This is a genomic window from Nannocystis punicea, assembly GCF_026965555.1.
GTDB lineage: Bacteria > Myxococcota_A > Polyangia > Nannocystales > Nannocystaceae > Nannocystis > Nannocystis punicea.
In genome coordinates, this window is the sequence record NZ_CP114040.1 from 2,531,467 (window position 1) to 2,646,809 (window position 115,343).

78 protein-coding genes and 1 pseudogene (2 of these 79 only partly in view) are annotated in these 115,343 nt (G+C 70.8%); 43 read left to right on the plus strand and 36 right to left on the minus strand.

Features of this window, described 5'->3' with window-relative positions:
- The 5 genes in view from O0S08_RS09730 to O0S08_RS09750 are tightly spaced (at most 6 nt apart) and all read left to right on the plus strand, a layout consistent with a single transcriptional unit that may run on beyond the window.
- Positions 1-868, plus strand: the 3' portion of a protein-coding gene (locus O0S08_RS09730) for a type VI secretion system Vgr family protein (protein ID WP_269038773.1). 1,421 nt of this gene lie to the left of the window's left edge; only the last 868 of its 2,289 coding nucleotides appear in the window; the start codon falls outside the window, past its left edge; it ends in the stop codon at positions 866-868.
- Between the two features lie 6 nt (positions 869-874).
- Entirely contained in the window at positions 875-2,068 is a 1,194-nt protein-coding gene (locus O0S08_RS09735; RefSeq protein WP_269038774.1) for a tetratricopeptide repeat protein, read from the plus strand.
- Positions 2,065-2,949, plus strand: coding sequence for a PAAR domain-containing protein (locus O0S08_RS09740; RefSeq protein ID WP_269038775.1), 885 nt, complete (start codon positions 2,065-2,067; stop codon positions 2,947-2,949). Before O0S08_RS09735 ends, O0S08_RS09740 begins: the two co-directional genes overlap by 4 nt.
- A 2-nt stretch (positions 2,950-2,951) precedes the next feature.
- Positions 2,952-6,254: a tRNase toxin domain-containing protein gene (locus tag O0S08_RS09745; protein ID WP_269038776.1), complete on the plus strand. Its 3,303-nt coding sequence runs from the start codon at positions 2,952-2,954 to the stop codon at positions 6,252-6,254.
- A complete protein-coding gene (locus tag O0S08_RS09750) occupies positions 6,254-6,709 on the plus strand; it encodes a Cdi1I family immunity protein (protein ID WP_269038777.1) in 456 nt (151 codons plus the stop codon). The genes O0S08_RS09745 and O0S08_RS09750 overlap by 1 nt, the downstream gene beginning before the upstream one ends.
- Before the next feature lie 166 nt (positions 6,710-6,875).
- Here O0S08_RS09750 and O0S08_RS09755 read toward each other — a convergent pair whose 3' ends face one another.
- The 3 genes from O0S08_RS09755 to O0S08_RS09765 all read right to left on the minus strand — a co-directional run bounded on the left by O0S08_RS09755 (position 6,876) and on the right by O0S08_RS09765 (position 12,022).
- Positions 6,876-8,792 carry a serine/threonine protein kinase gene (locus O0S08_RS09755; RefSeq protein ID WP_269038778.1) on the minus strand — a complete coding sequence of 639 codons (1,917 nt, stop codon included), beginning with the start codon at positions 8,790-8,792 and terminating at the stop codon, positions 6,876-6,878.
- A gap of 6 nt (positions 8,793-8,798) precedes the next feature.
- Positions 8,799-10,445, minus strand: coding sequence for a protein kinase family protein (locus tag O0S08_RS09760; protein WP_269038779.1), 1,647 nt, complete (start codon positions 10,443-10,445; stop codon positions 8,799-8,801).
- 134 nt (positions 10,446-10,579) lie between these two features.
- Positions 10,580-12,022, minus strand: coding sequence for a serine/threonine protein kinase (locus O0S08_RS09765; RefSeq protein WP_269038780.1), 1,443 nt, complete (start codon positions 12,020-12,022; stop codon positions 10,580-10,582).
- Between the two features lie 764 nt (positions 12,023-12,786).
- Between O0S08_RS09765 and O0S08_RS09770 the strand changes: the two genes are divergently transcribed.
- Complete coding sequence (locus tag O0S08_RS09770) at positions 12,787-14,100, plus strand: hypothetical protein (protein WP_269038781.1); 1,314 nt, start codon at positions 12,787-12,789, stop codon at positions 14,098-14,100.
- An 83-nt stretch (positions 14,101-14,183) separates the two neighbouring features.
- Here O0S08_RS09770 and O0S08_RS09775 read toward each other — a convergent pair whose 3' ends face one another.
- Positions 14,184-14,645: a hypothetical protein gene (locus O0S08_RS09775; RefSeq protein ID WP_269038782.1), complete on the minus strand. Its 462-nt coding sequence runs from the start codon at positions 14,643-14,645 to the stop codon at positions 14,184-14,186.
- A 388-nt stretch (positions 14,646-15,033) separates the two neighbouring features.
- Between O0S08_RS09775 and O0S08_RS09780 the strand changes: the two genes are divergently transcribed.
- Together O0S08_RS09780 and O0S08_RS09785 are read left to right on the plus strand one after the other, a co-directional pair.
- Positions 15,034-18,354, plus strand: coding sequence for a tetratricopeptide repeat protein (locus O0S08_RS09780; RefSeq protein ID WP_269038783.1), 3,321 nt, complete (start codon positions 15,034-15,036; stop codon positions 18,352-18,354).
- 343 nt (positions 18,355-18,697) lie between these two features.
- Positions 18,698-19,561, plus strand: a complete 864-nt coding sequence (locus O0S08_RS09785) for a hypothetical protein (protein WP_269038784.1) — start codon at positions 18,698-18,700, stop codon at positions 19,559-19,561.
- A 272-nt stretch (positions 19,562-19,833) separates the two neighbouring features.
- On the opposite strand, the gene O0S08_RS09790 is transcribed toward O0S08_RS09785, so the two are convergent.
- Positions 19,834-21,591, minus strand: a complete 1,758-nt coding sequence (locus tag O0S08_RS09790) for a hypothetical protein (protein ID WP_269038785.1) — start codon at positions 21,589-21,591, stop codon at positions 19,834-19,836.
- A gap of 1,148 nt (positions 21,592-22,739) precedes the next feature.
- Between O0S08_RS09790 and O0S08_RS09795 the strand changes: the two genes are divergently transcribed.
- The gene (locus O0S08_RS09795) at positions 22,740-23,864 is read left to right on the plus strand and encodes a PAS domain S-box protein (protein WP_269038786.1); all 1,125 of its coding nucleotides are present in this window, start codon (positions 22,740-22,742) and stop codon (positions 23,862-23,864) included.
- Between the two features lie 36 nt (positions 23,865-23,900).
- Here O0S08_RS09795 and O0S08_RS09800 read toward each other — a convergent pair whose 3' ends face one another.
- From O0S08_RS09800 to O0S08_RS09810, 3 genes are all read right to left on the minus strand, one after another.
- Positions 23,901-24,830, minus strand: a complete 930-nt coding sequence (locus O0S08_RS09800) for a hypothetical protein (protein ID WP_269038787.1) — start codon at positions 24,828-24,830, stop codon at positions 23,901-23,903.
- A 186-nt stretch (positions 24,831-25,016) separates the two neighbouring features.
- The gene (locus O0S08_RS09805) at positions 25,017-28,430 is read right to left on the minus strand and encodes a serine/threonine-protein kinase (RefSeq protein WP_269038788.1); all 3,414 of its coding nucleotides are present in this window, start codon (positions 28,428-28,430) and stop codon (positions 25,017-25,019) included.
- Positions 28,431-28,436: 6 nt separating this feature from the next.
- Positions 28,437-29,048, minus strand: a complete 612-nt coding sequence (locus O0S08_RS09810; protein WP_269038789.1) for an RNA polymerase sigma factor — start codon at positions 29,046-29,048, stop codon at positions 28,437-28,439.
- 396 nt (positions 29,049-29,444) lie between these two features.
- On the opposite strand from O0S08_RS09810, the gene O0S08_RS09815 reads away from it, so the two are divergent.
- The 3 genes from O0S08_RS09815 to O0S08_RS09825 all read left to right on the plus strand — a co-directional run bounded on the left by O0S08_RS09815 (position 29,445) and on the right by O0S08_RS09825 (position 33,735).
- Entirely contained in the window at positions 29,445-30,890 is a 1,446-nt protein-coding gene (locus tag O0S08_RS09815; RefSeq protein WP_269038791.1) for a vWA domain-containing protein, read from the plus strand.
- A gap of 667 nt (positions 30,891-31,557) precedes the next feature.
- The gene (locus O0S08_RS09820) at positions 31,558-32,007 is read left to right on the plus strand and encodes a hypothetical protein (RefSeq protein ID WP_269038792.1); all 450 of its coding nucleotides are present in this window, start codon (positions 31,558-31,560) and stop codon (positions 32,005-32,007) included.
- Between the two features lie 312 nt (positions 32,008-32,319).
- Positions 32,320-33,735, plus strand: a complete 1,416-nt coding sequence (locus O0S08_RS09825) for a hypothetical protein (RefSeq protein WP_269038793.1) — start codon at positions 32,320-32,322, stop codon at positions 33,733-33,735.
- Between the two features lie 111 nt (positions 33,736-33,846).
- Here O0S08_RS09825 and O0S08_RS09830 read toward each other — a convergent pair whose 3' ends face one another.
- The 5 genes from O0S08_RS09830 to O0S08_RS09850 form a co-directional block, all read right to left on the minus strand.
- Positions 33,847-35,787: an FG-GAP repeat protein gene (locus O0S08_RS09830; protein WP_269038795.1), complete on the minus strand. Its 1,941-nt coding sequence runs from the start codon at positions 35,785-35,787 to the stop codon at positions 33,847-33,849.
- A 224-nt stretch (positions 35,788-36,011) separates the two neighbouring features.
- Entirely contained in the window at positions 36,012-37,919 is a 1,908-nt protein-coding gene (locus O0S08_RS09835) for a hypothetical protein (RefSeq protein ID WP_269038796.1), read from the minus strand.
- A gap of 135 nt (positions 37,920-38,054) precedes the next feature.
- A complete protein-coding gene (locus O0S08_RS09840) occupies positions 38,055-38,876 on the minus strand; it encodes an NAD(P)H-binding protein (protein ID WP_269038797.1) in 822 nt (273 codons plus the stop codon).
- Positions 38,876-39,322 carry a nuclear transport factor 2 family protein gene (locus tag O0S08_RS09845; protein ID WP_269038798.1) on the minus strand — a complete coding sequence of 149 codons (447 nt, stop codon included), beginning with the start codon at positions 39,320-39,322 and terminating at the stop codon, positions 38,876-38,878. Before O0S08_RS09845 ends, O0S08_RS09840 begins: the two co-directional genes overlap by 1 nt.
- A 169-nt stretch (positions 39,323-39,491) precedes the next feature.
- Complete coding sequence (locus O0S08_RS09850; RefSeq protein WP_269038799.1) at positions 39,492-40,430, minus strand: helix-turn-helix domain-containing protein; 939 nt, start codon at positions 40,428-40,430, stop codon at positions 39,492-39,494.
- Between the two features lie 952 nt (positions 40,431-41,382).
- On the opposite strand from O0S08_RS09850, the gene O0S08_RS09855 reads away from it, so the two are divergent.
- Both O0S08_RS09855 and O0S08_RS09860 read left to right on the plus strand, forming a co-directional pair.
- Positions 41,383-44,577 carry a hypothetical protein gene (locus tag O0S08_RS09855; protein ID WP_269038801.1) on the plus strand — a complete coding sequence of 1,065 codons (3,195 nt, stop codon included), beginning with the start codon at positions 41,383-41,385 and terminating at the stop codon, positions 44,575-44,577.
- Positions 44,578-44,646: 69 nt separating this feature from the next.
- Positions 44,647-45,387: a hypothetical protein gene (locus O0S08_RS09860; protein ID WP_269038802.1), complete on the plus strand. Its 741-nt coding sequence runs from the start codon at positions 44,647-44,649 to the stop codon at positions 45,385-45,387.
- Between the two features lie 86 nt (positions 45,388-45,473).
- Here the strand turns inward: O0S08_RS09860 and O0S08_RS09865 are convergent, their stop codons facing one another.
- A complete protein-coding gene (locus tag O0S08_RS09865; protein ID WP_269038803.1) occupies positions 45,474-46,679 on the minus strand; it encodes an FAD-dependent oxidoreductase in 1,206 nt (401 codons plus the stop codon).
- A gap of 77 nt (positions 46,680-46,756) precedes the next feature.
- Between O0S08_RS09865 and O0S08_RS09870 the strand changes: the two genes are divergently transcribed.
- Entirely contained in the window at positions 46,757-47,713 is a 957-nt protein-coding gene (locus tag O0S08_RS09870) for a LysR family transcriptional regulator (protein WP_269038804.1), read from the plus strand.
- Positions 47,714-48,111: 398 nt separating this feature from the next.
- On the opposite strand, the gene O0S08_RS09875 is transcribed toward O0S08_RS09870, so the two are convergent.
- Positions 48,112-48,744 carry a hypothetical protein gene (locus tag O0S08_RS09875; protein ID WP_269038805.1) on the minus strand — a complete coding sequence of 211 codons (633 nt, stop codon included), beginning with the start codon at positions 48,742-48,744 and terminating at the stop codon, positions 48,112-48,114.
- 866 nt (positions 48,745-49,610) lie between these two features.
- Between O0S08_RS09875 and O0S08_RS09880 the strand changes: the two genes are divergently transcribed.
- The 5 genes and pseudogenes from O0S08_RS09880 to O0S08_RS09895 all read left to right on the plus strand — a co-directional run bounded on the left by O0S08_RS09880 (position 49,611) and on the right by O0S08_RS09895 (position 53,789).
- Positions 49,611-50,426 (plus strand): methyltransferase domain-containing protein, encoded by an 816-nt coding sequence (locus O0S08_RS09880; protein ID WP_269038806.1) that lies wholly within the window; start codon positions 49,611-49,613, stop codon positions 50,424-50,426.
- A gap of 130 nt (positions 50,427-50,556) precedes the next feature.
- Positions 50,557-51,003 carry an NUDIX domain-containing protein gene (locus tag O0S08_RS09885; protein ID WP_269038807.1) on the plus strand — a complete coding sequence of 149 codons (447 nt, stop codon included), beginning with the start codon at positions 50,557-50,559 and terminating at the stop codon, positions 51,001-51,003.
- A gap of 164 nt (positions 51,004-51,167) precedes the next feature.
- Positions 51,168-51,542: a VOC family protein gene (locus O0S08_RS09890; protein WP_269038809.1), complete on the plus strand. Its 375-nt coding sequence runs from the start codon at positions 51,168-51,170 to the stop codon at positions 51,540-51,542.
- A gap of 502 nt (positions 51,543-52,044) precedes the next feature.
- Positions 52,045-52,347: pseudogene (locus O0S08_RS51240) on the plus strand (protein kinase domain-containing protein); the annotation flags it as partial.
- 53 nt (positions 52,348-52,400) lie between these two features.
- Positions 52,401-53,789: a serine/threonine protein kinase gene (locus O0S08_RS09895; RefSeq protein WP_269038810.1), complete on the plus strand. Its 1,389-nt coding sequence runs from the start codon at positions 52,401-52,403 to the stop codon at positions 53,787-53,789.
- 26 nt (positions 53,790-53,815) lie between these two features.
- Here O0S08_RS09895 and O0S08_RS09900 read toward each other — a convergent pair whose 3' ends face one another.
- On the minus strand, positions 53,816-55,648 hold the full coding sequence (locus O0S08_RS09900; RefSeq protein ID WP_269038811.1) for an NHL repeat-containing protein: 1,833 nt from the start codon (positions 55,646-55,648) through the stop codon (positions 53,816-53,818).
- A gap of 514 nt (positions 55,649-56,162) precedes the next feature.
- Between O0S08_RS09900 and O0S08_RS09905 the strand changes: the two genes are divergently transcribed.
- Entirely contained in the window at positions 56,163-56,360 is a 198-nt protein-coding gene (locus O0S08_RS09905; protein ID WP_269038812.1) for a hypothetical protein, read from the plus strand.
- A gap of 51 nt (positions 56,361-56,411) precedes the next feature.
- Positions 56,412-57,005: a hypothetical protein gene (locus tag O0S08_RS09910; RefSeq protein ID WP_269038813.1), complete on the plus strand. Its 594-nt coding sequence runs from the start codon at positions 56,412-56,414 to the stop codon at positions 57,003-57,005.
- Positions 57,006-57,159: 154 nt separating this feature from the next.
- Here the strand turns inward: O0S08_RS09910 and O0S08_RS09915 are convergent, their stop codons facing one another.
- The gene (locus tag O0S08_RS09915; RefSeq protein ID WP_269038814.1) at positions 57,160-57,912 is read right to left on the minus strand and encodes an SDR family NAD(P)-dependent oxidoreductase; all 753 of its coding nucleotides are present in this window, start codon (positions 57,910-57,912) and stop codon (positions 57,160-57,162) included.
- Positions 57,913-58,108: 196 nt separating this feature from the next.
- On the opposite strand from O0S08_RS09915, the gene O0S08_RS09920 reads away from it, so the two are divergent.
- Complete coding sequence (locus O0S08_RS09920) at positions 58,109-58,390, plus strand: ArsR/SmtB family transcription factor (protein ID WP_096331399.1); 282 nt, start codon at positions 58,109-58,111, stop codon at positions 58,388-58,390.
- Positions 58,391-59,175: 785 nt separating this feature from the next.
- Here the strand turns inward: O0S08_RS09920 and O0S08_RS09925 are convergent.
- Positions 59,176-60,978: an amidohydrolase family protein gene (locus O0S08_RS09925; protein WP_269038815.1), complete on the minus strand. Its 1,803-nt coding sequence runs from the start codon at positions 60,976-60,978 to the stop codon at positions 59,176-59,178.
- Between the two features lie 162 nt (positions 60,979-61,140).
- Between O0S08_RS09925 and O0S08_RS09930 the strand changes: the two genes are divergently transcribed.
- Positions 61,141-62,853: a hypothetical protein gene (locus O0S08_RS09930; RefSeq protein ID WP_269038816.1), complete on the plus strand. Its 1,713-nt coding sequence runs from the start codon at positions 61,141-61,143 to the stop codon at positions 62,851-62,853.
- Positions 62,854-62,917: 64 nt separating this feature from the next.
- Here O0S08_RS09930 and O0S08_RS09935 read toward each other — a convergent pair whose 3' ends face one another.
- From O0S08_RS09935 to O0S08_RS09945, 3 genes are all read right to left on the minus strand, one after another.
- Positions 62,918-63,481 (minus strand): hypothetical protein, encoded by a 564-nt coding sequence (locus O0S08_RS09935; RefSeq protein ID WP_269038817.1) that lies wholly within the window; start codon positions 63,479-63,481, stop codon positions 62,918-62,920.
- A 407-nt stretch (positions 63,482-63,888) separates the two neighbouring features.
- Positions 63,889-65,694: a MutS-related protein gene (locus O0S08_RS09940; protein ID WP_269038819.1), complete on the minus strand. Its 1,806-nt coding sequence runs from the start codon at positions 65,692-65,694 to the stop codon at positions 63,889-63,891.
- Between the two features lie 459 nt (positions 65,695-66,153).
- Entirely contained in the window at positions 66,154-66,717 is a 564-nt protein-coding gene (locus tag O0S08_RS09945; RefSeq protein WP_269038820.1) for a 5' nucleotidase, NT5C type, read from the minus strand.
- 80 nt (positions 66,718-66,797) lie between these two features.
- Here O0S08_RS09945 and O0S08_RS09950 point away from each other — a divergent pair, with 80 nt between their 5' ends.
- The 3 genes from O0S08_RS09950 to O0S08_RS09960 all read left to right on the plus strand — a co-directional run bounded on the left by O0S08_RS09950 (position 66,798) and on the right by O0S08_RS09960 (position 72,900).
- Positions 66,798-67,925: an SMP-30/gluconolactonase/LRE family protein gene (locus O0S08_RS09950; RefSeq protein ID WP_269038821.1), complete on the plus strand. Its 1,128-nt coding sequence runs from the start codon at positions 66,798-66,800 to the stop codon at positions 67,923-67,925.
- A gap of 926 nt (positions 67,926-68,851) precedes the next feature.
- On the plus strand, positions 68,852-71,425 hold the full coding sequence (locus O0S08_RS09955; RefSeq protein WP_269038822.1) for a DUF4215 domain-containing protein: 2,574 nt from the start codon (positions 68,852-68,854) through the stop codon (positions 71,423-71,425).
- A 593-nt stretch (positions 71,426-72,018) separates the two neighbouring features.
- Positions 72,019-72,900 (plus strand): hypothetical protein, encoded by an 882-nt coding sequence (locus tag O0S08_RS09960; protein WP_269038823.1) that lies wholly within the window; start codon positions 72,019-72,021, stop codon positions 72,898-72,900.
- 89 nt (positions 72,901-72,989) lie between these two features.
- Here the strand turns inward: O0S08_RS09960 and O0S08_RS09965 are convergent, their stop codons facing one another.
- Positions 72,990-75,413, minus strand: a complete 2,424-nt coding sequence (locus O0S08_RS09965) for a hypothetical protein (protein WP_269038824.1) — start codon at positions 75,411-75,413, stop codon at positions 72,990-72,992.
- A 355-nt stretch (positions 75,414-75,768) separates the two neighbouring features.
- Here O0S08_RS09965 and O0S08_RS09970 point away from each other — a divergent pair, with 355 nt between their 5' ends.
- Together O0S08_RS09970 and O0S08_RS09975 are read left to right on the plus strand one after the other, a co-directional pair.
- Positions 75,769-77,706 (plus strand): hypothetical protein, encoded by a 1,938-nt coding sequence (locus O0S08_RS09970; protein WP_269038825.1) that lies wholly within the window; start codon positions 75,769-75,771, stop codon positions 77,704-77,706.
- Between the two features lie 157 nt (positions 77,707-77,863).
- Positions 77,864-78,499 carry a hypothetical protein gene (locus O0S08_RS09975; protein ID WP_269038826.1) on the plus strand — a complete coding sequence of 212 codons (636 nt, stop codon included), beginning with the start codon at positions 77,864-77,866 and terminating at the stop codon, positions 78,497-78,499.
- A gap of 49 nt (positions 78,500-78,548) precedes the next feature.
- Here the strand turns inward: O0S08_RS09975 and O0S08_RS09980 are convergent, their stop codons facing one another.
- The 3 genes from O0S08_RS09980 to O0S08_RS09990 form a co-directional block, all read right to left on the minus strand.
- Complete coding sequence (locus O0S08_RS09980; protein WP_269038827.1) at positions 78,549-79,262, minus strand: MIP/aquaporin family protein; 714 nt, start codon at positions 79,260-79,262, stop codon at positions 78,549-78,551.
- Positions 79,259-82,627 carry an NACHT domain-containing protein gene (locus tag O0S08_RS09985; protein ID WP_269038828.1) on the minus strand — a complete coding sequence of 1,123 codons (3,369 nt, stop codon included), beginning with the start codon at positions 82,625-82,627 and terminating at the stop codon, positions 79,259-79,261. Before O0S08_RS09985 ends, O0S08_RS09980 begins: the two co-directional genes overlap by 4 nt.
- A 136-nt stretch (positions 82,628-82,763) precedes the next feature.
- Positions 82,764-83,864, minus strand: coding sequence for a Gfo/Idh/MocA family protein (locus O0S08_RS09990; RefSeq protein ID WP_269038829.1), 1,101 nt, complete (start codon positions 83,862-83,864; stop codon positions 82,764-82,766).
- Between the two features lie 958 nt (positions 83,865-84,822).
- On the opposite strand from O0S08_RS09990, the gene O0S08_RS09995 reads away from it, so the two are divergent.
- Positions 84,823-86,637: an IgGFc-binding protein gene (locus tag O0S08_RS09995; protein WP_269038830.1), complete on the plus strand. Its 1,815-nt coding sequence runs from the start codon at positions 84,823-84,825 to the stop codon at positions 86,635-86,637.
- Positions 86,638-86,723: 86 nt separating this feature from the next.
- Here O0S08_RS09995 and O0S08_RS10000 read toward each other — a convergent pair whose 3' ends face one another.
- The gene (locus tag O0S08_RS10000) at positions 86,724-86,972 is read right to left on the minus strand and encodes an RNA-binding protein (protein WP_269038831.1); all 249 of its coding nucleotides are present in this window, start codon (positions 86,970-86,972) and stop codon (positions 86,724-86,726) included.
- A gap of 217 nt (positions 86,973-87,189) precedes the next feature.
- Between O0S08_RS10000 and O0S08_RS10005 the strand changes: the two genes are divergently transcribed.
- Entirely contained in the window at positions 87,190-88,122 is a 933-nt protein-coding gene (locus tag O0S08_RS10005; protein WP_269038832.1) for a hypothetical protein, read from the plus strand.
- Positions 88,123-88,161: 39 nt separating this feature from the next.
- Positions 88,162-89,853 carry a hypothetical protein gene (locus O0S08_RS10010; RefSeq protein WP_269038833.1) on the plus strand — a complete coding sequence of 564 codons (1,692 nt, stop codon included), beginning with the start codon at positions 88,162-88,164 and terminating at the stop codon, positions 89,851-89,853.
- A 41-nt stretch (positions 89,854-89,894) separates the two neighbouring features.
- Here the strand turns inward: O0S08_RS10010 and O0S08_RS10015 are convergent, their stop codons facing one another.
- Complete coding sequence (locus tag O0S08_RS10015) at positions 89,895-90,776, minus strand: hypothetical protein (RefSeq protein ID WP_269038834.1); 882 nt, start codon at positions 90,774-90,776, stop codon at positions 89,895-89,897.
- Positions 90,777-90,783: 7 nt separating this feature from the next.
- Between O0S08_RS10015 and O0S08_RS10020 the strand changes: the two genes are divergently transcribed.
- Complete coding sequence (locus tag O0S08_RS10020) at positions 90,784-91,017, plus strand: hypothetical protein (RefSeq protein ID WP_269038835.1); 234 nt, start codon at positions 90,784-90,786, stop codon at positions 91,015-91,017.
- Between the two features lie 235 nt (positions 91,018-91,252).
- Here the strand turns inward: O0S08_RS10020 and O0S08_RS10025 are convergent, their stop codons facing one another.
- The 3 genes from O0S08_RS10025 to O0S08_RS10035 form a co-directional block, all read right to left on the minus strand.
- The gene (locus O0S08_RS10025) at positions 91,253-91,978 is read right to left on the minus strand and encodes a hypothetical protein (RefSeq protein WP_269038836.1); all 726 of its coding nucleotides are present in this window, start codon (positions 91,976-91,978) and stop codon (positions 91,253-91,255) included.
- Between the two features lie 37 nt (positions 91,979-92,015).
- Positions 92,016-92,639, minus strand: coding sequence for a hypothetical protein (locus O0S08_RS10030; RefSeq protein WP_269038837.1), 624 nt, complete (start codon positions 92,637-92,639; stop codon positions 92,016-92,018).
- A 403-nt stretch (positions 92,640-93,042) separates the two neighbouring features.
- A complete protein-coding gene (locus O0S08_RS10035) occupies positions 93,043-94,740 on the minus strand; it encodes a DEAD/DEAH box helicase (RefSeq protein ID WP_269038838.1) in 1,698 nt (565 codons plus the stop codon).
- Between the two features lie 266 nt (positions 94,741-95,006).
- Here O0S08_RS10035 and O0S08_RS10040 point away from each other — a divergent pair, with 266 nt between their 5' ends.
- A complete protein-coding gene (locus tag O0S08_RS10040) occupies positions 95,007-95,129 on the plus strand; it encodes a hypothetical protein (RefSeq protein ID WP_269038839.1) in 123 nt (40 codons plus the stop codon).
- Positions 95,130-95,228: 99 nt separating this feature from the next.
- Positions 95,229-95,870 carry a hypothetical protein gene (locus O0S08_RS10045; RefSeq protein ID WP_269038840.1) on the plus strand — a complete coding sequence of 214 codons (642 nt, stop codon included), beginning with the start codon at positions 95,229-95,231 and terminating at the stop codon, positions 95,868-95,870.
- 51 nt (positions 95,871-95,921) lie between these two features.
- Here the strand turns inward: O0S08_RS10045 and O0S08_RS10050 are convergent, their stop codons facing one another.
- On the minus strand, positions 95,922-97,046 hold the full coding sequence (locus O0S08_RS10050) for a hypothetical protein (RefSeq protein ID WP_269038841.1): 1,125 nt from the start codon (positions 97,044-97,046) through the stop codon (positions 95,922-95,924).
- Positions 97,047-97,472: 426 nt separating this feature from the next.
- Here O0S08_RS10050 and O0S08_RS10055 point away from each other — a divergent pair, with 426 nt between their 5' ends.
- Together O0S08_RS10055 and O0S08_RS10060 are read left to right on the plus strand one after the other, a co-directional pair.
- Positions 97,473-98,348, plus strand: a complete 876-nt coding sequence (locus O0S08_RS10055) for a class I SAM-dependent methyltransferase (RefSeq protein WP_269038842.1) — start codon at positions 97,473-97,475, stop codon at positions 98,346-98,348.
- Positions 98,349-98,529: 181 nt separating this feature from the next.
- Positions 98,530-98,940 (plus strand): hypothetical protein, encoded by a 411-nt coding sequence (locus O0S08_RS10060; protein ID WP_269038843.1) that lies wholly within the window; start codon positions 98,530-98,532, stop codon positions 98,938-98,940.
- A gap of 28 nt (positions 98,941-98,968) precedes the next feature.
- Here O0S08_RS10060 and O0S08_RS10065 read toward each other — a convergent pair whose 3' ends face one another.
- Positions 98,969-99,403, minus strand: a complete 435-nt coding sequence (locus O0S08_RS10065; protein WP_269038844.1) for a hypothetical protein — start codon at positions 99,401-99,403, stop codon at positions 98,969-98,971.
- A 411-nt stretch (positions 99,404-99,814) separates the two neighbouring features.
- Here O0S08_RS10065 and O0S08_RS10070 point away from each other — a divergent pair, with 411 nt between their 5' ends.
- Together O0S08_RS10070 and O0S08_RS10075 are read left to right on the plus strand one after the other, a co-directional pair.
- Positions 99,815-100,306, plus strand: coding sequence for a hypothetical protein (locus O0S08_RS10070; RefSeq protein WP_269038845.1), 492 nt, complete (start codon positions 99,815-99,817; stop codon positions 100,304-100,306).
- Positions 100,307-100,525: 219 nt separating this feature from the next.
- On the plus strand, positions 100,526-100,963 hold the full coding sequence (locus O0S08_RS10075; protein ID WP_269041950.1) for a YciI family protein: 438 nt from the start codon (positions 100,526-100,528) through the stop codon (positions 100,961-100,963).
- Positions 100,964-101,239: 276 nt separating this feature from the next.
- On the opposite strand, the gene O0S08_RS10080 is transcribed toward O0S08_RS10075, so the two are convergent.
- On the minus strand, positions 101,240-102,748 hold the full coding sequence (locus tag O0S08_RS10080; RefSeq protein WP_269038846.1) for an outer membrane protein assembly factor BamB family protein: 1,509 nt from the start codon (positions 102,746-102,748) through the stop codon (positions 101,240-101,242).
- A gap of 618 nt (positions 102,749-103,366) precedes the next feature.
- On the opposite strand from O0S08_RS10080, the gene O0S08_RS10085 reads away from it, so the two are divergent.
- Positions 103,367-104,452: a dienelactone hydrolase family protein gene (locus O0S08_RS10085; RefSeq protein WP_269038847.1), complete on the plus strand. Its 1,086-nt coding sequence runs from the start codon at positions 103,367-103,369 to the stop codon at positions 104,450-104,452.
- A 15-nt stretch (positions 104,453-104,467) separates the two neighbouring features.
- Here the strand turns inward: O0S08_RS10085 and O0S08_RS10090 are convergent, their stop codons facing one another.
- Complete coding sequence (locus O0S08_RS10090) at positions 104,468-105,790, minus strand: hypothetical protein (RefSeq protein WP_269038849.1); 1,323 nt, start codon at positions 105,788-105,790, stop codon at positions 104,468-104,470.
- A 508-nt stretch (positions 105,791-106,298) separates the two neighbouring features.
- Between O0S08_RS10090 and O0S08_RS10095 the strand changes: the two genes are divergently transcribed.
- Together O0S08_RS10095 and O0S08_RS10100 are read left to right on the plus strand one after the other, a co-directional pair.
- A complete protein-coding gene (locus tag O0S08_RS10095) occupies positions 106,299-107,105 on the plus strand; it encodes a hypothetical protein (RefSeq protein ID WP_269038851.1) in 807 nt (268 codons plus the stop codon).
- Positions 107,106-107,887: 782 nt separating this feature from the next.
- Positions 107,888-108,649: an alpha/beta fold hydrolase gene (locus tag O0S08_RS10100; RefSeq protein ID WP_269041951.1), complete on the plus strand. Its 762-nt coding sequence runs from the start codon at positions 107,888-107,890 to the stop codon at positions 108,647-108,649.
- Positions 108,650-108,935: 286 nt separating this feature from the next.
- Here the strand turns inward: O0S08_RS10100 and O0S08_RS10105 are convergent, their stop codons facing one another.
- Both O0S08_RS10105 and O0S08_RS10110 read right to left on the minus strand, forming a co-directional pair.
- A complete protein-coding gene (locus O0S08_RS10105) occupies positions 108,936-109,883 on the minus strand; it encodes an archaemetzincin (RefSeq protein ID WP_269038852.1) in 948 nt (315 codons plus the stop codon).
- 355 nt (positions 109,884-110,238) lie between these two features.
- Entirely contained in the window at positions 110,239-111,735 is a 1,497-nt protein-coding gene (locus tag O0S08_RS10110) for a serine protease (protein WP_269038853.1), read from the minus strand.
- A gap of 1,297 nt (positions 111,736-113,032) precedes the next feature.
- Between O0S08_RS10110 and O0S08_RS10115 the strand changes: the two genes are divergently transcribed.
- A protein-coding gene (locus tag O0S08_RS10115) for a M36 family metallopeptidase (RefSeq protein ID WP_269038854.1) crosses the window boundary here: on the plus strand, positions 113,033-115,343 show its 5' portion. It continues 1,205 nt past the right edge of the window; the window shows 2,311 of its 3,516 coding nt (coding positions 1-2,311); the start codon lies at positions 113,033-113,035; its stop codon lies beyond the right edge, outside the window.

A 115,343-nucleotide genomic window follows, 5' to 3' on the forward strand; every position in this document is an offset into this window, starting at 1 on the left:
CGAGAAGACCAAGAGCACCGTCAAGTCCGAGAGCTCGCCCGGCGGCGGCGGCTTCAACGAGCTCCGCTTCGAGGATCGCAAGGGCTCCGAGGAGGTCTTCTTCCACGCGCAGCGCGACCTGAACGAGGTGGTGCTCAACAACAACAGCCGCGCGGTGACGGTCGACCAGACGTTCACGGTCGGCGGCAACCAGACGTTCACGATCACCGGCGACCGCAGCGTGACCGTGACGGACGGCGACGAGTCGCTGACGGTGAGCACCGGCAAGAGCACGACGACGATCAAGCAGGACCGCAGCGTGACCGTGAACTCGGGCGACAGCTCGCTCACCGTCGAGTCCGGGACGCACACGATGACGGTCAAGCGGGCCATCACTGCGACGTCGCAGACCGAGAACATCGGCTTGACGGCGAAGACGGGGATCGCCCTCACCGCCGAGACGGCCGACCTGACCGCGACGGCTCAGCAGGCGGTGGCGATCGCGGCGAAGACGAAGACGTTGACGATGTCGGCGCTCAAGGACGCGGCGCTCGCGTCCCTGACGGGCAAGCTGGGCCTGTCCGGCAAGAAGGAGGTGTCGCTGGTCTCGGCGACCTCGACGCTGACGATGGGGAGCAAGGAGAAGGCGACGCTGGCGTCGAGCGACGCGGTCCACATCGCCGCGGTCAACACGGTCGCCGTCGGCAGCAACACCGTCGAGGTCCAGGGCAAGAAGATCGTGCTGACCGGCGCCGAGGAGATCACGCTGCAGGTCGGGTCGAGCTCGATCACGATCAAGGCCGACGGCGTGACCGTTTCGGGGCCGAAGATCACCAGCTCGGCGATCGGGATGCACACGATCTCCGGCGCGCTGATCAAGATCAACTGAGGTCCGATGCGCACGCTCCAGCGACTCGGCCAGGACCTCGCCGGCTTCATCGCCGGCCACGAGCACGGGCTCTGCGTGCTGCAGGCGGAGCGCGACTACCTGCCGTGGGTCCACGCGACGCTGCACGAGCTCGCGGCGGGCTCGGCCGACGTGTTTCTGCCGTTCCCGCACCCGTTCGTGTCGGCCGACGCCTACGCGGCGACGGTGGCCGAGGGCTGCCTGCTGGTCGCCCGCGACCGTGCCGGCGACGCCGCCCTCGAGCTGCCCCAAGCGTGCGTCGATCCGGCGCGGCCGGCGGTCGCGCGGGTGCGGTCGACGCTCGAGTTCACGCGCGACATCGTCCTGCCCAAAAGGACATGTCCTCCACGACTGGTAGCGATCCTCGTCCCGCTGACGGTCGAGGCCGAGGCGCCGGCGCTGGAGTTCGCGCGCGCGCTGGTGGCGGCCGAGCCGGGCTGGCCGCCGTGGTTCCACCGGATGCGGATCTTCGTCCACGCGCCGCCGGGCGCCGCGCTCGGCGAGCTGCCGCGCTTCTCTCGCGCGCTCGCGGTCGACCTGTCGCTCACTGCCCTGGCGACGGGTGTCTCGGAGGAGGCGAACGATCCCGAGGCGCCGCCGGAGCGGCGGGCGCAGGCGCTGCTGCAGGCGGCGGCGATCGACGCGGCGAGCGGGCGCCACGACGAGGCGATCGTCGGCTTCCGCGAGCTGTACTCCTGGGCCGAGGCGGCCGCGAACCCGGTGCTCTCGGCGCTGGCGCTGAGCGGGCTCGGCGACGTTTCATCTGCCCGAAAGGACAGCCGCGAGGCGGTGTCGTGGTACGAGCGCGCGCTCGTGCCGGCGAGCCGGACCGGGGCGGCGCTGCTGATGCTCGCCATCACGCAGAACCTCGCGCGGCTGTACTTCGAGCTCGACCGCCGCGCCGACGCCGAGACGTTCTACGACGGGGCGCAGAAGCTCGCCATGGCCGTCCCCGACGCGGCCAGCCATGCGCAGGCGCTGCAGTGGCGCGGGCGGCTGGAGGAGCTGCGCGGGGCTCACGAGGAGGCGGCGAGGAGCTACCTCGCGGCGGCGCAGGTGGCCCGGGATCACGCCCACGCGGCGCTGCTCGCCGAGCTGCGGCCGCGCCTGACGACGAGCCAGCGCCGCGTGCCCGCCGGGCTCGGACGCGAGATCGCGGTGTTCCTGGAGGGGTCGCAGTGAGCCAGCTGTCCCTCATGGCGACGCCGAAGGCGCCGCCCGAGCCGCCGAAGAACCCGGCGCGGGTGCTGCAAGAGGGCATCGGCACGGTGATGGCGACCATCAACGCGCCGGTCGACGCGTTCAACGAGAAGTTCGCTGTGCTCACTGCCGGCCTCGCGCAGGCGTGGCCGGAGTTCCCGGCGGCGACGATCGGGTCGCTCGCGGTCGGGCTGCCGCACGCCCACCTCCCGCTGCCGACGCCGCTGCCGGTGATCGGCGCCGTGGCGCTCGGCTGCTGCGTGTCGGTGCTGATCAACGGATTGCCGGCCGCGCGCGTCGGCGACATCGGCCTCAACCCGACGTGCCTCGGCGCGCCGCTGCCGGGCTTCGAGATCTTCACCGGCTCGTCGAAGGTGTTCATCGGCGGGGCCAGGGCGGCGCGTATGTTCGACGTGACGATGCATTGCTGGCCCGCGCCGACGAAGGGGCTGAAGCCCGGCGCGCTGACGACGGTCGCGTCGGCCGCGAACAAGGTGATGCAGGTGATGCCGTTCGTCGGGATGGGGGCGCAGGCGGTCGGCGTGGTCGCCGACGGCATCGACTCGGCGAACGCCGAGGACCCGGCCGTCGCCGAGGCGTACGCCCTGTCGGCCGTGATGGGTGCGGCGCAGCTGGCGATGGACGCCGCGTCGATGGCTGCGGGGATGCTGCTGGGCAAGAACCCGTGCATCGGGCCGCCGATGGGTGCGCTCCTGCTGGGCGCGCCGAACGTGCTGATCGGCGGGTTCCCGGTGCCGAGCGGCGTGGCGATGGCCCAGCGGCAGCTGTCGCGGGCCGACCTGCCGCCGAGCCGGCGCGGGAAGAACGATGCGGACCAGCAAGGACCGGCGACTTGCAAATGACGATGGACGCGCAAACTCCACGATGCGGCGGCGGCCGGGGGCTGCGATGGGTCGGCGATCCGGTCGACGTCGTCACCGGCGCGCTCGCGGACGCGGCGGCCGAGTTCACGCTGCCGCTCGGGCCGCAGCCGGAGGCGGGGGCGATCGTCTGGCGGCGCTACTACAACACCGCCAACCTGGCCGACGGCCCGCTCGGCCGCGGTCACACCCACGAGTACGATCGCACGCTGCGGGCGGTCGTCGACGGGTGGTTGTACACGCAGCCGGACGGCGAGACGGTGCTGTTCCCGTTCGCGCCCCCGGGAGAGGCCAGCGAGTGCGCGCGCTTCGTGCTGAGGCCGATGGTCGGCGGCTTCACCGTGCGGGCGCCGGACGAGACCGAGTACGAGTTCGCGGTCGCGGACGTGGCCGCGGTCGCGCGCCCGCGCAAGGTGTCCCGAGAGACATGGTCGATCGCGCTCGAGTACGACGAGCGCGGGCGGCTGGTCCGGCTGGCCGACGCCGCCGGCGCGCACGTGGTGACGATCGAGCGCGCCGGCGAGCGGGTGCAGACGATCTGGCTGACCCGCCACCCGACGCGCACGCAGGGGCCGCCGCTGGCGCTGATGCGCTACCAGTACGGCGACACGGGCGACCTGCTGGCGGCGACCGACCGCTACGGACACGCGCAGCGGTTCACCTACGACGCGGCGCACCGGATGGCGACCCGCGTCGACCGCAACGGCTACCGCTTCGAGTACTCCTACGACGCCGCGGGCCGCTGCGTGCTGTCGCGCGGGCACGACCGCAACGGCGAGGTGCGCCTGCGCTACATGCCCGAGGCGCAGGCGACCGAGGTGACGCGCGCCGACGGCGGCGCGTGGCTTTATCGCTACGACGCGTCGCTGTCGATCACCGAGATCATCGATCCGTACGGGGGGATCCGCCGGTTCGAGTACGATGATGCGGGGCGTCTGAGCCAAGAGACAGACGCCGGCGGTGACACGCGCAGCCCGGTGTACGACGCCGCCGGTGAGATCGTCGCCTGGCGCACCGCCAACGGCGGAGTGCGGCCCGCCGAGGTGCCCTCGGGGCCGCTGCCGCACCGGGTGCCGCGGACGCCGGCGGAGCTCGAGCTCGGCGAGCTGGCCGCAGAGGTGCTGGAGAACGCGCCGCTGGCGTCGCCGGGGATCGAGCCGCTGTTCACGGGCGGGGCGTCGATCTACTCGCACCTGTTCCCGGAGCGCGACCCGCGGGCGCAGGTGCGGCGCGACGAGCTGGGTCTGCTGGTCGAGGAGCGCGGGGCTGCACCGTCGCCGCGGCGATGGGCGTACACGCCGAACGGCTGGGTGCGCTGGTACTCGGACCACGACGGCGGCCGCTACGAGTTCGAGTTCGCCGGCGGCAACATGCGCAACCTCGCCCGCGATCCGCTGGGGCGGACGATCCGCTACGAATACACGCTGACCGATCAGATCGCCGCGGTGACCGACCCGGCCGGCAATCGTCACACCTACCGCTACGATCTGCGCGACGCGCTGACCGAGGTCCGGCACTACGAGCAGCTGGTCGAATCGTACAAGTACGACCGGGCCGGCAACCTGATCGCCAAGCACGACGCGCGCGGCGAGCTGCTGGTGTCCTATCAATACGGGCCGGACGGGCTGAAGTCCGTGCGCCGGCTGGCCGACGGGGAGGAGCACCGCTATTCGTACACGCCGGCCGGGCAGTTCGCGCGCATCGAGTGGGCCGGGCAGGCGCTGGAGTTCGCGTACACGGGGGCGGGGCGGCGGCGCAAGGACCTCCGCGACGGCCGCGGGGTGGAGCACGCCTTCCTCGCCGACCGGCTGCTGGCGACCACGGTGCTCGGCCGCTTCACGACGCGCTACCGTCGGCTCGACGCCGGGACGCTCGAGATCACCGACCCGCTCGGCGACGTGCATCGACTGGTGCTCGAGTCGGACGGGGTGGTCACGCGGCACCTCGCCTGCGGCGCGCGCGAGCTGACGCAGGTCGACTCGCGCGGGCACGTGCGCGAGAAGCACCTGTTCCCGGTCGACGGCAGCGAGGCGCCGTGGCGACGGACCTTCGCGTATTCGGCGGAGGGCGACCTGCTCGCGGTCAAGGACTCGGAGCGCGGCGAGACGCGCTACCAGTACGACGCGGCCCACCAGCTCGCGGGCGTGACGAGGCCCGACGGCCAGGGCGAGAAGTACACGTACGACGCGGCCGCGAACCTGGTGGAGGCGCCGCACCTGCCGGCGGCGGCGATCGGTCCGGGCAACCAGCTGCTGATGGCGAACGGCAGCAGCCTCAGCTACGACCACCGGAACAACCTTTCAGTGTGGGAGCGCGAGGGCCGGACTCTACGCTTCCAGCGCGACGCGCTCGACCGGCTGCGAGCGATCGAGGGCCTGGACGCGGCCTGGACCGCCGAGTACGACCCGCTGGGCCGGCGGATCCGCAAGACCTTCGGAGCGAGCTCGACCGAGTACTTCTGGGACACCGACCGCCTCGCGGCCGAGATCCACAGCAGCGGCCGCGTCCGGGTGTATGTCTACGTCGACGACTTCTCGCTGACGCCCTGGCTGATGATCGACTATGATTCGGTCGATGCCGAGCCAGGCAGCGGCAAGCTCCACTACCTCGTCACCGACCAGCGCGGGGCGCCCGTCGCTGCGCTGGACGGCAGCGGACAGCGGGTGTGGTCGGCGGAGCTGGCGCCGTACGGGCTGGCGCAGGTCCAGGGCTCGCTCGAGGTCTCGCACCGGCTGGCCGGGCAGTTCTACGACGCGGAGACGGGGCTCTGCTACAACCGCTTCCGCTACTACAGCCCGGAGCTGGGGAGGTATCTCGAGGAGGACCCGGCTGGGACGGGCGGAGGGCTCAACCTCTATGCATACACCTGCAACCCGCTGGTCCAGTTCGACCCGCGCGGGCTGGTGTGCACGCACTGCCAGTCGAAGGACCACGAGACCGAGGATTGTCCAATTAAGAAGCTCGCAGAGGGTTTAGGGCTTGGCGTCAATGATACGGCGACGGCACTACATTCTGCCTCGGGGGCGTACAAGGGCACAACTCGGCTGGGCCACGCGCTGTCAAAGCATGCGGGTCGTAACCCGCAGATCTGGGGCAAGGTCACCGGCAACCCAAGCACGTGGCATCAGCAGGCGCTTCAACACTTCCGCGACATCGCCGGCGGTCCGGGCTCGGCCAACAAGGTGACCGACCCGAAGACGGGACTGCAGTGGATAGAGAAGAGACTGCCCGACGGTCGAGGCATCCGGCTGAATCTTGACTACACATTCAAGGGATTTGTGGACTGATGGGCCAAATCGTCGAGGTAGTTTTCGAGTCTGTGGCCCCGAATACGGCGGCTACACTCCTGCATGACGTTATTGCGACGTCTAGCGACGTGCGCGGCATCGACGTGGACGGAAAGAGCGTTTCCTCGGGCGCGAGTGCCAGGGAGCTCGTAGGTTCCGGCGCTTCGTGTGTATCGGTTCGATTGTCCGATGCTACGATGGGTTGCCGGCTAGTTCCGAACGTCGGGCTCCGCCTGCTGAAGACCGGCGACGACTGCTACGATGTTGAGGTCAATCTCGACCTCGATGACGTTGACGAGCCGTCCACCATAGCGTCAGCCCTGCACGACTTTGCGCGAGACCTGGCGCGACGGAACGACGTGGCCAGCTATTTCGCCGGACTCGAACCTGCTGCCGATGAGGACACCAGGATTTTCACCGGAGAGACACAGGGTCCGTTGCGCTTCCTGAAGTAGCCAGAGGCCAATGCCCTGGTGCGGGCTCGGCGGGAGCGGACAGCGTCGAGGTCGGAACCGAGGCCGAGCACCAGGGGGCGCCCGGACAGGCGTACGATTCGTTTTTGCTGCTCGTACGTGAGGTGCGAGGCGCAGTGGGAGACGACCTCCGTGGCCTACTCGTGGGCTATAACAGCGCCCAGACGATAACGCCGACCAGAAGCAAGAGGACAAGGACGAGGTTGACCTTCAGCAGGGTCGTTCGCAGGGGATTTTCGGGGGTCGGCGTTGAAGGGGGAGAGGACGGTTCGGGGGCCTGTGCCTCTTGAGCGCGGCGAGGTCGGCTGAGGTCGTGGACGCGCATGGCTCCGATCGTTGGATCGAGTGACGACGACGCGGATTTTGGCGAGGTCTGGGCGGGCGAGCCATGGATGCGGCCCATGACGATAGTTCTCTCGTCATCATCCTCCCCTGGCGACCTCGGCAGGGGGCGCGGCACGGCGCTGAGACGGGGGTTGGCCTGCAGCTCGGTCCTGTCTGAAGGGGGCGGCGATTCTCGTGCTGGCTGCGGGCTCAGGATCTCGGTTCGATCGGGGAGCGAGGGCGAGGGGTTCAGGATCTCGGTTCGGTCTGGCGGTGGGGTTTTTCCGGGGAGCTTCTCGGTGCGTACTTCGGGCGGAGATCGGTGGCTCGGGAATCTTTTTTGAAAGACCTCCGTGCGCTCGTCGAGGGGGTCGGCCGGTCGATTCGGTCGGGCTCCGAAGAGGGACACTCGCTCGGTGGGAGGGTCCTCGGTGTTGGCGAGGAGCAGAGTAGTGTCCTGCTGGGACGGTGGGAGGCGTTCGGTTCGCTCGATCGACGCGTCTTGGGCGGCTCGAGAGAGTATCGCCCGCGCGCTCTGCACCGGCTTGAGCGGCGCGGGGCGGCCGGCGAGTGGGCGCAGCGGGGATACGGGCGGGTTGGGGGTCGTGACCGGCCGTTGCTCGGGTCGCTGGGGGGAGGGCGAATCGACGCCTGATCTGTGCGCGGCCGCGGTCGGGAGCGGGCTCGCTTGCGTCTCTGGCTTGCGCGTGGGCGATGCGGTCTCTGGCTTGCGCGTGGGCGATGCGGTCGGGAGCGGGCTCGCTGGCGTCTCTGGTTCGAGAGTGGGCGGCGCGGTCGCTGGCGTCTCTTGCTTGCGCGTGGGCGATGCGGTCGGAGGCGCGCTCGCTGGCGTCTCTGGCTTGAGTGTGGGTGATGCTTTCGGCGGCGGATTCGCTGGAGTCTTTTGCTTGCTCGCGGGCGGCGTTACTGTCGGTGGATTCGCTGGCGTCTCTGGTTTGCTTGCAGGGAGGCCCAGAGCTTCGCGCAGGGCGGCACGCATCGCGGCCAAATTGGAGGGGCGTTGCGCGGGGTCGACTGCGAGCGCCTGGTCGAGCAGGCGATCGACGGCGGGGGGCACGGGCGCGAGCGAGCTGAGCATCGGCGGCGAGGCCGAGGGGCAGGTGCCTGAGATCAGCTCATATAAAATGGCCGCGAGGGCGAAGGCATCACTGCGTGGATCGCCCTTTTCGTTGCGCTGCTCCGGGGCGCGGTACTCGGCCTCTTCGAGCTGTTCACCGACGAGCTCGATCTCGGCGACGCCGTAGTCGAGCACCTCGACCTCGTCGGCGATACCCACGGTGCAGCGCGATGGGGTGAGCGCCCGGTGGGCGACGCCGGTCTTTTCGACTGCGTCGTGCAGGACGGCGGCGATCCGCTCGCCGATGGTCAGGGCTCGCTGCCAGGGGATCCGTCCTTCCTGCGCGCGCAGTCGATCGAGGCTGCGATTCACGGGTGGATCGTCGACGACGTGCGGCGGGTCGGGCGGGGTCGCGGGGACCTGCGGCGGGAGCGTCAGGCCGGGGATCTCGGCCTCGGTGGCGGTCGTCACCAGGCGGTGGTATTCGGCCCACGCGCTCGCCGTCGTACACGCGGGGTCGAACAGCGTCAGGGCGCGCCGCTGGCCGGCCTGCGGGTCGTGGGCGAGGTATGTCAACACCGCTCCGTCGCCGCGGAGGGGGGCCAGCAGCTCGAAGCGGCCGGCGATCGAGGTGCCGAGGGGTGGTGGGAACAAGTCGGCCATTCGTCGTTATCGCCAGAACGTCGAGACGATGTCGCGCTGGATCTTGTGGTGCAGGCGCTTGATCTCGAGGAGGAACCGCTGGGCCGCCTCGCAGCCGCGATCGATGCGGGTCTTGGCGTAGCTGCCGGGCAGGCCGCGGGTCATCGCGCGCAGGATGATGACGATCAGCTCGTCCTGCCAGAAGGCGGAGCGGATCGCCTTGCGCACGCCCGGGTAGAGGTCGAGGCCGCGGAGGGCGCCGACGTCGATGGGGCGTCGCTTCTCCTGCGCCGTGTACACGAGCGCGTGGAGGGGCTCCATGCGGGTGATGTCTTCGGACAGCAGGAAGTAGAAGAGCGCGCCGAGGGCGAAGATGTCGTGCGGCTCGAGCAGCGGTCGTTCGACGATGCAGCGGCGGTAGTCCTGGACGTCGGGGGCGACGCCGCTGTATTTGGCGACCTTGCCGCCGTCGAGGATCGCCTCGATCTTGAGGTCGTGGACGTGCTCCTCGTCGAGCGAGTGGCTGATGATGTCGCCGGGCATCAGCGGCAGGGACAGGCCGCGCATCTCCGGCGGGATGACGAACGTCTTCTCCTCCGGTGAGAAAGTGAGCGGTACGTCGAGGCCGACGTCCTGGCGGCGGTTCTTCGCCTCGGGCGACAGGAACGGGCTCTTGTTCTGGCCGGTGGCCTCGTCGTCGTCGTACCACGAGCGGGTGGGCGTCGCCTCGTCGGCGAGGCCGAAGTCGATCAGCAGGGTGCGGAACGTCGGGTACCCGGTGAGGTCGTTGAGGATGTCGCTGACGTTCATCTCCGGGCGGTGCTCGCCGCGCCAGTTCGACTTGCTGTTACGGACGCCCGAGAAGCGGACCATGATGTTGTCGGCGGCGAGGTCCTTGTGGATGATCCGCTTCTCGCCGTGCAGCCACGCCACGCCCTCGACGAGCTGGACCACGGCCAGCACCTTCTCGAGCAGGAGCGCCTTCTCGAACAGCTCCGCGGTGCGCTGCTGCAGCCACTTCTTCGGCAGCAGGGCGCCGAGCCGCTCGAGCCAGCCGTGCTTGGAGGCGAGGACCAGGGCGGTCGTCTCGCTGCCCTTCTTCTTCCACTGGTCCATCACCTCCTCGCGGCGGCGCCGCGCGAAGTCCTTGAGGCCGAGGGTCAGGTGCTCCATCACGATCACGTCGCGATGGACGAAGTTGATGATCGTGCCCTTGCCCTCGACCGCCTTGTCCTGGCAGCACGTGCGCGCGGTCGCCGAGGAGAGCTCCTGCACGCGGTCCATGACGCGGTTGGCCGGCAGCACGTACTTGCAGGCGGTGCACTGCAGGCCGGGGTGGGCGTCGAGGTCGACGCGGGTCAGCGGCTCCTGCCCGCACGTGGGGCAGCGCGGGTGATAGACCTTGCCGCAGCCGCACAGCACCAGCGGCCGCAGCTGCAGCACGTCGAGGATGTGCAGGACGTTGACGTTGTCGGCGTCGCTCAGCTTGCGCAGGTGGGCGATCTCGGTGGCGAACAGGCGCTCGTGGGCGAGGGTCGCGTGGCTGTGCAAGATCTTGATCGCCACGCTGCGGGCCGGCTGGCTGCCGATCTGCTGCTGGCCGCACAGGACGCGGGCGAACTTGCCCTGACCGAGCTCGACGGGGACCCATAGCCCGCCGCGGTTGCGGGTCATGCGAAAGGCGTAACGTAGCTGGGAGTTGACGGTCTCACGGCTGATCGCCGCCTCGGGCGGGAGCGCCGCCTGCGTGAGACTGGCGGCCCTCGACGCGGATATGTCGGTCGTTTGTGCCATCGCTCATCGATCCTTCAGGTGATACCGATACATGCCAGGTGGGCGCGCGCCAGCTCCGGCTCGTCGACCTGCAGGACGATGAAGTCGCGGACCGGGGTGGCGAAGCAGACGGTGAGGTGCAGGCGGGTGACGTCGATCGAGAGCCGCTCGCTCAGGCGGGCCTGGGTGGCGTAGCAGATGACCTCGCGCAGGCCGAAGGCTCGCTGACCGACGTAGACGACCTTCTCGGCGCCCGGGTCGAGCATCGCGCGGGTCAGGCGCGAGCCGACGCCGTTCGGATTGGAGTAGAGCCCGGGCCGCTCGCCGGGGTGGCCGACGACCGTCAGGGCGAGCGAGACCTCGGCGTAGCGCTGGACCACCAGCTTGCACGACAGGCCGGCGGTGATCGGGATCTCGAAGCCGTGGCGCAGCTCGTCGGCGGTCAGCGCGACCGGGTGCAGGATCACCGTGACCTCCGGCGTATTGAGCAGGATCGGCACCGTGGTCGGTGCCACGTCCACGACGCGCCAATTCTCGGGCAGGGCCACCTCGAACTCGTCGTGCGCCGGGATCGCCGCGTCGAGCGTCTCCTCGAGCGCGGTCAGGAGCTCGCGCGCGGTGGCGAAGCGGTCGCGCGGGTTGATGGCGACCGCGCGCGACAGGACGGGCTCCCAGGCGCCGACGTCGAGGCCGACGAGGCCCGGGGTCGGTCGTCGCAGCGCGCACGCGCCGTGCTCCGGGTCGCTGGCCGAATTGGGGTAGGGCAGGTAACCCGTGAGTAGGTGATAGAGGATGAGCCCGAGGGCGTGGACATCGGTGAAGGTGCCCGTGCGGTGTTGCAGCACTTGCTCGGGGGCGGGGTACTTCGGCGAGTGGGCGATGAGGACCGAGCCGGTGGGCGCGTCCGGCAGCGACGCCGGCTCCTCGTAGGCCGGACGGATACAGGCGATGCCGAAGTCGATCAGACGAATACGCCGACCGTGGGCGGATTCAGCCACGATGATGTTGTTCGGCGCGATGTCTCGATGTGCGATGCCGTGGGCGTGTGCCTCGCCGAGCGCCTCGATCACCGGACGCAGCAGCTCGAGCGCCTCGCGGGGGGACCACTCGATTCGCGGGCTCTGCCGCAAGATCTCCGCGAGGGTGCGGCCCTCGATCCATTCGAGCGCCATCCACGGCACGTTTCCGCGCTCGGGGAGGTTGATCGTGCCGCAGTCGTAGGGCCGCACGATTGCCGGGTGCTCGAGCGCGGAGAGGATCTTGATCTCCTGAAAGAAATGCGAGATGGCCTCCTGCTCGATGGAGGCCTCGGGGGTGGCCAGCGGGCAGAACACTTTGACCGCGACCTCTTTGTGCAGAGAGAGGTGGCGCCCGCGATAGACCACGCCGAAGCCGCCGCGCGCGACCGCCCGGTCGAGCGCGAAGGTGCCCTTCAGGGTGGTCCCGCTCAGCCGCAAGATATCGATGTCTTCGCTCATCGCCGCCCATTCCTCTATGCGGGCCGGAGGCCTCGACCCGGTTCATCTTGCTCCGTCTCTATGAGGTGATCAAACCATTTTCGCCACGCGCGAATCCGCCGTCGGCGGCCTCGGCCGGTCGGCCGGTGCGAATGCGCTCGACGCCCGGCGTGGGGGCCTGTGCGAGGCGCTTCGCACATTGCGGTGAGGCCGCGCGCATCCGTGATGCATCATTCAGAAGAATCTGTCGCCGGCAGGGGCGCTCCAGGGCAGCCGGCGCGGCAGCTCGGGCGAGCCATTCACCGCCGCCGTCGCTCCGGCGGCCGGTCGCCTCCTCCGGCTCGTCGCTGGCGCTTTGGCCGCGGAGGTTCGTCCCGTCACACCATCTCTGACCGAGCCGATCGACGTGGCAGACGCGGATGCCTCAGGGAGCGCACGCCCGCGGCGGCCCGGGATCCGCGCCCCGGCACACGATATCGCTCGTCGTGCGGTCCGCACATATTTTGTCGGGCCCGAATGTGAACACGGTGACGGGCACGTCCATGCGATCGGCGCGAGCGAGGACGCAGCGTCGGGCCTCGCCGCTCGACACGGTCCGTCTGCCCGTCAGTAGGGCCTCGCTCCTTCGTCGCTGGCGAACTCCTTGCCGCCTCGGCGAGGACAGCAGCGGTCGGAGTCGTGAGCGGCCGGAGTGGCACGGCGCCGAGGGTCGAGATGGATTCACAGCGATCGGTGTGTCGTGAAGGTCCTCACGTGATGCGAGATTTTTTCGCGACGAGGCGGGCATGCAGATTGCACCGAACGGTGCGATGCGCATCGCCTGGACGCTCGCGGTTCTCTCTCTCTGCCAGTGTGATGTCCTGCGCCTCGGCGGTACGGGCGGCTCGAGTAGCACGGGTGGCGGTACCGGATCGACGGGTGCCGAGTTCGGTTCGTCGGGCGAGCCGGGCAGTTCGGCGTCATGGTCGGGCGGCGAGACCGGGCCGAGCACGGGCGACGGCCAGACCGGGCCCCTGGAGATGTCGACCGCGAGCGGGGTGACGGCGAGCAGCGACACGGGCGATGGAGGCACCGAGAGCACGAGCGGCGAAGAGACCGAGGGCCTTCCGCAGCTCGATTGTCCGGGGGCGAAATGGATGTTCACGTTCCCGGAGTGGAACAGCCCCGCGGCGCTGTTCGTGGATTCGCGTGGGCACCTGTTGATGGGCGGCTACGAGGCGGGCATGACGGTGATGCACGACATCGACGCCGACGGCGTGCTGGTGGGTAGCACGGTCGTGGGATCGACGGCGGACGGGCAGTATAATTTCGGCGGACTCGACGCATCGGACGCCTGGTACGTCGCCTATTTCAGCGACTGGCAGTCTCCGACCGGCGGCGTCCGCAAGTACGCGGTCGGTGGTTCGTTGCTGTGGGATCGGGCCGTCGGCGTGCTGCCCGAAGCGAGCGCGCCGGCGCTGGCCGTCGGCGCCGACGGAACGACGCTGCTGAGCATCGGCTGGGAGGACGGCACGTACCACACGCGCCTCGTCCGCCACGACACCACCGGCAGCAAGACGCTCGACACCACGATCGACGGCGAGTGGCTCGCGCCGCTGGCGGTCGACGCCGTCGGCGGGGCCGCGGCGACTTCGATCGGGGAGCATGGTAAGGCGTTGCGCCTGGGACCGACCGGCGCAGTGCAGTGGTCCCGCGATCTCGATGAGCCGGTCACGCGCATGTGGGCCGGCGTCGTCGCGGGCGGCGACTTCTTGTTCGGTGGTGCGGCCAATGCGACCCCGACGCTGGCGGCGCGCTACACCGCCGGCGGCGCCTCGGTCTGGAACAGTGTGGTGCTGCCGACCCTCGATTCCGGTGACGCCACCGACTTCTACTTCACCTCTGGGGGCGCCTCGGCGTTCTCGCATCGCCTCTTTGGACCGTTCACCGCGGTGGCCACGCGCGTCGCGCCGAACGGCGAGCCGGCGGGCAGCCATGTCTGCGAGAACGCGGCCGGCTCGCCGATGCAGGTGGCGCTGGCCGGCGACGACACGCTCTACCTGGCGGGCGCGGGCATGGTCGGGACGACCAGCATGCGCTTCCTGGCGGCCTTCGATTGAGCGCGCGGCTCAGGACCGTTCGTGGCAGAAGTCGAGGTCGACCGAACCGCCTCCCGTCGCCGAGGCGTGCTTTCGGCGACCTGTCAGCGCGGCGAGGCCTCGAAGGTGCGGACGATGTCCAGGCACCAGCCCAAATCGGTCGAGTCTTCGGATTGTTCCTGGCAGTTCACGTCGATGCGACGACCCGCGACCTCGACGCGGCCGAGGAGCGTGTAATACGGGCCGCCCATGCCGCTGTCCTCGTCGATGTCGATGCGGTAGTGGAGCGCGCCGTCGCGGCGGTCGAAGCGGAGGTCCGCGCTCTCGCCAGCGGGGGCGATCTGCATCTCTTTGGCGTACCGAGCCATGGGCCCGAGGGTGATGTGCGTGCCGTCCGATTTCTCGCTGACGACGGCGTCCTCGGGCACGAAGGCCCGGAGCCGCAGCGCGGGGATGTCGAGGGTCTTGCGCGGCGAGTCCGGGCGCTGCTGCGAGGTGCACCCGCCGGCGACCAGCCACGCGAGGGTGAGCAGGCACAGGCGGCGGGGGCGGCGGGAGGAGGGCATTTCGGGATGATACGACGGTGCGCCTCGTGGCGCCCGCCTCCCTGGCTCGGCGCGGCTCGCCGGCCAGTGCAGGCGATGTTCTCCGCCGCGCCTCGATAGGCCGCGCGCGGATGTGCCGGGCGGCGGACGAGCCTCGACGGGTCGGCGCGATGGAGGTGTCCTTTCAGACAGGTGGTGAAGCGCGTCGTCGCCGGGAGGTCCCGGCTGGCGGATGGTCGCGTCGTGGATGTTCTTTTCGACATGTCTTTAAGGACATCAATGTGCCGGCGTTGCCGTGCCGCGGGGAGGGCGTCCTCGGCGCGGGCGGATCCGCGAGCGGGAGATTTTTTGCACCCGCCGGGGCAATTTTTTCCCGGGCGGCGGGTACTCCTCCCGGGCTAAGGTCCGCATGACGATCGGCCGCCGCTCCGTGGACCACGACGAACGAACACTGCTGCAGGCGCCGCAGGGCAGCGGGCGGCCGTCGGAGGAGCGCGACGGGCTGCTGGCGATCTCCGAGACCCTGCCGGCGACGGGCGGGCTGGCGGCGACCGGCGAGCAGACGGCCCGGCCGACGCGGAAGCGGGGCAGCGTGGTCGGGCGCTACGTGGTGCTGTCGCTGCTCGGCACCGGCGGGATGGGGGCGGTCTACGCGGCGCACGACCCGGAGCTCGACCGCAAGGTGGCGCTCAAGCTGCTGCGGCCCGACGCCGGCCCCGGCGAGGCGGCGCGGATGATCCGCGAGGCGCGGGCGCTGGCCCGGCTGGCGCACCCCAACGTGGTCGCGGTGCACGACGTCGGGGTGGTCGGCGACGGCGAGGAGGACGAGGTCTTCATCGCCATGGAGTTCGTCGACGGGGTGACGCTGCGGACGTGGCTGCGCCAGCGGCCGCGCTCGCTGCGGGAGATCGTCGAGGTGTTCGCGGCGGCGGCGGGCGGGCTGGCGGCGGCCCACGCGGTCGACCTGGTGCACCGCGACTTCAAGCCCGACAACGTGATGGTCGGCGGCGACGGGCGCGTGCGGGTGATGGACTTCGGCCTGGCGCGCGCGGGGGTCGGGCTGTCGCGCGAGCCGAGCCTGCCGGGCGACCTGCGCGCGAGCGCGACGGATGTCCGGCTGACCCGCGCGGGGACGCGGCTGGGGACGCCGGCGTACATGGCGCCGGAGCAGTGGCAGGACGACGAGGTCGACGCCCGCACCGACCAATTCGCGCTGTGCGTGGCGCTGTGGGAGGCGCTGTACGCGGAGCGGCCGTTCCGCGGCGACTCGGTGCACGAGCTGATGTTCGCGGTCACCGAGGGGCCGCTGGCGCGGCCTCCGGAGGGCAAGCGACGGGCGCCGGCGTGGCTCGGGCGGGCGCTGGAGCGGGGGCTCTCGCGCTCGCCGTCGCGGCGGTTCGCGTCGATGGACGCGCTGCTGGCGGAGCTGGAGCGAGGGCTCGCGCGCGAGCGGCGGCGGCCGCTGGTGTTCGGGCTGCTGGCGGCGGCGCTGCTGGCCCTGGGGGTGTTCGGGCTGCGGGCCCGCAGCGTGGCCGGCTGCGCGGCGGCGGGTCGGCAGATCGACGAGGTGTGGCACGAGCAGGCGCGGGCGGGCCTGCACGCGGCGCTGCTGGCCACGGGGGCGCCGTTCGCCGAGACGAGCTTCCAGAAGGCGCTGCCGCGCATCGATCGCTGGGCCGGCGAGTGGTCGGAGCTGCGCTCGCGCGTGTGCACCGAGGCCGAGGTCGACGGCTCGCGCCCGCCCGCGCTCTACCGCCAGAGCGTGGCCTGCCTCGACGAACAGCGCGAGACGCTGGCGGCCCTGCTCGAGGTGTTCACCGCCGACCCGGCCGCCCAGGTGCAGCGCCTGGTGCCGGCAGTGGCCGCGCTGGCGCCGCTGGAGCCGTGCGCCGAGAAGAGCTACCTCGAGCGCATGCCGGCGCCGCCGGACGACCCGGACACGCGCGAGCGGGCGTACGCGCTGCGGCGCGAGCTGCAGCAGGCGCGCGGGCGGCTGGTGGCGGGCGACTGCAGCGGCCTGCCGCAGGCCGAGGCGATGCTGGCCACCGCCGAGGCGCTGCCGCACGCGCCGCTGGTGGTGGCGGCGCGCGACCTGGTGGCCGACCTGGCGGAGTGCGGCGACGCGTTCGAGCGCGCCGAGGAGGCGCTGCGGCAGGTGTACGTCGAGGCGGAGGCGCTGCGGGCCGACGAGGTGGCGGCCGGGGCGGCGATCCAGCTGGTCGGCACGATCGGCCGCGACCGCGGGCGCGCCCCGGAGGCGCTGCAGTGGGCCCTGCCGGCCGAGGTGATCGTGCAGCGGCTCGGCGAGACGCGCGGGCTCCTGGGCGCCAGCCTGGCCCAGAACGTGGCGCTGGTGCACGCGTCGCGCGGGGAGCACGAGCTGGCGCTGTCCGAGCTGGAGCGGGCGCTGGCGATCCGCGAGGAGCTGCTCGGGCCCGATCACCCGACGGTCGCCGCCGCCCTCGACGTGATCGGCGGAATCCACCGCACCCGCGAGTCGCTCGACAAGGCGCTGGCGGCCCAGACCCGCGCCCTGGCCATCCGCCGCGAAGCCCTCGGCGCCGACCACCCGGCCGTCGGGGTCTCGGCCAACAACCTCGGCCTGCTCGAGCAGCAGCGCGGCCACTACGACGCGGCCCTGCCGCTGCTCGAGGAGGCGGTGGCGGTCGCCGAGCACGCGCTCGGTCCCGACGACCTCGAGGTCGGCACGTCGCTCAACAACCTCGGCCGGCTGCAGCACGTCCGCGGCCGCTACGCGGAGGCGCGGGCCCTGTTGACCCGGGCGCTGGCGATCCGCGAGGCCCGGCTCGGGCCGAGCGACCTCGACGTCGCGGTCACGCTGCAGAACCTCGGCCTGCTCAACCTGCTCGAGGGCGACCGCCTGGCGGCCCGCGAGCTGCTGCAGCGGGTGCTGACGATCCGCGAGCGCAAGCTCGACGAGTCGCACCCGGAGGTGGTGGCGATCCTCGACAGCCTCGGCACCCTGAACTACCGGATCGGCAGCTACGCGGAGGCGCAGGCGCTGCACGAGCGGGCGCTGGCGATCCAGCAGCGCATGCTGCCGCCGGGCCACCCCGACATCGCCAGCTCGCTGCGCAACCTGGCGCTGGTGCGGGCCGCTCGCGGCGAGCGCGAGCAGGCGCTGGCGCAGGCGACCGAGGCGGCGACGATGGCCGAGGCGGCGCTCGGGCCGAATCACCCCGACCTGGCGCCGGTGCTCAACACTCTCGGGCTGCTGCAGCGCCGCAGCGACCCCGCGGCCGCGGTGGCGACGCTGGAGCGGGCGCTGGCGATCTCGGCGCGCGCCCGCGGCCGCAAGCACCCGGCGACGGGGACGTCGCTGCTCCGCCTCGGCGAGGCCCACCTGGCCCGCGGGGCCCGCACGGAGGCCGAGGCGAGCCTGACGGAGGCGCTGGCGATCCGCGAGACCCTCGGCCGCGACACGCCGGAGGTCGCGGAGGTGCTGGTGGCGCTCGGCGACCTCGAGCTGGCCCGCGACCAGCCGGCCGCGGCGACGCCCCTGCTCGAGCGCGCGGTCCAGATCCGCAGCAAGGGCGGGATCGCCAGCCACCAGCTCGCCGAGGCCCGCTTCCGCCTGGCCCGCGCGCTGGCGGCCAGCGACCCGCCGCGCAGCCGCGACCTGGCCGAACAGGCAGCCGCGACGTTCCGCGAGGAAGGCCCGGCGTTCAGCGAGGAGCTGGCGGCGGTCGAGGCGTGGCTGCAGCGGTAGCCCGACGGCCCGGTCTCATGACGGGCCCGTAACGGCATTGACAGGAGCCGCGACGCTCGGAGCTCCCGCGAGCTCGAGCTGTGCATCGACGCCTCGTGTAGGCGAAGGAGCAGCACCAGCGCCCACTTTTGGGTGCTCGTGCCGGAGCGCCACCTCCTGTTACGCTTCTCGCCGGCCCACGACGGCGAGGCCGTCGATCGGCCCCTGAAGGGCTATAGGGCTATTTCGTCGCCGACGCGCACGCGGTCTACGAGCATTTGTACGCGAGCGCGGCCGAGCGCGTAGATCCGCAGGGCAGCGCCGGCCGATACCCCGGTGGGGATTTTGCGTATGCTGACCGCGAATGGCCAGGAACAAGACGACGAAGCCAAAGACTTCAGGCGAGGCCACGACCCGCAAGGCCGCGGCGGGCAAACCCAAGACGGGCAAAGCCACGGCGAGCAAGACCCCGGCGAGTCCGCCGACGGACGAGGTGCTGAGCGAGATCGAGGACAACCTGATCTCGTACGCTTACAACATGAAATCGCCGGCCACCGACCGTGAGGGCAAGGCCTGGCGGAAGGTGGCGTTCTCGGGGCCGCTCAAGATCCTGGCCAAGCTGGTGAAGCACCCCGTGGCGCAGAAGCTGGAGACGCTCACCATCGTCAACATCGACGAGAAGGCCGACAAGGCCATCCGGGTGCTGGCCGAGGGGCCTCCGCTCGCGGCGTTGCGTGAGCTGCGTCTTGGTTTTCTGCCCGAGGGTCAGGACGAGCTGGTCGGCTTCGAGCAGCGCAACTGCGGCGACCTCACCGCCCTGTCCCGGGCCTGCCCGCGGCTGGAGATTCTGCGGCTGCTCTGCCCTGGATTCGTGGCCGGCGATCACCCCACGCTCCGGGTGCTGGATGCGCGCACGGGGGCCCGGCCGGCGTCGGTGGCCTCGCTGGCGAAGGCTTCGCTGCCGAGCCTGGAGGAGCTTCACCTGGGCTTCGGGGTCGAAGACGACGAGCCCATGGCTCCGTCGCTGGTCTGGCCTCCGAAGACGCTCCAGCCGCTGCTCGACGGCAAGGCGCTGCCGACGCTGCGCCGGCTGTGCCTGTGGCCCAGGCCGGAGGACGACGGCCTCTTCAAGCTGGCCAGGGCCTCGCCGCTGGGGAAGCGCGTGAAGATCGAGCTGCTCAGCGCCGACGACGACCTGGAGGCCGACACGGACGCTTACACGCTCTGAGCAGGCTCACAGCTCGGCGAGGGCGGCCCGGGACGTCGTGGTTGTCGACGATGGAGTCCCCGGCTGGCGCCTCGTCACGACGCATTTCGCCGGACGCTTCTATTCTTCCAGGAATGCAAGGGACCCTGAGCCCTTGTCTATCTGCGTGCAGATCCATCAAAGCAGGCAGTGGCCCACGGGCTGTCCGTGTTGCTCGTGGGCCACCGGTCCTCTTCCGATTCACGGCGACCGGGCCTCGGTGGTGACCCGGCGTCCGCGCGTCACCGAGGCTGTCACATCGGCTGAACGCCGCAGTCGTCGACCTCGCTCGGGACGCAACCCTCGCAGTCCCAGCGGAAGTTGTCGAGCAGGGTGACCGAGGCGAGGTTGGCGTCGGCCATGTCGGCGAAGAAGAAGCCGACGGTGATCTCGGCGCCCGGCTGCACGCCGCCCTTGGCGGTGAACCAGTCGGAGCACGCGTGGCCCTCGAACCCGGTGCCGACCATCTGCGGCTCGTTGTACGTGTAGCCCTGCTGGATGAAGTAGGGGTCGAGCGCCGTGATGGTGATCGGCAGCCCCTGCATGTTGTTGTTCGGGTCGGGGATGAAGGTGACGTTGCCGCTGTACGGATCGATCGGCGGGTCGGCGTTGGGGTCGTCGGGCGTCGGGTCGACCTGGTAGGCGATCAGCAGGTCGTTGTAGCCGTCGCCGACCCAGTCGGGCCACTCGGACGAGCAGAACGCGAACTCGAACGAGTAACCGAAGGTCCCGGCCGGCACCACGGTCTTGAACGTGAAGTAGATGCGATCCTCGGGGTCGTTGTAGCCCTCGCTCCACTGGTTCTGAATCGTGTCGGAGCAGTCGTTGTCGCCGGCCCCGTTGTCGCAGTTCTTGAACGGAGTGCCGCCGCCGCCGTTGTTGCTGCCGTTCACCGCCTTGAACGGGGGCGGCAGGGTGTCGCCGTCGAAGTTCTGGTTCTCGTTGTTCAGGACCTGGGAGTTCGGCAGCTCGGTGACGATGCCCTCGGCGTTCGGCGGGGAGATGACGCCGCTCGACAGGATCAACATCGACTCGCCCTCGCGCGGGCTGTACAGCCGCTTCTGCGGCGTCTGCGGGTCGTTGTCGTGGTCGATCATGTGCGAGCCGTAGCCGCGGGCCACCTGCCAGGTGTTGTTCTTCGCCGAGGCGTCGAACTCGAAGGCGGTCGTGACGATCGAGTTGTTGGGCTGAAGATCGCAGATGCCGATCGCCTTGAGCACGTTCTTCTTGTCGGCCTTGTCGGTCAGGATCGCGTTGCCGTCGTCGCAGACGGCGTAGTCGGCCGGCGCCTGGCAGTTGGCCGGGAAGAAGGGCGTACAGTTGTTGAGGCAGAAGTCGCCGGGCCCGCCGTTGACCATGTTGCCGTCGTCACACTGTTCGTCGCCCTCCTTGATGCCGTTGCCGCACTCCGGCGGGGTATTCGTGCAGTCCGGCTCGCAGCCGTCGCCCGCGTCCTGGTTGCCGTCGTCACACTCCTCGGGGAGCTCGACCGTGCCGTTGCCGCAGTCCTGGGTCGGCGTGGCCGTGAGGCAGTCGGCGCTGCACTCGTCGCCGTCTTCGGTGTTGCCGTCGTCGCACGCCTCGCCCGGCTCGACCTCGTTGTTGCCGCACACCGGCGTCTCGATGCAGGTCGGCTCGCAGCCGTCGCCCGCGTCCTGGTTGCCGTCGTCGCACTCCTCGTCGCCCTCTTGCACGCCGTTGCCACACTCGGGCATCGGCTCCGTCACTGCCTCGGTGTCCGCCGTGGTGCTCGAGGTGCCGGTCGGGTCCGCGTCGGTCGTCCCCTGCGTCTCGCCCATGCTCGACCCGGTGGTCGGCTGGGTGCCGTTGCTCTCCGTGTTCGTGACGCTGCCCGGGGTCGGGTCGCTGGCGCCGGACGTCGAGGTGGTGGTGTCGTCCGACGTGCCGTCGCTCGCCGAGACCCCGGTGAGGTTGCCGCCGTCCTCGCCGCACCCGGCGAGGGTCGTGGCCCACAGGCCAGCAGTAAAAATGCGAAAGATGGAGTTCTTCATGCCGTATCCCACGATTTCCCATCTCGCACGAAGGCTCAAGCGGGCGCGACCCCGCGGCAGCCGCGATGCTGGTCTCGTGATGCAACGAAGCACACCCGGTCGTGACCGATTTCCGTGACGGAATCGTTCGCAGGTGGCCATGGCTCGGGGCGATGCGCACTCCGGCCGCGGAGCCGTCTTCGCCGCCACGGAGGGACGTACTTCCGTTCGGCCGGCTCCGCGCGATCCATGCCGCACGGCGCGTTCTCGCACTCAGAGCGATACCAGGGGTTCGCCTGAGCCCTTCCACGATGCCCGGACGGGAAAGTGGTGCCTCACGGTGACGCCGTGATGCGAGGACATGGGTAACACCCGCGCGCTTCGGCGGGGCTGGGCCCGAGCGCGTCTTCGGGGTCGATGCACGAGCGACGCGTCACCGGCCTCGACTCGAGCGTCGCTTCGGATGTCGCGCCGGTGGCGACGCAGCAGCTCCTGACGCGCGCGGTCGGCCGGGGCCCCCTCGCCGGCGCAGCGCGGCACGCCGAGCGGCCGCTCGAGCTGCGCGTCGAGCTCCTGCTCGGAGAGCGTAAAGGTCGGCGAATTTGTCGTCGGGTTTGCGCTGCCGCGATCGCCGGACCCGCTCGCGCACGAACAGGTCGACGCGCTCGAGCTCGGCGAGGACGCGCTGCAGGGACGACTCGAACGGGGTTGCCGCCGGGCTACCGCACCGACGGCCACGACCGCATCGACCTTCGCGGTCGGGGAGATGTCGATCGAGTTCGAGCACCGATTCGACACCTCGAATATTCGCTCGCAGATCGATCAGGATGGATGCGCGCGGTGCCGCTGATGTCCACGGGCGCTTCTCACCCGCTGGACTTTCAGGCGCGTCGGCCCTCGTTCGATTGCGAATAGCTACCCAAACGCAGGAGGATGATGAAGCAATGATATGGTCCACGGCAAACTCTGATCGGCGCCCACCTGTGGCCTGTTGCCTGTGAGTCTCCCGGGCGGGGAGATTGCCCCCAGCGCGCGCCGCGAGGGATCCGTCCTGGATAAGACGCGCGACCCATGCGATCCTGAGGGCAAGCTCTTTACAATGTTCCTATCACCGCGGCGCTGCCGGTATGGGTGCAATCATGAGTGAATACGAAGATATCGTACGCGTGGTGTTCGACAACCTCGACGTCATGGCCTGGGCGACGGATGTCCAGGGCACAGTGAAGCTGTCGGAGGGCAGGGCGCTACGGATGATCGGGAGCCAACCCGGACTGTTCGTCGGCCTCAATGTCCTCGACATGTACCGGGACCGCCCGGAGACTCTCGGGCCCCTGAAGCTGGCCCTCGCCGGCGAGCCGCACACCTCCCTCTCCCGCGAGAACGGGAGGATCTTCGAGACGCAGTTCAGGCCGATGCACGGCCGCTCGGGCGAGCTCCTCGGCGTCGCCGGGCTCAGTTCGGATGTGACCGAGCGCGAGCACGCGAGGCTGGAACTGGCGCGGCAGACCGACCAATCGCGCAGGCTGGCCGAACTGCTCGACCTGGCCCAGGACGCGATCATGACCCGCACCCTCGGTGGCACGATCACGTACTGGAACCGCGGCGCCGAGCGGCTCTACGGCCACGAGCGCGCCGCAGCGATGGGACGGGTCTCGCACGCGCTGCTGGGGACCCGCTTCCCCTCCGAGCTCGAGGCGATCGACCAGCACCTGCAAACGACCGGCCACTGGAACGGCGAGCTCACGCACGCCCGCGCGGACGGCCAGGACGTCGTCGTCGCGAGCCGCTGGGTGCTCAAGCGCGGGCACGACGGCCAGGCCGACGAGGTGCTCGAGCTCAACACCGACATCACGGCGCGCAAGCGGGCCGAAGCCGAGGAGGCGCAGCGACAACAGCTGCTGCTCGCCCAGGCGCGGGCGATCCAGGAGCTCTCGACGCCGCTGATCCCGGTCACCGATGAAATCCTCGTGATGCCGATGATCGGGACGGTCGATTCGATGCGCGCCAAACAGATCATGGAGGCGATCCTCCGGGGCATTGCAGACACCCGGGCGCGATTCGTCATCCTCGACATCACAGGCGTGCTCGTCGTCGACACTGCGGTCGCCGGCGCGCTCCTTCGCACCGCAGCCGCAGCGCGGCTGCTGGGCTCGCAGGTGATCATCACCGGGATCCGCCCGGAGATCGCGCAAACCCTGGTGCAGCTCGAGGCGAACCTCGAGCACATCGTCACCCGCGGCACTCTTCAGAGCGGCATTACCTTCGCTCTCGGGCAGCGGCGGCTCGGCGCCTGAATCGAGCCGGGGTGCGGCCCGGCGTCCCGGCTTTCGTCAGAGGTCGGTGACCGAGCCGCACTCGCCCCACGCGCGCATGCCGATCTGGCGCGCCTGCTCGCGCAGGTAGTCGTAGACGGTGGCGATCGATTGGGAGGCGCCGGACAGATCGTAGCCGCGGCGGCGGCTCAGCAGCCTCGTCGCGTCGACCTGCTCGAGCTCGGCGATCGTGGTCTCGCCGTCGCGGTCGAGGTCGGCGTCGGCGATCCACTGCGCGCGCAGGGTCGGGCTCTCGCCGCCGATGACGGTCTGCAGCCAGGTGACTGCGGGGAACGTCAAGGTCACGTTCTCCTGGGGGACGGTCGGGTCGGTCCACACGCAATCGTCATAGGCGAGGCCGTGCGGCAGGCCCCAGCGGAAGCGGACGATCGGGGCCGGTGCGCAATCGGACGGGACGTCGGGCCTGCACGACATGCCGTCGGCCTTCTCGATCGTGCCCTCGACGTAGAGCGAGTAGCCGCCCTCGACCATCTGCTTGACGTCCTGCTCGAGGGTGAAGGGCGACAGCGGCCGGCTCTTGTCGGTGACCGCCGGCGGCAGGGTGAAGGCGATCGCGGACGGCTTCTCGCGCCCGTCGACGTGATCGAGGAGGGCGCCGCCCACCGGCAGGCTCAGCAGGTCGACGACGAAGTCGGTGGCGACCTCGACCTCGCCGCCGCTGGCGGTGGTGAAGGTGACGGTGCCGACGGAGACGAGGATCTTCTGGTACTCGACGGTCCAGCCGTCGCGGATCTGGCCGAGCTCGCTGCCGCTCTGGACGCCGAACACGCCGTCGCCGGGAGCGGCGAGGACGTCGCCCACGCTGTTGAGGCCGTCGCTGACGCTGCCGTGGGTGGTGTACATCATCTGCCCGCCGGAATCGGTGCCGCCGTCGTCGCCGCACGCGAACAGCAGCGTCCCGCCGCAAAGGCCCAACAACAAGGACATCCTGCGCATCGCTCGCGAGAAGCACAGCATGCGCGTGCTGCCCCGTCAACCGAGTTCGCGCGGCCGTCGACGCGTGGCGCTCCAGCTGGAGTGGCCGCAGGGACGCGGAGACACTCGCTCTCGCCGGTCCGCGCAGAGAGGTCGCGTGGGGTCACGGCGCGCCGCACCTGGGGGACGTCGCGCGGGTCACTGCGCCTTGACCAGCGCGAGATCGAGGACCAGCTGACTGGCGAGCGCGCGGCCGGAGGGGTCCTCCGGCGCGACCGCGAGCGCGGCCTCGAAGGCCCGGCGCGCGCGCGCAGGTTCGCCGATCTGCGCCAGCGCCCTGCCGTGCGCGCGGTGCAGCTCGGCGCACACGTCGGCGCCGGCGCAGCGCTCGTCGAGGCCGCCGAGCTCGGCGAGCAGGCGCCGCACGATCGCGGGCGAGAGGCTCGCTGCGCCCAGCTCGTGGCTCCACGCGCGCGCGAACAGCTGGAGGTAGCGCGCCTCGCCGAGCGCGGGTCGCAGCGCCGGGGCGAGGCCGTCGGGGTCGTCGCGCAGCCATCGCTGCAGCTCGAGCTCGAGCGCAGGATCTCCGGCGAGGGCGAGCTCCAGCGGGGCGGCGACGTCTCGCCAGCGTCCGAGGCGGATCGCCGCGATCGCCTGCCACAGCCGGGCCCTGGGGTCGGCGATGTCGGCGAGCAGCTCGCTCGCCGCCCGCGCGTCGCCGTCGACCAGCAGCGCCCCGGCGCGCGCGAGCGGCTCGTGGGGCCGGGCGGGGCCGGGCGAGGCGCCGCGCAGCTCGACGCCGGTGAGGTGCAGGCGCATGGGCGAGGCGGCCCGGGTCGTCGGGGCCTGCAGCGCGAGCGTGACTGGACCGAGAGGCCAGCGTCCTCGCAGGGGTACGGCCTCGCGGACGCCCGTCGACAGGTTCGCGTCGAGGACGCGACAGGTCGCGGTGCCGCCGGCGAGGTCGAGGTCGAGTCGCAGCGTCAGCGGCGGGACGGTCCGATCGGCGCGTGCAGTGCCGACGAGGGCGCTCGCGTCGACGCGCGAGGCGAGGGCCGGGGAGGCGGGCGTATCGTGGCGAGATGCGGCGCTCGCGGTCGGCGAGGGGTTCGCGTCGTCGCGAGCCGGACCGCTCGCGTCGCTGCGAGGACCCGCGCTCGCCTCGGAGCCGTCGTGGCGGTCGTCGGGTCGTGGCGCTTGCGACGAGGCCCACGACCCGCACGTCAGCGCGAGCGCGGGCGGCCCCTCGCCGTCGCCGAACGCTTGCAGGCCGACCTGGGCCGAGGCGTCGGCGCCGAGCACCTGCACCGCGAAGGCGGCGTCGGGTGCCAGGGACGCCGGCGTGAGCGCGACGTCGACGATCAGGCGATCGGCGCGGAGCTCGAGCGACCAGGCCGCGAGCGCGCCGGCGTCGCTGTCGACGACGAGCGCGTGACCGACCGGGTCGCGGCGCAGCGCCGCGGGCTCCACGAAGGTCCACGCGTCGCCCTCGCCGAAGCGCAGCGACAGCCGCGTGCGCGCGGCCAGCACGGCCAGGCGGTCGCGCAGGGCCTCGGCGTCGCGCCGCGCCGCCGCGTCCAGGGTCGCCTCGCGCAGCCGGGTGGCGTGAATTTCGGCGGCGGCTTCGATGTCGCCGTCGCGCACGAGCAGGGCGACCTGCTCGGCCAGGGCCGCGTCGCGGATCGTCGGCTCCTCGGCGGCGGCGGTCGCCAGGGCCAGGGCCCGGGTCGCGTCGTCGTCCGCGGCGAAGAGGGCCGCCGCCGCCAGCTGCCAGCGCGCGCGGGTCGGCGCGTCCGCGCGGCCCGCGAGGGTGAGCAGCGTCGCCGCCGACAGGTCGAGCAGCCCCGCCCGGGCCAGGGCGACGACCTCGGGCGGCACCGCGGCGTCCGCGAGCCGGCTCGCCAGGGCGGGCTCGCCGGGGGATCGCCCTGGAAGCTCGACCGCTGCGCGCGCGGCGGCCTGCAGCGGGGCCAGCTCGGAGGCGGCGAGCAGCTCCGGGGCCTCGACGGTGATCAGCGCCAGGACCCTGGCGGCCTCGCCGGCCCGGTCCGCGCGGGTGGGCGGAGGGGCGCCATCGCGCGTGGTGGCGGGATTTTCGGTGCCGAGATGGGCGCCATCGCGCGCGTCGGTTGGATCGGCGGCGCGGAGAGGGGCGCCATCGCGCGCGTCGGCCGGGCCCGTGGCGCCCGGAGGGGCGCCGTCGCGCGGGGCCGTCCCGCCGTCGACGCGCCGCTGCGCGCCCTCGCGCTCGCCCGTCGGGCTGTGGCCGGGGCGCCGCCGGCTCGGTGCGCGCGCGCGCCCGTCCTCGCGCCGCCCCACCGCCTCGCGCGCCAGCCCGAGCAGCGCCTCGCGGCCGGCTTGCGCGTCGGCGCCCGCGAACACGTACGCGTGGGCCCACGCCTCGCGCGCCGATCGGCCGGGAGCTCGCTCGAGCAGCCGCGCCCAGTCGGCCCAGGCCCGGCCGGCCTCCGCGTCGCTCAGCTCGGCCAGGGCGAAGCGGGCCGCCTCGACCTGGTCGGCCGCCAGCAGCCGCGCCAGCTTCTGCGCGAGCGCGGCGGCCCGCTGTTCGGCGGCCTGCGCCTCGCGGTGGGCCGACCAGGCGCGACCCCCGAGCACCGCCGCGACGATGAGTCCCAGCGCCCCGGCGCCGAGCAGCCACCGGCGCCGTCCCGGCCTGCTGGCCGCCCTGGCGTCCCCGGCGGTCAGGGCGGCCAGCAGCGCGTCCATCGTCGGCCAGCGCTCGGCCGGGTCGACCCGCAGGCCGCGGAGCAGCGCCTCGCGCAGGGCGGGCGGCACCGTCGACCCCGGCGGCGGCGGCCGCAGCGTCCCCGCGGCCACCGCGGCCAGGTCCTCGAACGGGCGCTCGCCGTGGAGCGCCTCGTAGGCCATCACGCAGAAGCTGAACTGGTCGGAGCGGGCGTCGGCGCGGCCCGGGTCGCGCAGCTGCTCGGGGGCCATGAACGCCGGCGTCCCCAGCACCGTGCCCGACTTCGTCAGCGGCGCGTCGAGGCTGCCCGTCGACGTGTCCGCCGGCGCGCCCGGGTTGGCGCGGGCCAGCCCGAAGTCGACCACGCGGGCGCGCCCGTCCTCGCCGACCAGCACGTTCTCCGGCTTGAAGTCGCGGTGGATGATGCCGGCCGCGTGGGCCGCAGCCAGGCCGCGGCCGGCCTGCGAGATCATCGCCACCACCTCCGCGGGCGCCCGCGGGCGCTCGCGCAGCCACTCGCGCAGCGTCGTCCCGCGGACGAACTCCATCACCACGAACGACTGCCCGTCGGCCTCGCCGATCTCGAACACCTGGACCACGTTGGGGTGCGACAGGCGGCCGAGCGCCTGGGCCTCGCGGCGCAGGCGGGCCAGCTGCTCGGGGTCGGGCTGGCCGCGCGGCGAGTGCAGCAGCTTGACGGCGACCTCGCGGCGCAGCTGCGGGTCCTGGGCGCGGAACACCACGCTCATGCCGCCCTGGCCGAGCCGCCCGAGCAGGCGGTAGCGGCCCAGCTGCACCGGCTCGGCTGGCCTTTGGAACAGGCGCCCGCCGACCTTCGCCGCCAGCAGCTTCGCCTCGAGGTCCGACAGCGCGCCTGGGCGCGGGCCTGGGCGCTCGGGGTCCATGGCCGCTTACTGCTGGTCCCGCAGGTTGCGGGCCCACGTCTCGAAGCCGAACGGGATCCGCTCGCGCACCGCCTGCGAGCTGGTCAGCATCGCCATCTGCTCCTCGAGCAGCTGCCGCGCGCGGCGCAGCCGGGTCGCCGCGGTGCCGACCGGCACCCCCAGCGCCTCGGCGATCTCGGCCAGGCTGAGCTCCTCCCAGTAGAACAGCTCGATCACCAGCTGGTGGGCCAGCGGCAGGCGGAACAGCGCGTCGAGCAGCAGCTGCTCCTCTTGCTCCTTGGCCACCACCGCGCTGGCCGTCGGGCCCAGCTCGCACAGCGACACCTCGTCGAGGTCGAGCGGCTGGCCGTGGCGGTGGTTCGTCCGCAAGTGGTTGTAGAGCACGTTGCGGGCGATCCCGAACAGGAAGCCGCGGAAGCTGCCCTCGCCGCTGAACCGCTGCTGTCCTTCGAGACAGCCGAGGAAGGTCCGCTGGATCAGCTCCTCGATGTCGCCGTGGGTCTTGTTGCGGAAGAAGCGGGCGATCGACGCGAAGTGGCGGGCGAACAGGGCCTCGCCGGCCGCCTGATCGCCGCCGCGCCAGGCCGTGAGCAGCTGCGAATCGCTGGCGTCCGCCACGGGCGCCCACGGTAACAGACCCGCGCGCCCGCTCGCAAGAAGCGCCCCGGCAGCGTCGCGCGCGCGCGCCTCGGCGCCGCGGTTCCCGGGCCGCTCGACCGCGAACCGGCCCGCCGCGCCCGCACGGGGCACGGAGGGCGAGCGCAGTGCGTCTTCCATGGGCGTCGGTGGCCCGGCCCGCATGGGCCACGGGAGCTCGGCGAGCATGTCCGTCGGAGGCCGCCGGCGGCTGCCCGACGCTGAAGCCGACGGCCGCGCGAGGTTTTTTTCTCGCCGCCGCAATTCGAGCGGCCGCCCCGGTTACTCCGGCGTGGGGGAACGAACATGCTTGGCTTAGACCTTCCTTGCACTCCACGCGCGCGCGCCGGTCGGCGGGGCGCGCTCCTGTTTCCGCTCGTGGCTGCGGCCGCGCTCGCTGGCGCCTGCGGAGACGACGCTGGCTCCGCGAGCGGCGGCTACGGCGACTGGGGCGAGCCGCCCGAGGAGGAGCCGACGCCGAAGCAGATGCCGGACGACGCCCAGGCCGGCGACGGTCCGGCCTGCGACATGGACACGCCGGTGACGCTCTTCCTGTCGCCCGACGACTCGAACTCGACGTCCTCGCCGGTGCAGGCGCGCGAGGCGATCCTCAACCGCGGCAGCCTCGACAGCGTGCCGCTGCGGACGTGGGAGTTCCTCAACTACTACTCGTTCAAGTACCCGACGGCGAAGCCCGGCGAGCTGACCGTGACGCCCGAGCTGACGCGGATCGACGGCATGCCGGAGGGTCAGTACGTCATGCAGGTGGGCATCGCCGGCGAGTCGATCGCCAACGCCGATCGCCGGCTCATGAACGTCACCCTCGTGCTCGACGAGTCGGGCTCGATGGACGGCGTGCCGATGGAGATGCAGAAAGAGGTGTGTCGCCGGATCGCCGGCAGCCTGCGCGCCGGCGACGTCGTCTCCGCGGTCGGCTGGGACACCGAGAACGCGATCAAGCTGTCGGGCCACACCGTCACCGGCGCCGACGACCCGACCCTCGTCGCGGTGTGCGACGGTCTCGTCGCGGGCGGCGGCACCGACCTCCACGGCGGTCTGTCGGCCGGCTACGAGCTGGCGCACAAGCACTTCGACGCCGGGCGGATCAACCGCGTGGTCCTGGTCAGCGACGGCGGCGCCAACGCGGGCGTCACCGACACCAGCATCATCGCCGACGGGGCCGGCGCTCAGGACCAGGACGGCATCTACCTCGTGGGCGTGGGCGTCGGCTACCCCGACACCTACAACGACACGCTGATGGACGCGGTCACCGACGTCGGCCGCGGCGCCTCGCTGTTCATCCCCTCGGCCGACGAGGCGCGGCGGATGTTCAGCGAGCGGTTCGTGCAGACCATGGCGGTGGCGGCCCGCGACGTGCGCGTGCGCCTCGAGATGCCGCCCGGCTTCTCGATCGTCAAGTTCAGCGGCGAGGAGTACTCCGCCGACCCCGCCGACATCGAGCCGCAGCACCTGGCGCCGAACGACGCGATGGTGTTCCACCAGACCGTCGAGACCTGCGCGCCGGCCGAGTTCGACCTCAACTCGAGCTTCACGGTCGTGGTCCAGTGGAAGGACGCGGCGACCTTCGCCCAGCGCGAGGCCGAGGTCTCGCTGCAGCTCGGCGAGGTGCTGGCCGCCGAGTCGGCGATGCTCAAGAAGGGCGCCGCGGTGTTCGAGTACGCCGAGGCGCTCAAGGCAGTGCGCGAGGACGTGACCACCGCGGGCGCGCTCGACCCGGCGTTCGCCGCCCTGGAGCGCGCCGAGGCGGCGCTGCCCGGCGACGCCGACCTGGCTGAGATCCGCCAGATCCTCGAGTCGCTCTGACACGCACGACCATCATTGGACGGTGCCATGAACAGTGTAGTCCGCCACGGCGAATATGTTCGTATCGCCGGTCACCCCGGCGCCGCGGTCTTCCACCAATCCGCAACGACGCTCGAATCCTCGCCCGCATTTGCCCGGGCGCGATGATCGCCGCCACGGCGGTCGCGGCGCGGCTCGCGGGCCGGCCGACGGGTGTGCCTACTATCTCTTATGGCGATGCACTCTTTCATTAAAACATCGCCCCGCCCGCGTCCGGCCCGCGCTTTTGTATGCTTTTTAAGACATGTCGCATGGGACATGAATTCAGCCTTCGTCGCCAGGCTGCGTCGACCTGTTCGAGGTCGCGAGCGCCGGCGCAGCGACGGCGACCGTGACCGGCCGCTCGGCCCGGCGCAGTGCGCCCGCTCGCTTCGAGCGCGGATGCACACGCTGTGGCTGATGACCCGCTCGTCGCTGTCCGCAGAGCAGATCTCGATCTGGGTCGATCAGCCCGCCAGGTCGTCTCGCGCTTGTGGTCGCGCTGCTCCGTTGAGCGCTCTCCGGCGGGGTCGAGCGCGTGACTTGGCGAGGGCCGTAGTTCAAGGAGGAGATCCCGATCCGGCTCCCCGAGCGACGAGCACGGGGCCGGTCGACAGGGGGCAGGGCAGGTGATACGCCTCGGGGACCGATGGCCGAGTCGACGCTCGAGCGGATCCAGGTCGCCGTCGCCGCGCTCCACGCCGGCGATCGCCCGGCCGCCCGTGCGCACTTGCTCGCGCTGTGGCACGAACTCGCCGACGACGCGGCGGCCCGCTGCGTGCTCGCGCATTACCTCGCCGACGCGCACGACGATCCGCGTGAAGTGGTGCGATGGGACGAGCGCGCGCTGGAGGCCGCGGACGGGCTGACCGACGACGATTTGCGGCGCCTGCACCCGGCGCTGTCGCTGCGCGAGTTCTACCCGTCGCTGCACCTGAACCTCGGCGAGGCCCGCCGCGTCGCCGGCGATCTGGCCGGAGCGAGGGCCTCGGCCGAGCAGGCGCTGGGGGCCGCGCGCGACCTGCCCGAGGACGGCTACGGCCAATTCATCCGCGCAGGCGTTCGCCGCCTCGCCTCGCGCCTCGGTCTCGCGGAATGACGCGAGCGCGGGGTTTCGTGGGTCGCCGCGACTCGACGACGCTCGGACCCTGCTGCGTCGATTCGCGGTTCTACGTCGATCGACAGAATCAGCGCAGTGCGGCGGCGCACTCGGGCCAGTGCGACCATGAGAAGCACGCATCTGCAGGGGCGGAGGTCGACGCCTCGAGCAAGGCCGCGGGCGAAGTCGCTCCCATGTCGGCTCTCCGATACGTGCGACGGCTGACGCCGCTCGCCGAGGTCCTTCTGCACGGCAGACCGCCGGCGAGCCTGCGTCGTTGCAGGCGAGGTGTCGAGCGATCGTCGCGAGATCTTGATTCACGCCTTGTGGTCGGTCGGCGGCGGTCTGCTGGCGCTCGGGTTGCTCGATCTGCTGGTCGCCGATTTCCTCGATCTCGAGCTCCTGGCGCGTGAAGCTCGGCTTCGCCCGCCATACCGTGATCATTTCCGGAGCGCCTGGAACTTCGACTGCTGGCAGGACATCGCCGAGGAGGCGGCCGGTTGGGGGCACGCTCTGCTGACCTGCTTCTGGCTCGGGCTCGCGGCGGGGCTCCACGCCGTGCTCCGGTGCATGCGGTCGAATGTGGCCGGCCGGCTCGAGGTGGCGATGGCGACGGTCGCGGTCCTGGCGACGACGGCGATCGTCGCGCTGTGGATCGCGGCCGAGGCGGTGGTGCGCGACGCAATGTTCGCCGACAACTTCATCGCGGTCGAGCCCGGCGTGTGGATGCGCTGGGTGACCAACATGCAGTACTTACAGGCTCTGCCGTGGCGGGCGTTCGCCGGGCAGGCGCTGGCCGGGGCCCTCGCGGTCGTCCTGCTGCCGTGCGCCGCGACCGCGAGCGGGATGGTCGCAGTGCGTTGCGGTCGGTCGTCGGCCCAGGTGTGGTCGCGGATCGCCGCGCTGGCGTTGCCGATGAGCATCGCGGTCACCGCGGCCGCGTGGCTGAGGATCCACTATCGTATCGACGAACTCTCGGACGACCCATACGAGACGTGGCCGGCGGCGGTGAGGAGCGCAGAGTCGTGGGTGCTCGGCAGCGCTGTCCTTGTGCTGGTGATCGGCGGCGGACTCTTGCGCGGCACGTCGACAGGTCGTTCACGGTGGGCGCTCGCCGCGGCGATGGGCGGGCTCGGCGTCGCGGCGGCGCTCGCCACCGCCCCGCACCGTACCGCGTACCAGGCGCTTTATCCCGCGCTCGATCGCGGTACAGGGCTGCTCGGGCTGGGTTGGGTGTCGTCGCCGCCGACGATCGATCCGCCGCGGATCGACGTGTGCGACGGCGCGTGGGAAGTCCCGCGGGCAGTCCTCAGCGTAGATCCGTCGCGCGGTCCTCTGCTCGAGGTCGAGGGGATGCACTGGTGGCTGGACGCGCCGAACCTCGAGTATCCGTTTCGGCGCTGGCTCCGGCAGGAGTTCGACGGCCAGTACCACGATTCGATCGCGCTGCTGGTCGATCGACGCGTCCCGGCCGCGCTGGTGGTGCCGCTCGTCGAAGCGGCGCGAGAGGTCGGCGTGCCGTACATCAAGGTCGAGGCGGCCGCGGTCGCCACGTTCTCGACCACCGACGGGAGCGCGACCACGTGGTCGATCTGCACGCTCGGCGAGCTCGCGGTCGAGGCGTTCCTCGCCGGCGAGCCGTCCGGAAAGACCTGGGGGGACGTCATCGCCGACGGGATGGTCGCGCCGGTGCCCGAACGGGTCTTTCCGGTCTGGCGGCGCTATTGATTGCGAGGGGCCAGGCGAGACGGGTCGTGCGTGTCGGCCGGGTCGCGGCGGCGCGTCCCAGTGATTCGCAGCAGTCCTCCCAAGCGTGCAGCGGGGCATGAGGTATTCTGGTCAATACATGTACACCGCGCCGACCCGGGACCCCGCCATGTCGAGCTGATTCCCGTCGACGCCGGTGGCGGTGCTCGTTTCGGTAGGCGCCGCGATCACCAGTGTCGTGCCGTCGGCCGTGAGGCCGATCGGCGAGCCGAAATAGGAGTCGCTGCGAGAGTTTGGCGCCTTGAAATAGTGCCGGTGCGTCCAGGTGCCATCCACGCGCGTGAACACGTGGGCGGCGCCGGAACCTGGCGCGGTCTCGTCGGACGGATCGGCGAAGCAGCCAGCGCCTCCACTGCCCTCACCCGGGGCTCCGGCGACGAGGATGCCACCGTCTCCAGACACCGCGAGCCCGATCCCAAGGTGATCGTCCTCGTCCGCGTTCGGGGCCTTGATGTAGGCGTCCTGCTGCCAGGTCTGGCCCAGGCGCGAGAAGACGTAGACGGCCCCCGCGGCGTATGCCTCGTCGTTCGACTGGTCACCGTCGATCTCGGTGGCGGCGGAAGCCTCCATCGGCGCTCCGACGAACAGGGTGTCCCCGTCTTGCGTCAACGCCAGGGTGAAGCCGAAGAGATCGGGAGATCCCGGGTTCGACGCCTTGATGTACGCTTGTTGCGACCAGGCGCCGTCGTTCAGGACGAACATGTAGACCGCGCCCGCGCTCGCGGCGCCGTCGAGCTGATCGCCGTTGATCCCGCCGGTCTTGCCGTCCTCGTCGGGCGCGCCCACGGCGAGGGTGGCGCCGTCGGCGGACAGCGCGAGGGCGGCGCCGAAGCTGTCCCACTGGCCCGTGTTGGTCGCCTTGAGATACGCGCGGTGCGTCCATCCGCTGCCAGTACGGGAATAGACATAGGCCGCACCGGAGCCCTCGACGAAGCCTTGCCACGGATTGCTGTCGACGCCGGTGGCGGCGCTGCTCTCGGACGGAGCGCCGACCACCAGGGTGTTGCCGTCGGCGGACAGCGCCAGCGCCTCGCCGAAATTGGCGAGGGACTGGGTGTTGTTCGCCTTGACGTACGCCGTCTGCGACCACGCGCCGCCCTTGCGCTCGAACACGTAGACCGCGCCCGAATTCGTCCCGCTGTTGTCGTTGGGATCGCCGCCGATGCCCGTCGCCCCGCTGTCCTCTTGCCGGGCGCCGACGGCGATGGTGTCGCCGTTGGCGGAGATGGCGACCTCACCGAACTGGTCCCCCTCGCCCGGGTTGAAGGACTTGAGGTAGGCCTGCTGCTTCCACGAATCACCCTCGCGCACGAACACGTAGGCCGCGCCGCTGTTCGGGCTCGAGTTGTCGGATTGCTTGGAGTTGACGCCGAGGGCGCCGCTGTCCTCGTACGGAGCTCCGACCACCATGGTGGTGCCGTCAGCGGAGATGGCGAGGTCCAATCCGAAGTAGTCTTCGCTCTCGGCGTTGGAGGCCTTGAAGTAGCCGATGGCCTCATCCACTCCGGGATCGACCTCGACGGGCTCCGATTGGCTGCAGCCGTCCTGGTTGCAGGCGCGGAGCGCGTAGGCGGCCGACAGGCGCAGGTGGATCGGCATCGTCAAGGTGGTCGAGGTCCCGATCAGGTCGTCTCCCAGCTGCGACCAGCCGGGGACCTCGGGATAGGGGCGCTCGAGCAATTGATAATACTCGGCGCCGGCGACCGGTTCCCATGAAAAATTGTACTGCTTGATCGGCGCGTAGTCGAGGACGAGGGTCGGCGCGGCGGGAGGAGCCCCGGCCTCGTCCCCGGTGCTCGTGCTCTCGCCGTCGCTGCTGCTGCCGGTGGTGGGCTCTTCCGTGCTCGTCGTGAGGATCGACCCGGTGATCGTCGGCTCCTCGGCGAAGGTGCTGGAGCTCGAATCGCTGGTTGCGTCGTCCGTCGTGGACGGCGCGTCGCCCGATTCGGCGGGCGGTGGGCAACCCAGGGTGCAGAGCGTGAGGAGCGGATAGAGACGAGCGCGGAGCGACATGGTGAGTCGGGCAAAGCAAGCGCTGTGCCAGGCGTGGTGGGTGGCGTTCCCGGGCCTTGCGGGCCCGGCGGGGGCAGGTCGGCTTGGGCCTCCAACCGGGGTTGGGTACTGGATTTGGGTGGGCGAGCGGCCGGGAGCAGGACGGTGAACGAGCCTCCATCCTGCCAGTGACTTTCGAGCTCCGACCGTCAGCGGGGCGGAGTGCAAGGCGGTACCGGGGCCGCTCAATACATGTACACTGCGCCGACCTCCGACCCTGCCCCGTCGTTCTGGTCGCCGCCGATGCCGCTCGCGGTGCTCTGGTCCTGAGGCGCACCGATCACCAGAGTGCTGGCGTCGGCGGAGAGGGCGACGTCCTCGCCGAACTGGAGGTCGGTGCGAGAGTTCGGCGCCTTGAGGTAGCGCCGGTGCGTCCAGGTGCCGGCCACCCGCGTGAACACGTAGACGGCGCCGGAGTTCGGCCCGGTCTCGTCGGTCGGGTCGGCGAAGCTGCCGGCGTCGCCGCTGCCCTCATTCGGGGCGCTGGCGACGAGCACGCCGCCGTCGCCGGAGAGCGCCAGCGAATAGCCGAAGAGATCGCCCTCGCCCGCGTTCGGGGCCTTGATATAGACGTCCTGCTGCCAGGTCTGACCCTGACGCGAGAACATGTAGACGGCCCCTGCGCTCGCCGCCGCGTCGTTCGCCTGGTCGCCGTCGATCTCCGTCGCGGCGGAAGCCTCGTAGGCCGCCCCGACGGCCAGGGTGTCACCGTCGAGCGTGAGCGCGACGGAGAAGCCGAAGAGGTCGAGGAAGCCCGGGTTCGACGCCTTGATGTATGCTTGCTGCGACCAGGCCCCGTCCTTCAGCGAGAACATGTAGACCGCGCCCGAGTACAGCGAATCGTCGAGCTGATCGCCGTCGATCCCTGCGGACTTGCTCTGCTCGAACGGCGCGCCCACGGCGAGCGTGGTGCCGTCGGCGGACAGCGCGAGGGCGGCGCCGAAATGGTCGCCCGTGCCCGTGTTGGACGCCTTGAGGTACGCGCGGTGCACCCATTCGCCGCCGTCGCGGGAATAGACATCGACCGCGCCGGAGTCCTCGGCGACGCCCTGCCACGGATCGCCGTCGACGCCGGTGGCGGCGCTGTCCTCCTCGTGGGCGCCGACCGCGAGGGTGTTGCCGTCGGCGGACAGCGCGAGGGCCCAGCCGAACTCGGCCGAGGGCTGGGTGGTGTTCGCCTTGATGTACGCCGCCTGCGACCACGCGCCGGCCTTGCGCTCGAATACGTAGACCGCGCCGGCATCCTTCGCGCTGTTGTCGCTGCGATCGCCGCCGACGCACGTCGCCGCACTGTCCTCCTTGAGCGCGCCGACGGCGATGGTGTCCCCGTTCGCGGAGATGACGACCTCGCCGAAGAGGTCCTTGTCGTCCACGTTGAAGGACTTGAGATAGGCCTGCTGCTTCCACGTGTCCCCGTCGCGGACGAACACGTAGGCCGCGCCGCTGTCCGTGGCGTAGTCGTGGAGCTCGTCGCCGCCCACGCCGTGGGCGCCGCTGTCCTCGCGGGCGGCCCCGACCACCATGGTGGTGCCGTCGGCGGAGATTGCGAGGCTGTAGCCGAAGTAGTCGCCGCTCTCGGCGTTGGAGGCCTTGAAGTAGCCGATCGCGCCGTCGACCGCGGGGTCGACCTGGACGGGCTCGGATTGGCTGCAGCCGGCCCGGTTGCAGGCCCGGAGCGCATAGGCGGCGGAGAGGCGCAGGTGGAGCGGCGTCGTCCAGGTGGTCGAAGTGCCGTCCAGATCGCCCCCCAGCTGCGACCAGCCGGGGACCTCGGGATAGGGGCGCTCGAGCAATTGATAATACTCGGCGCCGGCGACCGGCTCCCACGAGAAATCGTAGCGCTTGATCGGCGAATAATCGAGGACGAGGCTCGGCGCGGCCGGAGGAGCCGCGATTTCGCCGCCGGTCGAGGGCTCCTCCGTGCTCGTGGTGAGGATCGACTCGGTGATCGTCGGCTCCTCGGCGAAGGTGCTCGAGCTCGCGTCGCTGGTCGCGTCGTCCGTGGTGGAGGTCGCGTCGCCCGGTTCGGCGGGCAAGGAGCAACCCAGGGTGCAGAGCGTGAGGAGCGGATAGAGACGAGCGCGGTGCGACATGGTGAGCCGGGCCTAGGCAAGCACCGTGCCAGGCCCGGGGCGCCGTGTTCCCGGGCCTTGCGCCGCCGATAGGGGCAGGCTTGGTTGGGCCCGCCAACCGCGGTTGGGTACTGGCTTTGGGGGCCGCGGTCGGAGCTACGAGGCGAACGCCGCCCGCGCGACCGCTCGCAGCGAGCGCGGCGGGCGGCCGGTGCGGCGCAGGACCTCGTCGGTGACGCGATCTTCGGCCCCGCCGGCGATCGCCTGCTCGAGCGCGCCGAGCATCGCCGCGTAGTCGGCCGGCATGCCGGCGGCGACGAGGCGGGCGCACCATTCGTCGACGGGGATGGCGCGATGGACCACCGGTTCGCCGAGCACATCCGAGAGGATCGCCGCCGCGTCGTCGTACGAGAGCGCCTCGGGACCGGTGAGGATCAGGTCCGCGTCGGCCGGGGCGAGCAATGTCGCCACCGCGACCGCGGCGATGTCCTCCGCGTCGATGAAGCCGATCCGCCCGTGGCCGCTGGCGCTGACGAACGCGCGCTCGCTGCGGATCGCGCGGCCGAGGGCGTGCTGCGGGTCGACGAGGTTCTGCATGAACCACGAGGGCCGCAGGACGGTCCACGCCGGCGCGCGCGCCTGCAGGGCCGCATGTACCGCGCCGAGGCCCGGCGCTCGCGCGTCGAGGGCCGACGAGCTGAGCAGGACGAAGCGCTCGACGCCGCGGGCGAGCGCGCGGTCGATGAACGGCACCATGAGCCGGTCGGGATCGGTGACCAGCGCCGGCGCGACCATGTAGACGGCGTCGACATCCTTCAGCGCCGAATCGTGCGAGGACGGATCGGCCCAGTCGAAGCGGACGTGGTCGGGATCTCGCGGGTGGCGGCTGGCGATCGCCGCGGTCACGCCGCGAGCCCTCAGACCGCGAGCGACGGCGCTGCCGGTCTTGCCGGTGCCGCCGGTGACGAGCGCGCGCATCACTCACCTCCCAGCGCGTCGCGGACGGGGCCCTCGCGGAAGTCGCTCGCCGCGTTCGGGTCCCAATATTCGCGGTAGCGCGCGATCTGCCCGTCCTTGCACTCGAGCACCATCACGTAGTCCTGCTCGTAGGCCGTGCCGCGCGGGAACAGCGTCGCCGAGCCGTGGACCTCGGCGACGATCACGTCGGGGTCGGCGCCGGGGTAGGACCGCAGGCCGGAGAATCGCAGGTCGCGGAACACCGCCGGGGTGCGCCGGAAGTAGGCCGCGATCGCCGGCTTGCCGAGGAGCCGCGGCGGCAGCCCGAGGCGGGCGGCGTAGGGGAACTCGACGATCGCGTCGTCGGCGAACAGCTCCAGCCAGCGCTCGATGTCGCGGGCGATCCACTCGAGGTGCGCCGCGAGGGCCGCGGCCGCGCGCATGGGTTCCGTGTCGTGGTCTTGCATGGCGTCTCCTGTGCCGACAAAGCTAGTTCGGCGGGTCGCACCGCGCGTCCGGATCGCCTATCCGCGCGTCCGGACCTGTCGCGGCGCCGACGCGAGGCGAGACGACAGGCCGCGTCGAGCACGCCCGCGTCTTACATGTCCTAAAGGACATGCTCTTCCGCTCGCGCGATCAGGGCCTCGCGAGCGAAGCCTGGGAGCCCGCGGCTGCCTGCCGCAGCGCCCGGCGGTAGGCGTTGGGGGCGACACCGCGGGCGCGGGCGAACGCGCGGGTGAACGCGGGCTCGCTCGCGTAGCCGACGCGGGCGGCGATCGCCTTCACGGAGGCGTCGGTGGTGGCGAGCAGGCTGGCGGCGCGGTCGAGGCGCAGGCGGCGGAGGTAGCTGCCGAGCGGCTCGCCGAGCAGCGCGGTGGTGCGGGCGGCCAGCACGGAGCGCGACATGCCGACCTGCGCGGCCAGCTCGCCGAGCTCCCACGGCTTCTCCGGCTCGGCGCGCAGGCGCAGCAGGGCGGCGACGATCCGGTCGTCGCGCAGCGCCTCGGCGGCGGGCAGCGAGTCGCCGGCGTCGCGCAGCGCCCTGGCGAACAGGGCCTGGGCCCACGAGGCGGTGATCGTCTCGCGCAGCGACGGCGACAGCGTCCTCGCCCGCCCGAGCAGGGCCAGAGTGTCGGCGAGCCAACGGCCGAGCTCGCGGTCGTCGCCGTGGATGTGGACCACCGCCGGCAGCAGCGCCAGCCACGGGGCGTCGCCGTGATCGAGCCGCAGATCGACGACGACCAGGCTGGTGGTCGCCGGGGCCTCGGTGCTCCACACGTCGGCCGCGGCCTGCTGCATGCCGACGCAGGCGCTGCCGTCGCGCGGGATCGGGGTGGCGGCGCTGTCGCGGATGACGTGCTCGTCGGCGCGCGGCAGGAACGCGAGTTCACCTGGCCCGATGGACAGGCTGCGACCGGCGACGACGAGCTCGGATCCACCATGGAGCGCGGCGTAGAGCTTGGCGCCGGCGGGGGCGGTGCGGCGGTGCTTGCCCCATCGCCCGCCGAGCTCGAGGCTGGTGACCTCGGTGCCGAGGACCACGAGGCTGCGCGCGAGCGCGTCGATCTCGCTCATCGCGGGGCAGCATAGCCGAGCCCGGGCCGTTGATGACGCCCCCGTGCGGGCTGAGGTCGAGGTTGAGTCCGTCGCTATAGGTGAGCTCGAGCCGGGGGATGGAGCGGACGCGGATCTCAGGCCGGCCGAACGGGCGAATCGGCGAGCAGGGGCGCGCGGTGCGGCCGGCGTCAGCAGCCGCGGGGCGGGTCTGGTCCTTAGGTCGGCACGGACTGCTCCGATCGACACCTCCAACCTCCGAACGTGGGAGCGAGCGCGGGCGAGCTGTATAGCACGGTTTCGCTGCCGTTGACGGGCTCGTTGCCCGGTTCATATCAATAGGTTGCTTCGACTTCGACCGACTCTTGCCGCGCCTCACGAGCGGCGTGAAGGACAACGCGGCCCCCGCACAACTTCCGCGGCGAATGGAACCGGGTACTGCTGTCGGGGGCTGCGCTACCGCCTGGTTGCCCTGTTGAAGGCGCTCGTGCCGGACTACCCCGTGGGGCTCCACGAGGGATCTGCCCCACGAGCCGCTGATGAAGGGGGCTGGTCGAAGGCATCGGTGCGCTCGCCCGGACCGGGCCGCTGATTCGCGCCTGCCCGGGCGGTCGGGGGTGCTGGGGAACCGCCGTAGAGTGCCGGATATTGTCCGAGTCTGGCGATCTGAAGAACTACCGTCGCCAGGTCCGCGAACTCCATTGCCCTGAATTAGGAAGTAATACCTCTGTACGGATGCGCGGTGTGCGCTCTAATTCATTCTCTTCTATGGTCGTAGATCGGCAAATATCGGGCGGGCGTTCTCGTTTTATGCGTATTCTCACGCGGGGCAGGTTCCTGTAGCGCGTCGTTGGCTCCTCGCGCGCCGCCAGAACCCTACACCGGTTTAGTCCGCCAGCGAATCATCTAGATATTCGCCATCCATGGCCTCTTGCGGGGCAAGGCCTCCTCGGCCTATGATCGATCCTAACTCATGACCGATGAGGCGAACTCTCACGCATCCCGTCTAAAGACCGATCCAAATCAGCATCTCGAGATTCCTATTGGTCTGCGGCCACCTGTCTTTGTCGAAAAGGGGCGCTCGCTGAGACTTGATGCAGCCGCCAAGGGGGTCCTTGAGAGGCTTAATGCGGGACATCGCATTGTTGCGCTTCGCGGACTCCCTGGCGAGGGCAAGACTCAAGTGTTACGGCAGGTTGCTGCCGAGCGTCATGGTTACTATATTGAACTCGGGGATCGGCATACTGAACCCGGGGATCGACCTTCTACAGATCTAGCACTACGGGAAGGCTTGTCGGTCATTGTCGAGGCGTTCGGCGAGCCCTCGTGCGCGCACCGCTCTTTGCGTACAGTATGCGCGCTAGTTCGGAATACGCTTTATAGACATACAGATAATCCTCTTATTGTCATCGACGCTCTCGACGCTTTCTGCTCGCGTGCCGACTTGGAGTCATTGCTCGATGCGTCCCGCGGAGGCTCGGTTGTCGTTGGGGGTCCAGGGGCGCAAGGAGTGACGGAAGTCAAGCTTGAATCGGCCGACGAGCAAGCTTTCAAGCAAGCGTATGCCGAGTCGTTGAATGCCAGCGTTCCCCTTGCATCGGAGGAACAGGCACTGATCGAGAGGATTTCCCCAATGCTCGCGCATAACCCCCTGCGAGCCCAATTTGTCGCTGAACTCGTCCACGACCAAAGCGATCGTGCAGGAGCGCTGGGAGAATTCCTGGAATCTATCCTGTCCGAGCCTGCGGAGATTGATCAACTCACGGCCTCGTCTGTCTCCAAGGTCTGGAGGCACCTCACACCAGAGGATCGGACACGCGTAGCACTGGTTGCTATCCTTGGCGATCCAGGCATTCCTATTTCATGGCTCCCACCCGAGTACCAAGTTACTGCCCACACTCGGGCTCCTCTCCTGACGGTTTACGAGCGACAATCGGAGCGCTATGTTGAGGCGCACCGTATCACTGGAAGCTATGCCCGTCAGACCGGAACGTCAACCTTGGTGACGACACTCGTGAACCTGCTGGAGACATGGGTGGGGAACGAGCAGCTCCTTGATGAGCTAAAAACTCGGGGCGCAAGAGCGCGCGCGCTTGTTCGAGGCTGTCTTTATCTGAAGTCGTACGCTGGAATCGATTTGCCACATCCGTCGTCTCGTGTGGTGAAAGCTTTTGTTGATACAGCACAAATGTCAAATCCTGATGCCCTGCTCAAGCACCTGTCGTACGTTGTAGATGGTCCAGACAGCCTCTGGCAGCTTTCTCCAGACGTTATCGGAGAAATTTTTGATCATATCCCCCAGCGATTCACGCGAGACAATAAGGAACTTAAAACTCTACGTATAGCCGCATTTGATTGCCTTGATCGACTCGCGCGCTCAGAAGTAAAAATTGCGCACGATGCTCCCGACGTGCTGGCATCGGCTATGCACCATGCAGCGAAGGCCTTGTTGAGAACTAATTCTCCAGATGCTCAGAAATTGGCCATCGCTCGTTTCAGAGAACTTGACCAGCGCTGCGAGACTCTGCTTCCTCGCAACTCCAGATATTACACCGAGATCGCGCAAATCCGCCTTCAGATGGCGCGATCGGAGCTCTTGCCTCAAGATGAGCGGATAGAACAGCTCCGCAGCGTGCTCCAAGCAGGAGGGCAGAAATTGCCCATTTATTTACGATTGGCCATCTTATCGGCAATGCTGGATATTCGGCCCGAATCACCGTTGTCCGCCGCCGAGAAACTTTCTCTTATACAGGAGGGGCTCCGCCTTTGCAGCCCACACACAGTCTTAGAGACTCAGGCAAACTTTCTCCGCACGGCAGTCTCGGTATGTGATCGAGTGGGTGCACCTGCTTCAGTGTGGAGTGCCGTTTCGCAGATGGCAAGGTCTCTTGTGGCCCCGGCTGTTGCTGAAGCGCTCGGGGACCGGGACGCAGCTGCTTTAGGTCACGCGCTTGTGAAAGGAGCTAGCCAAGATTACTCCCGCATCGGCACCGAGTTGATCTTGCGAGCGCTCGAGCTTTACTCTCCTCTCGTAGAGTCTGCCGGGCCTATCGTTTTGAGCCGTTTGGCTGCGGCCCTGCGGGAATTGGGTTTCGCCGAAGAGTCGCGAGCTATCGCCGCCGTGTTGTACTGGAATGCGTCCGATCGTGAGCAACGATACTACGCCACCTTTGATTTCTCAAAGGCGTTGCGAGCGTCGGGAAGGCACAGGGAGGCAATCCATATCGTCAGTAAGGAACGTCAAGTTAGACTTGATCGTCCCGATGAGGCAGCCGCATTAGGCGACGAGTATGCGAAGTGCGCTATTCGCGATATCGCGCTTCGAGAGGAAATCCGCGCTATTCTCGTTGAGAATGCTCGTTTCTATCGCGAGGCCAAACATCTTTCTTATGCGCAGAGGTGTGAGCGGTGGCTCAACACGCTTGAGCAAGATCCCGTGAACGAAGGAGCTCTGGCAGAAGACGAGTGGCGTGCCCACAGGCGCTTTGAGCGCCTCGCGGAGGAAGAGCGGCAATGGGTGCTCGATCTCGTCAGACCAGTCGCCGCTCGCCCTGAACTGGCTGAGCTTTCGAACCGGCCTATTTTCGAGCAAGGGCTGAAGGCTGATAAGACGATCGTAGATTCAGGGCTTAAGGCTTGGTTCAGAAAACGGTGGAACCGAGTCGCGGCATTTTTTGTGCGGCTTGGCTCAAGGCGTTCGACGGGAACATCGCCACTTGACGTTTCGGCACTCGAGCGGCGGTTGTTTCGCGATTATACTGGTATCTTCGGGGCAAAAGTTTTCTGGGCAGGAGCTTTCACTCTATTGCCTCTTTTGATAGGTTTGAAGCTGGACCTTTACGGACTTCGGATCAGTGTGGCCACGGCCGTCTACGCTGTGTACCATTTTGTGGGGATATGGGTGTGGATGAGAGTGTACCGCCTTCATAGGCATGGAAATACACTCTTCTCCGAAAAAGAGAAGAGCGCGGAGGTTCTCGAGATCGAGCCGTTCCGCCGATTCGCCGCATTCGCGGGTTTCGTGACAACCGCTCTGCTGATTCTCACTTTTGTTGCCAAGCTTACGATTGTGTTCGGAGACCAAGACGTCTCTGCACGCTCGAGATTTCCGAAGATCGTCGCTGACATCTTGGGAGTTAATTTGGAGCCAGCCGCGGTCACGGACTGACGCTACGGTGAAGCGTGTGAGGCGCGGCTGTGGCCTGCCGAGGGGGCGGCCGTCTGCTAGCGTGTCGGGGTGCATTCGTCCGCGACCCGGCGCCTCACCGCCTCCGAACGGGCGGAGCTCGAGGCCGAGCGCGCGCAACTGGTCGTCGCGCACGCCCGCGAGGTCGAGGTGGGGCGCCAGTTGGAAGCCCGCGCGTTCCCGGTGATGCTGGGCAGCGTGGGCTGCTGCGTCCTGGTCGCCGCACTCCTCGTCTACACCGGGCAACTCGCCTCGGCGGCGATGGTGGGCGCGTTGGCGGCATGGATTGTCTGGGTTACCGTGTGGGGCCTGCCCGCGCCGACCTCGCTCCTCGATGTCCCCGAGATCGCGCGCGTCGACGAGGCCCTCGCCCGCGACGAGGTGCGGGTGATCGACCTTCGTGCCGACGCCGCTGTCACGGTGCGCGCCGCCGACGGCGAGGTCTTCGGCGATCTGCTGCGTACCGGGGCCGACCAGGTGAGCTACCTGCCCCGCGCGCTGTGCTCGTCGGTCGACGCCGAGCGCCTGCCGAACACGCACCTCCGGATCGTCTGTGTGCAGGGGCTCGGGAGCTGTCACGTCGAGCCGCTCGGCATTCGCCTCGAACCGCTGGCGGACGTCGTCGGCGCGGCCGACAATTGGCGCTGGTGCGGCGATGACGCCGTCATCGTCTGGACGCCGAGCGAGGATCGCCGCGAGGGGCTCCACCTCTGCGACGGCGAGTCGTACCTCGCCTCGTTCGCCGCCAACATCCGCGAGCTCGCGGCCCCGCTGTTCGCTCCGGCCCGCTGACTCGGCGTCGTTCCTGGATGTCTTAGAGGGCATGTCCTCGAGGACATATAAAACGACCTCGAGAGACATGTCCTCGAGGACAGCGCTCACTCCGCCCGCGGCGACCACTCGACGCGGTGGGCGAAGGTCCGCGCCTGCGCGGCCGCGCCGAGGCGGAGGAACAGCGGCAGCATGCGGTCGCGGAACCAGGCCGCCACCGGGCCTGCGGGCGCCTTGCCGTCGCCGTTCTTGCGGGCCTGGCGGACGACCGCCTCGACGCGGCCGCGGCGCTCCTGCTCGAAGCGGGCGAAGGCGGCCTGGGGGGCCTCGGCGTCGCGCAGGCACCGCGCCAGGACCAGCGCGTCCTCGAGCGCGAGCGAGGCGCCCTGGCCAGCCGAGGGCGACGTCGCGTGGGCCGCGTCGCCGAGCAGGCACACCCGACCCGCGTGCCAGCGGGGCAGGGTCATGATGTCGTGGAGCGCCCACGGGCCGAGCAGCGTCGGCGTCGCGCGCACGACGTCGGCGATCCACCCCGGGTCGCCGGCGTGCAGGGCCAGGATCGACGCGCGCCGCTGTTCGGGATCGGCGACCTGCATGGTCTCGCGCGCGCCGGTGTTGTGGAACCACCACACCTCGCCGCCGGGGGCCGCGAACGCGCCGAAGAACGCGCGGCGGCCGAATGTCATCACCGTCCACCCGGGCTCGAGCGGCGCGCCGGGGCAGCGAGCGAAGCCGCCGAGGTCGCACAGGCCGGTGTAGGCCGGCGCCGGCGCGTCCGGCAGGGTCAGCGCGCGCACGCGCGAGCGCAGCCCGTCGCAGCCGAGCAGCACGTCGGCCGCGAGTTGTTCGCCGCTCTCCAGCCGCGCGACGACCTCGCCGGGCCGCTCGTCGAGCGCCACCAGCCTCGCGCCGAAGCGGCAGTCCGCGCCGCGCTCGCCGGCCGCCGTCATCAAGGACCGGTGCAGCTCGGCGCGGCGGATCATCACCATCTGCGCGCCGAACCGCTGCGCGTGGTCGCGGTGGTCGATCACGCCGATGCAGCGGCCGCGGGCGTTGGTGAACCGCATCCCCTGGCACACCGCGCCGCGGGCCTGGATCTCCGCGCCCAGGCCCAGCTCCGCCAGCACCTGCAGGCCGTTGGGCGCCAGGCCGAGGAACGCCCCCTCGTCGCCCGCCGCCTCGCTGCGGGCCTCGAGCACCGTGGTCGCCAGGCCGAGGCGGCGCAGGAACATCGCCACGGTCGGCCCCGCCACCCCGCCGCCGACCACCACCGCCCGCCGCAGCCCGCCGTTCGCCCTCGTCGAGTCCGTCAAATCGTACCTCCCGCCGGCGAGGATTCGTCCTCGGGACAATCATTGCAAGTGACGATACGTGACGGTAAACATCACTGGTGGTGAACATCTCGGCGCTCGACCTCAACCTCCTGCTCGTGCTCCACACCGTGCTCGTCGAGCGCAGCGCGGCCGCGGCGGCGCGGCGGCTGCACGTCACGCCGTCGGCGGTCAGCAACTCGCTGGCCAAGCTGCGGGCGCAGCTCGGCGACCCGCTGGTGGTCCGCAGCGGCCGCGGGCTGGTGCCGACCCCGCGGGCGCTCGAGCTGGGGCCGCACCTGCGGGCGGCGATCCGCGAGCTCGAGCGGGTGGTCGCCGGCGCCGAGCGGTTCGACCCGGCCACCACCACCCGCAGCTTCGCGCTCGCGCTGTCCGACGCCCATCAAATTTGCGACCTCCCGCGGGTGGCCCGGGCGTTCGCTCGCGCGATGCCGCGGGCGTGCCTGCGGGTCGTCAGCGTCGATCACTTCGAGGCGGTCGGCGGGCTCGCGGGCGGCGAGGTCGACGCGGCGGTCGCCCCCGCGACCGCGCCGCAGCCCGGGCAGCACGCGCATCACCTGTACGAAGAGACAGGCGTGATGCTGGTCCGCCGCGGCCACCCGGCCCTCGGCGAGCCGGTCACGCGCGAGGTGTGGGCCTCGCTGCGCCTGGTCGACATCCACCTCGCGCTCGGCCGCGGCGGCATCGGCAACCGCGCGGCGCGGGCGTGGATGGCCGGCGAGCGCCTCAGCTTCGAGGTCGCCGCGGTGGTGCCGAGCTTCCTCGCCGCCGCGGTGGTCGCCGCCAACACCGACCACGTGTGCGGCCTGCCGCGCCGCGTCGCCGAGGCGCTGGCGCCCGTCCTGCCGCTCGTGCCGCTGGCGGTGCCGGGCCCGCCGATGACGTTCCCGATCGACCTCGTGTGGCACGAGCGCACGCACCTCGACGCGGGCGCGCGAGCCTTCCGCGAGCTGGTGATCGCCGCGCTGGCGAGCCCGCGCCCGGCGAGCAAGCGAGGCCCGCGCCGGCGCGCGTGAGCGCGGACAGCGAGGAGCGTGGGCCGGGGCGTGATGGTTCCTGGCGACAGTCACGGGCCGCGAGGCTCGGGTGGTCGCGGCGTGAGCCGGTGCGCGAAGAATGTTGCAAGGTCAGGGGCCGTGAGGCTGAGGTGAGCCCTGCATGTCGTCGGGCCATGGAGTTCGTCGTGGCTCGGGAGTAGCGAGCCACGACAAGCTCGTGGCATGCGTCCGGAGCATGGAGCTGGTTGCGACGGATCGGAGTGGCGAGGCCCGGCGACCCGTGTCGCGTGGATGCGGCCTGCGCTCGCGCGCGAGTACGCCGACCTGCTGCAATGGCGCGACGAGATCTACCGGAAAGCGTCGTCGGCGCTCGGCCTGAGCGGGCCTCGCGTCCGCCCGGGCCTACCGTCCGCTTCTCAGCACTGACCCTGGCACTGCATGTCGACGCAAGTGCCGATTTCCTGGGCGAGCATGCCGGACGGGCCGAACGGGCCGCCGTTCATCTGGATGACGTCGCCGCACGGGCCCAGGCAGTCGATCCCGCCGCAGCCGGCCTCCGCGGCGCAGTCGCGGATCGCCTTGCAGCCGGCGTCCTTTTGGCACGCCTGCATCTCGTCGAGGCACTTCGTACAAGCACACTCACCGCACGGGTCACCGGGGTGGACTGCGGCGAGACACTGCTGCACCGCGCCGCACGGGACCTGGCACCCCGCGTCGACGCAGGTGCCGATGTTTTGGGCGAGCATGCCGGACGGGCCGAACGGGCCGCCGTTCCGCTGGATGACGTCGCCGCACGGGCCGAGGCATGCGATCCCGCTGCAGCCGGTCTCCTTGCCACAATCGCGGATCGCCCTGCAGCCGGGGTCCTCCTGGCACGCCTGCATCTCGTCGTGGCACTCCATGCACGCACATTCGCCGCACGGATCACCGGGGTTGACGATGTCGAGGCATTGCAGCGCTTCGGCGGTCGTGTTGCCGGTGGTGCTCGCGTCGGGTTGTTCCGTCGTCGCGCCGGGCTCGGTCGTGGTCGTCGAATCAGGCGGCTCCATCGTCGAAGTGACCTCCGGCGACATCGAGGTCGGGTCGCCGGTCGAAACCGAAGTTATTGCAACCGTGGTCGTGCCGGTCGTGGGATCCACGCCCGTCGAGGTGGTGGGCGAAGTCGAGGTCGATATCTCGGTGGTGATGGGGCCGTGGGTGCTTTCCCCGGGACCGGTCCCCCCGGTACCGGTCCCTCGGGGGTTGTAGAAGCAGCCGGCTGCGAGCCAACACAGGATCGTTCCCAACGAACGGCCGAACATTCCGTCACTCTACGTCTGGCCCGAGACGCTGCACAGATCGGGCGAACGTGCTCGCCCGGGCCGGCCGGTCGAAGCCGCCCACGTCGTGCTGATCACCCGCCGGGCTGTTGGACTCACCGATAAGGGAGATGGCCCGCCGGGCCGTTCGACTCGAGCGTCTGTTCGCGCTGAATCCTCCTCGGCCCGATGCAGGGCTAGCCACGCCTCCATCGGGTCCGGCGGGGCACCGAGGACGTCGACTTCGCCCTGGGTCGACGTTGCCCACGGCCACTTGAGCGAGGTGAGGTACTTCTCGCTGGCGAGCGCCGCGAGGCCGTGAGGCTCGGGTGGTCGCGGCGTACGCGAGGCGACGAGGCCGCGAGGCTCGGGACCGGGGAGTGATGCCGGCGAGGCCGCGAGGCTCGGGTGGTCATGGCGGCGGCGGGGGAGTGATGCGCGGGTCGCCTGCTCCCTGCACGGCATCCTCGCGGCGCGTGCGAGCGGATCGTTCGCCGTCGTCGCTGCGATCGCGGGCTGGCGAGGTCCGCGGGCTACGAGCGCGGTGAGGTTCTCACCGCGCCGTGGGTCGCGCGGAGGCATCGCTCGCGGCGCGAGCCTGCGCTATCGTCGGCCCGATGTCGCCGCGCGGACTCTACGCCTACGCCAGCCTCGACGCCGCCGGAGAGGCCGAGGCGGCGGCGCGGCGCATGGAGGCGCGGGCGGGCTTGCCGGCCACCGCGGCGATGTTCGAGGCGCTGGTGCTGCCGCTCTTGCGCCCCGGGCTGAAGGTCGTCGAGGTCGGGTGCGGCAGCGGCGGGCTGGCGCGGCGGATGGTCGCCGCGCACGAGGGCATCGAGGTGTGGGCCACCGACAAGAGCGAGGGCATGCTGGCGTTCGCTCGCCGGGCCGCCGCCGACGTGCCGGCGCGCCTGCGCTTCTCGCAGTGGGAGGCGGGCACCCCGTGGCCGGCCGAGCTGCCGGCGCGCGTCGACCTCGTCGTCTCCGCGGTCACCACCCCGTACCTGTCCGAGCCGGCGCTGCGCCGGCTGCTCGCCGAGCTGCGCGAACGGACATGTCTTGAGGGACATGTTCTGTTCCTCGAGCAGGACCTGGCGAGCGCCACGGTCGCCCACCCCGACCACAACCTGGCCGAGCGGATCTCGAGCGAGCACGTGCGCCTCAAGCAGCCGTGGCAGGGCCACGGCCTGCGCCGCTACGTGCGCGAGGCCGGCTTCTCGCTGCTGCCGCGGACGTCGTTCCTGTGGACCGACGACACCTTCAGCCCGTACCTGCGCGACCTCATGACCCGCTACGCCGACGACGCGGTGACCGACGGCCTGCCGTCCGCCGAGGCCGCGCGGTTCATCGCCGGCCTCGAGGCGCTGGCGGTCGAGGGCGAGTGTTATTACGGGATGGTCTATCACCGCGTGCTCGCACGGGTGCTCGCGTGAGCGGCCGATGAGCTCGCGGGGCGCCCGCCTCCGGCCGCGAGGGTGCGTGCGCCGCCGATCGGGCGGCCGAGCGACGAATGGCGACCGGCGATGGTCCAGCTCCGCGGCGATCGGCTATCGTGGGGCCGCCATGCCGCGTCTCGCAGTGCGTGCCATCCTCCTCGAGGGCGACAGCATCCTCCTCGAGCGCTTCGAGGACGCCGTCGAGTCGTGGTACGTGACCCCCGGCGGCGGCGTCCAGGAGAACGAGACCATCGAGGAGGCCTTTCACCGCGAGCTGCAGGAGGAGCTGGGCGTGCGGGCCGAGTTCGGGGCGGTCGCCTTCATCCGTGAGATCATCGCCGACCGCCTGGCCGTCACCAACCTCCCGCCCGGCTTCCATCAGGTCGAGGTGTTCGTGTACGGCCGCCTGCTGCCCGGGCAGACCCCGCGCATGGTCTCGCCCGACGTCTCGCAGGTCGGCTTCGTCTGGGTCCCGCTGGGCGAGCTCCACACCCTGCCGTTCTTCCCGCGCGAGCTCATCCCCGAGTTCCAGGCCCGCGCCTTCCCGCGGTTCTACTACGGGCACCGACGTTAGCCGCGGCGACCGGGGTCCTTCGCGGTCCTCGTGCTCCACGCGAAGTCGGCTCCGATCGGGGGGACAGGGCAGGCTGTCGAGCCCGCTCGTGGATCAACGCAGTAGTGGCGCGACTCGTGACATTCGGGTGGTCGCGTCGCGGCCGACTCTGGTACACCCTGGCGATGCATCACAGCCGCCTCGCCGGATTCATCATCGATTGCCAGGACACTCCGCCCGACGACGCCGCCGCGTTTTGGAGCCGTGCGCTCGGCATGGCCTCGGAGGGCGACGACGGCCATGGCTACGCCGTGCTCGACGCCAGCGCCCGCGACTTGCACATCGAGGTCCAGCGGGTCAGCCACGCGAGCCGCATCCACCTCGACATCGAGACCGACGATCAGCCGGCCGAGGTCGCCCGGCTCGAGCGCCTCGGCGCGCGGCAGGTCGCCAAGGGGCCGCGCTGGGTGGTGATGGAGGCGCCGACCGGGCAGCGCTTCTGTGTCATCAACGCCCGCCGCCCGCTCGCAGGAGCGCCGGGCACCAACGTCTGGCCGTGAGCGCGAGGGCCGTGGGTCGGCCTGTCCGACAGCGCCGATCCCCGCGGCTTCGTCGAGGCCGCCGCTCGCACCGACCCGGCCCGCGGGCTCGCGGTGGCGCGGGCGCTATTGTTGCGCGCGTGCCATTCCCGCGCCGAGGCCGGGGCCGGATCGATATCCGCGGAGTCTCGCCTGCAGGCGGGCGTCGAACCGCTCGCATTCGCGGCGCCTGCCGGACGAGGTCGCTCGAGTTCGAGCCCGCCGGCGCCGCGCGCGGGGCATTCGAATGCGGCCGGCTCGCAGGGAAGGAATGGTGCGAGCCTGGCCGCGCATCGTCGTTCGTCTCGAACCATCGTCTCCGATTCACGACGCAAATTCGCGCGGCCCTCGGCTCACCGCAATCGGTCCGTATGGGTCTAGAATGTCCCTGGGGGGATCGATGCGGATGGGTGAGCCCGCGGGCCGGCTCGGGCAGGTCCTGGAGAATCGATACAGGCTCTGCGAGGTTATCGGAGGCGGCGGCATGGGGACCGTCTATCTCGCGGAGCACGTGTACCTCGGCGAGCGCCTCGCCGTGAAGTTGCTGAGTCCGCGCCTGGCGTTCGATCAGGAGTGGGTCGATCGATTCTTGCTGGAGGCCCAGGCGGCCATCCGGATCGGTCACGACAACATCGTGCAGGTCCGGGACTTCGGCTGTCCGGAGCCCGGGCTCGTCTACATGGTGATGGAGGCGATCTCCGGCGAGAGCCTGGCGAAGTTCATCGAGCGCGAGCGTGCGATTCCCTGGCAGCGCGCGTTGAAGATCGCCGATTCCATCGCCGCCGCCCTCGAGGCCGCTCACGAGCACGGCATCATCCATCGCGACATCAAGCCCTCCAATTGCATCCGCACGACGTCGCGCGGCGATCCCGATTCATCAAGGTCCTCGACTTCGGCATCGCCAAGTTCACCGCCCCCACGGACATGGACGCCCACGTCCCGCGGACGGCCACCGGTGTATGGATGGGCACCGCCGAATACATGGCCCCCGAGATGTACCGCGGCGAGCCGCCGGACGGACGCGTCGACGTCTACGCCCTCGGCGTCCTGCTCTACAAGCTCATCACCGGCGAGACGCCGTTCAAGGGGGCTCACCTCGAGGTCGCGGTCGAACAGTCCCGGCGCGGTCCGGCGCCTCCCAGCGAGCGCGCCCCCGACCGCGAGGTCCCCGCCGAGATCGACGCCCTGCTGCTCCGCGCGCTCGCGCGGGATTTGAACTCGCGGACGCCCAGCATGACTGCGTTGCGCGGAGAGATCGCGGCAGCGCTGGCCGGCTCCGCGAGCGAGGAGCACGAGCGGACGTTGATCCGCAAGCGCACTCCCCTCGCCGCCCCCGCCTCGACCGGGCGGCCTGCTCCTCCTGTGAGCATTACGCCGGCGCCCGCCGAGCCGACTGCCACCAGTGGGCCGGTCCCGGCGGCGCCGGCTCCTGCGAGCGAGCCGCCCGTGAGCGTCCGGGAGCTCGCTCCCGTCCTGCCTGCGGTGCCGCCCCGCTCGGTGGCGGTGCAGACCGAACCGCACCGCATTGTCTCGGGTCCGCAATCGGTGGTCGCGGCGACCGAGGTCATTCCGTCGAAGCGACGGATGGGTCCGGCCGCGCTGGTCGCCGGTACATTCGTCAGTGTCATGGCGGTCATCGCCGTGGGATGGCGCCTGGGCACGCGAGGGGTCAGGGACGTCGAAGCGCCCGTCGAGGCTCCCTCCGTCGCGGTCGTGGACACACCCGCGGTGCACGCCGCCGCCCCGGTCTCGCCCCCCGAGTCGTCCCTGGCGCCGGCCCCGACCAGCCCGACTGTGCCGGTCCTGGCAGATCCGGCTCCGCCCCCTGCTTCGCTCGCGCCGTCCTCACCGCCGCCGAGTTCGCCCGTCGAGCCGCCGGGCGAGGTCAAGCAACCTGCGAAGGCCGATCGCCCCGTGAAGCCCAGGCCGTCGCCGCGCGCCCCTGAACCCGCACCGCCGCCCGCCGATCCGCGACCTGCGGCGCTCACCGAGCAGGACGTCGGCGGTACGTTCAAGCGGCTTCAGAGAGAATGTGTCGACTGGGGCGTCCCCCGCGGACGGAGCGCGACTCTCAATATTAGCATCAGCAGCGAGGGGTCGGCGACCTACGAGACGATCGGCATCGCCGACCCGTTCTTCGTCGACTGCCTCGGCAAGAAGTTGAAGCAGACCAAATTTCCCGAGAGTCACAGCGGCGGCAGGTTTCGCCACGGCTTCACCTGCGGCTGAGGGAGCCGCCGCCCTCGGCCTCGGGATCAGGGGTGGAACACGGCGACGAAGCCGTCGCGGTTGCCCTCGCTGACGATCATGCCCTGGCCGAGGTCGATGCTCTGGAAGAAGGTGCCCGTGATTGCGACTGCGCCGGTGGTGGACCCGGCCACGCCGCCGCCGGTCTGGGCGTCGATGCCGCCGAAGCTCTTGCCCCACAGGAGCTGGCCCTGCGGGCTGAACTTGCCGAGGTAGGCGTCGTACTGGTCGACGGAGGCCAGGACGGCGCCGCCGAGGTCGCACGTGCCGAGGAAGCTGCCGGTGGTGATGAGGTTGTCGAGGCCGTCGAGCGCCAGCTGGACGCCGCTCGAGCCCTCGGCGCACAGCAGCCGGCTCCACAGGTGCGAGCCGTCGGCGTCGAACTGGGCGAGGAAGCCGGAGCCCTCGGGCCCCGCCAGCGGCCCGCCGCCGAAGTCGACGCTGCCGCGATTCGAGCCCGTGATCGTGACGCGCCCGGCGCTGTCGATCACCAGGCCGCGGGCGCGCTGGTTGCCCGGGTCGCCGAAGTGCTTGGCCCACACCGTGGCGCCCGCGGGGTCGAGCTTGGCCACGAAGAGGTCGTCGGCGCCGGTGGAGACCAGCGGGCCGGTGCCGGCGTCGACCGAGTCCCAGAACCAGCCGGCCACGTAGGCATTGCCGGCCGGATCGACGTCGATGCTGCCGCCGAGCTGGGAGTCGGTGCCGCTGAAGCTGCGGCTCCACACGTGCGCGCCGGCGGCCGTGAAGCGGGCGACGAAGGCGTCGGCGAATTCGTTGGCGACGAACTCGCCGCCGCCGAGGTCGAGCGAGGTGAAGAAGAAGCCGGCGAGCAGGATGTCGCCGTCCTCGGCGAGGGCGAGGTCCTTGACCCCGACATACTGATTGCCGCCGGGGAACGACTCGCTCCACACGTGCTCGCCGTCGCCGGTCAGCTGGACGAGGAACAGGTCGTGCGTGTCCGTCAGGTTCTGCAGCGGACCGCCGCCGAAGTCGATCGTGTCGCCGAAGTCGCCGGCCAGGACGATGTCGCCGGCGGGCGTGAGCGCGAGGCCGTAGTCGGCCCCGCCCTGGTCGCCGGGGCCGCCGAAGCGCTTGCTCCACAGGTGGTCGCCCGCGGGCGAGAACTTGGCGACGAACACGTCGAGGCCGTCGTTGATCAGGGTGCCGCCGCCGAAGTCGATCGGCCCGTCGCCCCACGCGGCGATCACGAGGTTGCCGGCCGCGTCGAAGACGGCGCGCGTGCCCACCTCGTGGCCGCCCTGGCCGAACGTCCGGCTCCACGCCTGCGCGCCGGGGCCCGGGCACGGGTCGTCGCCGTCGCAGTCCTCGTCGCCCTCCTCGTCGCAGGTCTCGCGCGCCGGCAGGACCTCGCCCTCACACGCCTCCCAGGTGCCGTCGGCGCCGCACAGCTGCTGGCCGGCGATGCACTTGCCCACGCCCTCGGTGCCGTCCGGACCGCTGTAACAGGACCGCGAGTCGCCGGGCACGCATTCGTCCGCCGGATCGGTGGTACCCGTGCTCGTGTCGGTGTCGGTGTCGGTGTCCGTGGAGGTCGAGGTCGAGGTCGAGGTGTCGGTGGAGGTCGAGGTGTCCGACGTGGGGTTGGGCGTCGTCGGGCTGACCGTGGTCGGATCGTCGCTGGTCGTGTCGTCGGGGGCCGTCGTGCTGCCCTGGGTCTCGGTGTCCGGGCTCGTGCTCGTCGGAGTGAGGCTCGTCGGGTCGGTCGAGCCCTCCGTGGTCGAGCTCGAGGTCTCGCTGCCGCCGGTCGTGTCGGTCGCGGTCGAATCGCCGGGACAGGCCGCGAGCAGCGCGGGGAACAGGGCAGGGGCGGTCCGGTTCATGACATGACGTGCAAAAATAATGGCTCGCATCGGGTATCTCTCCTGGCCGCCGCGATCGCGACGGCATGACTGCGCCAGCGAGCCGCGGTGACACATCGTCGGCCTCGCGCGCGAGGCGGCGTGGACCACCTCCGTTCGTCCAGTGATCGCGGGGCGCGACTCGATCGCCGCGCCGCGCAAAATCGCCGCCGCCGGGCGGGCCGAGGCGCGAGATCCGGGAGCGCCCGTGCGAGGTCGAGCGCGAGGCGCTCGGGCTCGCGTCCTCAGCCGCCGCGCCGCCCGAGGAGCGGGAGGCACTCGCGGGCGCCCGCGGCGGCGGGACCTCCGCGAGGTCGCAGGCGACGCGGACGTGACCGAATGCACCGACGTCCTGCGCCGCGGATCACAGCGCAGGCGGTGGACAAACCTGTGAAATGATTTATGAAAAACAAGGCCTGTCTTTATGGGCATGTATATGGATTGCTCCGAGCGCGCCTCCGGTGGACTCGACCGGGCCGCGAGGCACTCTGGTGACGTGCAGATCAAGCCCATCCACTGGCTCTGTGGCTCCCTCGTGGCGATGAACCTCGCGCTGCTCGGAGTCGTCCTCGACGACGAGTGCCGGGCTCACGGGGTCCAGCGCTCGGCATGGAGATGGTTGTGGGTCCAGGACGATCATGACGACCGGGACGCCAACGACGACGGCGAGAACGACGAGCAAGACCGGGAGTGAAGCGTCCTGCTCCGCGGCCCCGAACCGCAGCTCCTGCGGTATACCGGGGCGATGAGCACCTGGGTGGCCGCCCTCATCGAGACGCAGGGACGCAGGGACTTCTGGGACCTGGCGCGCGAGCAGGGCGTGGAGCCGCTCTCCACGGACGTCCCGGCGCGTGTCCTCGTCGACTTCGAGCCGAGCGGGCGCGAGGCGGCGGTGCAGATCGCACAGGCGCTGTCCGCCGAGCTGTCCGCGAGCTGCCTCGCGTTCGCGGCGCAGACGAACGCCGACGTGTACGAGCTGCACGCCTTCGAGCGCGGCGCTCGCGTCCGCCGGCTGGCCTACTCCCGCGACGGGGGCGGCTGGTTCCGCGTCGAGGGGGAGGTGCAGCCGTGGGAGCGGGCCTTCTTCTTCGACGAGGCCTCGACGTCCGCCGACAGCGACGCCTGGCCCGACATGCTGTGGGACGAGCTCGCCGACGAGGACGTGGCGCGCTACGAGGCGGCCCGCCGCGCAGGCGATGCGAGCGCAGTGCTGGACCTGCTGCATCCGTCCTCGACCGGGCCGCTGCGGCGGCTGTGCGACGCTCTCGGCGTGTCTCCGGACGCGCCCCTGGGACGCTGGAGGAAGCCGGGCCTGGGGTCGCGTCTCTTGCGTCGGTAGAATTGCGAGCCGACGCGGTCGAGCACTGCCGCGTCCGCACGCGCGAGGTGGATCCCGCGTCGCGTCACCGAGACGTCCCGAGCGGTCGACGCCAGCCCTCGCCTTCGCCGCGCTCCGAATCCCAGGAGCGCGAGCGAGGCTCCGCCGCGATCGATCAGCGCAGGCCGCCGGAGGCGCTGATGATCTCGCCGGTCAACCAGCCGGACGCGGGCGAGGCGAGGAACACCGCGACGGTGGCGATGTCGTCGACCTGGCCGATGCGGCCGAGCGGGGTGCCGGCGATCAGCTGCTTCTCGAAGTCGGTGCCGCTGATGCCGAGAGTGCGGGCGCCCTCGGTGTCGACGGCGCCGGGGTTGATCGAGTTGACGCGGATCTTCCGCGGCCCGAGATCGAGCGCGAGGGTCTGGGTGAGGCCGTCGAGCGCGTGCTTGCTGGCGGTGTAGACGACCGACTGCGGGACCGCCCGGCGGGTCACCGTCGAGCCGATGTTGATCACGCTGCCGCCCTCGGGCCCGAAGTACTTCAGCGCCTCCTGCACCGCGAGCAGCGGGCCGAGCACGTTGGTGTCGAACTGGCGCCGGTACTCGGCCTCGGTGATCGCCTCGACCGCCTCGAAGCGGAACACGCCGGCGTTGTTGACCAGCACGTCGAGCCGGCCGAACACCCGCTTCGCCTCGGCGAACAGCCGCTTCACGTCGGCCGCCTTCGACACGTCGGCCTGGACCGCGAACGCCTTGCCGTCCTTCTGCGTGATGTCGGCGACGACCCGCTCGGCGCCGGCCTTGTCGCCGGCGTAGTTGACGATCACCGCCGCGCCCGCGCCCGCCAGCGCCCGGGCGATGCCCGCGCCGATGCCCTTCGACGCGCCCGTGACGACCGCGACCTTGCCCTTCAATGACTCGACCATCTTCGCTCTCCTCGTGGTGCTGTCAGTTCGACAGTTCGATGAAGGTCTAAATGATGGCCACGCCGGAGTCAAACCGCCTCCCATCATTTTTCTTCGCGCCCTCGCGCCCTCGCGCCGGCGCCGTGGCCGCGTGACCGCGCACACGGCCGCCCGCCCCGGCTACAACCGCGGCGGTCCCCGTGTTACGCTGTCGGCGATGATCCGCTTGACGGACAAGCAGGTCCAGCGAATCTCGAGCGCCCTGGCCGAGCCGCGGCGCTTCAAGATCTTGCAAGACCTGGCGGCCGACCGCGCGCAGCAGATGCCCTGCGCCGCGATCGTCGAGTGCCACGGGGTCAGCCAGGCGACGATCTCCCACCACCTCAAGGAGCTCGAGACCGCCGGCCTCATCGAGATCGTCCGCGACGGCAAGTTCGCCCACGTGGTGTTCCAGCGCGACGTCTGGCGCGCCTACCTGGCGCGCCTCGCCGAGCTGTGAGCGCCCGCCCGCACCTCCCAGGTTGTCGTGCCCGCCGTCATTTGGACGTTTAGGTTAACGTCTAAATGTCGCCAGGCCGGATGTCAAGCGCACGCAGCGCGCCAGCGACGTCGGAGTCGAGGCCCGCGCGCGCCGACGAGCGTCGGGTAAAGGTGTTTAAGGGACATGTCGAAAGGGACAGCAGACACGGCGCACGTCGTCGCGCTCGCGCATGAATGTCCGGGAAGCACAGGCCGAGGAGGTCGCAGGGCTCGCCGCGCACTCGCGGCGCACCGCGTCGCGCTCGAGCATGAAGGTCCGGAAGCACAGGCCGAGGAGGTCGCAGGGCTCGCCGCGCACTCGCGGCGCACCGCGTCGCGCTCGAGCATGAAGGTCCGGAAGCACAGGCCGAGGAGGTCGCAGGGCTCGCCGCGCACTCGCGGCGCACCGCGTCGCGCTCGCGGATGAACGCGTCGGGTCGAACAGGCCGAGGTCGCAGGCCTCGCCGCGCACTCGCGGCGCACGGCGTCGCGCTCGAGCATGAATGTCCGCGAAGCAGAGGTCGCAGGGCTCGCCGCGCACTCGCGGCGCACGGCGTCGCGCTCGAGCATGAAGGTCCGGAAGCACAGGCCGAGGAGGTCGTGCGGCTCGCCGCTCACTCGCGGCGCACGGCGTCGCGCTCGAGCATGAATGTCCGGGAAGCACAGGCCGAGGTCGCAGGGCTCGCCGCTCACTCGCGGCGCACGTCGTCGTGCTCGCGGATGAACGCGTCGGGTCGAACAGGCCGAGGTCGTGCGGCTCGCCGCTCACTCGAGGCGCACGTCGTCGAGCTCGAGGGCGAACGGGCCGGTCCGGGTCGCGCCGAAGAACAGGCCGAGGAGGTCGTACGGCTCGAGCCCGAGCTCGGCGAAGGCGACAGTGTACTCGGCCCACTCGCGGCCGACGGCGATCTCCTTGCGCACGGGCATGATGCCGAGCTGGGCCGCGAACGCCATCACGGTCAGCGCAGTCGTGCCGTCGCCGCGGGCGGCGAACACCAGCTTGCTGAACTTGCCGAGGTTGGCCGGCTGCATCGGCGCGGCCCCGGGGAAGAACATCGCCCCGGCCCACTTGGCCCGCTCGCTCGCGGCCACGTCGCCGGCGAGCCGCAGGGCGCCCTTGCTCTTGCGCGCGCCCTTCTTGGCGAGGCCGAGCTCGACCGTGGAGGTGCCGCCGATCAGCGCGTCGGTGGCCGGCTCCCACCCGGCGCCGAACTCCGCGGCGATCTTGCCGGCCTCGAACGCGGCGATCTTGCCCGCTTCGGACCCGGGCGGCGGCGGAGCGGCGCGCTGGGCCTCCAGCGCGGCGTACTCCTCGGCCAGCGCCCGGCGATAACCGTCGCGGTCGAGCCTGTGCCCGGCCTTCCACACCGACTCGATCGCCCGCGTCGCGGTGATGTCGGTGGTCGGATCGCCGCGCACCAGCAACAGGTCGGCGCGCTTGCCCGCCGCCACGCGGCCGCGGTCGCTCAGCTTGAACCTGTCCGCAGGGACAGACGTGGCGGCGGCCAGCGCCGCGGTCGCCGGCAAGCCGGCGCGCACCAGCAGCGCCAGCTCGTCGTGCAGCGACGCGCCGTGGACCGTGCCCGGGTTGGGCGCGTCGGTGCTGGCCAGCAGCGGCACGCCGGCGCGGTGCAGCGCCCCGACGCTCGCCAGCACGTGCTCGCACGCGCCGGCCGGCAGCGCGATCGGCCAGGTCGCCGACAGGGCGCGCGCGTCGGCCGGGCCGAGGAACGGCTTCAACTCGGGATCGTCGGCGATCGCCTTGCCGTGGCCCGGCTCGCACAGGCCGAACAGCACCGCCAGGGTGTCGGCCACGAACACCTGCTTGTCGCGCGCCAGGGCCACGAACGCGTCGCTCGCCGGGCCGTCGGCGAACACGTGGGCCAGGCCGTCGGCCCCGGCCTCGAGCGCCGCGATCGCCTCGCGCTGGCTGCTGACGTGGACCACGGTCGTCAGCCCGCGCGCGTGCGCGGCCTCGACCAGGGCGCGCACCGTGTCGACCGCGAGGGTGGGGAGGGTGAGGCCGAAGCCGGACCCGTCGTCGAGCACGATCTTGAGGTAGTCGGAGCCCTCGGCCAGGCGCGCCGCCACGAACGCCGGCGCCTGGTCGGGGCCGGTGAGGGTCGGGATGGCGAAGCCGTACTCGGTGCCGTGCCCGCCCGGCGCGGTGGCGAGGATCCCGGCGCTGCGGAAGTCAGCCAGAAGGCGCCCGCCGGCCCCGGCGACGGCCTTGCGCAGCGGGCCGCTCACGGCCGGCAGGGTGAACATGTCGAGCTCGGTGGTCACCCCGAACACCAGCGCCTGGCGCAATTGATCCGGCGACTGGACGTGCGTGTGCGCGTCGATCAGCCCCGGCAGCAAGGTCCGGCCGGCGCCCTCGACCACCGTCGCGCCGGCGGCCACCACCAGGTCGGGGCCGACGGCGACGACCCTGTCGCCCTGGACAGCCACCGACGTGCGGGCGACCACCGCCTCGCCGTCGAACAGGCGGACGTCGCGGATCACCAGGTCCGCGGCGATCGGCGGGACGTCCGCGCCGGCGCCTCGCTCGCCGGCGGCCGCGGGCAACCGAGCAGAGCCAGGGCCGCGAATGTGAGGACCGTGCGGGACGGGCGGGGACGCATCGGCCCCCGATACCACATGACTTCCGGGACAGGGTCGAGGCGGCGCCGCTCGGAGCCGTGCGAAAGCGCTTCTACGGCGATCCCTGATCGTGGTATTCACCGCCCTATGCACATGCGTGGCGCCGCGTCGCTGGTCCCCGGGCTCCTGTTGCTCGCGTGCAACTCGATCGCGCCGCCGGTGACCACCTTCGGTGTGCTGACGACGACCGGCGAGACGCCGGTGATGATCGGCGACGTGCACGCCAGCCTCGACTTCACCAGGCCCGGCGAGCCGGTCGGCGACCTCGTCGGCTGGAACCTCGGCCGCGGCACTTCCTACGCGCCGGAGAACGACCCCCTGCACCCGGAGTGGCGCACGCCGGTCAAGGTCGCGGCTGCGCAGGCGCTGGCGGAGGCGCGGCCGGGCCACGGGCGGGCGCCGTTGATGCGCTTCTCGGGCCTGCAGATCGACGGCGCGCTCGGCAACGACGGCTATCACTTCTACCGCTGGGTCGAGCCCGGGCACGCGCCGGCGGCCGGCGACAACATGGCGACCTTCGAGTACTTCGCGCTGATGCAGGACGCCGACGCCGCGCCGATCGTCACCCTGAACTTCGGGTCAGGTACGGCCGCCGAGGCCGCCGCCTACGTCACGCACCTCAACGGCACCGACGCGGACGACGTCAACGTCGCCGCGCGGCTGCACTGGGGGCAGGACCAGCCGTATCGGCAGACTCAATTCGAGCTCGGCAACGAGACCTACGGCCCGTGGAACACCGGCTATTCGGCGGCGGGCGACTACTCGTACGCCAACCCCGAGGCCAAGCACGGCGGCGATCCGAAATGGTTCGACAAGCCGAGCGCCTCGGCGGCCGACTACGCCGCGCGCGCGCTCGAGTACGTGGCCGCGGTCAAGGCGGTCGAGCCCGAGGCGCGCTTCTGGGTCCCGCTCGCGCAGGCGTCGATGGACGGGTGGGGCGGCGTGGAGGCGGCGGTGCAGGCGCTCGCGCCGCTGTTGCAAGACCCGTCGGTCGCCGGCGCGGTGATTCATCACTACCTCATCGACGACGCCAGGACGCTCGGCTGGACCGAGCCCAACGATCTGTTCTTCGCGTTGGCCGGCACCGAGGCGTTCCGGCCGGGCTTCGTCCGCGCGCGGGCGGCCCTCGACGCGGTGCGGCCCGGCCTCGAGCTCGTCGTCACCGAGTACCACGTCGCCGGCGCCTTCTCGCGCGGCAAGTTCGAGCGCGCCCAGCAGGCGGCCGTCGGCCTCGGCGTCGCCGGCATGCTGCTGTTCTACGCCCAGCTCGGCGTCGAGGCCGCCTGCCAGCACGCCGCGCTCGAGTTCGACAACCTCGACGGCCCCGACCGCGACCCGCTGCTCGAGCCCTGGTACAACCCGTTCCGCAAGGGCCCGAACGAGACCGCCGCGGTGATGGCCAGCTACGTGGCGACCCGCCTCGTCGGCGAGCACCTGCTCGAGCGCGCCGCCCCGCTCGAGTTCTCGAAGCAGGTCGAACAGGACATGTCCTTCGGGTCAGGCAAGATCTCCGTCCCCCTGGTCCACGCCGCCGCCTTCGTCGACCCCGCCGGCGAGACCGGCAGCCTGGTGGCGCTGCACCGCGACCTCGAGCGCACCCACACTTTTACGATCGACCTGCCCCCGGGCTGGACCGCGACCGCGGCGAGCCAGTGGGCCCCGCCGGCCGCCGATCACAACACGATGTACTTCCCGGTCGCAGTCGAGCCCGCGCAAACCGTGCAGGAGGGCGAGCGCGTGCAGGTGACCCTGCCGCCCCACAGCCTCGTGGCGCTGCGCTTCGCCGCCGCGGCGCAGTGAAGCCCACGAATGCAAATAGGGGGAGCGTTTTCGCGGCAGAACCGTCGGTCTGTGGCGAGGCGGCTCAGAGGCGGCGGATGTGGCCGCGGATGTCGAAGGTCCCCTCCTCGACGATGTCTTTGAAGAACAGCCGCCCCTCGACGTCACCGAATTCCTTGGAGCCGTCGGCGATCGGGTGCTGGCAGCGACCGTGGAGCTCGGCGCCGTCCGGGAATTCCGGGTCCCACTTGGATTCGAATTTATACGTGGTGGTGAACTGAATCGCCTCGCCGTCGAGCTCGCCGATGAACAGCTCCCGGCCGGTCTCCAGGTAAACGCCGCTGGGCGGACCGTTATTTTTGGCGGTGAGGATGTCGGTGTACCAGCAGCCTACGAGGTCGCCGCTGATCACGATCGTGAGGTCGATGAAGTCCCCGAACCCAGGTGGCGGTGGTAGGCATACCCCTCCGGTGTCGACGACCCCGGTCGCGGAGATCTGGGTCACCCCTGCGCTCGCGGGCGAGGGTTGTGCCAGGTTCAGCGCACTGGCCAGGATAAGCGGGACTCCCGGTCGGGAGAGCGCTCGCCATGAGTTGCCGTGGCGAGGGCCATCGGCGACGGCGCGGGCGGAATTGTCGATATGCGTCATGGTGCCTCGATGCTTCGGGGTCGTTGGCGAGGCGCCGCGTCGGCGCCTCTCGGGTAGATGCCCCGTGAGTGCGGCGACGGCCAGGTGACGGGGGCCACAGGGTTCCGCCGGAGTAAGCCAGGTCGTGGCGCCGCAGATCGATCACGCCATTCGTGAGCGTCCCGATCGAGGTCGTCGAATGGCGAGCCCGAGAATCAACGCAGCGAGAGGAACATGATGAGTCGGGTTCTGCGTGCCGGTGGCGTCCATCGAGAGTGCGACGGCTCGCGTCCCGAGCGCGTGCGTGGCGGCGATGTGCTCCCGAGCACCTGGCGTGCTCGAGATCTGGGTCCTCGTGCAGCGGCTCGCCGCGTCCTCGCCCGGGAGCATGCTGGCCCCGAGGACAGGTCCGAACGGTCCTGTGCGCTTCACCCCGCGCTCGCCGGCAGCAGGCCGATCGCGCGCATCAGCGCGATCGCGTTGCTGCGGCCGACCAGGCCCGGGCGCATGCGGTAGTCGAACACCAGCTCGCCGCCGACCACCTCGTCGGCGAAGTGGACGTTGCGGGCGCGGGGGCCGAGGTCGGCGACGGCTTCGGCGAGGGCCAGGTCGTGGGTCGTGCACAGGCCGATCGCGCCCTCCTCGATCAGGGCGCGCAGGACCGCCTCCGCGCCGATCTTGCGGTCGTGCGAGTTGGTGCCGTGGAAGATCTCGTCGAGCAGGAACAGCAGCGGCGGGGAGCCGGCGCGGGCCAGGTCGCGCAATTGCAGCAGTCGGCGCAATTCGCTGTAGAAGCGCGAGCTCGCGTTTTGCAGCGAGTCCTCGATCCGCAGGGTCGCCCCGATCTGCAGCGGGCTCAGCGTCAGCGACTTCGCCGACACCGGCGCGCCGGCCAGCGCGAGCACCACGTTGATCCCGAGCGTGCGCAGCAGCGTGCTCTTGCCCGACATGTTCGAGCCGCTGACCATCAGCACCCGCAGCGGCTCGCCGAGGGCGACCGAGTTGGGCACGCAGCGGCGGAGCAATGGGTGGCGCAGGTCCTCGCCGTCGACGCGCGGGCCGGCGGCGACGAGCGTCGGCATCCGATCTTCGGGGCGCTCGTAGGCGTAGGCCGCGAGCGACGCCAGGGCCTCGAGCTGGCCGAGCGCGGCCAGCCAGCGGGCGATCGCCGGCCCGTGCGCCTGTCGCCAGCGCTCGACCGCCAGCGCGCCGTGCAGCTCCCACATCAGCAGAAACGCGATCGGCGCGAACAGGCCGCTCTTGCGCGCCTCGAGCCAGTCGACCGTGCGCGCCAGCCCGGCGACGGCGGTCGAGCCGGCGACCTCGCCGGTGCGCAGCTGCGCGGCCAATTCCGTCAGCCGGCGGCTGCCCGCGGTCGGCTCGCGCTCGACGCGGTCCAGCAATTGGGCGATGACCTCGAGGTCGCGCCGCGGGCCCTCGACCGCCGCGACGATCGCCGCGGTGCTCGGCCGCAGCGCGCGCATCACCAGGCCCTCGAGCACGGCGACGAGCAGCAGCGGCACGAAGCCGACGTCCGTGGCGAACGCCAGGACCGCCGTGACCACGCCCGCGAGCGCGAGCGCCGACGCGAGCAGCCGCAGCGGCACGAAGCGCGAGGCGGCGATCGGCGGCGGCGCGGTGCCCCACGCCACCAGCGCCTCGGGCGCGACCGCGGCCCGCACGTCGCCGCCGAGCAGGGCCAGGTCCTCGCGCAGGTCGAGCCGCTCGCGCAGCGCGAGCACGGCCTCCTGGCGCGCCGCGACCTCGTCGACCGTGGCCGGCTGCAGCAACCAGCGGGCCAGAGTCGCCTCGCCGCCGCGAGTGCGCGCAGTGCACAGCAGGGCGAACAGCGAGGCCGGCCCGAACAGGTCGAGGTCGGCCGCGTACGGGTGGTCGGGCGGCACGAACTCGCGGTGCTGCACGCCCTCGCCGCGCCACTCGTCGTCGACGCGCCGGATCGCCCGCCGGTAGTGCTCGACAGCCAGCATCGCCCGCGCTCGCCGGCGGTACGCGGTCTCGTGGACGATCACCAGCGCGAAGAACCCCAGCAGCGGCGCGAACGAGGCGGCCAGCGCCGTCGGGCGGTCGGCCAGGCCGAAGCCGAGGAGCACGAGGAAGACGACGAAGACGCCGAGGCGCCAGTCGGAGATCCGCCGGATCTGGACGTCGACGCGGTCGACCGCCGCCTGCCGCGCGGCGAGCCGGCGCTGGTACTCGCTGCGCGGGTCGGACACCCGCGGGATGATGCCGCACCCGCCGCCGATTACAACGCCAAGTGACCCGGACGGCCGGGAACCCGCGCAGAGGCGGCAGCCGGGCCGATCCGCGGCATGGAACGCGCGCGGCCGGAGCGAGCGGCTCGGCTTCGTCCCGTGCCGAGCGTGTCTTCAAAGACATGTCCGCCGAGGTGCGCCGGGAGCGAGCGCCCGGCCGCGGTGAGGAGCTCGCCGAGTCACGCTGCCGATGGGACATGTCGCCATGGACATGTCCCATCGCACCTGCGGGGACACGCCCCGGCGATCCATCGGTGTCGGGCGGGCCGGTCGCCGCGGGGGACGCGCCGTCCGTGGGAGTAAGAAATCGGCGACGCACCGTCCCGGTCGCGGTTCGGCCTCGCCTCGTGCCTGAGAAATACATGACCCATTGGACATGTCACAGACGACATGTCCTTTAGAGAATATCGATTCGAGCGCTCACTCGACCTCGCACAGCCGGTGCAGGGCCGCGCGGATCTCGGCGAGGTTGTGGCCGTCGTAGCGGATGGCGTTGGGGTGCGAGAAGCCGACGTTCCACGGCTGGGCCGGGAGGACGACCAGGCCGCGCGGGCGCCAGGCCAGCCAGCGCTCGACGTAGGGCGGCCAGTCGTCGACCAGGACCTTGCCGTACACGAGGCCCTTGTCCATCGTGATCGTCACGGGCACGCCCGGGAGGTGCTGCTGGCACCACTCGAGCTTCTCGGTCCACGCGCTCGGGGTGCCGACCGGGCCTTTGGTGAGCACGTGGATCTCGAAGCGCAGCGCCTGCAACTCGGCGAGCACGTCGAACCCGAGCTGCAGCCGCGGCAGCGAGCGCCACCAGCCGGGCTGGCGGCGGATCACGCTCTCGCGCGCGCGCAGCCACGGCGGGCTGTCGTCGTCGCCACCCAGAGGCGGATCGGCGGGCCCCCGAAGGGCCTCCAGATCGCGTACGAGCGCGCCCTGGTAATCGCAGAGGGTGCCGTCCATATCGATGAGCGCGACCAACCCGACCTTCGCCATGACGCGATGGTAGCGTGAGGGTCGCGCGATCGCCACGCGCCTGGTGCCCGTGCGGCCGGCGTGATACCCCGGGAGGCATGATGAAGCGCGCCTCATCGTGGATGTTTTCGCTCGTGCTCGCGTGCGGCGGCGGCTCCGGCGAGACCACCGCCGACACCGCGACCGGCACCGACGCGACGACCACCGACGCGACGACCACCGACGCGACTGCCACGACCACCGGCACCGACACGAGCGACACCTCGACGTCGACCACGCCGACGACCACGAGCGACCCGACCACCGGCACGCCGCCGACCGGCACGACCACCGAGGCGACGACCACCGACGAGACGACGACCACCGGCACCACCGGCGCGCCCGTCGACCCGCCGATGTCGCTGGACGACGTCGTCGACGGCGAGCTCGAGCTGATCGCCGACGGCCACATGTTCACGGAGGGGCCGATCTGGAGCCCCGAAGGTTATCTGCTCTACAGCGACATCCCGGCCAACACGATCTTCCGCTGGTCCGAGGGCGAGCAGCCGAGCGCGTTCATCAACCCGAGCGGCAACTCGAACGGCCTCGCCTTCGACCTCGAGGGCCGCCTCCTCGCCGCCGAGCACGGCGGGCGACGGGTGTCCCGCCGCGTGATCGGCGAGCAGAACGCCGAGACGCTGGCCGGCGAATTCGAGGGCCAGAGCCTCAATAGCCCCAACGACCTGGCGGTGCGCTCCGACGGCACGATCTACTTCACCGACCCGCCCTACGGGATCCAGCCGAACCAGCAGGAGCTCGACTTCCAGGGCGTGTTCCGCATCGACCCGCAGGGCCAGCTGTCGCTCATCGCCGACGACTTCGACCGCCCCAACGGCATCGTCCTCTCGCCCGACGAGAGCCTGCTCTACGTCGCCGACACCAACGGCGAGCACGTGCGCGTGTTCGACGTCCAGCCAGACGGCAACGCCGTCGGCGGCGAGGTGTTCGTCGACCTCCAGAGCGACCTGCAGGGCGACCCCGACGGCATGGCGATCGACACTTTCGGCGATCTGTTCGTCAGCGGCGGCGGCGGCGTCCGCGTGGTGACCCCCGCCGGCGAATTGCTCGGCACGATCGAGGTCCCCGAGTCGGTCACCAATTGCAAGTTCGGCGACCCCGACGGCAAGGCGCTCTTCATCACCGCCCAGGCGCGGGTCTACCGGATCCGCCTCAAGGTCCAGGGCGCCTGAGGCCCGCGCCGCGAGCGCTCGAGGCGAGCGCGGCGACAGGATCTCGCAACATCTCGTGGCGGAGTCGCGGGGCCGACGCGTCCGCGACTGCGCGCGGATCGTCGCCCGCGCGGTGACAGGACCGCGAAACATCTCGTGGCGGAGGTCGCGGGGCCGACGCGTCCGCGACTGCGCGCGGATCGTCGCCCGCGTATGAACAGGCGTGGAGCCTGCGCCGCGGTCCATGTCCTCGCGATGGGGGTGTCATGATTCGTTCGCGCCCTCGATCGCGGGCGTACGAGCCGTCGCGGTCTCGTTCGGATCGGCAATCGTCGTGTCCCTCGCTCGGTGAGTCGACGACCGGTAGCGACCGAGTCCTCGCGCCTGGAGCGGCCTGAGAACACCGGCAGATGTCATCCGAGCCCGCGCTCGTGGCGCCCGGGAACATCGGCAGACGTCGTCCGAGCTCGCGCTCGCGGCGCCCTGAGGACATTCGCAGAGGTCCTTTGCGCAGCGCGTGGAATGCCCTGAGAGCATCGGTAGATAAATTATTAAAGGAGGTGTTCGCGGCGCCCGGGAAATATCGGCAGAGCTCATTCGAGGTCGCGCTCGCGGCGCCCTGAGAACGTTCGCAGATGGCCTGAGGCGGCCTCAGAGATAAATTATCAAAGGATGCGCTGGCGGCGTCCGGAGAGCCTGGCAGACCTCATTCGAGCTCGCGCTGGCGGCGCCCTGAGAACGTTCGCAGATGTCCTTTGGAGCAGGCGCCTGGGGCGCCCTGAGAGCACCGGCGGACGATCCTTCGATTCAGCGCCTGGGGCGCCCTGAGGACGTTCGCAGAGTGCATTCGTGGCACCTCTCCTCCGTGGACCTCGACGCGGACACCTGTTGGGCTGTACCCCCAATCTGTCTTCGGACCCGAGGTGTGGATGGCGACAGGTAAGCGAATGTGGAGGCTGGCGTGTACGCTGGCGTTGGCGATGGCGGGCTGCGGCGACGATTCGGCGACCTCGACGGTGTCCGCCGGCGCCACCGAGACGACCGGCACGACGACGTCGGGCGAGGTGATGACGACGGCGCCGACGACCGGCGAGCTGCCGACCACGACGACGAACGCGTCGATGTCCGGCGGCGAGACCACCACCGGCGGCGAGGGCGTGTGCGGCGACGGCGTCGTCGATCCGGGCGAGGCCTGCGACGACGGGCGCAACAACGGCCCGGGCCAGGCGTGCAGCGAGACGTGCACGCTCGCGGCCTGCGGCGACGGCGTCCTCGGGTCCGACGAGGAGTGTGACAACGGCGCCATGAACGGCGACATGCAGAGCTGCAAGGCGGACTGCAGCAACAACGTCTGCGGCGACGGCCTCGTCGGCCCGGGCGAGGGCTGCGACGACGGCAACACGGCCGACGGCGACGAGTGCAGCGGCGCCTGTGCGCTCGAGACCTGCGGCGACGGCCTGGTCGCGCCGACCGAGCAGTGTGACGACGGCAACCGCGAGAACACCGACGCCTGCACCAACGCCTGCACCAACGCGACCTGCGGCGACGGCTTCGTCCAGGAGGGCGAGGCCTGCGACGACGGCGGCGCGAACTCGGCCAACGCCGCCTGCACGCTGCAGTGTCAGGCCAACGTGTGCGGCGACGGCTTCGTCTTCAACACCGGCGACGGCACCGAGGAGTGCGACGCCGGCATGGACAACGGCCCGGGCCAGACCTGCAACGCGTCGTGCGTGCTCAACGTGTGCGGCGACGGCGACAAGGGCCCCGAGGAGGCGTGCGACGACGGCAACACCGATCCGGCTGACGGCTGCTCGGCGACCTGCGCGCTCGAGGAGTGCGGCAACCAGGCGATCGACCCCGGCGAGGGGTGCGACGACGGGGCCAACGGCGACCAGGACGACGGCTGCACCGACCTGTGCGCCGCGCCGACGTGCGGCGACGCGTTCGTGCAGGACAGCCTGATGGAGATGTGCGACGAGGGCGGCGCCAACAGCAACACCGGCGATTGCACGCTCGCGTGCAAGGCGGCGGCGTGCGGCGACGGGCTCGTGCACGCCAACGTCGAGCAGTGCGACGACGGCGCGAACAACGGCAACGCCAACGCCTGCAAGGCCGACTGCACGCTCAACGTGTGCGGTGACGGCTTCACCGGCCCGGGCGAGGCCTGCGACGACGGCAACCAGAACAACGAGGACGGCTGCACCAACGTGTGCAAGCTGGCGACCTGCGGCGATGGCTTCAAGCAGCCCGGCGAGGAGTGCGACGCCGGCGCGAACAACAACAACACCGGCGCCTGCACCCTGTCGTGCAAGCTCCCGGCGTGCGGCGACACCTTCGTCCAGGCCGGCGAGGAGTGCGACGACGGCAACGCGGCCAACACCGACGCCTGCCTCAGCACGTGCAAGCTGGCCAAGTGCGGCGACGCGTTCGTGCAGGCCGGCGTCGAGCAGTGCGACGACGGCAACGCGAGCAACACCGACGCCTGCACCAACGCCTGCAAGACCGCGGTGTGCGGCGACAGCTTCACCCAGCCGGGTCTCGGCGAGACCTGCGACGACGGCAACGCGGTCAACACCGACGCCTGCCTCAACACCTGCAAGGCCGCGGCCTGTGGCGACGGCGTGGTGTGGGCCGGCACCGAGCAGTGCGACGACGGCAACGCGCTCAGCAACGACGCCTGCGTCGGCGCGTGCAAGAACGCGGTGTGCGGCGACGGCTTCGTGCGCATGGGCGTCGAGCAGTGCGACGACGGCAACCTGGTCAGCAACGACGGCTGCAGCTCGACGTGCGTGAAGGAGGCGGTCGTCAAGACCTTCAACTGCACCAACGCGGTCCAGAACTTCGTGGTCCCGAACGGGATCACCTCGATCAAGATCGAGGCCTGGGGTGCGCAGGGCGGCACGCCGACCAACAACATCAACCTCTGCGGCGGCAGCCCCGACATCGGCGGCCTCGGCGGCTTCGCCACCGGCAACCTGGCGGTGACGCCCGGCGAGACCCTCGGCCTGTACGTCGGCTGCGCCGGCGGCACCGGCAACGCGCCCGGCTGGAACGGCGGCGGCGGCAGCTGCCCGGGGACCGACACCTGCTCGGGCGGCGGCGGAGCGTCCGACGTGCGCAAGGGCGGCCAGGCCCTCGCCAACCGCGTCCTCGTCGCGGGCGGCGGCGGCGGGGCCGAATACTCGTGCGGCAACCAGGGCGGCGGCGGCGGCGGCGGCCTCGTCGGCAACGACGGCGTCGGCGGCGACTTCTGCAACGGCACCGGCGGCACCCAGAACGCAGGCGGCATCGGCTGCATGGGCGCAGGCGGCGTCAACGGCTCCAACGGCTCGCTCGGCCAGGGCGGCGCGGGCGGCCCGACCCTGCACTGCGGCGGCGGCGGCGGCGGCTACTACGGCGGCGGCGGCGGCGGCGTGGACGGTCACGCCGGCGGCGGCTCGTCGTACCTCGGCGGGGTGACCGGCGGCAGCACCACCCCGGCGCAGAAGACCGGCAACGGCCAGATCGTGCTCAGCTACTGAGCGGAACCGTGGGCGCCCCGGAGCGATTCGCCGCTCCGGGGCGTCGCCCCGCGACGCCTCGGCCGTCGCCCTCGACGCGACGGCAGATCGAGGTGCGCGGCGAAATCATCGTAGATGTCCCAAGAGACATGTCGTCGGCGCGCAGGAGCCCGCGACCTTCGGTCGACCGTCGCGCTCCTGGTGGGCAGACGAGCGGGCTCTCTGCGGATCGGCGGACATGACCGCGCGGGTCGCCACGCCGGCAATTTGCAGCTCGTGCTCGTGGGCGTCTTGCGAGCCGCAAGGCGAGGCACGGATGCAGGCTCGGAGTGTGAACGGACGATGGCGCTCCGGTAACATGACGATCCAAACGACCTGGTCGAAGGGCAAGGCGCAAACGCTCGCGGGTCTCGCTCCCTGTCGCCGGCCGGTCCGACGTGCCGGGCCTTCACCTACGATTTCACCGCATGATGGAGAGCGCGACGGTCGAGTCGTCTGTCACAACCAGGATTCGTCGCGCTCGGTGCAGCCCTGACAATTGTGTCATCTTGTCGCGGCGCGGCTCGCCGCATAGGCTCCTGTGGATGCGACTTGAATTGGCATCATGGACCATCATGGCTTCGTTTGTGTTCGCGCCCGGGTGCGGGCCGCAGAAGGCGGATTCGACCGACAGCGCGGGCGGCGCGACCGACGACACGACCGGCGATGAGGGCGCTTCTGCAGGCGAGACGACGAGCTCGAGCGTCACCACCGGCGCGACGGACACGACTGGGCCCGGCACCACCGACGGCGGCGACAGTACGCCTACCGGGATGAGCACCGAGGGCGACCCCGAGGAGACGGCGGGCACGAGCGACACGACGGGCGCGCCGGCCGGCTGCCCGGCGGACGATCCCGCGACGTCGGCGGCGTTCAAGGTCTCGCTCGACGCGTGGCCCGATCGGAGCGACGAGGAGCACCTCGTGGACAGCCTGTGTGACATCGACGCGGTCGACGTCGCCGGGGCCGTGGTGATCACGACCCTGACATGCGACGTCGACGGGGTCGCGCGCGGGGCGAAATTCGAGTTCGCGGTCGCCCCGGAGGGCGCGGTCGACTGGCAGGTCGGCCAGGCGGTCGCGTTTCACTCGCGCGCCAAAAACAGCGAGTTCTCCGGTGACACGGCGCTGCACGTGACGCTGGCCGACGATCCGTCGCGGCTCCTGGTGGATGGGCGCGATGTGTGGGGCGTGGGACTGCCGGTCTCGGAGGATATCGGGCCGATCCACCGCGAGATCGTGATGGAGTGCACCGCCGACGACCTGGGCGAGGAGAAGAACAACGAGCTGCGCTACTCGCTCATGTCCGGGGCGGAGCTCACCGTGTGGGCGGGCTCCCGCGGCTCACTCGCGATCGACGCGTCCCGGGTGTTCGCGATCGACCTGGCGCAGTCCGGGTCCATCTGTTGCCACGGAGACGAAGAGCGCAGCCTGATCCGCCGCGTGCTCAGCGAGTGAGCCAGCGGCGGCCCGGCGGTGATCGGCGCGGAGAGACATGTCCTTAGGGTCATGTCTCATCGCGTGCGGCCGGACGCAGTCGCTGCGGCTCACGCCCGGTCGGCGAACCACTCGAGGCATTCGCGTCGCGCGGCCTTCTGCGTCTTCGACAGGCTCTTGCCGTTGTCGAGGCGGCCCTGGCTCACCTCCTTGAGGAGGCCCGGGCAGTGCTCGTCCGACCACGCGTACCAGAGCGGCCACAGCCACTTGCTCTCGAGCCGCGGGAGGCCGTAATAGCCCGGGACTGCCTGTCTGGCGCGAATCCAGGCGATGAGCGCGGGGGCCAGCTTGCGACCGTCGAGCGGCGCGAGGGCCCGGCCGTGCGACTCCCACTTCGCGGCGGCGCCGCGCGGCTTGCCGAAGCCCGACCAGTCGTTCTTCAGCAGGTCCTGGTACGCGCGCAGCACCACGGCGAGGGCGTCGCCGTCGAACCCGGCGCGGCGCACCGCGTCGAACACGTCGCGCAGCGGGTCGTAGTGCTCGACCCCGGCCGCGAACGCGGCGGCGAGGTTCGTCCAAGGGACGCCCTCGAGGCCGCGCAGGACCGCGGCCTCGTCGAGCGGGTCGGCGAGGACGAGCTGCTTCAGCCAGAGCAGCAGCGGCTCGCGTCGCTGCGCCGGCTGCTTGTCGATCGCGCACGTCTCGCCGAAGAAGGCGAGCTCGTGCGAGTCGTCGAGGACGCTCTCCAGCCACGAGGCGTCGCGGCGGTCGCACCAGCGATCGAGGACCACGAGCGCGCGCGCGGCGAAGGCGAGGCGGTCACCGAGGTCGTGGCCGTCGGTCTCGGCGATCTTCCACAGCGCGGCGCTGTGAGCGACCGCGTCGCGCAGCAGGACGTACGCGAACGGCCGGCCGACGGCGGCGCGGGGCGTGGCCGGGAACTCGCGCCAGGGCTGCGCGAACCACGAGGCCGCGGCCCGCTCGCGCTCCTCGGAGGTGCGCGCGGGATCGAGGAGCCACGGCGGATCGAACGACTCCGGGGCGCCCGCGGGCGCCTGGCCGAGGCGCCCGCGGAGCCGGCGAATGGGCTCGCCGTGGTGATCGATCTGCCAGGACAGGCCCGCGGCGATCGACAGCTCGCGCGCGGCCTCGTAGTCGGCCAGGGCGCCCGCGAGGTCGCCCGCCGCCTCTCGCACCTTCGCGCGGGCGGCGACCTCGTCGGCCTGGAACCCGCGGCCGCTCGCGGTGCCCTCGACCCGCGCGCGCTCCAGGTCTTGCTCGATCCGCGGCGACGCGGTCGCCAGCGCGTCGCCGCTCAGCGCGGCCGCGCGGGCGATCAGCCGCGCTCGTTCGTCCGCCCCCGGCGGCTTGCCCGGCTTGCGGTCCTTGCACGGATCGCCGCCCTCGGCCCGCACTGCCAGCGCCTTGGCCACTCGCGCCAGCGCGACGCCGCGGCGGTCGGTGACGTCGCCCGACCAGAACATGCAGCGACCGACCATGCTCGGATCGGTGGGCGCGTCGAGGGTCGCGGCGCGGGTCCAGTCCTCCTCGGCGGCGTCGAGGTCGGCCGCCCCTGCACAGGCATCGAGGTAGAGGCGGCACTCCCAGCGCCCGCGCAGCGACTCCGGCAGCGCGACGTGATGGGCGACGACGAGGTCGAGGAGCCGCTTCGCCTCGGGGTAGGCGCCGCGGTAGAGCAGCTTCATGCCGAGGTTCTGCGCCGCAGCGAGGGCGACCTCGTGGACCGCGCCGTCGCCGTCCTGCAGGAGGGCGGGGAGCGCCTTGTCGACGATGGCGTGGAACGTCAGATGGTTCGAGAGGCTGAGGTTCGGGAGGGCGTCGCAGATCCGCGAGGCCACGGCCAGGCGATCGACGGCGCTCTCGGAGCCGGCGAACGGGACGACGCGCTTGATCGCGGCCTGCGGCGTGCCGCCGAGCCGCTCGCCCTCGGGCGTGGCGGCGGAGCGGGCCGCGACTGCGCGGGCGATCGCGGCGGGGGCCGTCCGCTTGCGCAAGCCTCGCGAGTACAAGCCGCGGTCCGAGCCGATGCGGCCGTCGACGTCGTAGAGGCGGCGGAGGAGGAGGACGGCCTCGTCGGGTGCCCCGGAGACGAGCGCCTCGGCGACCGCCTCGAGGCCCTCGTACCAGTCGGCGTCGGCCTCGAGGTCGTAGAACCGCGACCATTCGTTGGCGCCGCCGTCGGGGTGCGACGACAGGGTGGCGAGCAGCGACGGCAAGGCCGCGCGCTCGGCCGCGGCCTGGCTCCGACCCCAGATGTCGGCACATAGCTGCAGGTAGGCGCCGGCGCGGCGCCGGACGTGCTGGAGGCCGTCGGGCGCGTGGACGTCGACGAGGACGTGCGGCCCGTCGAGCCGCGCCGCGAAGGGAGGCACTGCGCGCTCTCTCGTGAGCATGTGACGCGCGTAGGCGGCGAGCGCCCGCTCGAGGCCGGCCTCCAGCGAGCTGCGGGGCGGATCCTTCGGAGCGACTGGGTCGCTTGCCTCGGCGGCGACGCGCTTCTTCGTCACGGTCATGAGCGGCGGGGATGGTACCCCAACAAGATCGATCCGGGCCGAGCGGCGCGCGACGTCGCGGTCGAGCGCGCCGCGCGAGCCACGCGGACCCGTCGTCGCGACCCATCGTACCACCTGTCCCCGGGGACAGCCTGAAGGTCTCTCCGCGGGATTGATCCATGGATCCGGCCGATTCATCATGGTCCAAAGGACATGTCCTCGAAGACAGCCAGAGAGACCTCGCCGCAGGGGTCGCGCGTGCTGCGCGATTTTGCCCGAGTCGGCCTGGTCGCGGGCTGCGGGCCTGCTCGCGTCGGGCGCGCCCGGCCGGCGCCTTTGACTGCGCGCCCGGGCCCGGCGTATCGTCGCGCGCCCGATGACCGACACCTCCGCAAGGGCCGAGAGCACGCGCTGGGCCTGGCTGCGCGGCCACCGGGGCATGTTCGTCGGCTTCGCGGCGGTCCACGCCGGCCTGGTCCTCAACTCGATCCCGCTGCGGGTGGTGTTCGGCGCCCTGCCGTTCGGCGGGCCCGACTATCAGACCCACTTCCAGCACACGCACACGCTGACGCGCGCCCTGGCCGAGGGTCGGTCGTGGGTGTACGACCCGATGATGCTGGCCGGTTACCCGGCCGGGCTGTTCTTCGACGTCGACAACAAGGCCCACTTCCTGTGGTGCACCGTGCTGCACCAGCTGGGCGTGCCGCTGGCGACCGCGTTCAACCTCTACACTCTGGCCTCGGCGATCGCCATGCCGATCTCGCTGTGGCTGGCGGCGCGGCTGCTCGGCGTGCCTGTCAGGGCGCAGGCGTGGACGTTCGGGCTCGGCGTGCTGCTGTGGCACTTCGAGTCGCTGATCCGCTTCTTCTGGGGCGGCGGCATGATCTCGTTCGCGACGGCCTCGCACCTGTGCGTCCTCGTGCTGGCGCTGTTCTGGCGTCAGCTGAGCGGCGCGCCGGTGCGCGGCGGCTGGGCGGCCCTGCTGGTGCTGCTGCCGCTGGCGCTGCTGACCCACGTGTGGAGCTTCGCCGCGCTCGCGGGGCCGATGATCGGCCTCTATCTGGCGCGCGCCCGCGGCCTCGGCCTCCTCGGCCACGCGCGCGTGTGGGGTTTGGCCGCGGTGACGGTCGTCGTCAATGCGTACTGGCTGTGGCCCGCGCTCACGCACATGGAGCTGATGGCGCCGTCGCACAAGCTCGGCCAGGCCACCCCGGACTTCTTTCTCTACGACCTGCTCGAGGTGTTCGTCGACCCGCTGACGACCGGGTTCGTCCGCCAGCGCACGCTCGTCCGCACGATCGCGGTGCTGGCGGCGATCGGCACTCTGGTGGCCTGGCGACGCACCCGCGAGCCGGCCCTGCGCTACGCCCTCGGCACCGCGCTGTGGCTGTTCGGGCTCAGCTACGTCGGCGCCCTGCTGCCGCTGGTGCCGGCCACCGAGCCGTACCGGTTCGCCGCGCCGATGGCCTGCTGGGCGGCGGTGCTGGCCGGTCCGTGGCTGGCGGACAACCTGACCCGAAAGACATGGTCGCAGGTCCCCGCGAGCCTGCGCGGCCTGGCGATCGGCCTGCTCGTGCTGCTGGCCCCGCGGGTCTACGCCCAGCTCGCCACCTTCCTGCCCGGCGTGGACGTGTCGCCGATGGGCTTCCTGCAGAGCGCGGTGCTGGAGGAGCAGTTCTTCCCGAGCATGCGCCTCAAGCCGATCAGCGGCGACTTCCAGGAGGTCGCCGCGTGGGTGGCGGCCCAGCCCGACGACGGCCGCGTCCTCGTGCACTACTGGGCCCTCGGCGAGTACCTGCGCTGGGCCACCGATCGCCCGATCCTCGGCGGCTTCCCCGATCGCCGCACGATCCACGAGCAGGCCAACCTGTTCCACTGGACCGACAGCGACGAGCGCTACAACGAGGGCCTCGAGCGCTATCTGCAGACCTTCAACGTCGCCTACGTCCTCATGTCGGTGCCGCACATCCCGGCCATCGAGCGCCGGCTCGACCTGCTGGAGCCGCGCGGGATCGTCGGCGGCCGCTACCGCGCCTACCGCGTGCGCAAGCCGACGGGCTACTTCGTCCGCGGCCGCGGCGAGGTGAAGGCGGGGCTCGGCCGGATCGCAGTCTCGGCGGCCTCGCCGGCGCCCGGCACGCAGGAGCTGGTGCTGCGATTCCATTGGCTGCAGGAGCTGACCTGCAAGAGCGCCGTTCCGAACGTCGATTGCCGGATCGAGCGCGAGCCGGTCGAGGGCGACGAAACGGGGTTCCTCAGGGTCGTGGGCGCGCCGACGCTGCCGGCCGAGTTCGTGCTCGAGCAAGGCCGCTGACTGGCGACCGTCGCGGTGTGGACGGCTGCGGGCCCCCGCCCCCGCGGGGCGGCCGGTATCACACAGGTAGGTCGGCCGCGGTGGCGGTCCGCCCGAGGCTGTTCATCCTTGGCGATACCGAGGGTCTGACATGCGCAGTATCCCTATCCGTCCGCGGATGCTCTGGCCCGCGCTATGTGCCGGCCTCGCCGTCGTCACTATCCCCGACGCGGAGGCGAACACTCTCTCTATTCAAACTCCCTCTATCGACACGAAGATCGCGCTCGCCGGTTCGGTACTGGGCCGCGAGGGTCAGCCGATTGGCGGCGCGACGGTCCAGGTCCTCGCATTCGGGGCCAGGGCCAAGAACGCGGGCGGCACCGCCACGACGGACGGTTCCGGCGCATTTCAGCTGGAAGAAATCGACCGGCGCTCCGTGCCCCACGAGGTCACGCGCGCCGGAACCTATACAGAGACGTACCCTGCCGACCTGCATCGACCCTCGTCCGCGGGATCGATCAGCGTCGGCAACCTTACGCTCGCCGACCCGGACGGCGAGCAGGAGACGGGCTCGACGCGCTCGAGCTCCCGCGCGGCTGACGCCGAGAAGGTCGTCCGCCGCGTCGCCGACGCCGATGATTCGGTCGTCGATTGCAAATGCACCGTGAGCGCAGATCCGGGCCCGGAGCGCTCATACGAATCGGACACCTCGGATTCGCACCCCGAGGACTCGAACCTGCGTTTCCCGGAGGTCGCCAGCGGCGGCGCTCGCCTCGCGGTCACCGGGACGCACACGATCTACGTCGCGAAGTGATGCCACGCGTCCGCGTCGCCCGAGCCCGGGGCGGCGCGGGCGCGAGGTATCACCCCGCAAGGACGGCGCCGTGGAGCAGCGCCGCCAGGGCCGCGCCCACCAGCGGCCCGAGCACGGGCACCCACGCATAGCCCCAGTCGCCGTCGCCCTTGTGGCGCAGCGGCAGGACCGCGTGGGCCAGCCGCGGCCCGAGGTCGCGCGCGGGGTTGATGGCGTAGCCGGTCGGTCCGCCGAGCGACAGGCCGATCGCCAGCACCAGCAGCGCGACCGGCAGCGCGTCGAGGGCCCCGAGCCCGTGGGTCGGCGCGGCGATCTGCAGCACCCCGAGGATGAACACGAAGGTGGCGATCGCCTCGGTCAGGAAGTTGTGCCCGAGGTCGCGGATCGCCGGCCCGGTGCAGAACACGCCGCGCACGGTCGCCGGATCGGCGGTCGCGTCGAACTGCCGCCGGTACGCCAGCCACACGATCACCGCGCCGACGAAGGCGCCGAGCAATTGAGCGCACATGTACGAAGGGACAGACGCCCACGCGAACTTGCCGCGCAGCGCCAGCGCCAGGGTCACCGCCGGGTTGAGGTGCGCCCCGCTGGCCGCCGCGACCGCGTAGACCGCGACGAACACGGCGGCGGCCCAGCCGACGGTGATGGCGATCAAACCCCCGCCCTGCCCGTGCGTGCGCGCCAGCGCGACGTTGGCGACGACGCCGTCGCCGAGGACGATGAGGATCGCGGTCCCGAGGAGCTCGCCGGTGAAGGGGGTCATCGCCGCGAGGATAGACCGGGCCCGGCCGGGTCGTCAGCACCGCCGGCGAGCTGCAGACGCAGCGCCTCGCAGCGGAGCAGGGCGCCGGCGAGGGCGCGCACCTCGGCATCGACGCTGGGCTGTCGCGGGTCGCTCTCGTTCGCCGCGAGCTCGGCTTCGAGGCGGCGCAGGTCGGTGCAATCGCCGAGCAGGGTGGCCGCGGCGCAGCGGGCGATCGGGTGGGGCGCGTGGGCGAGGATTTTGGGTGCGAGCGGCGCCCAGTCGGCGCGGGGCAGGCCGAGGCGGCGCATCGCCTGGGCGAGGAGGTACTGCTCCGCCCGGTCCGTGCTGCCATGCGCTTGGCGGCGCAGCTCGGCGGCCGCTGCGAGATCGGCGGGGACGCGCTCGAGCAGCGCCTGCGCGATCCACCGGCGCCGGACCCGGTCGGTCTCGGCCGCCAGCAGCTCGCGCAGGCGCTCCGGGCCGTCGGGGTGCTCGCCGAGCCGGCGCAGGGCGGTGTCCATGTTCGGGCTGTTCGGCTCGGTGTCGGGGGAGATTCCTCCCAGTCGCTGCATGCCCAGCTCGCGCCACGCCGGCCGGGCGAGCAGGGCGGCGACGGCCAGCCACCGCAGGTTCGCGCTCCATTCGCCGGCGTCGGCCAGGTGGCACCACAGCGTCTGCGCGAACTCCCAGCGGCCGCGCTGTTCGGCCACCACCGGGGCCGTCATGGCGGCCCAAGCCAGAGTGAGGCAGCTCGGATCGCCGTGCAGCAGGGTCAGGACGCGGTCGATCCCGTCGCGCAGGAGCCCCTGTGCGAGCGCCCAGTTGGCCGCGTCGTGGCTGCGACGATCGTCGCAGCGTAGCATCGCCACGAACGCGGCGGCGGCCGTCTCGTCGCCGCGGTGGGCCGCGACCAGGCAGGCGATCGCGCGCAGCTCGGGCGTCTCCTGGGCCATCAATTGCCCGCACAGCTCGTCCGCGGCGGCCGGCCCCGATCGCAGCAAGGTGGCGACGATCTGCGCATTCACTTCTTGCAGGGCGATGGTTCGGCTGAGCTCGGCGAGCTCGGAAATGTCGTCGGCGAGGGCTGCGACCGCCTCGGCGCGCCGCGTCGACGACGACAGCAGCAGGGCCGCGGTGAAGAGGCGCACGATCGGGCTCCGACCCTCGTCGGAGAGGAGTGCCAGCAGTCGGGCTTCGGCCGTGGTGCCGGCGAGATCGCCGAGCCAGGCCACGACCTGAGCGTCCCAGGGCCAGCCGAAGCGGTCGAGGCTCCGCGTCAGCAGCTCGCGCTCGGCGTCGGTCCACGGACCCATCGCTGCGAGCCCCTCGGCGAATGGGGTGAGGACGGCGTGCTTGTCGAGCAAGCGCGCCAGCAGCCGCGGCCGGGCCGCCGCAGCGGTCACGGCGACGACCACGTGCACGAGCGGCAGGAGCCTCGGGCCCGAATCCAGCTGCACGCTGTACTCGGGGATCGCAAAGGTGAATCCGCGCCCGCCGGTCGCCTCCGACCATTCCCACAGCCGCCGCGCGCCCGGCCAGCGCGGGCCGATCGGGCGCAACGCGGCCGCGAGCCCGCGCATGTCGAGCTCGCCGAGCGAGGCCTGAGCGATCCACAATTCAGTGAGAGTCGCCGCGAGCGGCCCGAATTCAGGCCCCGGCGCCTCGATCTCGGCGAAGCAGCGCACCGCGAATTCGCCGGCTGCCAGCAATTGCGAAGAGGCGAGCGGCGCACAATCGGCGAACACCCGCTGCACGGCTCGCACCGCCAGCGGCGCGTCGTGCCCGGCGAGCAGGCCGCAGGTCATCGGCAGGACCTCCGTCCAGGTGCCCTGCTGCCAGTCGGCGAATCGTGCCAGGATCACCTCCTCGGTGGATTCGGCGAGCGCGTCGGCGGCGAAGAACTCGAGCAGGGATCGGTGCACGAAGCCGTAGCTCTCGCCGCCGAGCTGGGAGAGCGCGTGCACGTCCAGCTTGAGCTCGGCGATCAGGTCGTCGGCGCGGGCGGCCGCCTCGTCGCGGCTCAGGCGTTCGCGCTCGCGGAAGAAGCGGGCGGCGAATCGATGCAGCGCGGCGTGTTCGATCACGTTCTCGGCCCCGCGCTCGACCGCGGTCAGCATCGTCCACGCCAGGCCGCGCAGGAACGCCATCCGTCCGCTCGCGTCGAGGAGCAGCGGCCGGCGTCGTTCGGCCCACGTGCGCACCATGAGCGCGGAGATCTCCGCCAGCACGCGCTGTCGCTGCTGCAGCGGCGTCCCCTTGCGGGCCAGCACCAGCACGAACGTGGCGATCAGCGGCGAGCGCATCTGCTCGCGCACCGACGCGGTGGAGAGGGCCCGCTGCAGCGCGGCCTCGTCGATCAGGCCGGCCTCTCGCCAGCGCCGGCCGAGGTGCGTCAGGGTCGCGTCGTCGAGCGGGCACATCTCGTGGATCGCGTAGCCCGCCTCGCGCAGGGCCTCGCGCGGGCCGGCGACGCCGCGCGGACGCGTCGTCACCAGCACCGGGCCGCGGTGGCGCAGGTTGGCCAGCTGCTCGACGCAGCGGGAGCGCAGGTCGGCGTCGGCGATCTCGTCGAGGCCGTCGACGATCCACGTGAGCCGGTCGGCCAGGGCGAGCGAGCGCAATTGCAGCTCCGACAGCGGCACCCCATCCTCGCCGAAGGCCTCGCCGAGGAAGCGCAGGAGGTCGCGTCGGCCCGTCTGCCGGGCCGCCCACGTCGCGTAACGGCCCAGCTCGATGCGGACCGGGGTGCGCTCCGCGACCCCCAATTGCTCGATCAGCGCCCTGCGGGCCACCACGCTCTTGCCCGCGCCCGGGTCGCCGAGCAGCACCAGCCAGCGCGTCTGCTTCGGCCACAGCTCGAGCACCGGCGCGGCCGCCTCGACCACCTGCGTCGGCGGAATCTCGGTCCGCTGCCTTTTCTCCGCTTCATCCTCGATGCGTGGTTGCTGCGGCGGCGCGAGGGGTCGGGAGGTCAGCGGGATCCACACGCGATCGAGGTCGTAGTCCGCGTCGTCGAGGAACCTGGCGACCTGCGTGTCGAGCGGCGGGCGGCGGGCCGTGCGGCGGGCGTGCTCGGCGTAGCGCTCGCGGGCCTCGTTCAGCGACGGATCTTCGTGCTCCACGAGCCAGGCGGCGATGATGCGAGCGAGCTCCTCGCCGCGATTGCCGGCTTCGCCCTCGAGGGCCGCGAACAGCTCGAGGGTGCGGCCCTGTTCCTGGCAGCACTTCACCACGTTGTGGGCGAGCGTCTTCGCCGGCGCCCCGACCGGCAGTTCGCTGCTGAGCTCCGGACCGAGCTGGAGGTCGACCAACTGCCACAGCTTTTGCGGGTCGGTGTAACGGCGGACGAGGAAGGCGTGCAGGTCGGCGGCGGCCGAGGCCATCGGCCCACGGTACCACACGCGGCAGGCCGCTCCTCGACGGGACCACGCCGCCGGCGGCGAGGGCCCCGGGATGGCCCGGGTCCGAGGAGGGGCCGGCGCGCGGGTATGTTCTAAAGGACAGGTGGCGCGCAGGGCGTCACAGGCGCTGCCACAGCTTGCGCTGACCCGAGGCCGACGCCTCGGCGATCGTGTCGACGAGGTGGTGCAGCTTGACCGCGTCGCGGAAGTTCGGGGCGATCGAGGTGCCCTCGACGAGGTCGCGGGCGAAGGCGGCGTACAGCTGCGCGACCTGGTGGGCGTCCTCGGACAGGCCGCCGCGCGGCGACCACGAGTAGCGCTCCGGCGTCGCCAGCCTCGCCAGCGGCTGATCGTCGCCGCGGGCGCCGGAGAGCGCGAGGTCGTGGCCGAGCACGAGGTCGCCCTCGGTGCCGGTGAGCACGGTCTGGAGGATCGGGCCGTTGCGCTTGCCGCCCTCGAAGTGGGCCGAGAGCACCGCGCCGCTGGCGAGCGTGCCGCTGATGAGCACCTGGTCGGGCGCGGTGACCGGCAGGATCTCCCCGGTCTCGAGGATCCGCGTCTCGTCGAACTGGCGGGCCACCACCGCCGACAGGGTGTGGAAGTCGCCGACCGCCGCCAGCACGGTGTCGAGGAAGTGCGCGCTGACGGTGGCCAGGGTGTTCACGCCGCTGGCCGCGTCGGCGGTATATGCATAGGCCTGGGGCCGGGTCGCTCCCAGCAGCGGCACCGCCACGTGCAGGGTCGCCGAGCGCAGGCGACCGACGTAGCCCTGGACCAGCAGGTCGCGCAAGTAACGGACGCCCGGCGCCAGCCGCCGCTGCAGCCCGATCACCGTGCGCACCCCGGCCTGCTCGGCCAGCGCCGCCAGCTCGCGCGTCTCGGCCGACGACACGCCCAGCGGCCACTCGCTGAACACGTGCTTCTTGGCAGCCAGGGCGGCGCGCACCAGCGGCGCGTGCTCGGGCGCCCGCACCGAAACGACCACGAGGTCGACGTCGGAGTGCTCGATCAACTTGCTGGCCCGATCGAAGGCATGCGTCGCGCCGAAGCGCCGCGCGGTCTCCTCGGCGCTGGCCTGCCGGGTGGTCGCCACCGCCTCGAGCCGGAAGGCCGGCAAGGTCGCCAGCGCCGGCAGGTGAGACTGGACGGCCCAGCCCGAGTTCGGGCTGGCGCCGATGATGCCCACCCGGATCTTGCGCTTCACGTCAGAGTCGCTCATACCCGCTCCTTGCAGCCCCTCGCTGCGGTGATTTCGTTCAGGTGCCGGCCGCCAGGGCCCGCCTCCGCGTGGAGGCCAGCCAGCCGAGAATGATCAGTGTCAACATTCGGTCCTCGCCACACTGCACCGGCGTCGGGCGCGGGTGCGAAATAAACGGTTCGACGGCTCGCTACCCACAAGAAGAACGACGGCAGACGCGTCGTCGCGCGGGCAGGTGCTCCCACTCCTCAGAGGCCGCGACGACAGCGTCGACAGCGGCCCGACAGCCGGCGACAACACGCTCGACCCGCGCCGTGCCCCGAACGGCGCCCCTGCGCCGCCGACCTCGCACCCGTGTGGAGCTCGTGAACCTCGCCCTGCATCGAGTGGAGATGGTTTCATTAAAATAGAAATTGTCAAGTAGAATATTCTTGCGCGGAAGTGCGCATAGTGCCGTAGAGTCGGCTTGTGCGGCAGGTTTTGCGGGAATGACGGCGCAGTCTGGTGGCGCGTTCATTCCATTTTTTCACGGAAATGAACGACATGCGAAGCGCGGCTCGCGGCCCGAGATGTCCGAAGAGACATGCTCGACGACCTCGGCTCGCGGTCGAACCAGTCGCGCGAGCTCGTCGCGGCGCGAGCTGTCTGAAGGGACATGCGTGGGAACAGGACGCGATCGAGCTCCCGACGCGCACGCGAGCTGTCCGAAGAGACATCGACGCGATCGGGGCTCGCTCGAACCATGGCGCGCGCGACCCTCGGCGCGGCGCGAGACGACCCATCGAACCTCGATTCGACGAAGAAGGGTGAACCTGTCGAGCCTGACTCGATCGCGTCGGTCGGGTCCGGGCGCCCCTGACGACCTCTGCACGACCCGCGAGGTTCCTCGCGCGGCCGAGGGGCCGACGGCGTCGGTCCCATGTCGCGCGCCGTGCCCCCGTTTCGGCTACGATGCCGTGTTCACCCTACAGGGGATGCCATGATGACTTCGACTCGACCTGTACTCGTGTTCTCGCTCCTCGTCGCGGCCCCCGCGTGCGGAGATGGTGATCCCGCAAGCTCGGCGACCGCCGGCGAGACGACCGAGACGACCGCGACGAGCGTGACGAGCGTGACGACCGCGACGCCCACGACGACCACGACGACCGGGGCCACCATGAGCGGGGGTGAGACCGTCCCCACGACCGGGTCCGAGACCACCAGCGCCGGGGCCACGGAGACGAGCGGTCCTGGGACCGGTTCGACCATGGGCGCGAGCAACACCAACGGCCCGCTCCTCGACGTCGGCGTCGAGACCGGCAGCGACACCGGCGAGATCGTCACCTGCGACGACGCGGCCAGCAAGCCCTCCAACTTCGGGTGCGAGTTCTGGGCGGTCGACATGGACCAGGTCGACGGACTCAGCGACCCCGCGAGCGCCCCCTGGGGCGTGGCGATCTCGCCCGCCGGATTCGGCGACACCGAAGTCACGATCGAGATCAACCTCGCGCCGCCTGGCCAGCCGCTCGACCTCATGGTGGTCAAGCAGCTGACCGTCGGGCAGGACGAGGTCGTGCCCGTCGAGCTGCCCACGCGCGAGCTCGACTGCGGGGTCAAGCCGAACGACTACGCCTCCCCCGGGACCTGCCTGTCGTCGAACGCCTTCCGGATCACCTCCACGGCGCCGATCGTCGTCTATCAGTTCAACGTCTTCAAGAACGCCTTCTCGAACGACGCGTCGCTGCTCCTGCCGACGCCGGCGCTCGGCAAGTACTACCGGGTGCTCGGCTGGCCGGCGGGCCACCCGATCCCGATCCTCGGCATCATCGACCGCTCCGCGGTGACGATCGTCGGCACCACCGAGCAGACGAAGGTGAGCGTGTATCCGAGCTGGCGGATCAAGGGCAACCCGCCGATCCCGGCGACCCCGGCGGGGCAGGCGATCGTCGTCACGCTCGGGCCCTTCGACGTGCTCAACCTCGAGACCGACGACGCCACCTTCCAGGACAACAGCAAGACCATGGCCGATCTCAGCGGCACGGTGGTCCTCTCGGACAAGCCGGTGGCGGTCTTCTCCGGGGTCGAGACGACGTCCGCCCCCGGCGGCGTGGTCGACATCCCGAAGTATCCCGGCTGGCCCGAGGACGGCACCTGCTGCCTCGATCACCTCGAAGAGCAGCTCTTCCCGGTCGAATCGACCGGCAAGAACTACGTGCTCACCCGCAGCCCGATCCGCTCGACCGGCAGCTACCACGAGCCCGACGTGATCCGCTTCGTCGGCGCCGCGGAGGACTCGGTCGTGACCACCAGCCTGCCGGCGCCCTTCGACATCTTCTCGCTCAAGCCGGGCCAGGTGCGGACGACCTGGGCCGACGAGGACTTCGTCGCCACCGGCACCAAGCCGTTCATGATCGGCCAGATCCTGGTCAGCCAGGAGTACGTCGACGGCAACTACACCGGCGATCCCTCGCTGACGGTCTACCCCCCGGTCGAGCAATACCGCGATCAATATCGGCTCCTCACCCCGGCCGACGACGGCGTCTGGGGCTGGCAGACCAACTACGTCGTCTTCTCGACCGAGCCGACCAACACGATCACCATCGACGGCGTCGAGCCGGCGAACTGCGTGATCACCCCCGCCGGCAACGTCAACGGCAAGGATTACGAGTCGCGGCGCTGCCCGGTCAGCGAGGGCGTCCATGCCGTCAAGGGCGACACGCCGTTCGGCCTGGTCGCCTACGGCTACGGTCCGGCCGGGTCGTACGCCTTCCCCGGCGGCGCGGACGTCGAGCCGATCTACGAGCCGCCGATGTAGGGCGGCAGCAATCCCGGCGGTGTACGCCCGCGGTAGCGGGCGGCCGTGCCCTCTACGTATTCGGATCGGACGCAGGCGGCGGTCGCTCAGGAATCGCTGCAGGGCGAATCGGGGCACGGACCGTCGAGTTCCGCATGGACACCCTCGACATGATCCTCGGCGAATCCGCAGCTGGCCGCAGGCGACCCGACACTTTTTAAAATGTTGCAGCAATCAGTCGGCAGTTCGACGAGGGGTGTCCTTCTGATGTCGATGCGGCCGATCTGCTCGCTGGACAGCTTCGCCTCGTCGGCGATCGCGGCGCGAACCTGGTCAGGCGAGATATATTCCTTCAAGCGTGTCCGAGAGGCATTTCGACCCGGTGCGGCTCGGCCCGGCGCAGTCCTCGCCGTTCGCGGCGAAGGGTGGCAATGTCCGGACCCCGAACGCTGCGCGCACAACACGGTAGGCGCGCAATGCCGTAGTTCGCAATGCCGTAGGATTGAGGCCCCGCCCTGCGCGGGGCTACGGCGGCATGGATGCCCATGCCCGGCAGTGATACAAGAGCATGGCATGTACACCCGAGCCACGGTGTTCTCGCTCTTGCTGTCAAGCCCGGCGCTCGCGGCTCCGCCGTCGCGCCCGACCGCTCAAGAGCTCGATCGTATGCTGGCGACGATCAAGGGCGCACACCCCGACCACGCGCCGAAGGGCAAGATCCGGCCCGTCGAGGACCTCGTGAAGGTGGCGGAGGAAGCGGGCCAGGCGCTCGAGTACGCACCGACGCAGGCGCTACAGCGGCTCATGAACTACGTGCACGCGGCGCGGATCGTGGCCTACGAACGGACGGGAGATCCCTCGCATGCGTGTGCACTGCTCGAAGACGCCGATCTGCTCCTCTCATCCCGCAAGGACGCTCCCGATCCCGTGATCAAGGAGGCGTATCAGGCGCGAGGCGAGGCCACACAGATCTGTGTGCCGTCCGGTCCGACTGTGATCTCGAGCGCTTCGGTCTCGACGCCGGAGCCGGGGCCAGCCACACGAGAGCCAGCCGCACCGGCGCAGGCGGAGCCAGGGACATCGGCGTCGGTCATGAAGGAACCAGGTCCGCAACGAGAACGGGAGGACGAGCTTCCATTGCGGGGAGGACAGCGCAAGGCGAAGGCCGTGGTGGGGGTCTTTGCGGCTGCTGGTGGTATCTCGGCTCTCACGATCGGCGCCGCCGTATTCGCGGCAGTGACCAAGGACCGGCTCCGCGAGGGTGTGCGAGAGCTTCAGGAACAGGGCTATCGTCTGCCCGCGGACGACGTCTTCCTCGACCTCAGCTACCGCCACTACAAGCTCGGCGCCGGTCTGGCGATCGGCAGCGGGATTGCTGCGGCGGCGCTGTTCGGTGCGGGTGCTTGGTTGGTCCGCAGAGGCAAGGCAGAGCAGCCGAAGCGTGTGAGCCTGACACCGTTCGGAGGTGCGCGACAGGCAGGGTTGATGTTGTCTGGCCGCTTTTAGCGCGATTTCGCGAGGGGCGATTTCGTGCTACGGTGGGCCATGCGCCCCTGGCTCGCCCCGACCCTGGCCCTCACTCTCGCCCCGCTCGCCGGTTGCAACGAGGTGGACGCGCTCTATGCGGCCGGCAAGGCGGTTCCGCCCGGGGAGCCGACGGCGACGACAGGGACGACGGGGACAGGGGGCCCAGGCGAGCAGACGAGCGACACCACGGGTGCTAGCAGCGGCGAGGGCACAGGCGGCGCGACCTCCGAGGGTCCAGACGCGACGTCGTTCGGCCCGACGTCCATCGGGACCGACTCGATGGGCGATGCACCGGTCGAGCCGCCCTCGATCGAGGTGTTGATCGTTCCCTTCAAGGTCACGACCGCCGGACCGATGCCGGTCTCCGTGTACGCGAAGCATGCGCTCACCGCGAAGGTCGTGCTCGACGACAAGGAGACGTTTTATCTCGAGAACGAGGGGGACGCCGACCTGGACGGCGTGGACCTGTTCTCCGGTGCGATCCCCATCTACGGGAGTCCGGACAACGGGCTGCACAGCCTCGTCGCGACCGTGCAGCGCGGCGAGCTCACGGACGAGCTCGGGCGAAAATTCGAGGTGTCGACGCCGCCCGCAGGGGCGCTCGCGTGGGAGAAATTCGGCGGCGCGGGAACCAAGGATTCGCGGCTGGCCGTGACCTCGGACGGCTCCGTGGTCGAGGGGGGCGCGCTCACGATCAACGGCGTCGCGCACCCCGCAATTCGTCTCCGCGACCCGATCACGGGGAACGACCTGTGGCCGGAGGGAACGCGCGTCTTGGACGCCCGCGAGGGATCCATCGCGGACATCGCCCTGACCCAGAACGGCGACGTGTGGGTCGCCATGAACGTCAAGGACGGCAACGTCTGGACCGCGAGGCTCGCACTCTTCACGCCGGACATGGCGCCGACGGGAGCGCAGCTGGAGAAGCCGGGGGCGACGATCCAGGCGATCGACACCACCGACGCGGGCGGGTGTTTCGGCGCCGGGTTCTTCACGACCCTCTACGGGGACACCGACATGCTGGTGTGGCACGTCGCGGCCGACGGCACGCCGATCCTGTCCGGCCTCCCATGGGACTACACGCCGGACGAGAAGCCGCATCAGTTCACGGATCTGGCGTTCGACGTCGTGGTTTCCAAGCTCACCGACGAAGCCTGGATCGTGGGGGGAGCGCGGGGTAAGCACAATCTCAACGAGCCCGCTTCGGAGACGCGAGCGGTCATCGTCCACGTGGACATCGACACCTTCGAGCACCTTAGCCCGGTCTTCATCCGGCCGCCCAAGGGAAATATTCAGCAGAGTCTGTTCCTCGGGGCATGGATCGAGACCGAGGGTCTGCTGGTCACCGGCTATCAGTGCGACATGATGTGCCTCGGCCAGAGCGTCATCGCGGAGCGATACAGCCTTGCAGGGGTCCCGCAGTGGGGATTCGAGACTCCTCCGAACGGCGCGTCGGCCGGCAACGCCATCGCCAGCACCACGCACGGGACCATCGTCATCGCCGCGATGATGAAGGAAGGCGACACGACACACGGCTTCCTGCTCGGTCGGGCAGGCGCAGAACAGGCGTTCGCCCCGGTGGCTTTTCCGGGATCGGGGACGTCGAGCGCGACCTCCTTCGTCGTGGGCCCGTACGATTGGCTGTTTGGCGGCGGCAACGTCACGATGGGCGGTGTGCCCCAGGGCTACGTCCTGCGCCTGCATCCGTAACGGGCTCCAGCCGTAGCGATCGCACGGCACGGATGTCCGCGTCACTGCGGGATGAAGGCCCCGCAGGTCTCCTTGACCAGCTCTGCCGCTTCGGCAAACGTCGGGACGAAGGTGTCGCCGCAGACGTCGCCGAAGACGCGGTGCGGGAATTGCTCGGCGAAGATCCGCAGGGGGTTGATCTTGGGGATCCCGTCGTCGTAGGCGCAGTCCGCCTTGGGGGGGTCCTCGGGCAGAGGGTTGACGATGGCCGCCATCACCACGGCGTCGAGGTCGCCCCCCTTCGCCGCGATCACCTTCTCGGCCCAGAAGGCCGGGGTCTTGATCGATTTTTCATCGGCCGAGTCCATCACCATGACGATCACGAGGAGCGCGTCGGGGCGCAAGAACCCCTCGTTGCATCCTCCCTCCGCGTTGATCTCCGGCGCCACCGTCGCCGCGATCCCCGTCATCATCGGTGTGTCGGGTCCGAAGGTGCCCACGCTGGCGATACACTTGAATTGCTCGTTCAGGTCGGGCTCGTCCTTGACGACGATGTAGCGACGACCACCGGCCAGCTCGCAAGGGTAATTGGTCGCATGAGGCCCGGCGTTGAACAAGATCCCCGCGCCCATCTGCGAGTCACAAATCGTGGTCAGTCCCTGCGAGCCGCACATGTACTCTTCCGCATTCGGGCCGCAGTCGGGGTAGTACTCCGGGCAACGGACGCTTTCACACGTGCTGCCTGTCCATTCGCCATCGACGTTGGCGACCATGATATGCGCGTCGAAGTCCGCGAAATCTTTTTTAATCGTCGTCATGAAGCCGTCGAAGCTGGAGAGCAGGGCCTCCGTTTCTTGCTTCATCGTGAAGAGGCGGGAGATCGCGAACAAGAAGTCGATCTTGCCCTTGCAGCCCTCGGGTTGATCCGGCCCGAAGTCGGGCATGGCCCCCATGTCCGGCACCGACGCCTGGCTCGAGCCCGGGTCGCCGGCGGAGCTGCTCGAGCTTGTCGAGCTGCTCGAGCTTGTCGAGCTCGTGGAGCTGCTCGAGCTACTCGCGTCGGTCGACTCGGCCGGCCCGGTCGGGCCCTCGCCCGGGCCGGTCGAGAAGCCCGGCTGCGCCGGTCCGTTCTGGCAGGCGGCGAGGAGTAGTAGAGAAGCGAGCGCGCGCACGGCCCTAGCGTAACCGGCGTCGCGGGCGCGTGTCGAGCCCGCGCGCCTGGTCGCGACCTCCGCCCACTCTCATTGAAAAACTCTGCGCCTGTCGCGGCTGTTGCGGCTGCTTGTGGCTAGCGACCGGGCGAGATGGGACATGGAGGGCTGGGCACCGCACCTTCATCGTCGCGCCCGCGGCCGCAGAGAGCGCCACCAACCTCAGGGCCGGTGGTCGAGGCCCCCGCCTGCGACCTGGCCGTCCACCTTCAGGGGACCCTTTCGTGTGCACTGCTCGACGCGGACGGCTCGGCGAGCGCCGGGCCCGCCTGGGCACCGGCTTGGAGCTGCAAGAGGAGCCGACGTTGCCACAACCCAAACCAAATCGAAATGACAATCGCCAGCAGGACCACCACGAGTGTCGGCGTCCAGGTCGGGTAGAAGAGCGCCAGGACGCATCCGACGTCGAACACGAAGCGGGCGGCCGGCGCGGCTCGCCCGAACAGCCGCTCGAAAGCATAGTCCCAGAATTCGGCAGTTGCCACGATCGGCCACTCTGACCGCGGCCGCTGGAGCGGAATGAGCTCCCGCGGCGGCTCGCATTCGGCCGTTGCCACGATTGGCAACTCTGACCGCGGCCGCTGGAGCGGAACAAGATCTCGCGGCGACTCAACGAGCAGACCTCGCGGGCTCGGTGGGGTTGCTTGAGCCTCGGCAGGCGCCGCATCAAGGGCGGCTCTGTGCCCCGCGAGCAGAAGCCGCCGGCGGGCGAAGTATCTCCGGCTCCATCGCTCCACCAGCCCACCCCAGACGGCAAAGAATGCCAGGAGCCCCAACGCCTGCTGCCACCACACGAGGGCAAAGAAATTGGTACAGGTAAAGAAGACGGCGGCGCCGGCCCAGAAGATGATGGCGATGGGTGTCAGCAAGGCGCGAGACCAAAATTGGTTCGTCGCCAAAAAGCCCCACGGCTGTGGCGGCAGCGGCTTGTCCAATGGATTAACTTGGCGCGAGGGCAAGGTGCCTCCTGGATCACTTGTTCTGGGCCCCGTTGCACTTGTCGGCGATGTATCCGGAAACCTTCCAGTATGCGGCCGTTCCGGCGTTTCCACACATGGGGATATTCTTCCAGAGGATGCCGCAGGTCCCGCCGAGAATGATGCTTGCGGTGGCGCCAGCGATAACCCCTGCGACCGTACATTTGAGGTCCCGGACATCCACTGTCGCGGCGGAGAGCGCCTCCGTGATGACTTTCTCGTGCCAGACCTGCACGATGCTCGCAGCGACAGCATGGGCCTGCGGAGGGGTGAGGGTGGACAAGTCAATTGTCTGCCAGGCGACCGCACCGTCGACGAACCCGACCTCCGCCACGATAGCGTCGTCGACCGTCACGAGGCCGCGCCCGGAGCCCTCGCCCTCCGTATACATGGCCAAGGACACGCGACGGACCCCCCGCAGATCAAAGCCGATCTCGAGAGCGCCGTCGGCCGCGTCCGCATCTATATTCTCGAGAGCGACGGGTGCCTCGAGTCTGGCGAGGAAATCGTCGGTTGTAGCGGGCGGGGCGAGCGCTGTGGGTCTCTCCGCGCTCTCTGCGGCTGGCGGCGCGGCGGCGAGGGAGAGAAGGAGGGACGCGATGGCAGGGGGGTGACGCATGCCTGCCCCTCCATGGCTCATTCTGCAGGCGCGCAGGGCGCACAGGCAGACGGAAGCCGGCGCAGCCGCGTGGCGACTCGTGGGGAGCAGACGGTGAATATGCAGGCGGGGGTAGCGATCCGCATTCGCGATGCTGCCGCCGACGATGAGCGCGCCGGAGCAAGCCGTCGAGCAGGTGCGCACGGGGAGCTGTGGTTGCCTACACAACCCTGCTCCGGCAGCATGATTGCCGCGAGTGGGGATCGGCGGACGCAAACGCAGGTCAGCGAGCGCTCTGGCTATATGTCCGAAGAGACATATGGCTGGCTCGCCTCGCCGAGCTCGCTCGCGCCCGCTCGCGCCCCCGGGACATGTCTGAAGAGACATGGTGGGCGCCGCGCTCGCGCCCGCGCGCGTCGCCGGCTCAGGGCGCCCGGCGCGGCTTGCCGAACAGGCGCCGGCGCAGCAGGTTGCGCTTCACGGGCCGCTTGCCGGCGTCGTCGGGCGGCTCGCCGTCACGGGTGATCCGCAGCTGGCCGCCGGCGACCCACACTTTTTTGAGGTGCTGCAGCAAGTCGTCGGGTAGCTCGGCGGGCAGCTCGACGAAGGTGTGGTCCTTCTGGATGTCGATGCGGCCGATCTGCTTGCTGGACAGCTTCGCCTCGTTGGCGATCGCGCCGACCAGGTTGCCGGGCTTGAGGCCGTGGAGATGACCGACCTCGACGCGATAGGCGGCCATGCCGGGCTCGGGGCCGCGGGGCGCGGGGCGGGCTTCGGGCTCGTGTCGCTCCGGCGCGAGCAGGAACGGCTCGCCCTTGCGGACCAGCTTGGCCAGGGCGGCGGCGATCTCGAGCGCGGGGATGTTGTCCTCGCGCTCGAGGTCCTCGATCACGCTCTGGAACGGCTCGAGGCCGCCGGCGGCGATGCTCTCGCGGATCTGCTGCTTGAAGCGGGCCAGCCGGACGTCGTTGACCATCTTGACCGTCGGCAGCTCCATCGGCGTGATCGGCTGCCGGGTCGCGCGCTCGATCATCCGCAAGAGGCCGCGCTCGCGCGGGGCGACGAACAGGATCGCCTCGCCGCTGCGCCCGGCCCGGCCGGTGCGGCCGATCCGGTGGACGTAGCTCTCCGGGTCGGTCGGCACGTCGTAATTCATGACGTGGCTGATCCGGTCGACGTCGAGCCCGCGCGCGGCCACGTCGGTGGCGACGAGGATGTCGATCGCGCCGTCGCGCAGCATGGCGATGGTCCGCTCGCGCTGGGCCTGCGGGATGTCGCCGTTGATCGCCGCGGCCGCGAAGCCGCGCGCCTGCAGCCGCTCGGCCAGGTCGTCGGTGGCGACCTTGGTGCGGGCGAACACGATCATCGCCTCGAACGGCTCGGCCTCGAGGATCCGCGTCAGGGCGTCGAGCTTGTGCAGGCCGCTGACGACCCAGTAGCGCTGGCGGATGTTGTCGGCGGTGCGGCTCTTGCCGGCGATCGTGACCTCGACCGGCTCGCGCAGGTAGGTCTGGGCGATCCGCCGGATCGGCGGCGGCAAGGTGGCCGAGAACAGGGCGGTCTGCCGCGCGGCCGGGGTGGCGCGCAGGATCGTCTCGACGTCGTCGATGAAGCCCATGCGCAGCATCTCGTCGGCCTCGTCGAGCACGACGTGCCGCAATTGCGAGAGGTCGAGCGAGCCGCGGCCGAGGTGGTCGATGATCCGACCGGGCGTGCCGACCACGACGTGGACCCCGCGGGCGAGCGTCGACAGCTGCGGGCCGTAGCTCTGGCCGCCGTAGATCGGCAGCACGCGGAAGCCCGGCAAATGGGAGGCGTAGCGCTGCAGCGCCTCGGCGACCTGGATCGCCAGCTCGCGCGTGGGCGTGAGCACGAGCGCCTGCAGGACCGGCCGGCTGCGATCGAGGCGAGCGAGGATCGGCAGGGCGAACGCGGCGGTCTTGCCGGTGCCGGTCTGGGCCTGACCGAGGAGGTCGCGCCCGGCGAGCAGGTGCGGGATCGTCTGCGACTGGATCGGCGACGGCGTCTCGTAGCCGACGTCGCCGAGGGCCCGCAGCAGCGGCTCGGGCAGGTCGAGCGCGGCGAAGCCGGTCGGCGGGAGGAGGTCTTCGTCGGCGCTCATGGCCTGCCACGTCTACCCGATAAAACGGGCCGCGGGACCCGCGGCGGTGTGCCGTTGGACACGCCGCCCGGCGTCAAACGTGCTGAACGTCCCGGTTCGGCGGCTCGTGAGCGGCGGCCTGGACGGAGGTCGCCCGGCAACGGCGGTCATGAGTCCGTCATCCGTGGTGCGTCGGGCGTCGGGGCGCGGCTCGTGGCGTCGACCGCGGCCGGGCGTCGACGACGCCGTACTCCTCGTCGACTCGCTGCCGGGCCCCGGGCGACGTGATGTTCGCCATCGCCGTCGCGGCCGAGGGGGCGGTGGCCGGCATGACGATCGACGTCGAGTTGCAGGCGGAGGAGCTGGCCGAGCGCGTCCGCCGGAGCTCGCCGGCGTCGCACGCGGGGTGACCCTCGGTCCGGCGCTCGCGGACCGCGTCCCTGCGGCCCGCGCCGCGTTCGCGGCGGGATGTCGATTGCCGCTCCGCCCATCTCATCCATAAACCCGGCATGAATCAGGATCGCACCCCCGAGGAGCAGGCGGATGACACTCACGCCTGGCTCGCCAACCTCGCCCGTGAGCTGTTCCAGACCGAGCAATCGGCCGTCCGTCACCCTCGCCTCGAAGCGGAGCGCCTCGGCGACGTGCCGCCCGCCCGGCGCCTGCGGGCGATCGCGGAGCACGCGGAGTCGGCGTTGGCCGAGTTGCCGGGGCTGGCGGAGCGACACCGCTTGCCCGTGAGCCCCACGGGTCGAGTCGTCGGCACTGCGTTCTCCGTGGCCCGCGATCAACTCGCGGACCTGTTCCTCAGCCTCGAGCGCTCGTATCGCGGCACGCTGCTCGGCCTGCGCCACGGCGTCGATCTGATGATTCTGTTCGAACAGGTCGCCCGTCACGACGGCGCCGTCGCGCTCGCCGACTGGTCCGCCACCTGGCTCGACCGCCGGCAGGCCCTGCTCAGCGAGGCCGAGCAGGCCCTCTCCTGGTTCGCAGAGCACCCCGCGCGCGCCCTCGAGGCTGCGACCCATCGGCCGCTCGCTCGCGCCTTTCGCGCCACGGTCGCGGGCATCGAGCACCTCGCCGACCGCCTGCGCCAGCCGCGACGTCCTCCGCCCTCGGTCAGCCGGGCCTCGGCTCCCCGGGCGGAGTAATCAGCGCTGCGGCGGTGCGCGGCGACCCGCGCCGCGCACCGCCGCTTCAGCTCACGCCGGCTCGCAGCCGCAGCCGGTCTCGTCGAAGAAGTGCACCATGCCGTCCGGGCAGGAGAACTTGATCGCGAGGCACGCGACCGGGTCGTGGCTCACGTACTCGCGCTTGCCGCCCTCGGCCGCCGGCTGGCAGATGCCGCCACAATCGGCGCCGCCGTCGGCCGGGTCGCAGCCGTCGTCGGGGATGTCGACGCACTCCTGGCCTTTCGGGCAGGCGTCCCCGGCGAAGCCGCCGCAGTAGATCGGGTCCTCGCAGAGGCCGATGCAGTCGGCGCCGCCGTTGGCCGGGTCGCAGTCGTCGTTCGGGTCGTCGACGCAGACCTGTCCCTCGGGGCAGGCGGTGCCGGCGAAGCCGCCGCAGGTGGCCGGGGCGTCCTCGCAGAGGCCGATGCAGTCGGCGCCGCCGTTGGCGGGGTCGCAGTCGTCGCCCGGGTCGTCGACGCAGACCTGTCCCTCGGGGCAGGCAGTGCCGGGGAAGCCGCCGCAGGTGGCGGGGCCCTTCGCGGCGCCCTCGCAGAGGCCGATGCAGTCGGCGCCGCCCTTCTCGGGGTCGCAGTCGTCGCTCGGGTCGTCGACGCAGACCTGTCCTTCGGGGCAGGGAGTGCCGGGGAAGCCGCCGCAGTAGACCGGGGCGTCCTCGCAGATGCCGATGCAGTCGGCGCCGCCCTTCTCGGGGTCGCAATCGTCGTTCGGGTCGTCGACGCAGACCTGTCCTTCGGGGCAGGGAGTGCCGGGGAAGCCGCCGCAGCTGGCGGGGCCCTGCGGGGCGTCCTCGCAGATGCCGATGCAGTCGTCGCCGCCCAATTCGGGGTGGCAATCGTCGTTCGGGTCGTCGACGCAGACCTGTCCGTCGGGGCAGGGGAGGCCGACGAAGCCGCCGCAGGCGACCGGGCCGGGGTCCTGGCAGACGCCGATGCAATCGGCACCGCCCTTCTCCGGGTCGCAATCATCGTTCGGGTCGTCGACGCAGACGAGGTCGCCCGGGCATTCGAGGCCCGCGAAGCCGCCGCAGGCCTGGGGCAGCTCGCCCTTGCGTGACGTGACGTCCTCGGAATCGCAGCCGGCGAGGGCGGCGAGGGCAAGCGTGAGAGGGGTGAAGCACCTAAGGTATTTGCGCATGATGTCTCCGTGACCCTTCGGTTATGGAAGGGGCATGGAGGATGTGATCGAGGAGGGCCAATTGGATCGACCAGTCCCTGCAATCGATCGAGAGGAAACGTCCGCTTCCCCGCGTGAAACATCGGCGTCGACGCGTGATTGGCCGCGCAACCCTGGGCATTCCGCTGCAGAGCACGGCTCGCGGGCCGCCGAGCGGGCGCGGGCGCAACGGGCGGTAAAGCCCTGGAGCGCGGCCTTCCGCGCGAATGGCACAAGAGCCAAAGAAGGGTCGACTCCGCGCATGGAGGAGGCCTCTCGACCCCGACCAATTCCAACAAGAGCCGTGATCCGGGCGATACTCGGTGCACGGAGCCGCGCTGCCGACAATGACACGCCCCCGCGAAACCCCTTTTAAAAGAATTGCCCATTCATCGTAGGATCACCGGGATGTCCGACCGCTTCAGCCGCACCGCGCTCCTCGCCGCCTTCGCCCGGGCCGCGCACGCTCGCGAACCCGCGTTTCGCGGGCCCGACGTGCTGGCGGAGCGCCTCCTCGACGGGTGGATGCGCGTGGTGCTGAAGATCCCGCCCGTTCGTCACGCGGTGCGACGGATCTACGAGCGGCGCATGCCGGGGACGTTCGAGTTCCTGGCGGCGCGGTCGCACTTCTTCGACGAGGTCGTGCGAGAGCAGCTGGCCGCCGGCGCGCGCCAGGTGGTGATCCTCGGCGCCGGCTTCGACACCCGCGCCCACCGCTTCGCCGGGCCGGCAGCGCGTCGCGGGGCGACGTTCTTCGAGGTCGACGCGCCGGCCACCCAGGCGGAGAAGCGGCGTCGTGCGGCCCGACTCGGCGCCGCGCCGCACGTGCGCTACCTCGCCGTCGACCTCAACCGCACTCCGCTCGCCGACGCGCTGCACGACGGAGGCTTCGACCCGTCGGCGCGGACGGTGATCCTCTGGGAGGGCGTGACCTTCTACCTGGGCGAGCAGGCGGTCGACGCGGTGCTGCGGTTCGTGGCCAGCGGCACGGCGGCCGGCAGCGTGATCGTGTTCGACTTCCTGTTCGAGCGCGCGGTGACCGGCAGCCAGCCGGCCCATGGGCTCGAAGAGGGGCGCGCCTTCGTGGCCTCGCGCGGCGAGCCGTTCACCTTCGGCATCGACGAGACGCAGGTCGACGCGTTCCTCGCGGCGCGCGGGCTCCGGACGCTCGCGTGCCTCATGCCCGAGGACATGCAGCGCCGCTGGTTCTCGCGGCCGGACGGCCACCAGGGCCAGGTCGCGGGCTTCTACGGGATGGTCCTCGCCGGCCGCGCCGGCGAATGACGGCGGCTCGCCGCAGCAGTCGGCCGCCGTCGGCCGGCATGCTGGACGGTGCGAAGGACTCCGGCGAGCCGGACAATTCTGCGGTCGTTCGCTGGACGCCCTTGCGAAGCGGCCTCAATCCTTGCCGAGCCGTCGAGGACGTGTTCGGCGGCGTCACCGTTCCTGCAAGGAGATGATGCTCATGTGGATCTTCCAAGCTGCCACGACCGCCCTCCAGACGGCGCTGTTCAGCGCCCTCGCCGTGTTCGCCGCGCCCGATGCGGTGACGGTCGAGCTCGACGAGGAATTCCTGGTGGACGAGTCCGACGAAGCGGCGCGCGACGTCGACACTCTGGTCTTCTTCATTCAGGACAGTACGGGCCTCGACCTGATCGCCGACGGCGCGGTGAAGCTCGGTCAACGCGGCGACTTCGTGGTCCTCCGCGGTCCGAGCCAGATCGAGGTCAAGGTGTCGCAGGGGCCGCGCGACGGCGCGAAGACCGTCAGCTACATCATTCGCCGCATCGAGTACGGAGCGCTGTACCGCCTGACCAATAACGAGACGTCCGGCTGGGACATCGACATCGAGGTGCGCCTGATCGAGCCCGGATGAGCGAACGGCGGCGACGCGGGCGACGAGGTCATTCGTCCTCGTCGTCCTCGTCGTCGGCCGTCCACAAATAACCCGACTCACTGACGACCACCGCGTCGCGCATGGACTCTTCCGGGCCGAGCATGCGGGGCTGACCGCTGCCGCTCCACGGCGGCACGTCCGCGCCGTCGCGCCGGATCTGCAGCCGCTGCCGCGCGCCGTCCCGCTCGAACTCCAGCGCGAGCAGGTCGTCGGTGCATTCGGCCGTCACCAACCTCGTGCCGAGCAGGCTCGTCTCGATGCTGCGGAACCGACGGCCGCTCGCCTCCAGCTCGGCCCGCTCGCGCTCGAAGAACTCCTCGCGGACGAGGTCGCCGTCGAGGGTGGCCCAGCTCGCCGCGGCCCACAGAGTGACCACGAGCCAGCGGGGCTCGGGCGGCCGGCCGCCCGCGAGCTGCAGGCCGAGGAAGCCCGGGCCGCCCATGCCGTAGGTGCCGAGGTGCGTCTCGACGGCGACGACCTCGGCGCCGACCGGGTCGAAGCCGCCGTCGCGGAACAGCCGCGGCGGACGGATCTTCGTCGGCAGCCCCAGGGGGTACTCGTCCTCGTCGGCCGTCTCGTCGCCCTCGACGCAGTCGATGATGCTCTTTTAAAGGGTCATCGCCGAGCCTGGCCTGTGACGGAGAGGGATGGAGCGATCGTGCGGGGCATTGCGCGCGGGGCGGACGGTCGCTTCGACATGCGCGGACGATAGCACGGTCATCCGGGCGAGGACGCTCGACCCTGCGGCCACGGGCCGGGCGAGCATGAGACACCCATCCCGCGCAGCAGCGACGTCTCATGCGGTGATTCTTCGTGGGAAGAAAGCTTTCGCGAGCGCCGCGATCGTGCGAACGTGGCGGAGATGGACGAGCTCGCCGATCTTCGCGCGGCCCTCGACGCCGCGGAGGAGCGTCTCACCACGGACGAGTTCGCCGAACTTCCGGCCGCCGAGCGCGACGGCCGGACCATTCGCGTCGTCCTCACGCGCCGCTTTTTAAAAGCGGCCCGGCGCGCCCGGATCTGGCGTGGATCGGCGCTGGCGATCACCCTCAAGAACGCGCGCTACGGCTTCGACCCGACGCGCGCGCGCAGCCTCGGCGGACGTGACGGCGTGTACTTGCTCGACCGGACGGTCGACAACTCGATGACGCGCAAGATCTACGGCCAGTTCCTCGACCGGCCGGACAGCGGGGTGGCCGAGGTCGCGAGGTTCCTCGCGGCCACGCCCGCCGAGCTGCAGGCGATACGGCTGGTCTCCCATCACCTGCGGCTCCTCGGCGTGCTGTACCGCGGTGCCTCGGCCGACTGGCTGGTGATCGTGGACTTCGACCGCCGCGCGTCGTGAGCGAGGCTGGACGACGGGGGGCCGGGGCGAGCCGGGCGCGGGGGCCGAGCCGGCCGCGGGGCCGGTGGAACGCCTGACCCGTTGGTTTTGCGGCGAAATCGGCGCAGGACGCGAGCCCTCAAAAAAAATTCCGGAGCCTTGTCGATCCGGCTCGACGCCGTTCGTCGCCTGTACGAACCAACCACCGGCGCCGAGGCGCCGCCGAGAAAGGACACGACGATGAAGGTCATGGTGATCGTGAAGGCCACGAAGGACAGCGAAGCGGGCGTCATGCCGAGCGAGCAGATGCTGGCCGAGATGGGCAAGTTCAACGAGGAGCTGGTCAAGGCGGGCGTCATGCTCGCGGGCGACGGCCTGCATCCGAGCGCGAAGGGCAAGCGGATCCAGTTCTCGGGCGGCAAGCGAAACGTGGTCGACGGCCCGTTCGCCGAGACGAAGGAGCTGATCGCGGGTTACTGGATCTGGCAGGTCCGGTCGATGGACGAGGCGGTCGAGTGGGCCCGCCGCTGCCCCGACCCGATGCCGAACGAGGACTCCGAGCTCGAGATCCGCCCGATCTTCGAGGCCGAGGACTTCGGCGCGGAGTTCACCCCCGAGCTCCGCGCGCAGGAGGACCGCCTCCGCGCCGAGCTCGAGCAGCGGCAGCAGAAGGCGTAGCGAACGCCGACAGAGCGCGGCCCCGACGTGCCACGGAGGCGCGTCCGGGGCCCTCGCGCTGCCGAGGGGCCCCGCTGCTGACCGCACGAGCGCCTCGCCAGCAGCGCAGTGTTGCCCCTGCGACACGGGATGCTCGCCGATCTCGAGGCGGCCGGTTCACATGGGCTGCGAATGCGCGGTGCGCTGAGAGACAGGTACGAAAGGACAGGGCGATAGGGCCATGTCCTTCGGGGCATGAGAGCGAGGCTCGCGGTCGCTCGGGCGCGAGCAGCCGGCTCAATCGCCGGGCAGACCGAGGCACAAAAGGCCGCCGTTCTCGACGACGCCGAGCATCGCCACCGCCGAGTTGCCGTCGCCGATGTAGACCCGGCCGCGCGAGACCACCGGACTCGAGACCGCGCGGCCGGGGAGCTCGACGCGCTTCAGCACCGCGCCGGTCTTCGCGTGCACCGCGTAGAGCGCCCACACCGGCGGATCGCCAGGGGCCTTCTCCTCGCGCGGCGACTGGAAGTACAGCACGTCGTGGGCCACCGCCAGGCCGCCGACGATCTCGGAGCCCGGGCGGGACACGCTCCACGCGACGTCGCCGCCGTCGGGCGTGAGCGCCAGGACCTTGCCCTTGAACGCGGTGCTGCCGACCGGGCCGACGCGGTCGAGGCCGTGCTGATAGACGAGGCCGTGGGCGGTCGCCCCGAGGTTCTGAAACCCGCCGAGGGCGCTGGCGGTGGCGAGGTGCTGGGTGCGGAGGACGAGCTCGCCCGTCTCGGCGTCGAGCACGTGGTAGGCGCCGGCCTTGTCGCCCGCGCCGACGACCTTGCCGATCCACGGCAGCTTGTAGAGCTTCGGCGAATCGCCGAAGTCGAGGTCGTAATAGCGGTCCTCGGGGTCCGGGTTCGGCAGGCCCTCGACCCAGACATCGTCGGCGGTCGCCTGATACGACCAGCGGAGCTCGCCCGTCTGGGCGTCGAGGGCGACGATCGAATCGCTGTAGTCGCTGCCGCCGCCGTCCGGCCGCGGGGAGAAGTTCTGGCCGGTGCCGAAGTACACGGTGTCGGTGGTTTCGTCGTAGGTGGGCTGGCCCCACACGTCGGCGCCCGACGGGCCGTGGGTGAACGGCGCGAGCGAGGCGGGGAGCACCTGCTGCTCGCCGTCGGGGATGGTGCGAAACCGCCACTTCTCCGCGCCGGTGGCGACGTCGAATGCGGCGACCATGCCGCGAAACGTGCAACAGGAATAACCCTGCTGGGCCAGGATCAGGCCGTAGTTCTCGATCGACGAGAAGCCGACGATCAGGGTGTCGCCGGCGAGCATCATCGAATTGCCGATCACGCCGCCGAGGTCGTGGCCGTCGACGTTCGGCCGGATCCACACGGGCGCGCCGGTCTTGCGGTGCAGCGCGTACAGGTTGCCGTCCATGTCGCCGAAGAGGACGTAGGGCTTGTGGCGCGGGAGCACCGCGGCGCCGACGATCGGCGTGGCCACGGCCTCGATCGGCGAGCCGATCGGCGACGGCACGACCAGGGACGCGAGCAGCGGGTTCGGCTGCAGCGGCAGGTAGGTCCACAACATGTGGCCGTCGCGGTCGATGGCGTAGAACCGGCCGAGGTTCGAGCCGACGTAGACCCGATCGTCGAGGACGACCGGCGAGGCGTGGATCGGCCCGACCTCGTGGCCGGCGTCGGCGGCGTCGAACCGCCACTTCACCTTGAGCGCGCCGACGGTGCTCGGGCGCAGCAGGGTCTCACCGTCGTTGTAGCCGCTGCCGCGCGCGTCGTGGAGGGCCATCGGCCAGTCCTTCTTCGCGGCCTGCGGTCCGTGAGGCCCCGAGGACCCCCGCAGCTCGGCCGGTTCCGCGTCCTCGCTACAGGCGGCAGACGCCATCATCGTGACCAGGACACCGAGCTTCGGGAATGTTCGTACATCCATGACAACCCCAGGTGAAAACCCCCTGCGACGCACCACCGTGGCGCGTCACGACAATACCTCGAACGATCAGGATAGAATGGCGCCGACCGCCGCGCAAGCGGGTGGACGACAATGCGAGGACCTGCGTCCAGGTGCACCCGGGTGGCGCGACCTGTCGCAGCGTCGCTGGGACTGACTCGTGGTCGGCGCTGCGCGAGCGGAGGCACGACGATGACAGTGAACAGCTCTCGCAAATGCAAGGGACGCCGGCGACGACCGAGGGCGACGGGCCTCACCGTCGCCTCGCCGCGGCGCCTCGACATCGCCGCGTCGCGGCGCGGCGAACGGCGCTTCGCCTGCGAATGTCGGGACTCTCGCGGGGCCGGCCGAGCACCGACGATCCGCATGCGTCATTTTCGAGAGCCCGCCCCGACTGCCGCGCGGCGACGCCCATCGGGCCCTTCCCGAAGGTGGCTTCGATGTCCCATGGGATGTCCCATGGGACATGCCGGGCAGGCGCAGCGCGAGGCGGGCCTCGTCGGCGAAAAATGCGGGCAATTCAAGACCCCGCGGCTGGCGCGGCGATTGCTCGAATCGTCGCACATGGAACATCGCATTCATTCCCCACGAACGACAGACGCTGCGCTCGCCCTCTTCACCGCCGCGTTCGTCTGGGTCTCGTTGCCTGCGGACGCGCGGGCGGACACGTATACCAACATCACCCTCCCCGGCCCGAACACCGGCGAGATCCTCGACGGGCGGATCTACCTGCCCGACCCGCTCCCGCCGAACCCGCCCGCGGTGATCATGATGCACGGGTGCAGCGGCATGTGGGAGGGCGACTATCCGGGCAACGGCGCCACTCGCGAGATCGAGCGCTGGGGGCTGGAGCTCGCGGCTCAGGGCTACGTCGCCCTCGCGATCGACAGCTACGAGGCGCGTCGCCCCAGCACCAAGACCTACGTGCAGTACCAGAATCAGTGCTCCATGGGCAGCCCGCTGCGGGTCGATCCGTACACCACCCGCGTCGCCGACATCGGCGCCGCGCTCGACTATCTGATCGACACCCACGACGTCAACACCGACGGCGGGGTCGGCCTGCTCGGCTGGTCGCAGGGCGCCCAGGCCGTCCTGGTGGCGATGGCCAAGACGCCGCGGTACTCCAACGTGCCCCACGCGACCGATCCGCCCTACGCGGCCGCGGTCGCGTTCTACCCCGGCTGCGGCGCGGCGCTCGGCTACAACTTCAACGTCGACGGGGGCTTCTGGCGGCCGGCGAATCCGATGCGACTGCACATGGGGGACGCCGACGAGACGGTCTCGTTCGACGATTGCGAGGCCCGCGTCGAGACCGCGCACGACGATTACGGCAACACGCCCGGCACGGAGGACGAGCTGATCTGGGTCCCGTACGCGGGCATCGGTCACACCTTCGATCAGGCCTGCGATGGGGCGGAGTGCAGCGAGCCGTACCCCTTCGCGACCGCGAAGTGCGCGTCGGGCCCGACGACGTACAACTGCGCGCGGAAGGACGCGGACATCGACTCGCTCGACTTCTTCCTCACCGAGGTCGTCGGGGGCTGAGCCGCCGAGGCGCGCTCAGGGCGGGGTCAGGCACCACAGGGTCGAGAGGTCGATGCCGTTCTTGTAGGCGACGTAGGCCCCGGTCTGCGGCGCCACGCACTGCGAGGGCGCGTAGTAGAACGGGGTGCACAGCGAATCCAGCGGGCCGGGGCCGTCGTCGTCGTAGCAGTTGCCGGGCCGGCCGTCGCCGCCGCAGTAGAGCGCGTTCGGGTTGTCGAGGCAGGGCTCGCCGACCTCGGCCGGGTCGATGCCGCTCTGCTGCAGGAGCGCCTCGTCCATGCAGATGTTGTAGCCGCCGCCGCAGTGGGTCCCGGCCGGGCAGCCCGGAGCGTCGGAGAGGACGTCGCAGACGCGGTGGCACATGTCACCGTCGCCGAAGTCGGCGCAGCGCAGGCCGAGCTCACAATCGGAGTCCCAGTGCGTCGAATCGACGCGGGTGCAGGCCTCGCCCTCCTGCTTGGCCCCGCCGGTGACGCATTCGCCGTCGGTGCCGATGGCGATCGTCGGCATGCAGAACTGGTCGGCCGGGCAGGCTTCGGCCGCGTAGGGCGTGCACCCGTTCGGGCGCCGCACGTCGTACTCGACCTCCTCGATCCAGTAGCACGCGCCGTCGGCGAGCGGCTCGAACTGGCCGTCGCGGTTCGGGACCACCTCGCGCAGCTCGACGTGCCGCACGATCCCCGCGGTCTGGTGGGTCGACAGCAGCTCGACGATCTCGAGCTCGCCCGCGGCGGCGACGAAGGTCCTGGAGAAGGCGTCGCCGTCGAGGTCCTCCTCGTAGATCGCCGCCGCGCTGCTGAGCGGCACGTAGGTCTTCACATAGTCGGGGATCGCGTGATTGGGGTCCGGATCGAGCTGGTGGACGCCGACGCCGAGAGCGCCGTCGAAGAGGATCCGCAGCAGGTCGTCGGCCTGGTCGCCCGACAGGCTCGCCGGCGCAGACGAACGAATCAGCGGGACCGGCGGGGCGCTGTCGTATTCGTGCTCCTGCTGGCTGACGAGCTCGAGGCCCGCGATCGGCAGGTCGACGCAATCCTCGGGCTTGAGCGAGCCGGTGGTCTCCTCGGTGTCGCCGGTCGTCTCGCCGGTGGAGGTCCCGGCGGTGGCGTCGGTCGTGGTCGACGCCTCCGCGGTGGTCGTGCCGTCGCTGCCGGCGTCGGTCGGGCTGACCGTGCCGGCGTCGCCGGTCGTCCCCGCGGTCTCGCTGCTCGCGCTCGTATCGGCCCAGGTCGTCTCGCCGGTCTCGCCGCCGCAGGCGACCAGCAGGGCGGCGCTGAATGTAAAGAGGAGGCCGACGCCGACGCGCGGCGTGAAGTATGGTGAAATTCCGCTCGACATGCGGCGGACCATAGCGCCTCCGCGGCTCGAAATGGACGGGCGGCCGCGGAGCCCGCTCTGAGCGCGCGGACGAGGCGGTCGACGGGATTGGTACGAGCCAATGCGGGGCCGCAAATTGCAGCGAATGGCGGGATGACGAAGCGCTCTTGCAGCGGCGCTCGGGGCCGCAATGAATGATCAGGGGCCCACGAATCCCCCACGCCGAGGCTCGGCGCACGCCCGACGACCGCGCTCCATGGGCATGGTTCGATCCGCGTCGCGTCACGAGCGGCCCGGGCGACAGGCGCGCGAGGCCGCGCCATGCGTCCGTGTTCTCCATCACGCAGGCCGAAGTCGCCCGACGCAGCGGCGCGAGCGCCGTCTCTCGCACGCGCGCGAGGTCCCGCCATGGGCGTGGCGGCGAGCGTTCAGCACATCACCCGCCGCGCTGCAGCGGATTGGCCGCATTTCCGCGAGCGTGCGGTGACGGATCGCCGGACGGTCGGAGACGAGGGGGTGAGGAACTAACATGAACACTTATTCTTGCTCTCCCCGCATCCTTCTTGCCCTGATCGCCCTGACCGCCTGCGAGCTGCCGACCAAGCTCGGCGACCTGTCCGACTCCGGGACCGACGCGACGACCGGGACGACCGCGGCCACGACCGACCCGACGGCGACCGACAGCGACACGAGCGCCGGCACCACGCTCGAGCCCGAACTGACCTCGACCACCGAGTTCGACCCGTCGGAGACGACGCTCGTCGAGACGAGCAACGCAGTGACCACGGCGTCGAGCGACACCGAGACGCCGGTGGTGTGCGACGGCCTCGACGAGGCCACCTGCGAGGCCGTGGACTTCTGCATGCGCCACTACGGCGTGGCCTTCGAGTTCCCCGGCTGCTCCCAGGGGCTGGTGTTCCTCGGCTGCACCGATCCGCAGGACTGCACCGACGACGAGATCATCCTCTGCAAGGACGGCACCGACGAGGTCTACAAGGTCGAGAGCGGCTGCGACCCGACGGGCTACAGCGAGTGCGAGCCGCCGACGATCGCGTTCTGCGACTCGTGCGAGTCGCTCACGGAGGCGGAGTGCCTCGACGAGCCGAGCGAGTGCCAGCCGCTCTACGGCGCCCCGCACGTCGAGGTCGACGGCGAGGTGTGCGCCGATTACCAGGACCAGGACTTCCTCCGCTGCGTCGCCAACGGTGGCGCTTGCCCGCCGTTCATCCCGGTGATCTGCGAGGACGGCTCACCCGAGCAGGCGTGGGACTCGCCGTCCGGCTGCGTCCCCGCCGGCTTCAGCGAGTGCGGCGAGGTCGTGCCTTCGTGCATGTGAGCGTCGTTCCCTTGCGACCGAGCGCGCCGGGGCGTACGAGGTAATCCCCGGTCTCCGCTTCGAAGTACGAGCCCCACGGGTCATGGAACACGGTCGCATCCGCGCGTGAGTCGGGGGAACCCTGCTCCGCATGCGTGTCCCGTGGGGCTCGCTCGGTTCCGCCGAACCTGAAGACCGGTTCGCGGGTGCCGCTCGGGTGGCCCGGGGCGTGAGGCTGCGGAGGTCGACGACTGGGCGGAGGCCGCTGCGCACCGCGAGCCGGAGCGCCGGGCGGACGGCGCCGGGCCCGACTCGTCGGTGAATCTTCGCACGAGTCGCAAGCGGACAGGCAGTCTCTGATGGCGCCGTCTAGAGCCTCGCGCCGCTGCCGACATTTGCGGCGAGACCGATGTCCTGTCGAAGTCCGTCCAGTCGCGCCCGCGAATGCCGAAGTCGGCAAGACGGAGCACGTGGTGCAATGACAATCTCATGACCGGGCCGAGGCGCCGGGGCGCGAGCGCAGGGCCCCGCAGGCCCGCGAGGCGCCGTCCGGGGCCGCGGACGCGCCGCTCACGGCAATCGGTGACTGTGTCCATGGAAGAGCCCGGCCGAGGAGCTGCCGGGCTCGTGGCGTATTGACGCATGTGCATTCTCGAGCGCCGCGTCGCCGGGAGCGGCGCTCGACCGTGCGCCGCACAATTGTCCGCGACGGCACTCCGCGATCTACGGGGATTGACAGTGGGTGAGGGCGACAACTACGGTGCGACTCACAAGTCCAGCCATCGAGCATGAGGGACCAGGTGATGAGATCCTACGAGCGCGGCGAAGGAACGACCGGTGCGTCGATGCACTTCGTGCTGGTACACGGCGCGTGGCACGGCGCGTGGTGTTGGGCGACGACGGCGCGGCTGCTGGAGGCCCGCGGACACCGCGTCACACCGCTCGACCTCCCCTCGCACGGTGACGACGAGACGGCGCCCGCGTCGGTGACGCTCGCCCACTACGCGGGGCGCGTGATCGCGGCCCTCGACGCGATCGAGGGCACGGTCGTGCTGGTCGGGCACAGCATGGGCGGAATCGTCATCTCGACGGTCGCCGAGGCGCGGCCGGCCAAGGTCGAGAAGCTCGTCTATCTGAGCGCATTCCTGCTGCCGAACGGCACGTCGTTGCTCGACGTGGCCCTGCGGGACACCCACTCGCTGGCGACCCCGAACCTGCGCGTCCGGTCCGACGAGGGCGTCGTCGACATCCACCGCGAGGCGGTCGCGGAGATCTTCTACGCCGATTGCGAGCCCGAGGTCGTCGACCGCGCGCGCACGCTGCTCAAGCCGAACCCGCTCGCGCCGTTCGCCACGCCGCTCGCGCTGACGGACGCGAGCTACGGCAGCGTGCGGCGATTCTACATCGCGTGCGCCAAGGATCGGGCGATCACGCCCGCGGCGCAGCGAGCGATGGTCACGGCGATGCCGTGCGAGGCGGTCCACGAGCTCCACACCGATCATTCGCCGTTCTTCTCCCAGCCCAACCGGCTCCACGACGTCCTCGTCGAGATCGCCCGGACCTGAGCGCCTGTCCGGACGCATGTCGGGCGCGCCGGGCCGGTCGGTCACCCGCCGAGGGGGGAGCCCCATCGGCGCCGCCGCGAGGCCGGGGCGCGCCGAGGAATGACTCCTCGGGCCTCGGCTCCAGACGCCCGGGATTCACGGGCCGGTGCAGTCGTCTGCGCCCTCGAGCAGGGCATGGGGGCGAATGCGTCGAGTCACTCCCGCGAGTGCGGCTCGAATGCGAAAGTGATCGAATCATTCACGGGCTGCTCGTCGCCGCCGGCTCGCGCGTCGGCAGCCGCCGGGGTCATCGTTTCCGCGCGGCGAACTGCAGCCGCCGCCGGCGCTCGGCGAGCCAGTGGGCCTCTTCGGGCAGCCCGAGCGCCTCGAAAGCCCGGAGCAGCTCCAGGTCGCGGGCCTCGAGGTCGAGCCGGGTGACCAGGTGGAGCTTGCGCAAGCACAGGGGACACAGGCGCAGCGGGATCGCGTCGAGCTCGTCGAGATCGGCGACGCCGTTCATCACGCAGCGAAACGACTGACAGTGAGCCAGCCCGAACAGGTGACCGACCTCGTGCACGGCGACGCGGAGGCCCCGGCGGCGGAGCGTCCCGGCGAGGTCGGCCGGCGCGGGCCCGCCGAAGAAGCTGGGGTCGAAGCGGGCGAAGCCGACCACCGCGAGGCGCTCCTGGAGAGTCGACCATCCGAACGCGTACTGCTGCTCGCGCGCGGCGAACAGGTCGACAGTGACGAGCGTGAGCATGCCGTATGCGTCGGGCGGGAGCCGTGGCGCGACCGCGCCGAGCAACGCGCGGGCGTCGTGTTGACGGTGGCCCTGGACCTCGCGCCAGGGGATCCCGCTCTCCGGCAGCGGTTCGGCCGGCAGCAGGTCGGTCGGGGTGGCGAAGAATGCGGCGAGCAGGGCGGCGATGTCCGCCGGCTCCGGAGTGCGCACGAGCCCGACGTATTCGCGGCCGACGAGCACGTCGACGGGGAAGCGTCCGAGCGGCAACATCGCCAGGCGTTCGCGCGGGGCGAAGCGGATGTTCGGCGCGCTCTCGAGGAATTCGGCGACGCTCTGGGCCGGCTCCGGTCGCACCGTGCGCCAGTCCCCGGGTCGCTGCGGCGGCATCGGCGTGAAGTCGCGCGGGTCGGTGAAGGCCGCGCGCAGGGCCGGCTCGACGTCGTCGAGGGGGCCGAGCGCCTGCCGCCAGGCCTCGCCGGGACGCTCCAGGCGCGGGGCAGGCGAGGGAGGCACTCGGGTCTCGACCGGCGCGTCCGCGCCGCATCCGCCGAGCGTCAGGCACGAGAGACCGGCTAGCAGGCGCCGTCGAGAGATGGGCATCGCAGACGCCAGACAACGCCCGGCGACCGAAAAGGTGCGAACCCTCGGGCGGCTCCGCGAACGGGCGATGAGCCGCGCCGAGGTGATGGATTGTGGGTGCGACCCGCTCCTGTCCGCGGGTCGGTGCGGCAGGTGCGGACCTGGCCGCGCTGCGAATCGTCGGAGGCGGTGCGGCCGCCTAGACGGGATGCTCGACTCCCCGCGTCTTCGACAGGCTGTCCGAAGAGCCAGGTCGTGCGGCGCACCCACGGATTCGAGGTCGTCGAGCTCAGGGGAGCTCGATGCCGAGGTTCGTCTCGAGGAAGGCGGACAGCGCGGCCCGATCGGGCTCCGAGAGCGACGAGAAGGTAGCGAGGTGATTGCCGCTGGTGACGTCGAAGCGGACGTTGCCGCTCATCGCCGACGGGGTGACGGCGGCGGCCGCCCACGGGTCCTGGTCGGAGTAGACGAAGGCGACGCCGTCACCGAGGCGGGCGAACTCTGCCAGCGCGCTGTTCTCGGCGGCGTCGAACTCCGGCGTGGTCACGCCCTCCGGCACGAGCCCGCGCTCCATGTCGACGAGGTCGGCGGAGACGAGGCCCTCCGCGACGAGCTCGGCGCGCGGCAAGGCGGGCCAGCCGCTGCTCTGCTGCACCTCGTAGAAGTAGGCGCCGAAGAACGACAGGTACGCGTCGGACATCGGGTAGGCGCCGAAGATGCTGGTGACGCCGAAGAACGCCGCCGTCAGCTCCTCGGCCGTCGCGGTGGCCGGACCGGGCAGACCCTCGCAATCGTCGGGGGTGCCGAAGTACTGCCAGAACAGCCACGGGTAGGAGAGCGCGGCGGCCTCGAAGGCGCGCGCCGGCTCGACGCGGACGAAGGTGTCGCCGAACTCGTCGGCGGCCGAGGCCAGCACCGCGGGCTCGACGGCCGAGCGCTGGGCGCCGAGAGCGGCCCGCTGGATGGCCTCGAGGCGGCTCTGGCACGCGGCGTCGACGACGTCGAAGAACGCCAGGAAGCGCTCGTCCTCGGGCACCATGAACGGGGCGCCGAAGGCGACCGTGGCGTCGACGTCGTCAGGGTAGTGCCGGCGGAAGCTCACCATGTCGACGCCGCCGTTGCTGAAGCCCGAGCCGAGCCACGCGCTCGTGTACAGGTCGCGCAGGCGCACCACGACGTCGTGGGCGTCGTCCGCGACCTGCTTGCGCGTGAAGTGCGAGAAGTCGTCGCCGTTGCCGTTGTGGAAGCGCTTGTCCAGGACGAGCTGGTTGCCCGCGAGAAGGGTCGTCAGCTCGTCCTCCTCGAAGCCGAGGTAATTGCTGTACCCCGTGGAGATCAAGTTCATGGGCAGGTCGAAGCCGCGATGGATGAGCGTGAGGTACTGCTCGTGGGTGCCCGACTTCGCGTCCTGGTGATCGTTCGGCTGCAGGAGCGTGAGGTCGTACAGCTCGGCGCCGTCGTCGCTGGTACCGGCCGGGCTGACGATGAAGCCGGCCGCCTCGAGCGCCGCGGTCACGCTGACGCACCGCTGCGCTGCGCCTTCTCCGTCGACGCAGACGTCGCAGGCGGGGTCGTCGACGCCGGCGCCCGGGTCTTCCGAGCCGGCACCGTCGCAGTCCGGATCGGGCGCACCGCAGCCGCAGTCGCAGCCGTCGGAGCCGCCGAAGCGCGCGGCGTCGCAGGTCCACTCCGGCGGCGGCGAGACGGGGGTTCCGCCCGGGCTGTCGCAGGCGGAGGCGAGGGGGAGAAGAAGCAGCAGCGGTACCAGCAGTGCAATCGATTTCATGGCAAGCGTCTTTCAATCCGGTGAGCAAGCGACGAGCGCTCCCCCCGCGCGCACGCGACGGGACGAGCGGTGCAAAAGTGAGGAGGATTCAGCGACGAGATCGGCGCGCGGCTGCAGGGCAGCCCCGAGCTTCAGATGCCCGTTGCCTGTCGTTCGGTCGTTCTGTGGATGGCGTGTACCGTACTCAAGCCCCCATCATGTGCCAGTGGCGTCTCCGCCACTGGGTCTCGCAAATCTGCGAGAGCTCCGTACGCCGCGCGGAGGTTCGCCCGAGGTCGAAAGAGCGCGGTACGACCCAGGCCCGCGTGGCGCCCCGGATGCGCGCCGGTGCGATCTCACTCGCGACGGAGCACATTCGCCGTCGTGTCGAGCAGACGCTGGCTCGCAGAGGTCGGGGCCGCCGCTACAGCGTCCAGGAGGACGGTCCGAGCATTTACGCCCCGCCTCGCGCAGAGCCGCCGACGGCCCGCCGCGGCGCACTCGACAAGATCGCACCAATGGCGAGGAATCCGTGATAGTTCACGGCCGGGAACATACTCGTATGAGTCTGGGAGGTGGAGGATTTGTACACCCCGCTCGGGCCTGTGCACGAGACGAGACCCGGGGTCGAACAGTGGCGATGTGCCGCGCCGCGCCCGCTCTGAAACGCGCCGCTCGAGCGTGACCTGCGCTGCCGTCGAGATCGATCGTCAGGGCTCCCCGGGCCAGTCCGGAGTCGGGGGACGGTGAATGGTGACATATGTCCTTTGGAACATCTCATGTGTCACGGCATCCGTCGCCCTCAAGACGGGGACTCGAGGGTGGTGGACGATGAGCACCACGTGGGGGAGCCGAATCGTCGTACCCCCATGGATAGCGAGCCCTGTCCCGTCGGACACGCGCTCGAGCAGACCGTCGGAGCGGGCGGGGCCTGCGAGTGGGACTTACTCTCCGATCCGTCGATCCTCGAGGCCATGGCGCCGAGCCTGCGCGGGCGCGTGCGCGCGCGCGAAAAATCCGGGCTGCCGGCGAAACCTTCGGGCTCGCGGGGGGGACGGCCCTGAAAGGTCTCAGAGAGCCTTCAAGCCGGCATGATCCAGGGGCGAGGACGGCGACGCTCCCTGACCGCCCTATGATGCATCCAACTCTTAGCCTTCGTACTTGTCTGTTCTCTGCCGTCCTGGCGATGATCCCGATGGGAGTCGACGCGCACGCCGTCGGTCCGACCGCCCCCTTCGTGGCGGCGAGCCGCGCCGAGCCCGCGCCTCAGGAGGCTCCGTACCGGGCCCTTGTGGCGTCGCGGCACCCCGTGCGCGGTGTGCCCTCGCTGTTGCTCGCGGCCGACGGCGGCCCGCCGCCGGCGAGCAGCGCCGAACAGGCGGCCAGGCTGCACCTCGAGCAGCAGCGCCAGGCGTACGGCGTCTCGCGCGAGGCGCTGGCGGACGCCCGCGCCCTGTTCTCGCACGACGTCGGCCGCGGCGGCGTGCTCGTGGCCCTGCGCCAGAGCGTCGGCGGCGTCGAGCTGTTCGGCAACGACATCAAGGTCCTGCTCGATCGATCGCACCGACTCGTCGCCATCTCCGGCAGCCCGCACCCGGCCGGCGTCGCCGCCCCGTTCGTCCCGTCGACGCCGGCGAAGACCGCGGCGATCGCCGCGGCGCTGCGCGAGGTCCACGGCGTCGCCGTCGACTCGCAGTGGTTCGTCGCCGACGGCGCCCCGCGCTCGGACGACTTCGAGCGCTTCGTGCTGGCGAACGGCGACGGCGGCCGGCTCGGCCTGCGCCGGCCCGCGCGCGTGAAGCCGGTGTACTTCCCTGTCGGCGACGCGCTGGCGTCGGCGTACCTCGTCGAGGTGCAGTCCTTCACCCGGGAGCTGCCCGAGTCCGCGGTCCATCAATACGTGCTCGCGGCCGACGACGGCCGCGTGCTCTGGCACCGCAACGCAACCGCGCACGCGGGCTTCCAGTACCGCGGGTACATCGGCGACGACGGTCGGCCGCTCGACGGCCCGACCGAGGATTATACGCCGTACCCGTTCGACGCCCCGAACCCGGAGGACCAGACGCAGCAGTTCGTCGAGCCCAACCTCGTGACGATGGAGGGCTTCAATCACAACCCCGACGACAAGGCCGACCCGTGGCTGCCGGCCGACGCGACGCAGACGTACGGCAACCACGTCGAGGCCTACGTCGATTTCCACGACCCGAGCGGGTTCCAGCCCGCCAGCGGCGAATTCCGGGCCAGCGTGAGCGCGCCGGGCGTGTTCGACTACACCTACGATACGGCCGGCGAGCCGCTGGCGAACGAGACGCAGACGACCGCGGCGATCGTGCAGGCGTTCTACACCGCCAATTGGCTGCACGACTGGTGGTACGATTCGGGCTTCAACGAGGCCGCCGGCGTGGCCCAGACCGACAACTTCGGCCGCGGCGGGATCGACGGCGATCGCCTGCAGGTGGAGGCGCAGGACGCCGCGTACGAGGAGAAGCGCGACCGCGCGACGATGCACGTGCCCTTCGACGGCGAGTCGCCGTGGGTGGAGCTGGCCCTGTGGAGCCCGAAGAGCTTCACCGCCGGTCTCACCGTCCCCGAGCTGGACGCGTCGTTCACCGTCGGGGCCGCGGTGTTCGGGCCGAAGGTCTTCGACTTCTCCGCCGAGCTGGTGCTCGCGGACGACGGCGTCGGCACGCCGTCCGACGCGTGCCAGCCGATCGTCAACGACGTGGTCGGCAAGATCGTCCTGATCGACCGCGGCGGCGGTTGCATCTTCGTCCCCAAGGCCGAGACCGCGCTCGCGGCCGGCGCGGCCGGCGTCATCCTCGTCAACAACAAGCCCGGCGATGGCTCGTTCAGGCCGGGCCGCGAGGTCGGCGCCCCGAACCCGCAGATCCCCACGGTCGGCCTGTCGATGGAGGACGGCGCGACGCTCAAGGCGGCGCTGCTGAACGGGCCGCTGGTCGCCGACATGACCGGCCTGACCACGCCCGACCGCGACGTCGCGCTCGACAACCTCGTCGTCGCCCACGAGTACGGGCATTACATCCACCACCGCCTGGTGGCCGCCGGCAACCTGCAGAGCCTGGCCCAGAGCGAGGGCTGGGGCGATTTCATGGCGCTACACCTGGCTCTTCGGCCAGGCGACGACCTCGCCGGTGCCTACGGCCACGCCAGCTACGCCAGCTACGCCGTCCCTGCCGGGGGGCCCTGGTTCGGCCTGCGGCGGTACACCTATTCGACCGACATGAGCAAAAATCCGCTGACCTTCCGGCACATCCAGGACGGCGAGCCGCTGCCGGACAGCGCGCCGATGCAGGCGAGCGCGTCGGCCAATTCGGGGGTCCACAACGCCGGTGAGGTGTGGGCGACGATGTTGTGGGAGGTCTACGTCGCGCTGCACGAGCTGCACGCGGGCGAGCTCGAGTTCGACGCGGTCCGCCGGCGGATGTCGGACTACGTGGTCGCCGGCATGATGCTCGCGCCGACCCAGCCGACCTATACGGAGCAGCGCGACGCGCTCCTCACGGCGATCGGGCAGCACAGCGTCGACGACTTCGTCGCCGCCGCGCAGGCGTTCGCGCGCCGCGGGGCCGGCACGTGCGCCGTGTCGCCGCCGCACGACTCGGAGAACC

What these genes read in the sequence shown, in the direction of transcription:
- O0S08_RS09735 (WP_269038774.1), top strand. Translation starts at nt 875, where the DNA reads ATGCGCACGCTCCAGCGACTCGGCCAGGACCTCGCCGGCTTCATCGCC.
- O0S08_RS09745 (WP_269038776.1), top strand. Translation starts at nt 2,952, where the DNA reads ATGGACGCGCAAACTCCACGATGCGGCGGCGGCCGGGGGCTGCGATGG.
- O0S08_RS09750 (WP_269038777.1), top strand. Translation starts at nt 6,254, where the DNA reads ATGGGCCAAATCGTCGAGGTAGTTTTCGAGTCTGTGGCCCCGAATACG.
- O0S08_RS09755 (WP_269038778.1), bottom strand. Translation starts at nt 8,792, where the DNA reads ATGGCCGACTTGTTCCCACCACCCCTCGGCACCTCGATCGCCGGCCGC.
- O0S08_RS09760 (WP_269038779.1), bottom strand. Translation starts at nt 10,445, where the DNA reads ATGACCCGCAACCGCGGCGGGCTATGGGTCCCCGTCGAGCTCGGTCAG.
- O0S08_RS09765 (WP_269038780.1), bottom strand. Translation starts at nt 12,022, where the DNA reads ATGAGCGAAGACATCGATATCTTGCGGCTGAGCGGGACCACCCTGAAG.
- O0S08_RS09770 (WP_269038781.1), top strand. Translation starts at nt 12,787, where the DNA reads ATGCAGATTGCACCGAACGGTGCGATGCGCATCGCCTGGACGCTCGCG.
- O0S08_RS09775 (WP_269038782.1), bottom strand. Translation starts at nt 14,645, where the DNA reads ATGCCCTCCTCCCGCCGCCCCCGCCGCCTGTGCCTGCTCACCCTCGCG.
- O0S08_RS09780 (WP_269038783.1), top strand. Translation starts at nt 15,034, where the DNA reads ATGACGATCGGCCGCCGCTCCGTGGACCACGACGAACGAACACTGCTG.
- O0S08_RS09785 (WP_269038784.1), top strand. Translation starts at nt 18,698, where the DNA reads ATGGCCAGGAACAAGACGACGAAGCCAAAGACTTCAGGCGAGGCCACG.
- O0S08_RS09790 (WP_269038785.1), bottom strand. Translation starts at nt 21,591, where the DNA reads ATGAAGAACTCCATCTTTCGCATTTTTACTGCTGGCCTGTGGGCCACG.
- O0S08_RS09800 (WP_269038787.1), bottom strand. Translation starts at nt 24,830, where the DNA reads ATGTCCTTGTTGTTGGGCCTTTGCGGCGGGACGCTGCTGTTCGCGTGC.
- O0S08_RS09805 (WP_269038788.1), bottom strand. Translation starts at nt 28,430, where the DNA reads ATGGACCCCGAGCGCCCAGGCCCGCGCCCAGGCGCGCTGTCGGACCTC.
- O0S08_RS09820 (WP_269038792.1), top strand. Translation starts at nt 31,558, where the DNA reads ATGGCCGAGTCGACGCTCGAGCGGATCCAGGTCGCCGTCGCCGCGCTC.
- O0S08_RS09830 (WP_269038795.1), bottom strand. Translation starts at nt 35,787, where the DNA reads ATGTCGCTCCGCGCTCGTCTCTATCCGCTCCTCACGCTCTGCACCCTG.
- O0S08_RS09835 (WP_269038796.1), bottom strand. Translation starts at nt 37,919, where the DNA reads ATGTCGCACCGCGCTCGTCTCTATCCGCTCCTCACGCTCTGCACCCTG.
- O0S08_RS09840 (WP_269038797.1), bottom strand. Translation starts at nt 38,876, where the DNA reads ATGCGCGCGCTCGTCACCGGCGGCACCGGCAAGACCGGCAGCGCCGTC.
- O0S08_RS09845 (WP_269038798.1), bottom strand. Translation starts at nt 39,322, where the DNA reads ATGCAAGACCACGACACGGAACCCATGCGCGCGGCCGCGGCCCTCGCG.
- O0S08_RS09850 (WP_269038799.1), bottom strand. Translation starts at nt 40,430, where the DNA reads ATGAGCGAGATCGACGCGCTCGCGCGCAGCCTCGTGGTCCTCGGCACC.
- O0S08_RS09855 (WP_269038801.1), top strand. Translation starts at nt 41,383, where the DNA reads ATGACCGATGAGGCGAACTCTCACGCATCCCGTCTAAAGACCGATCCA.
- O0S08_RS09875 (WP_269038805.1), bottom strand. Translation starts at nt 48,744, where the DNA reads ATGGAGCCGCCTGATTCGACGACCACGACCGAGCCCGGCGCGACGACG.
- O0S08_RS09880 (WP_269038806.1), top strand. Translation starts at nt 49,611, where the DNA reads ATGTCGCCGCGCGGACTCTACGCCTACGCCAGCCTCGACGCCGCCGGA.
- O0S08_RS09885 (WP_269038807.1), top strand. Translation starts at nt 50,557, where the DNA reads ATGCCGCGTCTCGCAGTGCGTGCCATCCTCCTCGAGGGCGACAGCATC.
- O0S08_RS09890 (WP_269038809.1), top strand. Translation starts at nt 51,168, where the DNA reads ATGCATCACAGCCGCCTCGCCGGATTCATCATCGATTGCCAGGACACT.
- O0S08_RS09900 (WP_269038811.1), bottom strand. Translation starts at nt 55,648, where the DNA reads ATGAACCGGACCGCCCCTGCCCTGTTCCCCGCGCTGCTCGCGGCCTGT.
- O0S08_RS09910 (WP_269038813.1), top strand. Translation starts at nt 56,412, where the DNA reads ATGAGCACCTGGGTGGCCGCCCTCATCGAGACGCAGGGACGCAGGGAC.
- O0S08_RS09915 (WP_269038814.1), bottom strand. Translation starts at nt 57,912, where the DNA reads ATGGTCGAGTCATTGAAGGGCAAGGTCGCGGTCGTCACGGGCGCGTCG.
- O0S08_RS09920 (WP_096331399.1), top strand. Translation starts at nt 58,109, where the DNA reads ATGATCCGCTTGACGGACAAGCAGGTCCAGCGAATCTCGAGCGCCCTG.
- O0S08_RS09930 (WP_269038816.1), top strand. Translation starts at nt 61,141, where the DNA reads ATGCACATGCGTGGCGCCGCGTCGCTGGTCCCCGGGCTCCTGTTGCTC.
- O0S08_RS09935 (WP_269038817.1), bottom strand. Translation starts at nt 63,481, where the DNA reads ATGACGCATATCGACAATTCCGCCCGCGCCGTCGCCGATGGCCCTCGC.
- O0S08_RS09945 (WP_269038820.1), bottom strand. Translation starts at nt 66,717, where the DNA reads ATGGCGAAGGTCGGGTTGGTCGCGCTCATCGATATGGACGGCACCCTC.
- O0S08_RS09950 (WP_269038821.1), top strand. Translation starts at nt 66,798, where the DNA reads ATGAAGCGCGCCTCATCGTGGATGTTTTCGCTCGTGCTCGCGTGCGGC.
- O0S08_RS09955 (WP_269038822.1), top strand. Translation starts at nt 68,852, where the DNA reads ATGTGGAGGCTGGCGTGTACGCTGGCGTTGGCGATGGCGGGCTGCGGC.
- O0S08_RS09960 (WP_269038823.1), top strand. Translation starts at nt 72,019, where the DNA reads ATGGCTTCGTTTGTGTTCGCGCCCGGGTGCGGGCCGCAGAAGGCGGAT.
- O0S08_RS09965 (WP_269038824.1), bottom strand. Translation starts at nt 75,413, where the DNA reads ATGACCGTGACGAAGAAGCGCGTCGCCGCCGAGGCAAGCGACCCAGTC.
- O0S08_RS09970 (WP_269038825.1), top strand. Translation starts at nt 75,769, where the DNA reads ATGACCGACACCTCCGCAAGGGCCGAGAGCACGCGCTGGGCCTGGCTG.
- O0S08_RS09975 (WP_269038826.1), top strand. Translation starts at nt 77,864, where the DNA reads ATGCTCTGGCCCGCGCTATGTGCCGGCCTCGCCGTCGTCACTATCCCC.
- O0S08_RS09980 (WP_269038827.1), bottom strand. Translation starts at nt 79,262, where the DNA reads ATGACCCCCTTCACCGGCGAGCTCCTCGGGACCGCGATCCTCATCGTC.
- O0S08_RS09985 (WP_269038828.1), bottom strand. Translation starts at nt 82,627, where the DNA reads ATGGCCTCGGCCGCCGCCGACCTGCACGCCTTCCTCGTCCGCCGTTAC.
- O0S08_RS09990 (WP_269038829.1), bottom strand. Translation starts at nt 83,864, where the DNA reads ATGAGCGACTCTGACGTGAAGCGCAAGATCCGGGTGGGCATCATCGGC.
- O0S08_RS09995 (WP_269038830.1), top strand. Translation starts at nt 84,823, where the DNA reads ATGATGACTTCGACTCGACCTGTACTCGTGTTCTCGCTCCTCGTCGCG.
- O0S08_RS10005 (WP_269038832.1), top strand. Translation starts at nt 87,190, where the DNA reads ATGTACACCCGAGCCACGGTGTTCTCGCTCTTGCTGTCAAGCCCGGCG.
- O0S08_RS10010 (WP_269038833.1), top strand. Translation starts at nt 88,162, where the DNA reads ATGCGCCCCTGGCTCGCCCCGACCCTGGCCCTCACTCTCGCCCCGCTC.
- O0S08_RS10015 (WP_269038834.1), bottom strand. Translation starts at nt 90,776, where the DNA reads ATGCCCGACTTCGGGCCGGATCAACCCGAGGGCTGCAAGGGCAAGATC.
- O0S08_RS10020 (WP_269038835.1), top strand. Translation starts at nt 90,784, where the DNA reads ATGTCCGGCACCGACGCCTGGCTCGAGCCCGGGTCGCCGGCGGAGCTG.
- O0S08_RS10030 (WP_269038837.1), bottom strand. Translation starts at nt 92,639, where the DNA reads ATGCGTCACCCCCCTGCCATCGCGTCCCTCCTTCTCTCCCTCGCCGCC.
- O0S08_RS10035 (WP_269038838.1), bottom strand. Translation starts at nt 94,740, where the DNA reads ATGAGCGCCGACGAAGACCTCCTCCCGCCGACCGGCTTCGCCGCGCTC.
- O0S08_RS10040 (WP_269038839.1), top strand. Translation starts at nt 95,007, where the DNA reads ATGTTCGCCATCGCCGTCGCGGCCGAGGGGGCGGTGGCCGGCATGACG.
- O0S08_RS10045 (WP_269038840.1), top strand. Translation starts at nt 95,229, where the DNA reads ATGAATCAGGATCGCACCCCCGAGGAGCAGGCGGATGACACTCACGCC.
- O0S08_RS10050 (WP_269038841.1), bottom strand. Translation starts at nt 97,046, where the DNA reads ATGCGCAAATACCTTAGGTGCTTCACCCCTCTCACGCTTGCCCTCGCC.
- O0S08_RS10055 (WP_269038842.1), top strand. Translation starts at nt 97,473, where the DNA reads ATGTCCGACCGCTTCAGCCGCACCGCGCTCCTCGCCGCCTTCGCCCGG.
- O0S08_RS10060 (WP_269038843.1), top strand. Translation starts at nt 98,530, where the DNA reads ATGTGGATCTTCCAAGCTGCCACGACCGCCCTCCAGACGGCGCTGTTC.
- O0S08_RS10065 (WP_269038844.1), bottom strand. Translation starts at nt 99,403, where the DNA reads ATGGGCGGCCCGGGCTTCCTCGGCCTGCAGCTCGCGGGCGGCCGGCCG.
- O0S08_RS10075 (WP_269041950.1), top strand. Translation starts at nt 100,526, where the DNA reads ATGAAGGTCATGGTGATCGTGAAGGCCACGAAGGACAGCGAAGCGGGC.
- O0S08_RS10080 (WP_269038846.1), bottom strand. Translation starts at nt 102,748, where the DNA reads ATGGCCCTCCACGACGCGCGCGGCAGCGGCTACAACGACGGTGAGACC.
- O0S08_RS10085 (WP_269038847.1), top strand. Translation starts at nt 103,367, where the DNA reads ATGGGACATGCCGGGCAGGCGCAGCGCGAGGCGGGCCTCGTCGGCGAA.
- O0S08_RS10090 (WP_269038849.1), bottom strand. Translation starts at nt 105,790, where the DNA reads ATGTCGAGCGGAATTTCACCATACTTCACGCCGCGCGTCGGCGTCGGC.
- O0S08_RS10095 (WP_269038851.1), top strand. Translation starts at nt 106,299, where the DNA reads ATGAACACTTATTCTTGCTCTCCCCGCATCCTTCTTGCCCTGATCGCC.
- O0S08_RS10100 (WP_269041951.1), top strand. Translation starts at nt 107,888, where the DNA reads ATGAGATCCTACGAGCGCGGCGAAGGAACGACCGGTGCGTCGATGCAC.
- O0S08_RS10110 (WP_269038853.1), bottom strand. Translation starts at nt 111,735, where the DNA reads ATGAAATCGATTGCACTGCTGGTACCGCTGCTGCTTCTTCTCCCCCTC.